This is a genomic window from Paraburkholderia sp. (genome assembly GCF_047605525.1).
GTDB lineage: Bacteria > Pseudomonadota > Gammaproteobacteria > Burkholderiales > Burkholderiaceae > Paraburkholderia.
The window spans coordinates 225,032-339,334 of sequence record NZ_JASGFN010000005.1 but is presented as its reverse complement, the minus strand read 5'-3'; the positions used below and the strand labels follow the sequence as shown (position 1 = coordinate 339,334).

Genomic DNA, 114,303 nt, shown 5'->3' with positions numbered 1-114,303 from the left:
GGCGCCTGAGCGGCGGTCCGGCGCAGCGGACAGATCCTTGATTTCACTTGAAGTTTCGCGTGCGCCGCAGCATGGCGGAGAACGTCTGGCGCCCGCCGCGAATATCCAGCGAATATCCGCCGAACTACGCGGCGACGTAGATCTGGCAGTTGGCGGCGGTCAGCGTGTCGGCCATGTCCGCCGGCGGGGCCGCGTCGGTGAAGAGCGCGTCGATCTGTTCGAGATGCCCCTGGCGAACCAGCGCGGGGCGGCCGAATTTGGAGTGGTCGGCGGCGAGAAACACGGTGCGCGCGTGCGCGATGATCGCCTCGGCCACGCGCACTTCGCGGGTGTCGAAATCGCGCAGCGTGCCGTCGGTTTCGATGCTCGACGTGCCGATGATCGCGAAATCGACCTTGAACTGGCGGATGAAGTCGATCGCGAGTTCGCCGACGATTCCCTTGTCCCACGGCCGCACGATGCCGCCCGTCACGAGCACCTCGCAATCCGGGTAGCCGCTCATCATGCTCGCGACGTTCAGATTGTTCGTGATCACGCGCAGTCCGCGGTGCCGGTTCAGCGCGCGGGCGACTTCCTCGGTGGTCGTGCCGAGGTTGATGAAGAGCGACGCCTGATCGGGAATGTGAGTGGCCACTAACGCCGCGATGCGCCGCTTCTCTTCGTGGAACATGCGCTGGCGCGCGGTGTAGGAAACGTTCTCGGAGCTGGTCGGCAGGCTCGCGCCGCCGTGGTAGCGGCGCAGCAGGTTCATGTCGGCGAGCCAGTTGACGTCGCGGCGGATCGTCTGCGGCGTTACGTCGAAGTGGCTCGCGAGATCGTCCACGGTCACGAAGCCGTCGCGTTGCACCCACTCCAGCAGTTCCTGTTGCCGGGCGTTGAGAGTCAGGCGGGGGTCTCGTGTCATGGGTCTCGTGTCGTGGATGTTGTGTCGGCGCGATCCGTTGCGCGGTCGGGGCGCGGTCGCCGCGCGGGGCGGGAAGGTCCGCGCAAATCAGGCGGCGAGTCGGACAAAAAATTATGCAGGCTCCGGCTTCGCTCGAAGGAGTTGCGGCTATTGTAAGACCATCGGGCCCCTTGTCCGCCAACTCGTGCAATCCGCACGGACGGCCGTCGAAGCTTCGAACCCCCATTCAGGTGGATTACGCATTTATTCATTTGATAAATGAATTTGTTTTTTGGCCGGGTTCGCGCTGCAATCCGGGGTTCCGCGTTTTACCTGCTTTACAACCTTTCCCATGATGTCCGGCGACTTTTTCCCGCCGGGCCGCGCTTTCGAGAGTGTTCGACATGACTGGCTTCAACTGGCAAAACCCCTATCCGACACAACGTCTGCCCGTATTCGCACGCAACCTCGTTTCGACCTCGCATCCGCTCGCCGCGCAGGCCGGTCTGCGCATGCTGTGGAAGGGCGGCAACGCCGTCGACGCGGCGATCGCGGCGGCCGCCGCGATCACGGTCGTCGAGCCGGTGTCGTGCGGGCTCGGCGGCGATGCGTTCGCGCTCGTGTGGGACGGCAAGAAGTTGCATGGGCTGAACGCGTCGGGCGCGGCGCCGGCCGCATGGAACGTCGATTATTTCAAGCGCAAATACGGCGAGGAAAACGGTCTCGCGGTGCAGCCCAAGCGCGGCTGGGACGCGGTGACGGTGCCGGGCGTGATCGCCGGCTGGGAAGCGCTGCATCAGAAGTTCGGCAAGCTGCCGTTCGCCGACCTGATGGAGCCCGCCATCGAGATCGCCGAGCGCGGTCACGCGGTCGCGAGCATCGTCGCGTACAAGTGGGCGAACGCGATCCCCGAACTGAAGGACCAGCCGGGCTTCGCGCAGACCTTCATGCCGCGCGGCCGCGCGCCGGAAGTGAGCGAGCTGGTGCGTTTCCCCGGCCATGCGAAGACGCTGCGCCAGCTCGCCGAGCAAGGCCCGCGCGCCTATTACGAAGGCGAGATCGCCGGGCGGATCGCCGCGTTCGCGCGTGAAGGGGGCGCCGCGCTGAGCGCCGAAGACCTGCGCAACTACCGCCCGGACTGGGTCGAGCCGATCGGCAAGGACTATCGCGGCTATACCGTGCACGAGATTCCGCCGAACGGCCAGGGCATCGCGGCGCTGATCGCGCTGGGCATCCTCGAGAAATTCGACGTGAAGTCGCTGAAGATCGACAGCGTCGAGTCGCAGCATCTGCAGATCGAAGCGATGAAGCTCGCATTCGCCGACGTCTACCGCTACGTCGCCGATCCGCGTTCGATGGAAGTCACGCCCGAGCAGATGCTCGACGACGCGTACCTCAGCTCGCGCGCGAAGCTGATCGATCCGAAGCGCGCGACGCATTTCGACTTCGGCATGCCGAAGGCGGGCGGCACGATCTACATGTCGACGGCCGACGAGAACGGCATGATGGTGAGCTTCATCCAGTCGAACTACATGGGCTTCGGCTCCGGCGTCGTGGTGCCGGACAGCGGCATCGCGCTGCAGAACCGCGGCTGCGGCTTCTCGATGGATCCGGGCTCGCCGAACGTCGTGGCAGGCGGCAAGCGGCCGTTCCACACGATCATCCCGGCGTTCCTCACGCAGCAGGTGAACGGCCGGCAGGAAGCGGTGATGAGCTTCGGCGTGATGGGCGGCGACATGCAGCCGCAAGGCCATCTGCAAACGGTGGTGCGCATGCTCGATTACGGCCAGCAGCCGCAGGCCGCGTGCGACGCGCCGCGCTGGAAGGTCAACCGCGACTTCACGATCGACATCGAAGCGACGCTCGATCCGAATACCGCCGACGCACTGCAAAAGCTCGGCCACACGATCAAGTCGGTCGACGATCCGTACATGGACTTCGGCTCCGGCCAGTTCATCTGGAAGCTCGATCGCAACGAGCCGGAGCGCGGTTATGTCGCGGCCAGCGACAGCCGCCGCGACGGCCTCGCCGCCGGTTTCTGAGCGGCGGCCCGAAGCCAGACCCGGACTCATCCCAACGTGACGCGCGGCGCCTCGCGGGCCGCCGGCGCCGTCCTGTGCGCATCACGGGCGGGCGGTGCTTCACGAATAACGGCGACCACGTACCACCACGTACCACCACGTACCACCACGTATCACCACGTATCACGCATCGGACAGGCAGGAGACCTTCATGCAAACCCCCGCGTCGACTTCCGCGACCGCTTCCCCTCATGCGCCGCCCGCGCCGCTTTCCAAAGCGATGGTGCGGCGGATCGTTTTTTCGTCGTCGGTCGGTAACGCGCTCGAGTGGTTCGACTTCCTGGTCTACGGGTACTTTGCGACGATCATCGCGAAACAGTTCTTCCCGATGCAGGACGAGTGGCTGTCGACGCTGCTCGCGATCGCCACCTTCGGCATCTCGTTCCTGATGCGCCCGCTCGGCGCGATCGTGCTCGGCGTGTACGGCGACCGCAAGGGCCGCAAGGCGGCGCTCACGCTCGCGATCGCGCTGATGATGATCGGCACCTTCACGATGGCGGTGATGCCGCCGTTTTCGTCGATTGGTCTCGCGGCGCCGCTGCTGGTGCTGCTCGCGCGGCTCGTGCAAGGCTTCGCAGTGGGCGGCGAGTTCGGCAGCGCGACCGCGTTCATGGTCGAGCACAGCGCGTCGCGGCGCGGCTATTACGCGAGCTGGCAGTTCGCGAGCCAGGGGCTCGCGGCGATCACCGCGGCGGCCTTCGGTTCGCTGCTGACCGCCTGGCTGCCGGCCGAACATCTGAATAGCTGGGGCTGGCGCGTGCCGTTCGTGTTCGGCCTGCTGGTCGGTCCGGTGGGCTATTACATCCGCTCGCATCTCGACGAAACGCCGGAGTTCCTCGCGGTGCGCGAAGAGCGCGCCGCTCGCGAGGCGGCCGGCGAGCGCAAGGCCGTGGACGAATCGAAGGATGCGTCGTTCTCGAATCAATGGGTCAACCTGCTGCTCGCGATCGGTATCGTCGCGCAGTCGACGGTCGGGGTGTACGTGCTGCAGCTCTACATGCCGCTTTACGCGGTCAAGCAGTTGCATATGGCCGCGGCCGCGTCGTTCGGCGTGGTGGTGCTCAACGGCGGCATGCAGTTCGTCTTCTCGCCGATCATGGGCGCGCTGTCCGATCGTATCGGCCGCATTCGCATCATGCTGACCACGTCGATCCTGATGGGCGTGCTGATCTATCCGATGTTCGCGTGGCTGCAAACGCATCCGACGATCGGCTGGCTGCTGGTGCTGCAAGGCGTCGCCGGCCTCTTCAAGGCGGCTTACTCGGGGCCGATGCCCGCGCTGATGTCGGAGATCTTCCCGACCCAGGTGCGCTCGACCGGTCTTTCGATCGGCTACAGCATCGGCGTGACGCTGTTCGGCGGCTTTGCGCCGACCATCGTCGAAACCTTCATCCATTTGACCGGCGACAAACTCGCGCCAAGTTATTACGTGCTGCTCGCGGCGGTGCTGTCGGGCGTATCGCTGGTCATCGTCGCGGTGCGCATGCGCCGCGTGCGTGTCGCGCACGGCGGCGTGCAGCAGCCCGCCTGAGCGCCGCGCCGCGGCGTCCGTGGCTGCCGCGGCGGTCCCGCGAGGCGCGCCAGGCCTGCTTCGGCGGACTGCGATGGACTTCCGCGGGCTTCGCGCCCACACTGAAAACCAGCTCTTCGAGCTGGTTTTTTTTCGCCGCTCGCACGCCGCTTTAATCCCCTGAAAGATATCGACTATCTTTGAACTGGAACTGCGGCGCTTCGGCACGGTCTGTGCTGAGTGATCTGCATGACCGGATAACTCCGGCTAACATGCAAAGTACAAGATCCCAACTCTAATTCACGGCGTTGTATCCGGCACGGAGAAACATCCCGGCGGGCGGGAGCGCGGGGGCGGTTACGAGCAGGCTCCACCGGCCGGTACAGCATTGGAGCAAGACACGATGCATACAGAGCTGAACCACGTCATGCCCTGGCGGATCGAGGACATTGACCTCACCCGCATTGACCGGCAGAAGGCCGCCGCGAACGAAGACCTGCTGCTGTTGCTGTGCGCGGCTTCGTTTATCGAAAGCGGTACCGATCTCTACACCAGCAATCTGAGTACGTTTTTCAACGGCGACCCCGAAGTCTCGGCCTGGCTCAACAACGAGTGGGAGCCCGAGGAAATGCAGCATGGCCGGGCGCTGAAGACCTATATCGCCTATGTGTGGCCCGAATTCGACTGGGACACCGCGTTTCGCAATTTTATGGACGAGTATTCGCTGACCTGCTCGGTCGAGGACTTCGAAAAGACCCGCGCGCTCGAAATGGTCGCGCGCTGCGTGGTCGAAACCGGCACGGCGACGCTTTATCGCGCGATTGGCGAATGTTCGGACGAGCCGGTGCTCAAGGAAATCACCGACAACATCCGCACCGACGAAGTCCGTCACTACAAGCACTTTTTCAAGTACTTCAAGAAGTACAACAGGATCGAGGGCAATGGCCGGCTCGCGGTGCTCGGCGCGCTGATGCGGCGCGTGATGGAGATCAAGAACGAGGATTCGGAGATCGCACTGCGGCATGTGTTCGCGATCCGCTATCCGGAGCGCGTGCACGATTCCGCCTATAACCGCGAGCGCGCGGCGCGTATCAATACGCTGGTGCGGCGCAATCTGTCCGCCGACATGTGCGTGAAGATGCTGCTCAAGCCGCTCGATCTGCCGGCGCGGATTCAGCCGGGCGTGCATTATCCGCTCGCGAAGATCACGCAGCATGTGTTCTTCCGCTGAAGCGGAACCGCTGCCGGCTTCGTGACCGATCCTTCATGCGCGCGCACGACGATGCGACAAAGCAAGGCCCGCCGATGCGGGCCTTGCTTCTTTCGAGGCATGATTGCGCGTTGCCTGCTTTGTTGTCTACTTCAACCGGACCGAGCGCATGAGCGATTCCTCCGACTCCTTACCTGTTTCGCCCCCGGCGCGTCCGCTCGAACAGAACGTGTTCGACGAATGGCCAGACAACGTGCGGGCGTTGTTCGACGGTTCGTCGCTCGCGGACAAGGTGGGCTTCACCGCGTCGCTACTCACCGTCGATACGAACGGCCACGTGCGCACGTCGCTGCTCGGCATCGGTGAGCTCTATGCGCCCGATTCGCGCACGCTGTGCATCGCGTTATGGCCGCGGGCGCGGGCGACGCGCGCGATCGCGCAAAGCGGTCGCGCCGCGTTGAGCTTCGTTTGCGATGCGGCGTTCTATCAGGTGCAGTTGCGCGCCGCGCCGTTGCCGCCCGTGGCTGGCGACGACAGCGGTCTCGTCTGTCTGATCGGCTCGATCGACGCAGGAGAAGCGCAGAGCGTGCGTTATGCGCGCCTGACAGGCGGCATCACGTTCGAACTGCAAGAAGAGGGGAGTGCGGTGCTCGACCGGTGGGAACGGCAGGTCGAGCATTTGAAGCGGGCCGCCGCCGCGCCCGGCCGTTAGTCCTTCGGAGCAGGACAGAACCGACGGGCGGCGAAGCGGCGACCTCGAACAGCGCGAGGCCGGGAGCGACGCTTAGCGGCCGCGTTCGCCGTTGCGCGACGGCTGCGGTCCACGCGGTGCATCGTTGCGCGCCTTCACGCCGCCGCCGAGCAGCGCGCCCGGATTGCCGTTGTGCGAGCGGTTGCCCTGCGGCTTGCGCGGCGCGTGATGCGCGGCGCCGCCGTCATGCGTCGCGGCGCGCGGACGATCGTCGTGACGTTGCCCGTCGCGGCGCGGCTGCCCGCCGTTGCCAGCCGGCTTCGCGCCTTGTCCCGTGCCGTTTCCAGAACCCTGCGCCGCGCGTTGCCCCGCGCCTTGCGCCGGCTTCGCCGCGGCGGCACCCGCAGCCGCTCCATCTCGCCGTCCCGCGCCTTGCCCCTGGCGCGGCGAACGCCCGCCGCCACCCTGGCTGCGTCGCTGGATCGGCTCCGGCTTCGCGCCCGGATCCGGCTCGAAACCGGCAATCACTTCCTGCGGGACCGGACGCTTGATCAGCTTCTCGATGTCCTTCAGCAACTGCAGTTCGTCGACGCACACGAGCGACACGGCCTCGCCGGTCGCGCCCGCGCGGCCCGTGCGGCCGATACGGTGCACATAGTCTTCCGGCACGTTCGGCAGATCGAAGTTGACCACGTGCGGCAGTTGATCGATATCGATGCCGCGCGCCGCGATGTCGGTCGCGACCAGCACCTGCAACGTGCCGTCCTTGAATTCGGCGAGCGCGCGCGTGCGCGCCGACTGGCTCTTGTTGCCGTGAATCGCGAGCGCGCTGATGCCGTCCTTCGTCAATTGCTCGGCGAGACGGTTCGCGCCGTGCTTGGTGCGCGTGAACACCAGCACCTGAAACCAGTTGTGCTGGCGGATCAGATGCGTGAGCAGTTCGCGCTTGCGGTCGCGATCCACCGGGTGAATCTTCTGCGCGACCGTTTCGGCCGTCGTATTGCGGCGCGCGACTTCGATCAGCGCCGGCGAGTCGAGCAGGCTGTCGGCGAGCGCCTTGATCTCGTCGGAGAAGGTTGCCGAGAACAGCAGGTTCTGACGCTTCGGCGGCAGCTTCGCGAGCACGCGCTTGATGTCGTGGATGAAGCCCATGTCGAGCATGCGGTCCGCTTCGTCGAGCACGAGGATCTCGAGGCGCGACAGGTCGATGGTCTTCTGTTGCATGTGATCGAGCAGACGGCCCGGCGTCGCGACGACGATATCGACGCCGTTCTTCAACGCGCCGATCTGCGGATTGATGCCGACGCCGCCGAACATCACGGTCGACTTCAGCTTCAGGTACTTGCCGTACGCGCGCACGCTTTCTTCGACCTGGGCGGCGAGTTCGCGCGTCGGCGTGAGGATCAGCGCGCGCACGACGCGTTTGCCGGCCGCGGCCGGCGGCATCGAATTCAGACGCTGCAGGATCGGCAGCGTGAAACCGGCGGTCTTGCCGGTGCCGGTTTGCGCGCCGGCGAGCAGATCGCCACCGTTGAGCACGGCGGGGATCGCCTGGGTCTGGATCGGAGTGGGGGTGGTGTAGCCGAGTTCGTGTACAGCACGGACCAGCGGTTCGGACAAGCCGAGGGAATCAAAAGACATAAAAGCTCTTTGCAATGCAGTTTCGCGAACGGCGCGCACGGGCCCAACAGGCCCACACGCGGCAAAACCGAAGCGGCATCGACACGCCCGCATGGCGCATTCGAGGCCGAAGCCCGGTTCCGTTCATGGAGAAATCGGCGGCACGTTCAGACATGTGCCGAATGTTTCAACGCGCTATGCAGACACGTTGACTGGCCTTAAGTTGCATTTCGCCGCCGTGGAATGTCACGCGACATAGCGCGCGACACTGACGAATTGACACAGACTGCCCGCCAGTACGAACAGGTGCCAGATACCATGCCCGTGGCGGATGCGCTCGTCGTTGATGAAAAAGTAGATGCCGGCGCTATAGATGACGCCGCCGGCCACGAGCCAGGCGGTCCCCGCCGCCGGTAACGCATGCAGCAGCGGGTGGACGGCTACGAGCGCGAGCCATCCCATCAGCACATACAGCACCATCGACACGCTGCGGGTGCGTCGCCCGAGCGTGAGTTCCTGCACGATGCCGAGGGCGGCGAGCCCCCAGCTTACGCCAAACAGCGACCAGCCCCACGGTCCGCGCAACGTGACGAGCGTGAACGGCGTGTAGCTGCCGGCGATCAGCAGGTAGATCGCCGCATGATCGCATTTCTGCAGAATCGCCTTCAGGCGGGGATGGCTAACACTGTGATAGAGCGTCGAAATCGCATACAGCACGAACAGCATCGCACCGTACACGCTGAAGCTGACCACCTTGTATGCATCGCCGGCGAGCGCGCCCATCGTCACGAGTGCCGCCAGCCCCGCCACCGACAGCACGGCGCCGACGAGATGGGTCATGCTGTTGAAACGCTCACCGACGGGCACGGCTCTTTCCTCCTGCGCGGTCTCACGAGGGGGACCGCAAACGCTAACGGGCCCACATGATACCGGTCCTGAAAAAACGAAGGGCGCGGCCGCGAAATTCGCAGGCCGCGCCCGGGGTGCGTCGAACGCCGCCTAGTCGAGCGGCGCCGAACGCAGGTCGGCCACCTGCTGCGGCGACACGGCGGTACCGTGGTTGCCCCAGGACATACGAATGTACGTCACGACCGCCGCGACTTCCTGATTCGACAGTGCTTGCGCGAACGGCGGCATGCCGTACGGATGCGGGTTCGCTTCCGTGCTCGGCGGATAACCGCCGTTCAGCACCATGCGGATCGGGTTGACCGCCGACGGCATCTGGATCGACGGGTTGTTCGCGAGCGGCGGAAACGCCGGCGGCATGCCGAGACCGTTCTCCGAATGGCACTTCGCGCAGTGGTCAGCGTAGATCTTCTGACCTTGCTTCAACAGTTCGCCACCGAACTTTTCCGAGGTTTCGAGCTGCAGCGGTTCCGGTGCTTCGCTCTTCTGCGGAATCGTCTTCAGGTACGTGGCCATCGCGTTGATGTCTTCGGGCGACAGATACTGCAGGCTGTTGTGAACCACTTCGGCCATCGGACCGAACACCGCGCCGCGGTTCGACACGCCGGTCTTCAGCAGATCGGCGATGTCCTGCAGTTCCCAGTCGCCGAGGCCGGCTTCGCGGTTCGACGTCAGCGACGGCGCGTACCAGTTCTGCAGCGGAATCAGGCCGCCCGCGAAGGCCGCCGAGTTGACCGGGCCACCCATCGCGTTGATCGACGTGTGGCACATGCCGCAGTGGCCGAGGCCTTCGACCAGGTACGCGCCGCGGTTCCATTCGACCGACTTGGTCGGATCCGGCTTGAACTCGCCTTCACGGAAGAACAGCGTGCGCCAGCCGATCAGCATGTTGCGCTGGTTGAACGGGAATTTCAGCTCGTGCGGACGGCTCGGCACGTTGACCGGCGTGACCGAGCGCAGGTACGCGTAGATCGCGTCCGAGTCGGCGCGCGTGACCTTCGTGTAGCTCGTGAACGGGAAGCCCGGATAAAGCAGGCTGCCGTCCTTCGAGCGGCCGGTGTGCATCGCGCGATAGAAGTCGTCCTGGGTCCACTTGCCGATGCCGTACTGGTCGTCCGGCGTGATGTTCGGCGTGAACATCGTGCCGAACGGCGTGGCCATCGGCAGGCCGCCGGCGAACGGCTTGCCGCCGCGCACCGTGTGGCAGGCGATACAGTCGCCGGCGCGGGCGAGGTACTCGCCTTTCTTGATCAGGTCGGCCTGGTCGGCGGGCGTTGCCGCCACGGCCGCGCCGCTGCTGTGCAGGTTGTCGCCGCCCGACCAGAGGACGGGAACGAGTGCGGCGGCCGCAACCACGACGACTGCCGAGAGGGCGAACAATGACTTGCGTTTCATGTGTGTGTTTCTCCCGGCGCCTTATTGCGGTTCGCTGCCGCAGGCAAGCGGAGTCTTCAACGAGCGGGCCGGAGCCGGCACGGGGTTTTGCGGAGCCTGCTGCGTGGAGAGCCAGGCCGCGACGGCATTCACGTCTTCGTCGGACAGGCGCGTGGCGATCGTGTGCATGCAGTCAGGCGCGATAGCGCGGCGCGTACCCGAGCGCCATGCGCCGAGCTGCGCGCTGATGTAGTCGGCGTGCAGGCCGACGAGACCCGGGATAGCCGGTTCCATGCCGGTCAGCGCCTTGCCGTGGCAGGCCGCGCAGGCGGGCACCTGCTTGGCGTCGTCGCCGTGCAGCACGATCTGCTGGCCGCGCGCGAGCGTGGCGGCCGACACGGTCGGCTTCGCCGGCGTCGGATACGGCGGGCGCTGCTGCGAGAAGAACGTGGCGATCTGGTGAAGGTAGTCGTCGGAGAGATAGGTGACGAGGTAGTTCATGGGCGGATACTTGCGACGCCCTTCGCGGAAGTTCTGCAACTGGTTGAACAGATAGTCCGCCGGCTTGCCCGCGAGGCGCGGGAAGTAGTCGTTGTCGGTACCTTGCCCATGCGAGCCGTGGCAGGCGGTGCAGCCTTGCACGCGCGCTTCCATCGTGTCGGGGGCCTTCGGTTGGGTCTGCGCTTTCGCAGCGCTATAGACACCCGCGGAGCCGATCAGCAGAAGAGCAAGCAACGGGCGGAAGAGGCGTCTTGAAGACACGCGTAACTCCATCAGAATCGGGGACCTGACCGAACTTCGAGCGGCTCGGTGTGAAGGACAGCCGTCGCTGCGGCGACGCAGCATTCTATCATCGAAGGGTGATGGTGACTATTTGCCGCATTAGAGACGGTTCCGGGTGTGACCGCCATGCGACAGTCTGTCGCCCGGGTAAGTGCGGGCTTGCGCCGGGGCATCGGTTGCTGTCATCGGTCGTTGTCTGTTGCGATTGCTCGCGGTATTCCGGATTGACAATCCGGCCGTATGGTCGAAGCCGCGCGGGCGCCCGCCACCCGATGCATTCGATAAAGTCGGGTTGAACCGATGCGCGCGCGGGCCATCGAAGCGTACACTTCCGGGCTCGCCGGCCGCCGTTCGACCCGCCGTTCGACCGCTGGCACGCGCCGCGCCCGGCCCTGTCCCGGTCTGTTCCCGTTCGTTCTCATCCGCTATCGGCCTTACATGAAGCTATTCGATTTTTCCTCTCCGGCGCTGCGTGCGTTGATGTCCGGTGCCGTCGCGCTGGCGGTGTCGTCGGGCGCGTTCGCGCATGCGCATCTGATCTCGAGCGTGCCGGCCGCGAACGCCGACGCCGTCGCGCCCACCGAAGTGACGATCCATTTCACCGAGCCGCTCGAGCCGGCCTTCAGCACGATCACGCTCGCCGATGCGAGCGGCAAGTCCGCGGTGGCGACGGCCTCCACGGTCGATAGCCAGGACGCCCGCACGATGCACCTCGCGCTCCCGCCACTGGACGCCGGCCGCTATGCGGTGCACTGGGTCGCGGTGGCCACCGACGGCCATCGCACGCAAGGCGACTTCGCGTTCAACGTCAAATGAACCTCGACGCACTATGGATCGGGCAGGTCGCAATGGCCGCGCTCATGAACGTCGCGTTTGGTTTCGCCGTGGGTTCGGCGCTGCTGGCCGCGTGGCTCGCGAAGGACGCGCGGCAGAGCGTGTCGCCGGCGCGTCCCGGATGGATGCGGGCGCGGCGGTCGATGCTCGCGGCCACCATCGTGCTGGTGCTCGCGGATCTCGGCTGGCTGCTGTATCAGACCGCGTCGATGAGCGGCGTCGCGTTGCCCTCGGCGTTTGGCGTGGTGCCGACCGTGCTCACGCAAACCCACGTCGGCTACGGCTGGAGCGTCGCGTTCGGCGGCGCGCTGGTGTTGCTCGGCACCGCGTTGAGCCACGGCACGGGCATGCTGCGCAACGCCTTGCTGTGGCTCGCGGTACTCGCGATCGCGGCGGGCAAGGCGTCGCTCGGACACGCGGCCGATGCCGGCGTGGTGTCGGCGGCGATCGGCATGCAGACGCTGCACGTGCTCGCGACGGGTGTGTGGGGCGGCCTCGCGATGGCTTCCGGGCTCGCGGTGCTGCCGGCGCTCGGCGCATCGACCGCGCGGGGCATGCTGATCCGCACGGCAACCCAGGTGTCGAACGTGTCGATCGTCGCGGTCGCGCTCGTGCTGGTGTCGGGCGTCTTCAACGCGGTGCGCGGTTCGGGCGGCTCGCTCGAAGCGATCGAGGCGAGCACATGGGGGCACGTGCTGATGCTCAAGCTCGTGCTGGTCGCGCTCGCGCTGGTGCTCGGCGGGCTGAACCGCATGTCGGCGCTGCCACGCCTGCGCCGCACCGCATCGACGATGGATGCGCATACGTTCGCCAACGTGCTGTATCTGGAAGCGCTCGTGATGATCGGCGTGTTCGTCGTCGCGGCCACGCTGTCGCATAGCGTGCCGGCGTTCGCGGCGCTCGGTTGAGCGCGCGGCCGTGGTGAGCGAGGTCCAGTGCTTGCCTGCCACGCTGCAACCTTGAGACATCGGCAGCGAAAACCCGCCGCATAAAAAAGCGCCGCACTTGAGGCACGTGCGGCGCAATACACACGGCCGCCTGGCGATGGCCAGCGCTCCGTTACTGCTCTGTTCAGGCAACGGGCGCGCGCTCGCGCGCCCGTTGCCGCGTTTCCGTCCGCTCCAGGGCCGGGTTCAGGTCCCGCTCACTCGAAGCCGAGCCGGTGGCCGAGAATCGGTGCGCAGAATAGCGCGATCGCGCAGCCCGCGGCCTTGCCTTCGAGTTCGGCGCCGGCCGCGCGCGTGCCGACCATATGCGTGAGCAAATCGAAAACCTGCGGCAGGCAGTACAGCACCGCCGCCGCGACAAAACATTTCCCGACCACTGAAATACGCCATCCGCGCTCGTACGCGAGCATCGCGCCGATCACACGCAGCACGCCGAACGCGACCAGCGCGCCGACCGCCGCCTGTTCGCGGATCAGATAGTCAGGAATGAATTCGCCCATCGTGTTCCCTGCCGCATGTGTTGTTTGCATGCATTTGAGCAAGGAGCGGATCATGCGTATGTCCGATACCCAACAAACGGCGCGCAAGCCTTTCCGGGCAAGGCTTTGCGAGAACAGGAGCGGGGTGAGGGGGAGCCCGGAGAACGCCTGTTAAACGCCTGTTGGCGCCGGTCGGGTCCGGGGTGTTACGTTACTGCGACGGCCCGCGCGTCACGTTGTCCGTAACGCGTGGACGGGGTAAAAGCACGCGGTTCACCTACGTGTTTGCGCGCGCCGCTGACGGGTGCGGCGCACGCGCTGTTCAACTCATCACCACTCGGCGACGCTGCCATCCGCGTGACGCCACACCGGATTACGCCAGCGATGACCGACCTTCGCCATCTCCCGCACCTTCTCTTCATTGACCTCGATGCCGAGTCCCGGCCCCTGCGGAATCGACACGAAGCCGTCTTCGTATTTGAAGACTTCCGGGTTCCTGATGTAATCGAGCAGGTCGTTGCCCTGGTTGTAGTGAATGCCGAGGCTCTGTTCCTGGATGAATGCGTTGTAGCTGACCGCGTCGATCTGCAGGCAGGTGGCGAGCGCGATCGGGCCGAGCGGGCAGTGCAGCGCGAGCGCGACGTCGTAGGCCTCGGCCATCGCCGCGATCTTGCGGCACTCGGTGATGCCGCCCGCGTGCGACGCGTCCGGCTGGATGATGTCGACGTAGCCGCCCGACAGGATGTGCTTGAAGTCCCAGCGCGAATACAGCCGCTCGCCGAGCGCGATCGGCGTGTTGGTCTGATTGACGATGTCGCGCAGCGCCTCGGCGTTCTCCGACAGCACCGGCTCCTCGATGAACAGCAGCTTGTACGGGTCGAGCTCCTTCGCGAGCACCTTCGCCATCGGCTTGTGCACGCGGCCGTGGAAGTCCACGCCGATGCCGATGTTCGGCCCGACCGCCTCGCGCACCGCCGCGACGTTGTTGATTACGCCTTGCACCTTGTCGAAGGTGTCGATGATCTGCAGCTCTTCCGAGCCGTTCATCTTGACGGCCTTGAAGCCGCGCTCGACCACCGCGCGCGCGTTGTTGGCGACGTCGCTCGGCCGGTCGCCGCCGATCCACGAGTAGACCTTGATTTTGTCGCGCACCTGACCGCCGAGCAGCGCGTGCACCGGCACGCCGTGATGCTTGCCCTTGATATCCCACAGCGCCTGGTCGACGCCGGCGATCGCGCTCATCGTGATCGGGCCGCCGCGGTAGAAGCCCGCGCGGTACATCACCTGCCAGTGGTCCTCGATCAGCAGCGGGTCCTTGCCGATCAGATAGTCCGCCAGCTCCTCGACCGCCGCGGCCACCGTATGCGCGCGGCCTTCCACCACCGGTTCGCCCCAGCCGACGATGCCTTCGTCGGTCTCGATCTTCAGGAAGCACCAGCGCGGCGGCACGATGAAGGTTTCGAGTCGGGTGATTTTCATGGTGTGCGTCTCCTTGCGGCCTCGGCGCCTGCAAAAAATTTCGGGGATTCACATGCTACCGCAAAAGCCCTTTTAAATACTATTAATAGTATTATTCGCCAAATAGTGGCGAGGCCGAACCGTCACTGCCGCCTCACCTGACCTTCAGCCGCCGGGAGAAAGCCATTCAGCACGATCTGCACGGGCGAGTCGCCCAACTGCTTGCGACCGCGATTCTGCGCGGCGACTACGCACCCGAATCGATCCTGCCGCGCGAGGCCGAGTTGATGGAGACGTTCGGCGTGAGCCGCACGGTGCTGCGCGAGGCGCTGCGCACGCTGACGTCGAAAGGGCTGATCGAATCGAGGCCGCGCGTCGGAACACGGGTGCGGCCGAAATCCGCGTGGAACCTGCTCGATGCCCATCTGCTCGACTGGTACTCGCGCGTGGCCGAGCCGTTCGCATTCGCGCTGAAACTGCAGGAAATGCGCGAAATGATCGAGCCGTATGCCGCCGGCCTCGCGGCCGTCTCGCACACCGACGAGACGTTGCACGCGCTCGCGGCCGCGCATGCGGCCATGGCGGCGGCGCGCAACGTCGACGAGTGGGTGCGTGCGGATTTGCAGTTTCATCTGAGTGTGCTCAGCGCGTGCAGCAACGAACTGCTGATTCCGCTCGGCGCGCTGATCGAGCGCACGCTCGAGGCGCAGTTGCGGCTCAACGCGAAACGCGCGGACGTGTTCAACGCGTCGCTCGCCGAGCATACGGCGGTGTTCGATGCGATCCGTACGCGCGATGCCGCCACGGCGTACGCGGCGATGGCATCGCTGCTCGGGGTGACGCGCGAGCGGATCGAAGGGTGACGTGGGCGGGCAGGCGGGCGGATAGCCCCACTCAATCCATCGCCGCATGCGCGACCGATGTGTCCGGCGCCTGGCGCGCCGGTCGGATCAACAGCAGCAGCGGAATCACGAGCAGCGTCGCTACGAACATCAGCTTGAAGTCGTTCAGATAGGCGACCATCGCCGCCTGCTGCGTGATCGACGCGTTCAGCGTCGCGATGTCGTAGTTCGAGCCGCTGCCGAGCATCGACTGGATCGCCGGATTGAACGCGGTCACGTTCGCCGCGAGGTCCGCGTGCGAGATCTGCGTGTTGCGCGTCATCAGCGTCTGCACGATCGAAATGCCGATACTGCTGCCGATGTTGCGCATCAGACTGTACGTCGCGGTGCCGTCCGCGCGCAGCTCGGGCGACAGCGTCGAGAACGTCAGCGCGGACAGCGGCACGAACACGAGACCGAGCCCGAAGCCCTGGATCACGCCGGGCCACACGATGTCCGACGGCGACAGCACGATCGTGTAATGCATCATCTGCCACAGCGCGAACGCCGAAATCAGGAAGCCCGCGAGCAGCAGCAGCCGTGCGTCGATGCGCCTCAGGAGCCGCCCGGCGATCAGCATCGCGACCATCGTGCCGGCGCCGCTCGGCGCGGTGACGAGCCCGGTGGTCGCGACCGGATAGCCCATCAGGTTCTGCAGCATCGGCGGCAGCAACGCGCGTGTCGCATACATGACCGCGCCGATCACGAAGATGAAGAGCGTGCCGGTCGCGAAGTTCGGGTCCTTCAGCAACTGATACTTGAAGAACGAGTCCTTGCCGATCGTCGCCGTATGCACGAGAAAGAACGCGAAGCTGATCGCCGCGACGAGCGCTTCGATGACGATCTCGGTCGACGAAAACCAGTCGAGCTGTTCGCCGCGATCGAGCAGCGCCTGCAATGCGCCGATCGCGAGGCCGAGCGTGATGAAGCCGAACGCGTCGAACTTCACGTCGTGCTTCGGCTCGCGCGTCGGCAGGAAGGTCGCGACGCCGAACAGCGCGAACGCGCCGATCGGCACGTTGATGAAGAACACCCAGCGCCAGTTGTAGCTGTCGGTGAGCCAGCCGCCGAGCGTCGGGCCGAGAATCGGCCCGACCATCACGCCCATGCCCCACACGGCCATCGCCTGGCCCTGCTTCTCGCGCGGGTTGATATCGAGCAGGATCGACTGCGACAGCGGCACCAGCGACGCGCCGAAAATACCTTGCAACAGACGCGACAGCACGATCTGCGGCAGCGTCTCCGACAGCCCGCACAGCGCGGACGCCACCGTGAAGCCGCCGATCGCGATCAGCAGCAGGCGTTTCACGCTGAGGCGATCCGACAGCCAGCCGGTGAGCGGCGTGGCGATCGCGGCGGCGACGATATAGGAGGTCAGCACCCACGTGATCTCGTCCTGCGACGCGGACAGCGTGCCTTGCATATGCGGCAGCGCCACGTTGGCGATCGTGCTGTCGAGCGTCTGGATCAGCGTCGCGAGCATGATCGAGATCGTGATCATCGGCCGGTTGAGCGGCATGGCGGCGCTCGCCGACGAGGGGGTGGAGGACATGAAGGGCGGGGGTTGTCGATATCGTAAGCATGCTTATTATATCGGCCGCGCGCGAATGCGCCATCGGGAGTTGTGCTGAGGCTGAAACGCATGCGCGGCCGTGCTGCAACGGGAGGGGCTTCCGTATAATCCGCGCATGAAAACCCAATTCGAAGAGCGCTTCGGCTTTCTGATTTCCGACGTCGGCCGTCTGACGGGCAAGCGTTTCGACGATCTCGCGAAATCGTCAGTCGATCTGACGCGCGCGCAGTGCCGTGTGCTGGCTTACCTCGGCCATTACGGCGACATCAATCAGGCGCGGCTCGCGGATCTGCTCGAGGTCGCGCCGATCTCGGCGGGCCGGCTGCTCGACCGGATGGAGGAGGGCGGCTGGATCGAGCGGACCGCGAATCCGCAGGACCGCCGCGAGCGCCAGGTGCGTATGACGCCGAAGGCCGAACGCACGCTAGGCAAGGCGCGCAAGGTCGGCGACGAAGTCGCGCTCGAGGCGCTCAATGGTTTTAGCGAGGAAGAAGCGGCGCAACTGATCGCGCTGTTGCAGCGGGTGCGCGGCAATCTGAGCCGGCTGGTGGATCGGTGAAGCGCCGCGATGGCCGCGCGACGCCGATGGTGCTCGCCGGGATCGCGCATCCAGTTCGGATAACGCGTTTGCCCAGCCAACACGCTATTTCGATTCCGACGCCGGCGCGCCGCCGCTCGGCGGTACCAGTTCGTAACAGGCCGGCGCCGCGGCCGCTCTCGTTTTCGCCTCGGGCTGCTGCGGGTCGATGCATTTGAACGCGCTCTGATCGCGCTGCACGAAGATCGTGTCGGCCGGGCCGGCATTGCCGCGCACGCCGTTGACGACGGCGACGATCCGGTAGCCGTCCTGCAGCAGCGTCGCGAGCGTGAGGGGGCTGGCGCGCCACTGGCTGTCGGATGAAGCCGGGGTTTGGGCCTGGGCGGGGAGCGTCGCGGCGGCGAGCAGCGCGAGAGAAACGGTGGCGGCAGTGGCGGTGGGGCGAAACGTCATCGGTGAACCTCCTCGAAGTTGCGCTTCTCGACCCCAAGGCGGGATCCGAAGCGTCTGTCAGGCGGTTAGAGACCAGCCCGTCGATCGAGTTCAGCAACCCGCTTGCCTGCTCACCTTCACCTGTTCACTCAGGCGCGGGTGCCGCGCTCATCGGCGAGCCAGGCCCGCCATCCGCCGAATCCGGAGATGTCCGTCGCGCGCTGCACCGCATAGGGTTCGCACAGGAAGCCGGTAATCCACGAGCCGTCCACGAGTTCGACTTTCCCCAGCACGAGCGGAGAGGGCACGGTCGCAATGAATGAACCGAACTCGGAACTGGGCATCTCCCACACTTCGACCGCGATCTTGACGCCGCGATCTTTTGCGTCGTCTTTTACGTCGTCGGCTATGCGCCACATGCCGGGGCGTCGCGTGCCATCCGCCGACGCGGGCAGCGCCGCCAACCGGTAGCGCGCGGCGGTATGCGTGGCTTGCACAAGATGCGCGCCTCGCGCAACCAGATCCCGATTGAGCGGCAAACCCTGCATGTGCGCGCCGCAGACCGCAATCCGCATCCGGTCATTGGTCGCCGTCCGCCGCTCGCCAGGCCTGTTCGTTTGACCGCCGACGCATGTCAGCGCGCTCGTTCGTTGCAGCAGGTCGGCCACACCCAACAGATACTGATCGGTAAATGCGCGGCCGAAAACGGTCACGCCCCAGGGCAGGCCGTTCTTCATGAAGCCGGTCGGTGTCGCGACGGCGGCGTAGTCCAGCAGATTCATGAAGTTCGTGTAGTAGCCGAGCAGGGAATTCGGGCCGACAGGATCGCGCTCCAACTCGTCGAGCGTCACGGGACGCGGATACGTGGGAGTCAGCACGAAATCCAGCGACTCGATCGATACGTCGCAGATGGCCTTCAATTCCCGCAGGCGATACTGCGCGCGAAATAGCTCGACCGCGCTGGCGGCGGGCGCCTTCGCCAGTACATTGCGAATGACAGGCAGTACCGCGTCGGGCTCCGTCGTCATCAATTCGCCCGCCACGCTGTAACGTTCGGCGACCCACGGACCCTGATAGAGCAGCCTGGCCGCTTCGACGAACGGCTCGAAGTCGATTTCGACCGCTGTGCCGCCCGCCTCTTCGAGCAACGCGCGCGCCTTCGCGAATAACGCCGGGCTCTCGGGGCAGCCGGCGAATTCCAGTTGCGCCGGCACGCCGAAGCGAAAGGCGGCCGGCGTGCCGAACGCGCGCGCGGTATTCCACTGCGGATTCCCGCGACTGTACGCATCGCGAGGATCGGCGCGCGCGGTCAACGCAAGAAGCTCGCTGGCTTCCTCCGCGCTCGCCGTGAAAAACGTCACGCAATCGAGGGTGCGGCAGGCGGGCACCACACCCGCGGTGGACAACACGCCTCTGGTCGGCTTGAGTCCGACCAGATTGTTCAGCGCGGCGGGCACGCGGCCGGAACCGGCGGTGTCGGTACCCAGCGCAAAGCTCGCGACACCGAGTGCGACCGCCAGCGCCGAACCCGCGCTCGAACCGCCCGACGGATAGTCGGGATGCACGCTGTTGCGGCACTTTCCGTACGGCGAACGCGTGCCGTTGAGACCGGTCGCGAACTGATCGAGATTGGTCTTGCCGAGCGGTATCGCGCCGAGTGCGATCAGTTGCGCGACGAGCGTGGCGGGCTCCGAAGGCGTGTACGCGAATGCGGGACACGCGGCCGTCGTCGGGATGCCGGCGAGGTCGATGTTGTCCTTGATCGCGAATGGAATGCCATAGAGCGGCAGGTTTTCGATGCCCTGCTTTTCGATCCAGTCGAGATACGGCGCGACTTCTTCACGGGTCAGAAGATGGATGAAAAGATTGAACCCGGGATTCAGCGTCGCGGCCTTGTCGAGCAGTTCGGCGACGAGCTTGCGCGGCGTGAGGGTCCCCGCGCGGTAGGCGGCGCGAAGTGTCGGGAGACGCAGATCGAATGACGGCATGGTGGTCCATCCGGATATCGGGTGAGGTTCTGGTGATGTTTAGCGTTCGATGACGGCAACACGCTGCCCCGCGCGCACCGGCGACCCCGGTGCCACGTAGATCTGGCCGACGGTTCCGGCGCACGGCGCGCACACGGAAATTTCCATCTTCATTGACTCGATGACAAGCAGCACGTCGCCCGCATCGACCGACTCCCCTGGCTTCACCTTGACCTGCCACAGGCTGCCGGCAATTTCGCTGTCCACCGCGACTTCGCCGTCTTCCAGCGGAGCCAGTCGAGTGTCTTCCTCGACCGGCGCGTCGAAGCTGTCTTCGGATGCGCCCGCTTCGCGCCACCGCTCGCGCTCCGCCTGGAACGCCGCGCGTTGCCGCGCACGGAACGCGTCGATACTGGCCGCTTCGCCGGAGAGAAACGCCTGATAGTCCGCGAGAGAAAGCCCGGTTTCGTCGATCCGCAGCGGATAGCGTCCAAGCGGGAAATCCGCGCGGATGCGCAGCAGTTCGTCGGCCGATACTTCGTAGAAGCGGATCTGATCGAAGAAGCGCAGCAGATAATGCTGCCCGGCGAAGTCCGCGGTCTTGCGATAGCGATTCCACATCTGCAGCGTGCGGCCGACGAATTGATAGCCGCCGGGACCTTCCATCCCATACACGCACAGATACGCGCCGCCGATACCGACCGAGTTCTCCGCGGTCCAGGTGCGCGCCGGGTTGTACTTGGTCGTCACCAGCCGGTGCCGCGGGTCGAGCGGCGTCGCGACCGGTGCGCCGAGGTACACGTCGCCGAGGCCCATCACGAGATAGCTCGCGTCGAAGACGATCTGCCTGACCGCGTCGATGGAGTCGAGGTCGTTGACGCGGCGAATGAATTCGAGGTTGCTCGGGCACCACGGCGCATCCTTGCGCACGGTGGTCATGTATTTTTCGATCGCGAGCCGGCACGCCGGGTCGTCCCACGACAGCGGCAAATGCACGACTCGCGACGGCACGCGCAAGTCCTTGTGCAGCAGAACCTCATCCCACGCGTGCGCGACGAGGTCGAGCAGGCGGGCGAGCGGCAGGTCCTCCGGCCGGTAGTGAACCTGTAGCGAGCGAATTCCGGGCGTCAGGTCGATAACGCCCGCAAGCGCCATCGCTTCAAGAGACTGCATCAGCGCGTGCCCCCGGAACCGCGACACGAGGTCGAGTTCCGCCGGTCCGATTTCGAGCAGCAGATGCGTGTCGCCGGACACGCGCGCGACGAGCCGTTCGCGGTCCGAGCCGGTATCGAGAACCACCGGCGAGGTCAGCGCGGCTCCCGTGTTCTCTGGCGCGTTTCGCCCGATCTCGAGATTCTCGAGGCTCTCGAGCTCGCGAAGACGCTGACGCGCGGCTTCGCGCGCCGCATCGATCCCGACGGGCACGAAGCGAATCCTGTCGCCCGCTTTCAATTGGCCGATCTGCCACAGGTCCGCCTCGATGATCGTCACCGGACACACGAAGCCGCCGAGGCTGGGGCCATCGGGGCCGAGAATCACGGGCATGTCGCCGGTGAAGTCGACGGCGCCGACCGCGTAGGGATTGTCGTGGATGTTCGATGGATGCAGCCCCGCCTCGCCGCCGTCTTCGCGCGCCCATTCGGGCTTCGGTCCGATCAGGCGTACGCCGGTGCGGCTGGAGTTGAAGTGGATCTTCCACTCGGTGTCGAGAAGCCGTTCGATATAGCGGGCGCTGAAGTATTCGGGCGCGCCGTGCGGGCCGTAAATCACGCGCAGGGTTCGCACGCTTGCGAGCTTCGGCACGTCGGCGAGCGCCGCGCCGGCCCGCGCGTTGTCGAGCGGATAGAGGTGCAGCACGTCGCCCGCGCGGATCGCGCGGCCGCCGTGTCCGCCGAACTGGCCGAGCGTGAACGTGCTGCGGCTGCCGAGATATTCGGCGACATCGAAGCCGCCGCGCACGCACAGATAGGCGCGCGCGCCGGCGCCGCGGATCGTGCCGAGTGCGAGCGTCGAACCAGCCGGAACATGGAAGCTCGTGTTCAACGGTTGCGCGACGTCGTCGAGCAGCACGGGAATTTGCGCGCCCGTAATCGCGATCACGGCGTCGGTGTTAAAGCGCAGCGTCGGCCCGCTCATCGTGACTTCGAGCGCGGCGGCGTCGGCCGCGTTGCCGAGCAGGCGATTGCCGAGCCGCATCGCGCGATCGTCCATCGGACCCGACGGCGGGATGCCGACCGCCCAATAGCCGAGCCGGCCAGGATAGTCCTGCACCGTCGTTTGCGTGCCGCCGCTGACGACTTCGACCGTCGTGGCCCGATACCCGAGACCTTCGAGACATCGTGTCCACGGTTCGCCCGACGCAAACGGCGGGTCGTTCAGGATCTGGCGCAGATAGTCGCGATTCGTTTCGACGCCATAGAGCCGCGTGTTTTGCAATGCATTGCCGAGCGCAACGCGCGCTTCGTCGCGAGTCGGCGACCACGCGATCACTTTCGCGAGCATCGGGTCGAAGTACGGCGGCACCTCGCAGCCGGCCTCGATCCAGGTGTCGATGCGCAGCGCGCTGCCGTCCGCGGGCGGGAATGCGACATCGGTCAGCAGGCCGGGACTCGGTTTGAAATCGCGCCCCGGATCTTCCGCGTAGAGCCGGGCCTGAATCGCATGCCCGCGCGGCGTCAGATTCGCTGCGAGTTCCTTCAGCGGCGCGAGCGTGCCGGCCGCGAGTTCGATCATCCAACGCACGAGGTCGACGCCCCACACCTGTTCGGTGACGCCGTGCTCGACCTGCAAACGCGTGTTGACTTCGAGGAAATAGAACCGTTGCGCGGCGCTGTCGTACACGAATTCGACGGTGCCGGCGGAGCGATAGTCGACCGCCTTCGCGAGCTTGACCGCGGCCTCGCACAACGCGGCCGCAATGCCTTCCGGCAGGCAGGGCGCGGGTGTTTCCTCGAGCACCTTCTGATTGCGCCGCTGCACCGAGCAGTCACGCACGCCGAGCGCGATCGCGTCGCCCTGGCCGTCGCCGAATACCTGCACTTCCAGATGTCGCGCGCGTTCGATGTACTTCTCCAGAAACACGCCGGCATCGCTGAAGTTGTTCTCGCCGAGGCGCTTGACCGCGTCGAAATGGGCGCCGAGTTCGTCGGCGTTCCAGCACACCCGCATGCCGATTCCCCCGCCGCCCGCGGTGCTTTTCAGCATCACCGGATAGCCGATGGTACGCGCGGCTTCGAGCGCCGCCGGCAGATCATCGAGCAACCCGGTGCCGCTGAGCATCGGCACGCCTTCGTGGGCCGCGATTTCGCGGGCGGTGTGCTTGAGACCGAACGCGCGCAACTGCGCGGGCGTCGGTCCGATGAATGCGATGCCGGCCGCTTCGCATGCTTCGCCGAAAGCCGCGTTCTCCGATAGAAAGCCATAGCCGGGATGGATCGCCTGCACGCGTTCGCGGCGCGCAATCTCGAGGATCTTCGCCGTGTCGAGATAAGTCGTTGCCGCCGGCCCGTCGCCCAGGCCATGCGCGACGGGCGCTTCGCTCACGTGACGGCTGGCCCGGTCGGCTTCCGCGTAGATCGCGACGCCGGTGACATCGAGCTCGCGCAGCGTTCGAAGAATGCGGCACGCGATAGCGCCGCGATTGGCGATCAGAATCTTCTCGAACATGGAAGGTGTCTTGATTCGGAGGCGGGCCGTCCCGCCGTGGGATGTGCCGGCCATGGTCGTCCACGGCCGAAGTCGCGTTAGCGAGGTACTCGAGTCAGCCGTTCGCGCGTGACGGTGATGCATCGTCCCGAGCGAACCAGCATGATGAAAAAGAGCCAGCTGCGAATACGCGTCAGTTCCATATCAGCAGCTCCGCGGGCGTGGGGTTGTACGCGTTGCACGGATTGTTCAACTGCGGGCAATTCGAAATCAGCACGATGACGTCCATCTCGGCGCGCAACTCGACGTACTTGCCCGGCGCGGAAATGCCGTCTTCGAACGTGAGTCCGCCTTCGGCCGTCACCGGCACGTTCATGAAGAAGTTGACGTTCGCGCCGAGGTCCCGCTTCGACAGACGCCCGTCATGCGCGCACGCACGCAGGAAGTTGTCGCGGCAGCTATGCATGTAGCGCTTCTCCAGTGCATAGCGCACCGTATTGCTCTCCTGCGCGCAGGCGCCGCCGAGCGTGTCGTGACGGCCGCAGGTGTCGGCGACGATCGTCAGCATCGGATTGCCGAGGTTCGAATACAGCACGGAACCCGACGTCAGATAGACGCGCTTTTGCCGGCGCAGCGTGCGTTGCGCGTCGAAACGCTCGCGCCGGTCGGCGAGACTGTAGAACAGCGTATCGACCGACTGATTGCCTTCCAGATCGACGATGCGCAGCGTTTGGCCGGCCTTCACTTCGTGAAGCCACGGTTCTCCCGCGGCGAGCGTTTCGCGATAGGCCGCGTTTTCAGCGCGTTTTTCGCTGACGGTAAGCGTGCTGGTCATGGTTCGGTCTGCCCTCAAAGAAAGAACCGCTCGGTGTTGATGAAACCGCGTGCGTTCTCTTCGCATGCGGTACGGCAGATCTCGGCGACGTCGGGTTGCGCTTCGCTCAGTTCGAGCTTCACTGGTTTGGGCGCGTACTCGGGGTTGGGGTCGAGCGGATGCTGGATCGCGGTGAGCACGACGAGCGTGTTCATCGGCGCGTACAGATCGACGTAGTCGCCAGCCTTCGAGTTGTTGGGCACGAAATCGAGGGTTCCGTCGCGAGTGACGTCGACGCGGCTGAACAGATTGAGCGTCATCAGCAGATCCGACATGCCGAGGCCCCACTTGCCCATTTCGACGAGCAGGTTGTCGGTGCCGTTGCGATAGAACCCGTTGCGCAGCTCCTGGTAGCGGCCCGCGCCGTATCGTTCGAGCACTTCCGCGGCATTCGACACACCGCCGATGCTGTCGTGCCAGCCGCAGGTGTCCGCGACGATCGCGGCTAGTACGCGGCCCATGTCGGAATACAGGCAGTGCCCGGCGGTGAGCTTCGCGGTGTGCTGACACTTCAGCGAATCCGGCAGATTGAGCCGTTCGCTTTTCTCCGTCGCGTTGATCATCATCACGCTGACGTTCGCGCCGCCGCGCAGGTCGGTTACGCGCAGCGACTGTCCGCGCCTGACGATCAGCGACGTATGACCGCCTCCTGGAACGGCTTCTTCAAGCAGCAATTTCATATCCGGATTTCCCTTCAGTCAGAGACTGCTTCGACAGTCGCCGCGCCTTGCACCGCCGCCTGGGCGATATGAACGGCGGACGCGCAATTGCGGCTGCGGTCGAGCGGAATGTTGTAGGTGACGCGCGCGCCATACGCGCCGGGTGCCTGCGGGTCGACACGCACCTTGTCGAAAACCAGCACGCGGCTTCCCAACGTGAAACCTTCTTTCAGATCATGCGTGACCATGAAAATGGTGAGCTTCGATTCGCGCCACAGGTCGGACAGCAGCGCGTGCATGTCCTTGCGGATGCCGGGGTCGAGCGCGCCGAACGGTTCGTCGAGCAGCAGCACGCGAGGCTTCATCATCAGCGCCTGTGCAATCGCGAGGCGTTGCTGCATGCCGCCCGAGAGCTGCCGCGGAAACTTGTGCAAGGCCGTGCCCAGGCCCACGCGGCCGAGCATCGCGGCGGCTTCGTCGGCCGCCGCGCGGCGTCGGGCACCGAACAGCCGTCCTGTGAACCTCGCGCGCGAGAGCTCGAGTCCCAGCATCACGTTGCGCAACACGCTCAGATGGTCGAACACCGAGTAGCGCTGAAACACGACGCCGCGATGCCGGTCCGGCTCGCCCGGCAAGGGCTCGCCGTCCAGCAGGATCTCGCCGCGCGTCGGCCGCTCCTGGCCGAGCAGCAGCCGCAGAAACGTCGACTTGCCGCAGCCCGACGCGCCGACCATCGAGCAGAACTCGCCCTCCCGGATGGTCAGGTTCAAACGTTCGAGCACGACCTGGTCGCCGTACTCTTTCCATACGTTGCGGACTTCGATCATCACGCGCCTCCGCAATACCAGGGGAAGGACCACCGCGTGATCCGGCGCAGCAGTTCGTCGGTGAGCCACGCGAGCAGCGTGATCCACGCGACGTACGGCAGGATCAGATCCATCGACAGATAGCGGCGCACGAGGAAGATCCGGTAACCGAGGCCGTCGGTCGATGCGATCGCCTCGGCGGCGATCAGAAAGAGCCATGCCGCGCCGAGCGACAGACGCATCGCGACCAGCAGGCGCGGCAGCAGTTGCGGCAGCACCAGCCGCAGGATCAGCGTCCAGCTGGTGGCGCCGAGCGTTTGAGCCTTGACCCACATCTCGACCGGGATCTCGCGAGCGCGAGCATGCAGGTCGCGAATGATCATCGGCGTGATGCCGACGACGATCAGCACGACCTTCGACAACTCGTCGAGTCCGAACACGATGAACAGGATCGGCAGCACCGCGAGCGGCGGCACCATCGAGATCACCGTGATGAACGGCGAGAGCGTTGCGCTGACGAGTGGAAACGTACCGGTCGCGATGGCGGCCATCAGTGCGATCAGCGCGCTCACGACGAGGCCGATGCCGAGGCGTCGCAAGCTCGACAGGGTGTCGGCCCACAACAGATACTCGCCGGTGCGCCGGTCCTCGGTGAACGCGGCCGATTTCATCGCATCGCTCATCTGCGTCGCGCCCGGCAGCAGCTTGTCATCGGGATTGACCGAGAGCCGCAGCGAGGAGCCGGTGAAGTAGACCGCCAGGAGCACGACGAACGGCAGCAGGAGCAGCATCAGGCCGCTGGTCCGGCTCGGATGTCGATTGATGAGTCGCATGGTGAGCGCCTTGTTGAAAGCCTGGAATGCCGGTCTCAGAGCTTGCCCGCGGCCGCCATCTGGACGTAGGTCGGGTCGAAGCGCAGCTTGACGTTGTTCCGGTTGCCGACCACGACGCCCTTGTCGAACGCCATGCCGACCGCATCCGCGCTCTTCGCGTCCTGGCCGAGCAGGCCGTGATCGAACGAGAACTTCGCGACGCGTGTCATGATCTTCGGCATGTCGGGGCTGGTGACGAAATCCAGCGCGGCTTGCGGGGAATAGAAGAGGGCGGTGGTCGACAGTTGGCCTTTGAAGTTCGCGAGGTCGGTGCCCGAGGCTTTGGCCATCGCGGTCAGCGCGCTGGTGCTCTGCGCCGAGTCGGCATGCATCAGCGCGACCATCTCGAACCAAGCGCCGGTCAGCGCCTTGCCGAGTGCCGGGTTCTCCTGCAACGTCTTCGTGTTGACGACCATCATGTCCATGATCTCGCCGGGGATCCTGCTGGAATCGAAGACTTCGCTGACGTTCGGCTGCGCCTTCAGGTCGGCGAGCATCGGATTCCAGGTGACCGCGTTGCGAACGGCGGGGGTCGCGAATGCGCCGGAGATGTCGGCATCCGACGTGTTCACCACCTTGAGGTCGCGCTCGCTCATGTGCGCGCTTTCGAGTGCGCGCGCGAGCAGGTAGTGCGAGACGGAGAACTGCACGAGGTTGATCTGCTGGCCCTTCAGGTCGGCGATCTGTTTGCCTTTGCCCTTCATCAGCACGCCGTCGTTGCCGTTCGAATAGTCGCTGACGATCAGCGCGGTCGAATCCACGCCGCCGGAAGCCGGGATCGTGAGCGCATCCATGTTGGTCATCGCGCAGCCGTCGAACTTGCCGGCCGTGTACTGATTGATGGATTCGACGTAGTCGTTCAACTGCACGACATCGACGTTGATGCCGTATTTTTTGGCCCACTTCGAGACGATGCCCTGGGTTTTCGCCTGACCCCACGGCATCCAGCCGGCGTAGATGGTCCAGCAGACCTTGAAGTCGTTGCGGCCCGCGGCGAACGCGTGACCTGATGCGAGTGTGGCGAGGGAGACGGCGGCAATGCCAAGACAGCGAACGAGCTTGAACATGGGTTGACCTCGGAGGGACGGTTGGCGACGGCAGGGAGCAGCGCAAAACATCGCGTTCTCTCCCGGGCTTTTATCCCGCCGTGTAACCTCGCCTGAGGTCGACGGCTCTCGGACCAGCGCCTGCGCGATGCAGGCCGGAACCCTAGCCGTCCATTTCCAGATTGTGTGTTGAACCGGGTGTTGCGCCGGCTCCTTGCGCGCCTTTTAAAGCGGGAAGCGTGCCAGCAGGGAAGTCATGCTGTTGCTATTGATGTTGCGGAGTTCAGTAGGGCATTGTTTGCCCTGCGGCGGGGAAGGTGTGCACTGATGTGTGTCAGCGGGTGCACTTGATTCGGGCGTGGGGTTGAGGGCAACCGACGCTACCCGCGGGAGCGGCCGGACAAGGGATTCGACATGTAATTGCAGGGTTCCTCGACTGCAATAACAGATCAGTATGTCCGTGCAATTGCAAGTGGCTGTCGCGCAAATTTTTTCACTATTTTCATCGGACTGACCTGAAACCTTTCCTGTCATTCTATTGATTGGAATTAGAACACTACTCGCTTGGTCCTCCAAAGCCGCCGTCGGACCTTACTCAATTTCTATATGTTTCCAGAAGTGAGAAATATGTTACATAAACTTACATCAGGAATAAAACAATGACTACTATTATCTGGCTTTCCAGCTCTGAGAGCGGCTAAAAAAGGTGTGGCGCATGCTCATGCCCTTCTTGAAGAACGTTAAGCGGAGCACGCACTGTCCACTTAATCACTCAGGTAAAGAAAAAAATCATCGTGCTGTCACAGTCGGCGGAGTGAGGCGGTTCGGCTTGCCATGCAGGTCGCATGTCTATATTGTCTGGCTGTCGCTGATGTCGGCCAATGCCGCGCATGCGGATCCGGATTTGCTCCAGCTGGACGTGGATGGCAACATCGAGTATCAGGCTACGTCTCCGCACAACGAGCATATCTTCACGCGCGAGGAACTGCTCGCCATGCCCGTGCATGCGATTCAAAGCTCGACCAACTGGACGGGCTCCGAACTATGGGAGGGGCCGCTATTAACCGATGTACTGAAGAAGGCCGGGATTCGAGGATCAACCATTCGCGTGTTCGCCTACGACGATTACAGCCAGGAAATTCCACTGGCATTCATCCGGAAATATGAGCCGATTCTGGCATATCGCGAAAACGGACGCGAGTTGACTCTGAAGGACTTCGGACCTCTGTTCATTATTTTTCCACGCGATCAATATCGTAAAGAATTGAGCACCATCACTAACACGAGGCGATTTGTCTTTCAGATTCGCAGAATCGAGGTTAAATGAAAATCCCGAAATCGAGGGCAAGCAGAATCAGGGTGTCGCTGTCCGCGGCGCTGCTGGCTTTACTCGTCGTTTTGTGGGGTTATTCCGCTTACCTGTTCGTCGTGTCTCGCGCTGACAGCCGGAGCTTTTCCCAGCGCACGACGCAGGACGACTATTTCACGATCGGGCAACTGGAACGCTCGGCCTTGAAAGCGGAAATCGCCGTGTTGCAATACGCGCAAGGCTTGCGGAGCAGGGACGAGGTCACGGTCAGATTCGACGTGTTCGAGTCGAAAGTCGCGTTGCTGTCCGCGCCTACCGACGCGGCGTTTACGTTCAGGACGGAGCCGCGTTCCCGCGCCAGCGTGGAGCAGATCCAGAACATTGCGGAGCGGCTGTCGCGGCAGATAGACGCGCTGGCGGACGGGAAAGAAAATGTCGCGGCCATTTCGGCGACCTTCGATGAACTGCAACGCCCGCTTGCCGAACTCGAGATGATCGTGGGCAACGCCAACAGCAAACGGCGCGACGACGTGCTTCAGGACTACGCAAGGCGCCGGGAGATGCTGATGCAGTCCAGCGCCGGCTCGACCATCGCATTGCTGATCCTCGCATGGCTGCTGGTCAGCAACGCGCGGCGTGTGCGCGAACTCGCGGAACAGCAGCGAACCGCGCTTGAACGGGAGAGAGAGGCGGCGCTGGCGGCGGCCAATGCGGTCAATGCAAAAAACGCGTTCCTCGGCATGATCGGCCACGAATTGCGCACGCCGCTGCAAAGCATCATGGCGGCCACCGACGTCCTCGCGGAACGGCAGTTCTCAGGTACGGACAAGCTGCTGGTCGAGCAGCTTGCGCGCGCGGCCGACGTGCTCGACGCGCAGATGAAGGACCTGACCGACTTCTCCCGCATGGGGGCCGGCAAACTGACGGTGCGCAAGCGCGTGTTCAACTCCTATAACGTTCTGATGGCCGCCGTCGAATCGGTCTCGGAGCACGCGCACCGCAAGGGATTGCAGCTCGAGGTCATTGCGAGCGATCAGCGCGTTTTCAATCTGTCGGATCCGGACCGGATCCAGCAGATCGTCACGAATCTGCTCGGCAATGCAATCAAATACACCGAGCACGGAAAAGTGACGATGCGCGCGTCGCTGCATTGCGGCCAGACGAAAGACGAATTGTCGGTGAGTGTGGAGGACACGGGCATCGGCATCGAGCGCGCGCAGGTCGAGCAGATCTTCATGCCGTTCACGCAACTGCAGTCGTCGGGTTTGCCGCGCCATGACGGGATCGGCATCGGCCTCGCGATCGTCAGGGGGCTCGTGGATCTGCTGGGAGCGGCGATGCACGTGGAAAGCGAACCGGGCAAAGGCAGCACTTTCCATGTCGTGTTCCCGCTGGAAAAAGTCAATGCGCCGCCCGCCGTCCCGACGCAGGAGACGACGCCCCCCGATCCTGCGGCGCAGCGGCAAGTCCTCGTGGTCGACGACCACGAATCGGTCAGAGGTTCGCTCAACGCGATCCTGACGTCGTACGGGATCGGCTGCACGGTCGCGTCCAATGCCCGGGAAGCACTCGGGATTAGCGCGCGCCAGCGGTTCGACGCCATCGTGGTGGACATCAATATGGCCGACGTGAACGGCATCACGCTCGCACAGGAAATCCGCGGCACGGAGGGAGCGAACCGGGACACGCCGCTCATTGCCTGCAGCGCGCTGGTTCCGGAACTGCTCGCCCCGGAGAGCCGCGAGCTCTTCGAGCACTATCTGACGAAGCCTGTTCGGGCCGACATCCTCAAGGTGGCGCTCGACGCGGTCTGGGCCAGCAACAGCCCGGTTCCCTGACTGCCGCGGTGTTGCCGGCCTGGGCGGCCGGTTTTTCAGGTCCGTCTATTTCGTCATCAGCCGCTTGCTGATCTCGGCGGCCAGCAGCGGGAGTCGGGCGGGCTTTTCGAGCACGTTGACGTCGAACGCGGTGATCACCCGCGCAATTTCCGACTCGTTGACGTTGCCGGCTTCCAGTTGCCCGGTCAGGATGAATACGGGCGCCTTCGGGTTGCCGGTCTGACGAATCTCGCTGATGGCGGCCTCGGCCGTTTCGGTGCCGAGCAGCCAGTCGATCACGAAGGCGTCGAACCGCGTATGCCGAAGCGCCTTGCGAAAGCTCGACGCATCGTAGTAAGGCGTGGCGTTGAAACCCTTCTCGTTCAGATACAGGCAGATCGTGTCGGCCGTTTTCAGGCCATTGGCGCCGCGGCCGCCATCGTCGTCGACGACGGCCACCGCCGGTTGGACGGTCTCCGGCGGGCGCGGGCGGATCTCGATCAGTTCGACGACGTGCTTTATGCCGATCGGCGCGCTCTCGGGCGAATAGATGCGCCATACCCCCGACATGTGCACGGCAACGTATTCCGGTGACCGGCCCGCGGGCACTTCGCCGCCAAGCCAGACGACGCACGGCAACAGCTTCGAGCCCACATCGAGCAGCGCGGGCGTGCCGGGTTGCCGGCCGGATGGGGATGGGGAATCGACCAGTACCGTAATCGGCTCGTCGAACGCATTGGCAATCTGCTTGAGTTCAATGACCGTCCAGTTGCTTTGTCCGCGCATTTTGCGATGTGCCTGCGCAAAGCTGAGTCCGAGCGTTTTCGCAAGCGTGCCGGCATGTTTCTGCCGCGGGACTTGATGGCGATCCATGAGCTGGGCGACACAGTTCGCCACCAGCAGATTGTCCTGCGAGTGTTGCATTCCGTCGGTGTTCCTTTCTGATGCGGGTTGAGAAGCCTAACACCCCCCAGAACCGCGTGACATTAGGGCAAGCGGGCCTAGGCGCGGTCCCTGAAAATCACTCGTTGCATTTTGTTACATAAAACTATTGTTAAATGCAACAGCAAGCCACGTTTACCAAATTGACAGGCGCATTAGACGATTGGTACTCTCATCAAATGCAATGCTGGTTGCATTTGATGCAAGGAAATTTTGCTGCATAGAGATCAGGTCCCGGTAATTCGGTAAATATCTCCGTGCAGCATCGGCCTGGATGCGCCTGCTAACCGTGCGTTTCCGTACGAACGGCGGGTCATGCCACAACCTCGCGTTGCACTGTCCCGGCCTGTTTTGTCATCCGCCTGTATCGATTCCCTTGCAGCGGAGGGCTAAGCACGCCTTTCTCGATGTAAGTGCTGTTTTTTAAACAATGGGGGTACGCCATGCTTCAAGCCAGGTCCGCAGTTAAAACCCTTTCTCGACGCCGGCGTCAATTCGGCCAGGGGATGACCGAATACATCATCATCGTCGCGCTGATCGCGGTGGCGGCTATCGGTGTGTATGCGGCGTTCGGCAAGACCATCCGCAACCAGACAGCGGGCCTCGCGCTCGAAATGGCCGGCGATTCGAACTCGGCCAACGCGATCCAGAACGCCGATACGGCCGCCAAGGACGCGAGCTCGAAGGGTAATACGCAGAAGACGCTCAACACGTACAACAACGGCAATCACTAATACGGCCGGGCGGATTCAAGCGATGAAAACCCACCTCGAACGGCGTCGTGCTCGCCGCCTTGTCCAGCGGGGACAGGCGATGCCGTTCGCCCTGGTTTTTCTGGTCGTCGGGGCGGCCGCGTTGTATCTGGCATTCAACGCGGCCCAACTCGCTCATGCCAAGACCAAGGAGCAGGACACCGCCGATTCCGCGGCGTTCAGCGTCGGCGTGCTGCAGGCGCGCGATCTGAACTTTGCCGCATACACGAATCGGGCGATGGTCGCCAACCAGGTGGCGGCCGCGCAGATGGTCAGTATCAAGTCATACGTCGACGAACTGGCGGGCACGTATAAGAGCACGCACTGGTTCGACACGTTCATCGAATCGACGGCACTTATATCCGAGCCATGGACGCTGCCTAAACAGACCGGCAGCGCGGTGCTCGACGTGGCAAAGAGCGCGCTGGATACCGCCACGCGCATTGCCACCGTCGCCATCGACGAGCTCGACAAGGTGCTCAGTACCGAGCAGGCGGCGTTTCACGATTCGATCGTGCTGCAGATTCCCGTCGTGGCCGAAGAAGTCGCGCAAGCCAACGAACCGAATTCGCACGTCACCAAGACCTATTTCGCCACGCGCGGCGCGCTCGCGCTCAACTCGACGCTCAGCTTCGCGAAGCGCAATACGCCAGCCGGCACGACCGGCGCGGATCGCTTTGCCGACGTCGTGACCGACAAGAACACGCTCGATCAGTTCGTTCAGCAGCGCGGCGCCAATCTCCGCGATCCGTTCGTCGCGAGTATCGTCGAAGAATGCCCGGGCTTCAGTGCCATTGGCGCGGACAACAATCACCGCGGCGGCACACAGTTGCGTCAGGACAAGCGCGGCTGGGAAAGCCTCGACGCGACCGACGTAAATGGCGGCTGGGTTTGCGTCTTCGAAGTCGGCGCCGTCGGCGGTCCGATCATCGACGCCGCCGGCTATGGAGGGGCGGCCAACGGTCCGGGCGGCGGCTATTCCGGGACGCGAGGCTATGGCGGCTACGACAACTTCGGTGGCGCGCTTACCAGCGCGCTCACGGAGATCGCCGCACGCAAGCAGTACAAAATGGGCGCGGGCAAATCGCTATCGTCGACCAATGGCGGTCTGCAACCGTATCTCGAACTCTCGACACTGAAAACGCCCGCCGACGGCAACGACTTCAATCGCGCGCCGGCCATCACCGTCGAAGTGCAGCGCGCATCGTCGTCGATCAGCACCACCGACCAGTTGCACATCGCCAACGGCCGCCTGCAGGTCACGGACGGCACGGCGAGCAACCAGATGCGTTCGGTGGCGAGCGCGAGCGCCTATTTCATCCGGCCCGCGGATTCGTCGTCGGGCGCGGCGGGCGCGCTGAACAATCTCACGCACTGGAAGCGCGACGACAACAAGTGGGAGTACCCGAGCCTCTTCAATCCGTACTGGCAGTCGTCACTCGTCGCCACCAATATGGAGGCGCTCGAAGCGGCGGATCTCGCGCAATCGGCGGGCGCGCCATGAACCTGCGACGCAAGACGTTGGCGGCGCGCTCGCGCCGCCGGGCACAGCGGGGTCAGGCGCTCGTCGAAGTACTGGTGATCGCGGGCAGCGCGCTGATTCTCGCGTTCCTCGGAATGAACATGATCGGACATCTGAGCGACGCGCGCGATCGCACGTTGTCGGCCTCGCGTTATGCCGCATGGGAGCGCACGGTCTACTTCGACGACAGGAGCTGGGCGCCCGCCTACGGCAGTGCGATTACGAAGAGCGATACGCAGATTCGCAGCGAGATCGCGCAGCGCGTACTCGGCCACGACACGAAGATCGCCTCGCAGGACAGTTCGGCCAACGCGCTCGCCGCGCAGCCGGAGCCGATGTGGCGCGACGTCGCCGGCAAGGACATGCTCAAGCAGTACAACGACCTGCAGGTGAGCCATTCGACCTCCGATACCGGCACGATCGCCGACAAGGCCCTCGGGCTACTCGGCTCCGTCAGCGGCATCGGCGCGGGTTTTGATCTGCCGGTGAAAAACCAGCAGACGGCCCGGGTTTCGCTGCACATGGGCTACGACAACCCGACGCTCTCGAATCTGTGGCCGTCGTGGCAGGGCGTCACGTTCACCGACCACAACGCGCTGCTGACCAACACATGGACGCCGGACGGCAGCGACAAGGCCAGGGCGATGATCGCCGATGCCGTGCCGACCGCGAAAGGCGCGGTGATCGAATACGGGCTCGACGTGCTGGCGCCGTTCGGCATAGACATCGCGCACCTCGATCTCGGCCGCATCGAACCGGACGTGGTGCCGCAGGACCGGCTGGGGAACAAATGATGCTCGCACCGCACGCTCCTGCCGTGCCGGCAGGCCCGACCTTGTCCGCGGACGTGCGCGGCGTCTCGTACGCGCGTTGGCTGCGTCTGCTGGCGGTCTGCTGCTTCGCGTTCGGCGCGGCGACCCGCGCGTTCGCCGGCGATGCCTGCGACGACATGCCGGTGACCGGCCAGAAGGTGGAGTGGGTCGGCCACGATATGGTCATCAACGGCACGCCGACGCAGGTCGCGCTCATCACCTTCGACAAGTCGACCAGTCAGATCGCCGATGCGTTCAGGACGTACTGGGTCGAGCACAATGTCGCGACGCACCAGATGCACAATCAGAAAACGCTGATACTCAGCGCGCTGTCCGCGCAATGCAGCTATACGCTGCAACTGCCGCCGAACCAGTCGGCGCCGGTTCGCGGACTGTTCAGCGCGATGCGTCTGACCGATGCCCAGCCGCTGCCACGCGCGTTGCGTCCGGATAACTATCCGTTGCCGATGGGCAAGGTGCTGCTCGACATGACGAGCAACGACGACGGCATCGTCGCGCGCACCGTGCAGATGTCGCTGTCCGAGCCGTCGCTTGCCCAGGCGAGCGCGGCGTATGCCGATCAGCTCAGGAAGGACGGCTGGCACACGGTGGCGGCCGGCCCGGCGATCGGCCGGCCGAATAGCGCGCCGTTCGGGCAGGCGCTCTCGATGCAGAAGAACGGCTATCGCCTCGATGCCGCATTTACCCAGGGCAGGGGTTCGACCTCGGTGGTGATCAATGTTGCCTATGAATGAACCGCGCCGCGTGCGCCGCTTCCCCCGTTTGCATGCGCCACGGGGCCGCCAGACAGGCCAGGCCTATGCCGAATATATCGTGATCGTTCTGCTGGTCGTCGTCGTGCTGATCGCCGGCGACAACTCGGTGATCGCGCAACTGCTGGCGGCTTTCAAGTCGTTTTACCACGCGTATTCGTACACGCTGTCCATGCCCTGAACCAACTCATCGCGACCCTTCATGATGTTCAAGAGAATTAAAACACACACGCTCATCAATAACCCCTGGGTGCTGCTCGGCGTCGCGGTGATCGCGGCCGGGCTGCTCACGTGGTCGATGTTCCGCTATATGTCCGGACGCGAAGCGGCCATGCGCGAGTCGTTGATGGAATCGATGAACGCGCGCAATCAGGTGTCGGTGCTGGTGCCCGTGATGGACCTGAAGCCCGGCGCGCCGCTCACCTCCGACAATTTCGCCGCGCGTGACGTGCCCGCCGATTTCGTCTACGACGACACGGTGCGCGCGCAGGACTTCGATTCGTTGTCGAAGCTCACCCTGGTGCGTCCGGTGAAGCGCGGCACGCCGGTGCGGCGCGCCGACATTTCGTCGTTCCAGGCGCGCGATTTCAGCGACATGCTCAAGCCCGGCACCCGCGCGCTGACGATCGATATCGACACCACCAATTCGGCGGACAACATGCTGAAGCCGGGCAACCGGATCGACCTGTTCATGATCGCCACACCGGGCGAGGGCTCGGATGCGGGCAGCCACGGGCAGTCCGCGCAACTGCTGCTGTCGGATCTGGCGGTGATCGCCACTGGCCGGGACGTGCGCCCGCGCGATTACGGGGAGGAGCTCGCGCAGCAGGACGACGGGCCGCAGCGGCAGGGCTACGACAGCGTGACGTTGCAGGTGAGCCCCGAGCAGGCCGCGAAGATCGCGCTGGCGCAGAAGGTCGGCACCTTGCGCGCGGTGCTGCGCAACCGCTCGGACAAGCAGGCCACGCCGCCGGTCACGGTGCAGCAGGCGGCGCTGTTCGGCGACGACGACAACGCAGGCATTCAATACATCGTCGGCGGCAAGGGCGAGAGCAGCGTTTCGACGCGCCCGGCGCTCGACACCAAGCCCGCCGCCAATGCGCACGCGGCCGCCGTCGCCGACGTCGAGCAGCGCATGGCGGCGATCAGCGATGCGCAGCAGCGCGCGGTTCAACAGATGCAGGACGCCGTCAACGGGCGTATCGGACGCGCGAGATGACGGCCGGGTCGGCGAAACCGCCGTATCTGGCCGCACGGCCCTCCTTTCCAATCATTCCTTCTTCACCCATGACGACCAATCGAGAACATAAAACGGGGCGCATTATCCGGGGAGTCCATCTGGCGTTTGTGACGAGTCTGGCGCTGACCTCGCTTCACGGATACGCCGAAGCGCCGCCCGCCGCGAGCGGCCCGGCCGCCGCCTCGGCGCCGCTTGCCGACGGCGGCGAGCCGGCCCCGGCGTCCGCTTCCGCTCAGGCTTCCGCTTCCGCGCCTGCCGCGCTCGTGCCTGAACGGTCTGGTCCGGCAAGGAATATCGAGCCGTCCATGGCGAGCGCCTCGACCGCGGCGCCCGCGGCGTTGCGGCGCGTCAGGTATCGCCCGCCGGTTGTGCGCGACGACGATGACGCGCTCGTCGAATACGCTCAGGGCGTGCCGTCGACGCTTTATCTGTACAAGGGCGAAGTCAAGGTCATTCCGGTGCAGGGCAAGGTAAAGCGCGTTGCGGTAGGCAACGGCGATGTGATCAACGCGTCTGTCGTCGACCATCAATTGCTGCTGCTCGCGCAGCAGCCCGGCGATACCTCGCTGGTGGTCTGGACCGACTCGGGCATCGCGCTGCGCACCAAGATCTCGGTGTCCGCGCAGGACCGTTCGACCACGCTCTCGCGCCTGCAGCACTCGCTCGGCTTTGTCGAGGACCTGCGCATCGACGCCGACGGCAATCGCTTCGTGGTGCGCGGCAAGGTGCACCCGGAACAGAAGGATCTCGTCGCGACCGCGCTGCAAGGCATGCCCGACGTGGTCAATCTGATCGAGGTCGACGACGGCGCGTCGCTGAAGAAGACCGTCCACTTCAAGATGGACATCCTCGAAATCTCGAAGACGGCCGAGCGCAACCTGGGCATCGCGTGGGATCAGCAGATCAACGGTCCGCAGGCGTCGGTGGCGGGCAATGCGATCCGTACCGGCCGCTATCGTCCGTTCCCGGACACCGGCACCGCTTCGTTCGACAACGCCCCGAGCGCGGCGGGGGGCGCCGCGAGCGGCGCGTTCCTCGGCATTGCCACGTCGATCTTCTCGAAGATCAACCTGCTGGTCGACGACGGCGACGCTTACATCCTCGCGTCGCCGGAACTGAATTCGAGAAGCGGCGGCAAGGCCACGTTCCTTTCGGGGGGCGAGGTGCCGATTCCGGTGTCGGCCGGCTTCGGCGCGCAGGACGTGATCTACAAGGAATACGGCATCCGGCTCGAGATCGCGCCGACCGTCGATGCGCGCAACGTGATCTCGACCGACCTGCTGACCGAAATCAGCCAGATCGATCCGACCGTGCAGGTGCAGGGCTATCCGGCGTTCATCACGCGGCGCACCACCTCGCAGTTGTCGGTGCGTCCGGGCGAGACGCTGGCGCTTGCCGGCCTCATCAGCGCGGACGCGGCCACGGCGGTCGACAAGTTGCCGCTGCTCGGCGACATCCCGGTGCTGGGCCATCTGTTCAAGTCCACTGACTTCCGCAACAACAAGAGCGATCTGGTCGTACTCGTCACGCCCTACATCGTCGATGCGGACAGCGACAAGAATGCCGAGCTGACGACGCGCGGCTCCGACATTCAGGCCGATTACCGCCACGAGTACGGCAATCCGAGCCCGCTGCCCGACGCCAACGCACAACGCAGTGAAGCGCTGCGCGAGGAAGAGGAAAAGCGCGCGCGGCGCGAATCGGCGCCGTCGTCGTCGGCATCGCCCGCGGTTCTCGACCGCTCGATGTACGGCAATTGATGAAGTTCAGGCAGCAGCGATGCGCCGATGTCCGGCGCATCAGCCAACCAATCGGCAACAGGCGGTGAATGATGGAAAACGTCCAGGCATTGCAGGTGTCGGTCACGGGACGCGACGGCAAGGCGCAGCTTCACGTGCTGGAGGCAGGCGCGACCCTCGGCAAGGATCCGGCTTGCGACATCGTGCTCAAGGGCTTGCTGATAGGCAAGGTGCAGGCGAGCATCGAGCCGCGTCATGGACATTGGTATATCGAAGACAAGGGCGGTCTTGCCTCGACCATGGTCAACGGCAGTCCGATCACTTCGTATGGGCCGTTGACGGAAACCGACCAGATCGAGATCGGCTCGTTTCGCATCGGCGTAACGCTCGCGGCGCACGGCGCGCCCGGAGCGGGCGGACTGCATCTGGTGGACAGTCATGCGAAGCCGGCGGCGGCGCTTTCCCGGCAGGCGGACGAATCCCGGCCGCAGATGCACACGCAGCAGGCCGCGCACGCGCTGGAAGCCGTGCCGATGCCGCTCGAGGCAGCGGCGCAACAGCCGCGCATCGAAGAAGCGTCGCCGCTGCGCACCGGCACCGATGGACTCGCCGTGATCGGCAAACTGGCGGGTGGCGTCGTCGCGATGCCGCGCGAGCGCAACGCATCGGGCGGCGCGCATCACGCTCATGCCGCGGCGCCGGCGGTGCCGGTGCGTGATGCCGTCGCGGGGGCGCCCGGTGCACAGGACGCGCGAAAAACGCCGGCAGCGCCGCAAGCGCAGGATGAGCCGCAATGGCTGAATACGCCCGAAGGCATCGAGCTGCGCAAAACGGGCCATGCGCGGCTGATCGCGGCGATCGATTTGCGCCGTCTCAACGTGGCGAGCATGAGCGAAGCCGAGTTGTCGACCACGATCAGCGGCCTGTTGCGCACGGTGCTCTCGTCGGATCCCATCTTCGAGCGCCCCGGCATTCCGACCGACGCGCTCTTCAAGAGCATCTTCGACGAAGTGATCGGCCTCGGGCCGCTCGAGTCGCTGCTCGCCGACGAGTCGATCACCGAAATCATGGTGAACCGCTACAACGAGATCTTCATCGAGCGCGGCGGTCAACTGAGCCGCTCGTCGACGATCTTTACCGACGATCAGGCCGTGCTCGGCGCGATCGAGCGGATCGTCGCGCCGCTCGGGCGGCGTATCGACGAAAGCTCGCCGATGGTTGACGCGCGCCTGAAAGACGGCTCGCGCGTCAATGCGGTGATTCCGCCGCTCGCGCTGAAAGGCCCGAACATCACGATCCGGAAGTTCTCCAAACGCAAGCTGCAAGGCGAAGACCTCGTGCGCTTCGGCTCGCTGTCGGCACAGATGCTGGCGTTCCTGCGGGTGGCGGTGGAACTGCGCGCGAACATCGTGATCTCGGGCGGCACGGGGTCGGGGAAGACGACGCTGCTCAACGTGCTGTCCAACTTCATTCCGGATAACGAACGCATCGTGACCGTGGAGGACGCGGCGGAGCTGCAGCTCTCGCAAAGCAACCTCGTCTCGCTCGAGGCGCGGCCGGCCAACATGGAAGGCAAGGGCGCCGTGCCGATCCGCGATCTGGTGAAGAACACGCTGCGGATGCGCCCGGACCGCATCGTGGTCGGCGAGTGCCGCGGCGGGGAAGCGCTCGACATGCTGCAGGCGATGAACACCGGCCACGACGGCTCGCTCACGACCGCGCACGCCAACTCGCCGCGCGATTGCCTGTCGCGTCTCGAGGTGATGACGCTGATGGCGGGTCTCGATCTGCCGGTCAATGCGATCCGCGAGCAGGTGGTGTCGGCGGTCGACATGATCGTGCAGCAGACACGCTTTTCCTGCGGGACGCGGCGCGTCACCCATATCACCGAGGTGAGCGGCATCGAGTCGGGCACCGTGCAGTTGCAGGACGTGTTCGTGTTCAAACAAACAGGCTACGGGGAAGACGGCAAGGTGCAGGGAACGTTCCACTCGACGGGCTATGTGCCGGATTTCTACCAGGACCTGATTCGCCGCGGCATCGCCGTCGATACGTCGATCTTTCAGGACTAGCGCGAGGCTCCGCCATGAATACAGTTCTGATGATGGGCGCGGCCTTCGTGCTGCTGACACTGGTGTCGTGGGGCATCGTCTCGCAAGGCAAGACGTGGTTCGTGCGCCGCACCGCGCAGGTGGGCGACGAAGTCGGCTCGAACCTGGCGGACCTGTTCATTTTCATCAGCACCCAGCAGGTGGCCGCGGCGAGCGCGCTGGCGGTGGTGGCGATTCCGCTCCTCGTGTACGTAGTCACGCAGAACGTCGTCCTGACGGTCATCTCCGTGCTGCTGAGCCTGCTCGCGCCGCGCATGATCGTGCGCCACATCCAGCGCCGCCGCCTGCATCAGATCGAAAAGCAGTTGCCCGATGCGCTGCTGATGGTGGCGAGCGCGCTGCGCGCCGGCGCGAGCTTTCCGGTTGCGCTCGAAAGCGCGGCTCAGGAAACGCGGCCGCCGATCTCGCAGGAACTGGCGCTGCTGATCCGCGAGATCCGTCTCGGCGTGGATATGGCCGACGCGCTCATGCACATGGAAAAGCGCATTCCGATGCAGGATTTCCTGATGGCGACCGCGGCCATTTCGATTTCGCGTGAAGTGGGCGGCAATCTCGCCGAAACGCTCGAAACGGTGGCGCGCACGCTGCGCGACAAACAGCAGATGGAAGGCAAGATTCGCTCACTGACCGCGCAGGGCAAGGCGCAAGGCTGGGTGATGACGCTGCTGCCCATTTTCCTGATGGTCGTCCTGAGCCATATGGATCCCGTCGCGATGGACCCGCTCTTCAACAAGCCCATCGGCTGGGCCACGCTGTCGGTCATCGCGGTGATGGAGTTTCTCGGCTACAAGGCGATCCGCAAGATCACCAATATCGACGTGTGAGCGCCATGTATCTCGCTATCGCTTTCTGCATCTCTCTTGGTCTGATCGTTTTTCTTGGCGTGATCGTGCGCTCGCTATCGGTGCTCGGCAAGCATGTGCCGGGCGAAGACCGCGAGTTTCTCGATCCGCTTTCGACGCCGCTGCGCATACTATGGCCGCTGGTGCGCTTTCTCGACTTTTATTTCGGCCGCCTGTATCCGTCCGCGATCGTCAAGCGAGTCGAACTGCAATTGCAACTGACCGGCCGCAGCTATCTGCTGTCGGCGCGGCAGTTCATTTCGCTGTCGCTGGTGGCGGCGACGCTCGCGTTCGTGATGGCACTGCTGGTCGTGCACTGGCTCGGCCTCGACAACACGCTGTTTCCGCTGGTGGCCGGCGCGATCGGCTTCTTTCTGCCGCGCCTGTGGCTGCGCGACATTCGCGCCCGCACGGTCAAGGAGGTGGAAAAGCAGCTCCCGGTGTATCTGGACTTTCTCACGCTCAGCATGGAAGCCGGTCTGAACCTTAACGGCGCGCTCGCGCAGGCGGTGGGCAAGGGGCCGGCCGGCGCGCTCAAGCGCGAATTCGAACACGTCCTGCGCGATATGAAATCGGGCTTGCCGCGCGCGGACGCATTGCGGCGCATGGACGAACGCCTGCAGGTCCGTGAGGTGACCAACTTCGTGAGTTCGGTGGTGCAGTCCGAGCGCATGGGCGGCAGTATTGCGACCACGCTGCGCTTCCAGTCGGAGCAACGCCGCACCGAGCGTTTCCAGCGCGCCGAGAAGCAGGCGATGGAAGCGCCGGTCAAACTGATCTTCCCGCTGGTGGTGTTCATCTTTCCGGTGACCTTTATCGTGCTCGGCTTTCCGATCGTGATGAAGTTCATGCAGGAGGGACTGCTGTGAAGCCCGCGCGGATTTCGGCCGGCGGCGCGCCGCTCACGCTCGATCTGAACGTCACGACGAGGATGATCGATCGGCTCAAGGGCTGGATCGGACGCAAGTCGATTGCCGAGCGCGATGCATTGCTGATTCAGCCCTGCAATTCGATTCACACGTGGTTCATGTCCGCGCCGATCGACGTGGTGTTCCTGGACCGCCACCGCCGCGTCGTCGGCGTGCGCGACAACGTCGGGCCTCGCCGCCTGTGCATGCACTGGCGCGCGGCGGCGGCGCTCGAGCTGCAGGCAGGCCGCAGCGCGGCGCTGGGTCTGGCACCGGGCGTGCAGCTCGACATCGACGACGGAGACACACGATGACGCACAGCGCGATTCGCGGCGCGATGCATGGCCCTCGCGCGCCGGGCCGCATGGGCGCGCGGCACGCGCAGCGTGGGCAGTCGGCGGTGGAGTTCATCATCGCGCTGCCGGTGCTGCTGCTGCTCTGCCTCGGGCTGATCCAGTTCGGTCTGCTCTATCAGGCAAAAAGCACGGTGAACTACGCGACGCTGATGGCGGCGCGCGCCGGCGCGGTGCAGAACGGGCAGAAGAGCGCGATGCTCGACGGCTTCGGTCGCGGCATCGCGCCGCTCTTCGCGCATTCGACAGGCATCGCGACGCAGCAGACCGCCGTGCTCACCGCGACCGTCGAAGCGCGCAACCCCGGCATCACCCGCCTGACGGTCATCAACCCGACCAGTGCGGCGCTGGCCGATTTCGGCCGCTCGAAGTACTACGCGGGCAAGAACGTGACGGAGATTCCGAACGACACGCTGATGTATCGCAATACGAAGCCCGGCGCAAGCTCGGGCCTGTCGATTCAGGATGCGAACCTGCTGAAGATCAGCATCACGTATTGCTACGATCTCTATGTGCCTTTCATCAACCGGGTGGTGTTCTATCTGGTGAACGGCGTCAGCAACATCTATTCGACCGGCACGACGGGCGGCCTCGGCGTGCCGACGAAAATGAACAGTTGCTACGGCTATTCCAGCGTGTCGGGCGGCTTTCGCATTCCGCTAGAATCCGAAGCGATCGTGCGGATGCAATCGCCGTATCGAGGAGGCTGACCGATGGGCGATCATGACAGGACGCCGGCCGCGCGCCTGCGACGCGTAGCGGCGCTGGCGGGACTTGCGGCGCTCGTCGTTGCGTGCAACGGCGCGGCGCGTGCGCAGAGCGCGCCACAACGCGCCGTGCCTCGGGTTGAGCCGATGCGCTCGCCGCAATCGGTCGTGTCGGTGGTGCACGAGGATGGCGTCGAGATCATCACATCGCGTACGATTGCGCCGATGCCGGCAGCCGTCGGCGCATCAGGCGCAAGCGCCGCGCCGGCCCAGCGCGATATGCCGTCCGCTCCGCCGGGTGGAGCGGCGCTCGCGTCGTTCAGCCGCCCGCGCCAGCATGCGCCGATGAACGCGACCTTGTCGGCGAGCGATCCGGGCATGGTGGCCGACGACGTGCGCGGCGACCATCGGTTGCGCGCGAATCTGCTCAATCCCGACGGCACGGCGAACGAACAGGCCGACAATAGCGCGCATCAATTGGTGAACGCGCGACGCGCGGAATCCCAGGCGGATCTGAAGGACGCGCTCGCCGCGTTCGACGCCGCCAAGCGCAACGGCGCGAGCCGTACGAGACTGAACGAATTACAGGCGCAAATCCGGACCGATCTCGACGAGATTCATATCCTCACGCGCAGCCAGCAATCAGGAGCCCAGTGAATTGACTTCCAGGTCACGCATTCTTATCGCTACACGCCGTTCGATCGCCGTTACGGCGCTGCTCTCCGCCAGCGCCGTCCTGGTGCTCGCGGGCTGTCATCGCAAGCAGGAAGAAGCGGCGTCGGACACTTCGTCCGCCAGGGTAGTACCTGATAGCGCGGCGAACAGCGGCGCATCGGCGGCGAGTGGGGCGGCTGCCGCCGAAGCCGCGCCGGCCGCCGCGAGCGCGGCCGCTCCGGCTTCGGCCGACGCACAGCAGATCGACGTGGCGAGCCTCAGCGCAGGCGCGTTTGCCGTCGGCCAGAGCGGCGACGACTGGTTCCGGCTGCTCGACGGCGTGCCCGACTCGCCGGGCATCCAGGTCAACAGCAACCCTTATGAGCTGGTACTGGCACTGCCGGGCGACGCGCAGATTGCGTCGTTCGCGTTCGTGAGCAGCCCGCAACGCCAGGTGACGCCGCATCACGTCAAGGTCGACACCGCGGCGAGCGCGAACGGCCCCTGGACCACGGCCTACGATGCCGACATTCCGGGCGCCGACAACATCCAGCCTGGCGTGGTCGTGCGCGCGCCGCTTGCGCAACCCGTCACCGCGAAGTTTCTGCGTCTGACGCTGTCGTCGCCGCCGGAGCAGGCGCCGAACGGCATCGGCCTGAGCCGCTTCTCCGCGTACGGCACGCCGGGCGCCGCGCAGTCGGTGCGCGAGGTGGCGGGCCTCTATCACTTCCCGCTGAATTTTGGCTCGAGCGGCTACGTGCTGCTGCAACAGCAAGGCGCGAGCGTCGAAGGCTGCTACTTCGAATCGCAGGGCAGCGATCCGGTCCGCGTATCGCAAGTGCTCGGCACGATCGTCGGCGGGATCGAGCAGGGCGGCTATCTGCGGCTCGCGCGCAACGAGCAGCAATCGAAACTCAGCACGCCGGGCATCATGGCGTTCAGCCCCGACGGCAAGCAGGCATTCTCCGCGCTCTTCACGGCCGATGCGCATACGTTCTCGAACGTCGCCGAAAGTCCCGGCGAGCGGGTCGGCCCGTCGAAACTCACCTGCGATCCGTCGGGCGGCCAGAGCGACCCCGTGGCTTCGCAGCTCGAACAGACGGGCCACGTGCAACTGTATGGCGTGAACTTCGATCTCGACAAAAGCACCTTGCGCGCCGATGCCAAACCGGTGCTCGACCGCATGGCGACGCTGCTCAAGGCGCATGCCGACTGGAAGATCGAAGTGGCCGGCCATACCGATTCGACGGGCGAGGACGCGCACAACATGAAACTCTCGCAGGATCGCGCGGATGCGGTCGCGCAGTATCTGAAGAGCGCGGGCGTGACCAGCACGCTGACGTCGAAGGGCTACGGCTCGACGCAGCCGCTCGTGCCCAACACGACCGATGCACTGCGCGCGCAGAACCGGCGCGTCGAGCTCGTCAAGCAATGAGACCCGCTTGCCGCCTCGTCGCGCTGCTCGGCATCGTGCTGGCCGTGGTGTCGGCGTCGGCGTGGGCGGGCGGCGGGGTGAGCTACGTCATCGGCGGACATACGCTGCCGGCGCATGACAGCCGCGTGCGGGTGCTCGGCGCGACAGCGGAGCCGCGGAACAGCGTCGGCGCCGACGCGGGCTCCGACGCCGATGCCGATTCCGATTCCGATTCCGATTCCGACGCGCCGGGCGCGCGCGGCGTCGTGCTCGCCGGCGCGACGCTCACTCTGTCCAATCGGGCGTCCCAGCCGCGCGCGAGCGCATGCGCCGACTGCAACTACGCGACGATGGAGCCGCTCATCCGCGTCGCATCGCGTGCCGCGGGTGTCGATCCCGCGCTGGTTGCCGCGGTCATCGACGTCGAGTCGGGCTTCAACCGCCGGGCGGTGTCGCCCGCGGGCGCCCGAGGTCTGATGCAATTGATGCCGGCCACCGCGCAGGGCTTCGGCGTTTCCAACGTCTATGATCCGGTGCAGAACGTCGCGGCCGGTACGCTGTATCTCGGCCAGATGCTGCGGCAATTTTCAGGCAATCTGTCTTATGCGCTGGCGGCCTACAACGCCGGCGAAGCAAACGTGCGCACCTACGGCGGCATCCCGCCGTTCGCCGAAACGCAGGCATACGTCCCGCGCGTGCTGTCGCGCTACGCTGCATTCAAGGCGCATAGCGTGACCGAACGCAACATGGCCGAACCCGAACCTCGCGCGATACACATGACGCTCACCGACTATCGCTAGATTGAACTCGCCGTGCGCGGCGCCGGTCATTACGACCTGGGCTCAGAGATAACAGCAGGAGAAAAACGATGAACGGCAGCAAGAACCATCCGGTTGAAATCAGCGTGCGCAAGCGTGTTTCGCAGTTGCGGCGCGTGCTCGTGATCGCGGTCGCCGCCGCGTGCGCGGCAGGCGTCTCGCAGGCGCGGGCCGAGGTTGCGTGCGATGCGCCGTGGATGCATCAGGGCGGCGGTTTCACCACGACGTCCTCGCCGAGCCAACGCACGACGGTATTCACGGTGGTCCAGTTTTCGAAACGCGACGGTAACAACTGTAACGGCCAGATCCGCGCGGTGATGAATATGTCGATGGGCGGTCAGCCGGTTCAAAGCGAATCGAATGTCAAGTTCGAGATTGCCGACGGCAAGGTGCAGGTGCAGACGGAAGCCGTCGCGGGTTCGATGAACAGCCAGGCGGGCACGAGCACTTTCGGTGCGACGATGTCGTCGCAGACGGTCGGCGTGCTGAGCTATGTCGGCGAAATCACGAGCGATGGGCAGCGTATCCCCGGTACCCGCAGCGAAGGCACGATGTCCGGCAAGCTCGCGAACATGGGGCAGACGATGGGCACGATGGCGGCGCCGAAATTCGTCACGACGACGAGCGACAAGCAGGTCGGCAAGCAGGAACAACTACAGACGCCGGTCGGCAAGTTTGCGTGCTGGCCTGTTACATATGATCGCAACATCCGCGCCGACAATGTGAAGATGATGAGCCGTACCGTCAACCTGAATACGCAGATGCACGTTGTCGATCACTTCTGTCCGGCAACCGGCCTCGTCATGCGTCAGGACATGACCACCAACGGGAAGCCGGTGTCGCTGACGGTCAGCGCGCTGCATTGAGCCGCATCCCATTGTCTTGCTTCCACCCATTCAAGGACCCATCGATGAAGATCCGCCGAAACGCATTGCTCAAACTCTCCGCTCTCTCCTTCAGCGCCGCTTGTCTGGCGCTGGGCGCGAGCGGCGCGAACGCGCAGAGTCAGGACGCGACCCAGAAGCTCATGAAGTCGGGGGTTTTGTTGGCCGCGAACAATGCACGCGTCGCCTCGGAAGTGTGCGGCGTCGATGCGTCGACGGTGTCGAACTACAAGAACTCGGCGAGCAAAAAGTTCGGCCAGGACCCGAGCTTCGCAACGGACTGGGACACGGGCTGGAAGAACGCAGCGAAAACCGTCGCCAGTTTCCAGCAGATGAAAACCAGCAATCCAAAGGAATACGACGAGCAGAAATCGGCGACCTGCGGCGATTTGCAGGAGCAAATGAAGCTGTAGAGATAGTTTCACGGGCGCGCTCGTTACGCTGGTTGCTCGCGATCCAAATGACCTGCTCCAGGCGAGCAGTCAGCGCTGACGACTGTGTCGACTCGATGAATACTCCACTGGGCTCTCTCATGCGAGAGTCGCTTCATAGGCACTTACGTCCTATCGCCGAGGTCAAGTTGGCCCTGCCCGATAGAGCGGACAAAATTGCGAAGCCCCTTGTCGTCAGAATAGATGCACGTCACAAGACGACTGCGCGCAATCGCTACGATCTGGTGATCGAACTTGACCATGCTCCAGACCGCGTTCTGCTTGCCCTTCCTGTTGCCTGAAGATAGTGTTGCCCGAATGCCAATCGAACACTCGATTGCGGCGCGTTGATCGAACGGAACAACTTCAAAGCCGAATGACCGGCTAAATTCGTTCGAGCGAATCTGCTGAATGCCGACGGCACGGCCAACGCGCAGGCGGACAACAGCGCGCGCCAACTGGTCAATGCCCGGCGCGCGCAGATACAGGCGGACCTCAAGGACGCGCTGAAAGCCTTCGACGACGGCAAGCGCAACGGCGCGAACCGCCGGGAGTTGAATCAACTTCAAGCGCGTATCAGGAGCGATCTCGACCAGATCGATATCCTGACGCACAGTCAACAATCTGGAGCCGATTGAATTGAGCAGGCAAGTCCATCCTCTTCGTTTTTTCCGAGCCCTCTACGCGGTGATCTCGTGTTCCGTACTGAGCGGCATGCTGTTGTCCGGCTGTCATCACAAGGATCGCGACGCGGCGGCGGGCACCGCGGCGTCGAGCGTGGAAAGCAGTGTGCCGGCGTCGGGCGCGGCGAGCGGCGCGGCTGAAGCGAGCGGTGCGAGCGCTGCAGCGGCGGATGGCGCGAGCGGTGCGGCGGCGTCGAATACGGCGGCGTCCGACAATCAGCCGGACCTCGCGAGCCTCATTTCCGGCACGTTCCCGGTGAACACGAGCTACCGGTCGGACGAGTGGATTCCTCTCGTGAACGGCGTGACAGGGCCGAGGAAGGTCGGCATCCGTTCGAGGCACAACCCGTACGAGCTCACACTTGCGTTGCCCGGCGAGGCGTCGATCACGTCCTTCGCCTTCAAGTCCGTGGCGGCCTGGGACCTGACTGCACATCACGTCAAGGTCGAGGTATCGGACAGCAGCGCGAGCGGCCCGTGGAGCACCGCTTACGATGCGGACCTTCCGCCTACCCCCCAGGCGCGCGTGGACGATGAAGCCGCCGTGTTTACCGCCAGGTTGCAACAGCCCGTCAGCGCACGGTTCCTGAAGCTCACGCTGTCTTCGCCGCCCGTCGACGGCAAGCCCGTCGATCTCGGCCTGACGCGTTTTTCGGCGTACGGTACGCTGGCTGCGGCCGAGTCGGTACGCAACGTGGCGGGCATCTACCAGTTTCCGGGGACCCTCTTCGAAGGGGAGGGCTACGTATTGCTCCAGCAGCAAGGCGCGAGCGTGGAGGGCTGCTACTTCGAAGCGACGGATAACAGCGGCCTCACGATTCCGAAGGGCGTGAAGAAGGTGCTTGGAACCATCACGGGCGGTATCGAGCCGGGCAGTTATCTGCGGTTCATGTACTACGACGTCGCGAAGAAGACCAGCAAGCCGGGCGTCATGGTGCTCAGCCCAGACGGCGCGAAACCATATATGCAGATCTACAACGGCGACGCGCATACCGTCGGCAGCGTCGACGACAGTCTCGGCGATCGCCGGCAATCGCTTGGCCAGTTGAGTTGCGAGCCTTCTGGCCAGAGCGGCGGCGCGACCGCCGAGCAACTGGAGCAGACCGGTCGTGTGCAGCTTTACGGCGTGAACTTCGATCTCGACAGGAGCACCTTGCGTTCCGATGCGCAGCCGGTACTCGACCGGATGGCTACGCTGCTGAAAGCGCATCCGGACTGGAAGATCGAAGTGGCGGGTCATACCGATTCGACCGGTGGCGATGCGCATAACATGAGTCTGTCCCAGGAGCGTGCTGAAGCTGTCGTGCAATACCTGAAGACCGCAGGTGTAACTTGTACACTCACGGCCAGGGGTTATGGCTCGACACGACCGCTCGTGCCGAATACGTCCGACACGTTGCGTGCGGAGAATCGCCGCGTCGAGCTCGTCAAGCAATGACGCGCAGCCACGTCGGCCTGCCGGTTTGGATACCGCTCGCTACGATGCGTTTCGCAGCAGGTATGCGCAGTAATGGCCATCGACCATGTAATCTGGAGGACGGACGTGATACAGAAAGACGCCGCACGCGGCGCACTCTCTTGCCGGCACGCATCTTTTACATTGCGGCGTCTGCCACTGCTGATCGGAGCGCTGATTGGCGTGGCGGCCACTCAGCACGCGCACGCGGAGCTGGCTTGCGATGCCCCCTGGATGCATACGAACGGCGGCTATACGACAACGATCTCGCCGGGCGATCAGAAAATTGATTACCTTGTCACGTCATTTTCGAAACACGACGGCAACAACTGTAATTTTGATCTGCGCGTGAACATGAAGCTTGCGATTCCCGGGCATGATTCGGCTGGTAATGTCGGCTTTCACGTCACGATCGACGGCGGCAAGGTGCATATCGAGCGTCAGACCGCCAAGGGCAATGAACAGAGTCATACCGATCAGGTCGCGTTCAGCGGCATCGCGTCAGCACAGACCACGGGTCTGCTGAGTTATGTCGGCGAGATTACCGGCGAAGGGCAGCGGCTTGCCGGTACGCGCACCGAATCGTCGGTGTCCGGGAAGGTAGCGATGGGGCCGGGAGGAGGCAGCTTGCCCGTCTCGATTCCCAGGACTGTGATCTCCACCACCGAGAAGCAGGTGGGCAAGCAGGAACAGCTCACTACCGCAGTTGGTAAATACGAGTGCTGGCCTGTCAGTTATGACCAGCGCACGCAGAGCAACGGTATGCAGCTAATGGGCCGCACCGTGAACATGGATAACGTCGTCCATGTCGTCGATCATTTCTGTCCGGCAGCGGGCCTGGTGATGCGCAGTGAACGAACCGGCGGTGGCCAGTCGAGTTCGAAAGCGATTACCGCATTGCATTGAACGTCGTAGTGGCCTGATCGGAGAGGCCACTTTTCTCCAGTTTTTTTCGTCAGAAGGGTAATCATCGCATGAACATCCGACATGATCCGTTGCTCAAGCTGTCCGTGATGGCTCTCGGTTTTGCGTGCTCCGTGTTCGCATCGGGCTATGCCACGGCACAAAGCAGTGACGCAGCACAGAAAGCGGCGTCGGCGCAGGTGCAACTGGCCGCCAACTACGCACGCCTCGCGACCGATGTCTGCGGCGCGGATGCAAAGTCGGTCGAGGAGTACAAGACATCGGTCGGCAAACAGTTTCAGGATCAGAACTTTGCAGCCGATTGGGCGACCGGCTGGAATACTCACAAGTTCGTGACCGATTTCCAGAGCATGAAAGCGCATCTGAGCGCGGCCGACTACGAACAACAGAAGGCGGACACCTGCAAGAACGCGCAGGAACAGATGAAGCCCTGACGCGCAGGCTCGTTTGCCGAAGTGAATCGGTGATGAGCCGTACCGTCAACCTGAATACGCAGATGCACGTTGTCGATCACTTGTCAGGACATGACCACCAACGGGAAGCCGGTGTCGCTGACCGTCAGCGCGCTGAGTCGGGAGTTCTGTTAGCCGCGAACAATGCACGCGTCGCCTCGGAAGTATGCGGCGTCGACGAGGTCGAACTACAAGAACTCGGCGAGCAGAAATCGGCGACCTGCAGGAGCAAATGAAGCTGTAGAAGTAGTTTTACGGTTGCGCTCGTTGCGCTGGTTGCTCGATGGAGCGGCCACGTACCGGCGCACGTTGTTGGGTTAGTTATAGCCGAGAATCGCGACCGACGAAACGTCGGCACGGTCGGAAACATTGCTCGCAAGTGCATTCATCGGTGCCTGCAGCATGACTGTATAAAGCGAAGGTTTCCGAGTCGCGCTTATGCGCGCGGCAACCTCTTTGATGCCAATTGCGAGGCTCGGATAAACGGCCACGAGAGGAGTTTCAAGCGAGTTCATTTGCGCACCGCCGGACTGATAATCGTCGAGATGAGTTGCACGACGGCCAGATGCGTCGCCTCGGGAATCCCGTCGACGTTGGCATCGACGATATTGGCTACCGAGTTGATCAGGCCGACATCCACGCCGCGCCTGAGAAGCGCCGCCTCCAGCACCGGCGTGTGCGCCAGCGACGCGTTGCGTTGGCGAGCCGCGAAGGCGCCCGCGATGGCATAGCAGCCCCAATTGGAACATGCCGCTGTCACGAGCACGTCCGCGCCGGTCACCGCCCCGATACCCGCGCTGCCATCAGGTCGTTTGTCGCCGAACTTGACGTGCTTTTGAACCGCTTCCATCACGACACCCATACCGATCTCGTTGCCACCATCGCCGACCGCCACCGTCGGGATCTGCCGCGCGATGGCTTCATCGAAGAGAAAATCGATGCGGGCGCGTCCCATACCGTAGTCGATGCCGCGCATGCTGCAGTAAATGCCGTCGACGTTGCGACCGACGCGCTCCGTCGAGAAGAACAATGCCGGCGCGTACCTGTCGAGGAGCGTTTTCGACACGTCTCTTGCCGCCTGGTCCTCGACAGGGAAAGGCTCGACGCAAACAACGGCGAGGCTGCCATCGTCGCGCGCGATGACCGCCTGTTCATACGGGAGAACAGTCAGTCCCGCCGTCGTCAGAATCGCCGAAGTAGTCTCGACGAGCGTCTCCTCGACGAAGGTGATGCAAAGCGCCTTCTTTGCCAGTGACAGCGCGCGCACGACTGCCGCAAGTCCTGCGGGACCATCGTTTTCGCCGATGGCCGGCGAAATCCATGCGCGTGACACTGAACCAGTGGTCACGAAGACGTTCGCCTTGTCGGGGATGGCGTCGAGCGCATCGGCCGCGGCACCCACGAGGGAACCGCCTTGCCGCTGCCGGGCCGCCAGATAAAGATGCTCGACGCCACGTCCGCCGAGATCCAACGAGATCAGGGCATCCAGCCTGTCGTCGAAGGCGCTGAAATTACTTGAAGTCATGGTTAACTCCCTACGATAAGGCGTTTGATTGCGTCGGGGTTATCGATAATTTTCGCGACCTTGTCGAGAGACTCCATGACCGCCGTCACAACAGCGTCGAAACCCCCGACGCGATCCAGTGCGTCGAGCGTCGGCTTAAGACGTAGCGACACCCGTGCGCCCGGTTGCCCGTGGGTGTTCACGGTCAATACGCCGTAGTCCTGGAGCAGTACCATGCCAAGCGCCGAGGTGGCTTCGCATGGGACGATGACCGGCTTCGAATATTCGTTGCCCGCGAGCTTCAGGAGCACGCGCAGTACGGCATCTTCTTCGACCATCGGTCCGAGGTCGCTGCGCTGAACGAGCTCCTTGCCTAACTTGTCCTCGAGCACGGCAGCGAGCTGTTGACCGGCGGCGGACTCCTTGCGCAAGTCTTCAGGCTCATATTTCTGGAGCGACCGGAAGGCGGCGGCTGCAATCGGAGCCCGCGCCTCCATACCGAACTCCGCACCTTTCGCGGCTGCCGCGGTCACGCACTCCGGACGCCCAACCAGAACGCCGGCGCGCGGACCTGACAGACCGCCCTTATCGCAGTTCGTGATGGAGATATCCGCGCCCATCTGAAGACTCAAGCGGCCGCCGTGCAACACAGTCCGTAGACGCGCGCCATACGCTTCGTCCAGAAAGACCTTCGCGCCGAGTGCGTGCGCGTATTCGGTGACCTGGGTCGTGATGTGGTCGTCCAGACGCTCGAGACTGCTCGTGACCGTGGTGACGATTACCAGAGCGGGGGCGTTCTTGCCGATTGCCGCTGCCCACTCCTTGTCACCCTGAATCTCGATGACCGGGACGCCGGCGATTTTCGAACCACGAATAACCGATGCGTGCGAACGTCCACCGGGCGGCACCACGGACACCACGGGTTGGCCGTTCGCCAGCGCCGCGATTGTCGCGATGATGCCGGCGCTGGTTCGGTTGAACGTGGCAACAGCGTCGTCGGCCTTTCCGCCCATATGACCAATTGCAACCTGGCGCAGCGATTCCGCTTCAAGTCCCGGCCCGACCCACTCTTCGCAAAGCGTGGCAATGTCTTCAGGCCTGATCGGGAAGTCGCGCTGATTACCGGTGAATACGCCGATCGACTCCGCGCCGAGGGTTTTCACACGTTTCGCCGCGACGGCCTGCCCATGGCGAAGGCGAAGTGCCTCGTCGATGCTGGAGCGGATGATGTTGCCTCTCGCGAAGCCTACGGTTGGGTCGATGGGGTTTCCGAAGCTGTCCGTCTTCACGGGACTCGGGTCCGGGGTGCCTGCTGCCCGGTTGGCTTCCTTGACGTCATTCATGACTGACACCTGTGTATTCAAATGAGTGCTGCTGCGAGAGTGTTGGGAGGGCGCCCTGCGTAGTCATAGCGACACAGTGACGATGCTTCGCAGGAGTTCGACGAACGCGGTATGTCCTTGCCAGTTGATGCCGTCCACCGCGACCTCCGCTTTCGACGTCGCGCCGTCTCGGGCACCGGCTTTCACCGTTGCTTCAATCAGCGCGTGTTCGAGGGCCTGGGTATGCAGCACGTCGATGTTTCCAGTCTTCGCGGCCAGCGCCGCGGCGATTGCATACGCCCCCCAGTTGGAGACCGACGCGCTGACAACCACGTCCGTCGCCGTTACCGTGACAACGCCGGATGCATGCCCGGCCAGCGATTTGCCGCCCAGAGGGTGCACGGCGGTAATGGCATCGCGCACCGCGCCAAAGCCGACTTCATTGCCGCCGTCACCGATGCCGATCGTCAGCACCCCGCGCCGGCGCGCCAAATCAGCGAGCAGGTATACGTGACCGACATCCTCGGGGTTGCGACAATCACCTCGCACTCCGTGGAAATAACCTTCCTTGTTCGGGCCATCGCGTTCGACGAAGACGACCGCAGCCGGCCGGTACTCTTCCATCAATGTGCGGGCGATATCGCGGCCAGGCTCGAGTCCAAGCGGAAAGCACACCGTTGAAATTGCGGCGGGGCCACCCAGTTCGGCATTGATGGTCGCGGCAACGGCCATCACCGGGGCAGCATGCGCATCTTCGGTGACAAGGACCACGCGCACCCCGAACGCGACGACCAGCGCACGTGCGAGAACCGCGGCGCCTACCGGCCCGTCTGTTTCACCTTGCGGCAGCCTGGGGGGTGTGCCGGCTCCCGTGGCAATGAAGACGACGTCACCGCGGGACAATGTGTCGGCGAGTTTGCGTGCCGCGAGTGAACTGAGCGGCTCTCCGTGGTGAGCGCGGCACACGTCGTACATCGGCACGACGTAGCCTGCTGGAAGACCGCCGTTTAGCGGGCGGATTTCCACTGTCATAAGACGGTCGATCCGCTCGCCTGTAATCCGCTCGTCAAGCGAAGTCATCGTTGCGCTCTTTTTAACGGTCGATAGGTTCACGATAGGTCTCCTTCACGAGAAGGACGCAGACCAGTGAAATGATTGCCGACACCACCACGTACCAGGAGACGGACATGGAGTTGCCGCTTCGCGCCACGAGCCACGCGGCAATGAGCGGCGTCGGCGCACTGGAGATGATTCCGGAGAGCTGATAGGCAGTCGACGAGCCGCTGAACCGGTAGCGGGTCGGGTATTGCTCGGCGTAAATAACGCCGTGCAGCGAGCCGGTGGAAGCGTGGCCGATGCCGAGGCCGAGAGACAGCGCGACCGTAATAAGGACAGGGTTCGCCGTGTCGAGGAGCCAGAACAGCGGAAATGCGTAAAGCGCGAAGAAGACGGCACCGAACCCGTAGACGACGCGCCGGCCGACCTTGTCGGAAAGCCACCCGAAAACCGGCTGCATGAACAGGTCGACTGCGGCTGCTACGAGAAGCCCCGTCGAGGCAACGCTTCGCGGCAGATGCAAGGTTCCGGTGATGTACGTCAGCGCATAAACGGTGATGAGGAAGTAGCCGACGTTCGCCACGGTCTGGAAGAACACCATGATGACGGTCTTCTTCTTTTCGTTTTGCCATACCTCGAGCAGCGGCGCGCGCGATACGTTGCCGGACTCCTTGACCTTCTCAAAAGCGGGCGGCTCGGATACCTGCAAGCGGATGTACATCCCGACTCCCAGCAGGGCGAGGCTGAAGATGAACGGCAAACGCCATCCCCATGCGAAGAACTGCTGGTCCGGCAACGCGGAAACGAGAGCGAATGCACCGGTGGATACCAGCAGCCCGGCCGGCACACCCATTTGCATGGTGCTTCCGAAAAGTCCTCTGCGCCCGGTTGGCGCATGCTCGACGGACATCAGTGCCGCGCCGCCCCACTCGCCACCCAGAGCGAAACCCTGGATGACGCGCAGGAGAATCAGAAGCGCGGGGCTCCAGTGACCCACTGCGTTGTAAGAAGGCAGGAACCCGATGCCGGCCGTGCATAGCCCCATGACGAGCAGCGTGAACACCAGCATCTTCTTGCGGCCCATCCGGTCACCGAAGTGACCGATGACCATGCCTCCAAGCGGGCGCAGCACGAATGCAACGGCGAACGAAGCCATCGACGCAAGCGTTGCAAGCTCCGGGGTCAAGTCGTTAAAGAAGACTTTCGGAAATACCAGCGCCGCGGCTGTGCCGTATAGAAAATAGTCGTACCACTCGACCGTCGTACCGATGAAAGAACTGAATGCTGCTCGCGTCGAAACGCCGCGAGCCTCCCTGGCTTCATCCGAAGCCGTTGCTGCGAGATTTGCGCTCATGAAAGACTCCCAACCTGTTGCCCAGTAGAGGTGTGTTGGTAACCCGGTCAGTCGCCGGGTTACCTTATCCGCGGCGTTGCGTTACACGTTAATAGTCACGCTCTTTCGCGATGTGTACGCTTCCAGCGCGCCTTCAATGGAGTACTCCGCACCGATACCGCTTTGCTTCGCACCGCCGTACGACATACCCGGAATCTGGCCGCCGGCGCGATTGACCTGCAACCAGCCCGCGTCGATTTTTTCCGTGACGCGCAGTGCCGTGGTCAGGTCGTTCGTGAAGACATAAGCAGCAAGGCCGTAGACGGAGTCGTTTGCCCATTGCAACACTTCTTCTTCGTCTTTCCAGGGCAATGCCACCAGAACCGGGCCGAAGACTTCTTCACGGCACACGCGCCAGTTGTTGTCGACGCCGGTGAAAATCACGGGCTCGGGGAAGAACCCCTTTGCTTCATCGACCGTCGGCGGCAGCGCGCCCGTCAAAACCTTCGCGCCGTTGTTGATGGCTTCTTCGATGAACGCGCGCACTTCCGAATAGCGCTCGGCGCTGATGATTGCGCCGATATCGCTCGTCTCGTCCAGCGAATCGCCGATTTTCAGTTCCTTTACTTTGGCAACGACCCGGGTCATCACCTGGTCCCAGACGCTTTCGTGGACGTACAAACGCGAGCCGGCGGTACAGGACTGACCTTGGCGCGCGAAGCGCATCGCGTTGATGATGCCGGTGACCGTCGAGTCGATATGTTCCGGCGTTGCCGCATCCGGGTAGACGATGCACGGACTCTTGCCGCCGAGCTCCAGCGTTGCGTGACCGATGCGGTCGGCAACCGCGTGACCGACCAGCTTGCCGACTTCCAGCGAACCGGTGAACGACACCTTGGCGACGTCCGGATGCGCGGCGAGCGGTGCGCCGGCCTCGATACCCGTACCCGTTACCACATTGAACACACCCGCCGGGAACAGGCCGGTGGCGAGCTCCGCGATTTTGATGACGGCGAGAGGCGCGTCTTCCGCCGGCTTCAGAACCAGCGTATTGCCGGTGCCGAGCGCCATGCCGATTTTCACGGCCGCGAGGACCACCGGCGAATTCCACGGAATGATGGCGCCGACCACGCCGAGCGGTTCACGCGTCGTATAGCTGAAGAGGCCCGGGCCCAGCGGAAGCGTTTCGCCCTTTTGTTCGGCGATGACACCGCCGTAGTAACGCAGAACTTCCGCGGCGCCCAGAACTTCCGGGCGGCTCTGCGTGCGTAGTGCATTGCCGCTTTCCGCGGCCAGGACTCGGGCGATTTCCTCGGCGTTCGCGGTAACGCGATTGCCCAGTTCAATCAGGAGTGCGCCGCGTGCACGCGATGCCATGCGACGCCATGCCGGGAAAGCCGCGCTCGCGGCGGCAACGGCCGCCTTGACGTCTGCTTCGTCGCTTGCACCGATGGAGACAATTTTCGTGCGGCGCGATGGATTTTCGACATCGAGGGTCTTGCCCTTCGCGGGTGCGCGCCACTCGTTGTTAATCAGCAAGCCGGTAATGCCCGCCTTCGGCACGACGATTTCGGCGGAAACATTGTCAGTGATGGAATTCACGCTATGTCCTCTGGTGTTCAATTGACTTGCTGGGTGACCGGCAGATTGAGGCGCACGCCGAGCAGCTCTTCGTAGATCTCATTCACGCTGGTCGAATCCTTGCCGCCGAGACCCTTTGCGCGGGCTGCGTTGTAGGTCTGCAGCACGAGTTGGCCGAGCGGCATCGGAAAGTTCGAGAATTCGTCGAGGCACAACTTGATGTCTTTGTGCATCAGGTCGATCGCGAAGTTGGCCGGGCGCTGTTCGGTGAACAGGGTCTTCGGCAGGTAGTCGAGCATCTTGCTGCCGGCGAGGCCAGCGCTCAGAACGTCGCACAGCACGTCGAGCTTCGCGCCCGCCTTGACGCTCGCGCTCAGGACTTCGCCGAGCGCAACGGTGTTGATTGCCGTGAGCAGGTTGTGGCTCAATTTCGTGAGTTGACCCGCGCCCGTATCGCCGCAATGCACGACGCGGCCGGCCAGGACCTCGAAAATCGGTGCAAGTTTTTCGATGACCGCGGGCGAACCACCCACCATCAGAACCAGCTTGCCGTTCTCGGCGCCCGCAACGCCACCGCTTACGGGCGAATCGACGAAGCTGACTTTTTTTGCCGCCGCCGCGGCGGCAATCTCCTTGGTCGTTGCGGGGTCGACGGTGCTGAAATCGACGATGATTGCGCCTTCCGCCGCCGTTTGCAGCACACCGGTTTCACCAGTCACCGCATCGCGGAGCGTCTTCGGGTTCGGCAGGCTGAGGAGAATGCGTTCCGCGTCCCGTGCTGCGTCGGCCGGGCTTTTCGCGGCGCTTACCCCCTTCGATGCGAGCGCGTCGACTGCAGCCTGGCTGGGGTCGAACACGCACACCTGATGACCCGCTGCGACGAGGCGGCCTGCCATACGGCTGCCCATGCGTCCCACTCCGATAAATGCGACCTTCATTTGAGCTTCCTCTAACTGGAATCTGACTGGTTGAGCCGGGCAAAACGCGCAATGCCTAAGTCATTGTCAGTCAAGGGTTTTCCCTGTTTCGTCCAGGCATTGCGTGCCGGTGATGTGACTATAGGAAGACAAATTTAGAAAAAAAAGACGACACTTTTTGACGCTATACGTAAGCTTCACTTACCATTTGCTCCATGTCCCCTTGGGAGCGCGGCAATGCTCAACCTCAGCCGTCTTCATCTGCTGCACGAGTTGTCGGTTCTTGGAACGATTTCGGCGGTCGCGGAAGCGGTCCATCTCACGCGGCCCGCGGTTTCACAACAGCTGGCCCAACTGGAAGATGAACTCGAGACGGTTCTGATCGAACGGTCGGGTCGCGGCGTTCAACTGACGCCTGCCGGGCGCCGCCTGGTCGCACGGGCGACCGGGTTGTTCGAAATGGTCGCGGAGATTGAATCCGAAGTTGCCGCCGCGAACGTGGAGGTCAGCGGCGAGGTGCGTATGTCGGCATTCGGTTCGCTGGCAAGCAGTGTGGTGCCGGTCGCCGTCAGCCGCCTGCTCGAGCAGCACCCGCAGTTGAACGTCGTCTTTACTGAACTGGAGCCGTCCGAGGGTTTGCGAGCGGCCGCCGCCAAGCAGACCGACCTCGCGATCGTGGACGACCTCGTGGGTGCCGAAACACTCGCAAGCGCGCTCGAGTTTCATCCGTTATGCGTTGATCATTTCGATGCGGTTGTATCGTCAAGGCACAAGCTTGCGGGACGAAAATCTATTGCATTATCGGACCTCGCGCACGAACGCTGGGCGTTGAATCAGTCCGCGGCGACCTACCACACGTTCCTTCTGAACGCCTGCTATGCAGGCGGGTTCATCCCGAAGGTGACGACGAGCAGCCGCAACACGGCAGTTACACTGGAAATGGTCCGCACCGGCTGTGCCGTCGCTGTGTTGCCGCGGCTCGCGTTGCGGCAGGCGGAGAAAGACCGTGACTTCTCCGTCATTCCGATTGACCCCGTGTTGAACCGGCGCGTATTCATTGCGTTGCCACGCGGGACGGCAAAACGGCCCGCTATCGCGGCGGTTCTGGATGCTCTGACGTTGGCCGCCGAACTATCCGGGTGAAGGCCGAACCGGCGAGGGTCTCCTCACAAGACCGGGGCGGCCAATCGAGTAGGATCGCGCTCAATACGAACGAGGTATCGCCGAGGCCTGGAGGCGTTTTCGGATAAGGTCCGCGACAGCGTCAACGTCCGTTTCGTCGTTGAAAATGCCGAACGAAATTCTTATTCCATCTCGCTCCGGCGACACGCGGACATTGTTCTCCGCGAAATACGCCAACCAGTCCGGCGATAGCGCAAGTGTGTAAATGTGCGCGCGCTCCGTCGCATTTCGCGGGCCCACGAGCGGGATGCGAAGATCATCGAGATGCTCGATAAGTCTGTCGCCGAGACTGAGAACATGGGCTTCGACGTTGTCGACGCCGATGGTCCCGAGCAGGTTCAAGGTAGCGCCCAGCGCATGAATTCCCGGCAAGTTGAAGTTGCCGATTTCGAATCGACCGGCCCCTGCTCGCAGAGCGACATCATCGGGACGCGCTATGAAATCGGCTGGCGGATTCGCGATTCCAGCCATCGCGAGATAAATGGGCTCGAGGCTGTCGAGGCTGGAATCGACGTAAAGGAAACCAAGTCCTTGCGGCACCAGCAGTCCTTTATGACATCCCGCCGCCAGAATCGAAATGCCAAGGTCTTTGACGTCGAGCGGCAAGACGCCGACTGACTGCATTGCATCGACAACCAGATAAAGAGCCTTCTCCTTGCAAAGCTGTCCGATGGACCGGATGTCATGTCGCTGCCCGGCGTGAAAGGTGACGTGCGAAAGAGATATGACTCGCGTTTTGCTGTCGATATATGGCGCGAAAGTCTGGGCATTCGCAACCGCTCCGGATAGCTTGACGAACCTCACCTCGATGCCTTTACGACGCAAATTCAGCCACGCATAGGCGTTGTTGGGATGATCGCCTTCAATCAGCAGGACATTGTCGCCCGCGTTGAGGTCAATCGCATTGGCCGCGATGTTGAGGCCTTCTGACGTGTTCTTCGTGTAGGCGATTTCGTCAGCCGATGCGCCGACGAATGACGCGAGAACTCCGCGCACCTGTTCGACCCTGGCCAGCCATTTCGGTTTTGGACCTGCCGTCTCGAAGCTTTCCGCGAGAAAGTCTTCGATTGCCCGCTTCGCGGTCACGCCCAGCGGCGTCTGGTGTGCCGAGTCCAGATAGAGCATTTTGCCGGCCACCGGAAAATCTGCCCTGATTACTGCGTTATCGAGGAGTGTCATGAGCGTTCATCGCTGCGCGCCCGGATGGGCGCTGCAAATGGAAGAGGGTTATGGGAAGGGGGGCGCGACGAGCACGCTCGCGGGTGACCATCCGTTCATTCAGGCGTGCGCCAGCACCTGCCCGAGGAATTCGCGCACACGCGGATGAACTGCGTCGCTGAAGAACTCATCCGGTGGTAAGTCGACCAGGATGCGGCCGCCGTCCACGAAGATGATCCGGTCGGCCACTCTCCGCGCAAACGACATTTCGTGGGTGACACAAAGCATGGTCATACCCTCCGTCGCCAAGGCAACCATCGTGTCGAGAACCTCCTTGACCATCTCCGGGTCCAGGGCCGATGTCGGTTCATCGAAGAGCATGACACTCGGACTCATGCATAAGGCCCGTGCGATGGCCACTCGCTGTTGCTGGCCTCCCGAGAGTTGGGGAGGATATTTTTCCGCCTGATTGGCTACACGAACCTTGGTGAGCAGCCGGGTCGCAAGATCTCTTGCGTCATCCCTGCTTACGCCGTTCACTTTCACGGGGGCGAGCATGCAGTTCTTGAGTACCGTGTAGTGCGGAAACAGATTGAAACTCTGGAACACCATGCCTACATGGCGACGTACATCAGCGGGCTTCTGGTATCGCTCGCCGGTTTGTGGGTTTCGGACGATGACCTCTCCGCCGTCGATGTCCTCCAGCCCGTTGATGCAACGGATAAGAGTCGACTTGCCGGATCCCGACGGTCCGCAAATCACCACTTTCTGTCCCACGCCGATCTTCAGGTTGACGCCGTCGAGAACAGTGTGCGCCCCGAAGCGCTTGGTCAGCGATACGAGTTCGACGACCGGGGTATCGGTTGCATTCATTTCCGCTCCCTGTAACGGGTGATGAGGTGAAGTCAGTTGGCTGCGGTGACAACGACCGGAGCTGGAGTACGTGTTTCGCCCTTTGCCTGGCGACGCGCCCGAAGATAGTCGGCAAGCTCCGCCACGCCGGAGCAGATGACGAAGTAGACGAGCGCCGCGAAGGTGTAAAACTCCACGAGCTTGCCGTCACGCTGAGCAATCTTCGAGGCCGCCCCGACAAAGTCGGTCAGCGACAGGACGTACACGAGAGACGTGTCCTGGAACAGAATGATGGCCTGCGTAACCATGATCGGGACCACCGCCTTGAGTGCCTGTGGAACGATGACGAGCGAATACGCATGCCAGGTGGAAAAGCCCAAGGCTTTCGCTCCCTCGTATTGGCCCGCTGGCACGGACAGCAGACCCGAACGGATGATTTCGCAGAAGTAGGCGGCTTCAAAAAGCGTGTACGTGACGAACGCCGTCAATTGCGGACTGACGGAAACCGAGATTCCTGTCGGAGAGAAATGGCGCAGCGCCAGCGGGACAAGAAAGAAAAACCAGAACAGCACCATGATGAGCGGAATTGACCGCATGACCGTCACGTAAGCCCAGACGATACGGTCGAGCACCGGGACCCGGATGTGACGAATCACGGCCAGCACTATCCCGATAGCGAGGCCGCCGAGAAACGCGAGGAAAGTGAGCTTGAGGGTGAACACCATGCCCTCGCCGAGATACGGGAGCGCGCGCTGGATGGCTCCAAAGTCATACGTAGTCATGCTTGCCTCTATGCGTTGCCGAGCGTCGTGACATTCGATCTGACGGAAAACCGCCGCATCACGATCTCGGCCGCGCCATAAATGACGAGGGAGAGGGCGAAGTACGTCACTGTGACGACGCTGAACGATTCGAAGGTTCTGAACGTGAACTCGTTCATCTGCTGTGCCTGCGCGGTCAGGTCGAGCAGCCCGATTGTCATGGCGACCGAAGTGTTTTTGAGCAATGCCAATGCTTCACTCGTAAGTGAGGGCGCCATTGTTCGCAGCGACTGGGGTATCAGGATGCATGCATACGTGGTGAAGCTGGATAGCCCGAGCGCGTGAGCCGCCTCACGCTGTCCTTTCGGCAACGACTGAATCCCTGCGCGAATCTGCTCGGCGACGCGCGCTCCTGTGTACAAACCGATCGCAATCAATGCAGGGACGAAACTGGCCCATGGTGGAGGCATCTGCTTGATTGCATTTCCCAATGCGGCAGGCAGGATCTCCGGAAAAACGAAGTACCAGAGAAATGCCTGAAGCAGCAGGGGGATGTTTCGGAATACCTGAACGTAGGCGCGGCTTAACGTGCGGAGCACCTTGCTGCGCGACGTCCGGCCCGAACCGACCGCCACTCCCAGTACCGCCGAAATGACGGCGGCGCCGAGCCACAGCAGCAAAGTCCAATACAGGCCCGAGAGCAACCAGTTGAAGTAGTGATTTCCGTCGACGGTTGTTTCGAACAGGAGTTGCATGGTTGCCCCCGGTGAATGAGCAGCGCTGCCGCGCCGGACAGATTTACGAAGGCAACTTGTCGCTCGGCGCTTTGACGCGCTCTTTCAGGTCATCGCTCATCGGGAAGTTCAGTTTGATCCCGCGCGGCGGAATCGGGTCTTCGAACCATTTAGCGTAGATCTTGTTGAATTCACCCGAGGCCATCAGCGACTTCAATGTATCGTCGACCGTCTTCTTGAAGCCCGGATCGTCCTTCGCGAACATCAGGCCGTAGACGAGCGAGTTATAGGATTCCGGCAGGAACGTGAAGGCAGCCGGGTCTTTGGCGTCCGCTTTCTTCGCGGCGAGCAGAATGTCGTCTTCGATGAAGGCCGCCGCGCGGCCGTTTTCCAGAACGAGCATTGACTCGCCATGGTCATGCGCCGGAATGAACTTCAGGTCGAGGTTGTTCTTCTCGCTGATTTCCTTCGCGAAACCCAATGCATTCGAGCCCTGGGTGTAAACCACGGTCTTGCCCTTGAGGTCTGCCGCGGACTTGATGCCCGAGTTTGCTTTCACCAGCCAGCGGGTATGGCTGACGAACGTACCGACCGAGAAGCCGACCTGCTTTTGGCGGTCGAGGCTGTTCGCCGTACTGGCGCATTCAATGTCGACGTTTCCGTTGTTCACGAGGGCGATGCGATTGGCCGAAGTGACCGGAACGTTCGTCACTTTCAATGCCGGCATGGTCTGCTTCAGTTTGTCGACCACTGCGTGACACAGGTCGATCGAGAACCCGACGTAGTTCTGGTTCTGGTCGAGGTAGGAAAACGGCACGGAAGCATCCCGCACTCCCAGCCGTATTTCGCCGGTGCTTCTGATTTTGGCGAGCGTGTCGGCGGCGTTGACGTGCGCCGGAAACATCGTCGTGCCCGCAACGAGAAGAACCGCTGGAACGAAAAGTCTGAACAGCATTCCGAACTCCTGTGTTGTCGCTTATTCACTCGCGCAGCGAGGTCTCCCGGCGCTGGCATTCGTAGGTGGATTTATGCGCACTGAACAACTGGGTGCAGAAAAACTGTAGGTATCCAAAAACAATAAAAAAAGACGACCTTTTCTTTCCGAATAGGAAAGAAAAAGTGTCGTGTCGGGGTGGGGCGATACCTACGTTGATGAGTCGTAGACGATGCGACGTCGTGCGGGCGGGTTGAATGTTTGGCGTTGCCGCTATCGATGACAGCTCCTGGTTCAACGGAGCATGGGCAAGCGACAGGTGGTTTGAAAACAAAAAAGCCGCTGTTCGTAAGAACAGCGGCTTTTTCTTGAAGCTGGTGGCGAATCAGGGACTCGAACCCCGGACCTGCGGATTATGATTCCGTTGCTCTAACCGACTGAGCTAATTCGCCGAAAGAAGCGAAATTATGCTGACGGCGCCGAGGGTTGTCAACCCCCGGCGCGTATCTTTTCAACAGGCTCAGCTTGCCCGAATATCAGTCCTTCGCGTAGATATCCGAGTCCTTGGTCTCCCGCACGAACAGCATGCCGATCACGAACGTAATCAGCGCGATCACGATCGGATACCACAGCCCCGAGTAGATGTTGCCCTTCGCCGCGACGATCGCGAACGCGGTGGCCGGCAGGAAGCCGCCGAACCAGCCATTGCCGATGTGATACGGCAGCGACATCGACGTATAGCGGATCCGCGTCGGGAACATCTCCACCAGCATCGCGGCGATCGGCCCGTAGACCATCGTCACGTAGATCACGAGGATCGTCAGGATCACGACGCTCATCGGCCAGTTGATCTGCGCCGGATCGGCCTTCGGCGGATAGCCGGCGGCCTTCAGTGTCGCGGCCAGAGTCTTCTCGAACACCTGGGCTTGCTCTTTCGCGTCGGCGGCGCGGCCGTCGAACGTGTTGACGACCGTGTCGCCCACGCGGATCTGCGCGATCGTGCCGGCCGGCGCGGCGACGTTGTCATAGTTCAGACCGGCTCGCGACAGCGCGCCCTTCGCGATGTCGCACGAGGTCACGAACTTCGCGGTGCCCACCGGGTTGAACTGGAACGAGCACTCCGACGGATTCGCGATCACGACGATCGGCGACTTCGCGGTCGCCGCTTCGAGCGCCGGGTTCGCGTAGTGCGTGAGCGCCTTGAAGAGCGGGAAGTACGTCAACGCGGCGATCAGCAGACCGGCCATGATGATCGGCTTGCGGCCGATACGATCCGACAGCGAGCCGAAGAACAGGAAGAACGGCGTGCCGATCAGTAGCGCCAGCGCGATCATGATGTTCGCGCTCGAGCCATCGACCTTCAGCGTCTGCGTGAGGAAGAACAGCGTGTAGAACTGGCCCGTATACCAGACCACGGCCTGACCCGCGGTCAGGCCGAGCAACGCGAGAATCACGACCTTCAGGTTCTTCCACTGGCCGAACGCTTCGGAGAGCGGCGCCTTCGAGGTCTTGCCCTCGGCCTTGATGCGCTCGAACACCGGCGACTCATGCAGTTGCAGACGGATCCACACCGAGACGGCCAGCAGCAGGATCGACACGATGAACGGAATGCGCCAACCCCAGGCGCCGAACGAGTCCTCGCCCATCATCGTGCGCACGCCGAGAATCACGAGCAGCGACAGGAACAGGCCGAGCGTCGCGGTGGTCTGGATCCACGCGGTGTAGAAGCCGCGGCGTCCCGCCGGCGCGTGTTCGGCCACGTAGGTCGCGGCGCCGCCGTACTCGCCGCCGAGCGCGAGGCCCTGCAGCAGGCGCATCGCGATGAAGATCACCGGCGAGGCGATACCGATCGCCGCGTAGCCGGGCAGGAAGCCGACGAGGAACGTCGACAGGCCCATGATGATGATCGTCACGAGGAACGTGTACTTGCGCCCGACCATGTCGCCGAGCCGCCCGAACACGATCGCGCCGAACGGCCGCACCGCGAAGCCCGCCGCGAAGCTGAGCAGCGTGAAGATGAAGCCGGCGGTCGGATTGACGCCGGAGAAAAAGCTCTTGCTGATGAAGGCCGCCAGCGAGCCGGCCAGATAAAAGTCGTACCACTCGAAAACCGTACCCAGCGACGATGCGAAGATCACCCGCTTCTCATCGCGCGTCATCGGCACGGGCGAGAGTTGCCCGCCAACGGTAGCCATATATCGTCTCCAAATATTTGATATGCAGGCGGAACCGCCGGCACGGGCGTTTCCGTGCAACCGATTATTGGAGTGGAAACTTACGTCGTTCTGACGTCGCGGGGAGATATAGGGTAGGCTGGTAAACCGGCGAACCGGCGATTAATTTCAGGCAACGTGCCTTGAATTCCGCGCAATCTGCCTGGAAATATCTCAAAAACACGCGACGGGCGCGGCTGACGGTCAGGCCGCGTTAGGGTAATTCCCGTCCCCGTTCGAGCACGTGCAAGCTGACACGCACGAGCGTCCCCGCGAGCCGCGGCGACGCCTGATAGACGTTGTCGTCGATCGTCAGTTCGCCGCCGTGCATCGCCGTGATCTCGCGCACGATCGCCAGCCCGAGGCCACTGCCGTCGCCCTCGCGGCCGAGAATCCGGTAGAAGCGCTCGACCACGCGCGAGCGCTCGGCGGCCGGAATGCCGAGGCCGGTGTCCTCGACTTCGAGATGCACGAGCCGCGCGGCCGCGTCGTGCCTCACCCGCACGGTGATGCGGCCGCCCGCCGGCGTGTAGCGGATCGCGTTGTCGATCAGGTTCGACAGCATTTCGCGCAGCATCACCGGATTGCCGGCGACTTCGACCGGCTCGTCGGGCGCTTCGTAGCCGAGGTCCATCTGCTTCGCGAGCGCGGGCTGCACCCATTCGCGCACCGCGCTGCGCGCGAGCTCGCCGAGTTCGACCGGCGTGAAGATCTGTCCCGAGCGGCGGTTCTCGGCGCGCGCGAGCGCGAGCAGTTGTGTGACGAGCCGCGCCGCGTGCTCCGAACTCGTCGCGATCTGTTCGAGCGAGCGATGCACCTCCGCCGACGCGTTCTGGCGCAGCGCGAGCTCGGCCTGGGTGCGCAGGCCGGCGAGCGGCGTTTTCATCTGATGCGCGGCGTCGGCGATGAAGCGTTTCTGCAGCTCCATGTTCTGTTCGAGGCGCGTGAGCAGGTCGTTGAACGACGTCACGAGCGGCTCGATTTCCGGCGGCGCGCGGCGCGCTTCGAGCGGCGACAGATCGTCCGGGCGGCGCGCGCGGATATGCGCCTGCAACGCGTGCAGCGGCGCGAGCCCGCGCGACAGGCCGAACCACACGAGCAGGATCGCGAGCGGCAAGATCACGAACTGCGGCAGGATCACGCCCTTGATGATGTCGTTGGCGAGCTGGCTGCGTTTGTCGAGCGTTTCGGCGACCTGTACGAGCACGGGCTGCGCGCCCGGCGTCTGCGGAAACTCGACGGTCGTGTAGGCGACGCGGATGTCGTTGCCGCGCAGCACGTCGTCGCGAAATTCGACGAGGCCCGGCTGCGGCCGGTCTTCCTCGTGCGGCAGCGGCATGTCGCGCTCGCCGGCGACGAGTTCGCCGCGCGTGCCGAGCACCTGGAAGAACACGCTGTCGACGTTGTCGGCGCGCAGGAAATCGCGCGTGGACTCGGGCAGCGACAGCTCCGCGACGCCATTGACCGGATGGATCTGGCGCGCGAGCACGTAGGCGTCGGTTTCGAGCGCGCGGTCGAACGGACTGTTCGCGATCGACTTTGCGACGAGATAGGTAACCGCGAGGCTCATCGGCCAGAGCAGCAGCAGCGGCGCGAGCATCCAGTCGAGGATTTCGCCGAACAGCGAGCGCGGGCGCGCCTCGGCGGCGGCCTCGGTTTCGTCGGGCGGAGCGAACGGATTGGCGTAGCGCGCATCGCGCGCCTCGTCGAGGTCCGCCGCGTGCGCCGTGGCGCGATCAGCGCGTGCGGACATCGCGGCCCTCTATTTGTAGTGATGGCTCGCCGGCATCGCGCCCGAAGACTGCGCGGTGGACGGTTGGGCCGATTGAGGCGGCTCGGCGCCCGGAGAGGGCGCGCTTGCGCTCGCCGCCGGGCTCGCATTGGCCGGCGGCGGCGCCTTTTCGAGGCAGTAGCCGAGGCCGCGCACGGTGATGATGCGCACACCGCTCGGCTCGATCTTCTTGCGCAACCGGTGCACGTAGACCTCGATCGCGTTGTTGCTGACTTCCTCGCCCCATTCGCACAGGTGATCGACGAGCTGTTCCTTCGAGACCAGCCGGCCGATCCGCTGCAACAGCACTTCGAGCAGACCGAGCTCGCGCGCGGACAGGTCGATCACCTGGTCGTTTACCTGCGCGATCCGGCCCACCTGGTCGAACGACAGCGAACCGTGCCGCACCACCGTCGGACCGCCCCCCGCGCCGCGCCGCGTCAGCGCGCGCACGCGCGCCTCGAGTTCGTTGAGCGCGAAGGGTTTGGCCATGTAGTCGTCGGCGCCGAGATCGAGGCCCTTGACGCGTTCGTCGACACTGTCGGCGGCGGTCAGGATCAGCACGGGCAGGTTCGAATTGCGCGCGCGCAGGCGACGCAGCACCTCGAGCCCGGACATGCGCGGCAGGCCCAGATCGAGGATCAATAGGTCGAACGTCTGCATTGACAAAGCGGTATCGGCTTCCACGCCGCTTTTCACGTGATCGACGGCATAGGCCGATTGGCGGAGTGATCGAACCAGACCGTCCGCGAGTATGCTGTCGTCTTCGGCTATCAGAATTCGCATGATGCGCCAGCCTGGCTTTGCCGGCACCGTGGGGCTCGCCCCGGCGCGCGGCTGTCTCCGAACATTATTTGTGGGTAGTTGGGGCGGCGCGACAGTAAAAATGCGCGTTCGCATGACAATCGCGCTTGCCAAAACTACTGTTTTTTTATACAGTGTCTGCGTTTCGTGTGCTGTTCCCGGAAAGAGGCCAGATCTGGCTGAAACCCGGGCACACGCCTGCCTCAGACGCCGTTCATCATAGCAAAGGACGATTCATGGAAGAAAGCAAGAAAGGCTCGGCTGGACTGACTGCTGAAAAGAGCAAGGCACTCGCCGCCGCGCTCGCGCAGATCGAAAAGCAGTTCGGCAAAGGGTCGGTCATGCGGCTCGGCGCAGGTGAGGTAGTCGAAGACATTCAGGTCGTCTCGACCGGATCGCTCGGCCTCGACATCGCACTGGGCGTCGGCGGTTTGCCGCGTGGCCGCGTGGTTGAAATCTACGGTCCGGAGTCGTCCGGTAAAACTACGCTGACGCTGCAGGTCATCGCCGAAATGCAGAAGCTCGGCGGCACCGCGGCGTTTATCGACGCGGAACACGCGCTGGACATCCAATACGCGGGTAAGCTCGGCGTGAACGTCGCCGACCTGCTGGTCTCGCAGCCGGACACCGGCGAACAGGCGCTCGAAATCGCCGACGCGCTGGTGCGCTCGGGCTCGATCGACATGATCGTGATCGACTCGGTCGCGGCGCTCGTGCCGAAGGCGGAAATCGAAGGCGAAATGGGCGATTCGCTGCCGGGTCTGCAGGCGCGTCTGATGTCGCAGGCGCTGCGCAAGCTCACCGGCACGATCAAGCGCACGAACTGCCTCGTGATCTTCATCAACCAGATCCGCATGAAGATCGGCGTGATGTTCGGCAATCCGGAAACCACCACGGGCGGCAATGCGCTGAAGTTCTACGCGTCGGTGCGTCTGGACATTCGCCGGATCGGTTCGATCAAGAAGAACGACGAAGTGATCGGCAACGAAACGCGCGTGAAGGTCGTCAAGAACAAGGTGTCGCCACCGTTCCGCGAAGCGATTTTCGACATCCTGTACGGCGAGGGCATCTCGCGTCAGGGCGAAATCATCGACCTGGGCGTGCAGGCGAAGATCGTCGACAAGGCTGGCGCATGGTACAGCTACAGCGGCGAGCGGATCGGTCAGGGCAAGGACAACGCGCGTGAATTCCTGCGCGAAAATCCGGATATCGCTCGCGAAATCGAAAACCGTATCCGCGAATCGCTGGGCGTCACCGTGATGGCGGACGCCGTGGCCGGCGCAGACGCTGAAGTCGCGGACGAAGAAGAGTAAGCATCACGTGATCCGCAAAGGCCGGCCGTTGTCCGATACCGGACGCTATCCGGACGGCCCGCGCGACATGGCGGATGGATCGCCTGATGCTGGTGTCCCATCCGCCGGCGACCCATTCGATCCGTTCGAATCGTTCGACGAGCACGATCGCCCCGCGGACCGAGGTCCGCGGCGTACGCGGTCCGAATCCTCCCCATCGTCGTCCAGCGCGGATTTCTCCCCGGTCAATTCCGGGGGCGCCTCCGAGGGTGCCCCAGAAGTCACCTACACCCGCTCGCGCCGTCAACCCGGCGAAACGAAGCCGGGTCAGTCCGACGAAGACGAAAGCAGAAAATCCCCACGCCCAGCCCGTTCGCTAAAAGCGCGCGCGCTCGGTTATCTGTCGCGCCGCGAATACAGCCGCGTCGAACTCGCACGCAAGCTGAAACCCTACGTCGAGGAAACCGATTCGCTCGACGCGGTGCTCGACTCGCTTCAAGCCGAAAACTGGCTATCCGACTCACGTTTCGCGGAAAGCCTGATTCACCGGCGCTCGTCGCGGCTCGGCACGAGCCGCATCCTCGGCGAACTGAAACAGCACGCGCTCAACCCGGCGCTCGTCGAAGAGGCCACCGCGCAATTGCGCGAAACCGAACTCGCACGCGCGCAGGCGGTCTGGCGCAAGAAATTCGGCCGGCTTCCGGAAACGCCGGCCGAGCGCGCGAAGCAGGCGCGCTTTCTCGCGTCGCGCGGTTTTTCCGGCGCAACGATCAGCAAGATACTCAAAGGTATCGACGAGATGTGAAACGGTGCCTGGCGCGACCGCATTCAGCGCGGCGGCGCGGCCGGCAATCCGGCGCCGCGGGCCGCCGGGCGGGCGTGTGCATTCCGGGCTATCCCGAATACCCGTTATGCTAAACTCCATCAGTTTTCCAATCCGGCCTTTCCTTCCCGCATGTCGCTTTCCCCGCCAGTGTCCCGTCAGTTGCGCCATCGTCGCGCAATCAGAGCGGAAGCCTATGAGCGAGCCGACGGCCTGTGGGATGTGGAAGCGTGCCTCACCGACGAAAAGCCACGCGATGTGGCGCTTGCGTCGGGTGTCCGGCCCAATGGTCAGCCGATCCATGAACTCTGGCTTCGCATCACCATCGATCGCAAGCTCAATGTCGTCGACGCCGAGGCGTCGTCCGACTGGGTGCCCTATCCAAGGTTGTGCCAGGCCAGCAATCCCGCCTATCGTGCCCTCATCGGGCTCAATCTGTTCCACAACTTCCGTCGCGATGCCGCCCGTCTGCTGGCCGGTACGGCTGGTTGCACGCATCTCACCGAGCTGTGCGCGATCCTGCCGACCGCCGCGATCCAGGCGTTCGCCGGCGACGTGTGGAATACCGCCAATGAGAGCGCGCCGGGCGAGAGCGCGGGTTCGGCAGACGCGTCTGCCGACCCGGGCGAGCATTCCAACGACAAGCCGCCATTCCAGTTGGGACGCTGCCACGCGCTGCGTTTCGACGGCGAGGCGGTGAAACAGTTTTATCCGCGCTGGTATGGCCATGCGCCGCGCGTGGCGCAACGCGCGGCCTCGTCAGACGACGCGGCGGCCCGCGAAGAAGGCGGCAGCGCGTCGGCATGAATGGCGGCAACGGAAACGAAGTTCAATCCAACTCTCAGACTGAAGGGAATCACGCATGAAGATTCACGAGTACCAGGGTAAGGAAATCCTGCGGAAATTCGGCGTCGCGGTACCGCGCGGCAAGCCGGTCTTCTCGGTGGATGATGCGGTCAAGGCCGCGGAAGAGCTCGGCGGCCCGGTGTGGGTCGTGAAGGCTCAGATCCACGCGGGTGGCCGTGGCAAGGGCGGCGGCGTGAAGGTTGCCAAGTCGCTGGACCAGGTTCGCGAGTACTCGAACCAGATCCTCGGCATGCAGCTCGTCACGCACCAGACCGGTCCGGAAGGCCAGAAGGTGAACCGTCTGCTGATCGAAGAAGGCGCCGACATCAAGAAGGAACTGTATGTCGGCCTCGTGATCGACCGCGTGTCGCAGAAGATCGTCGTGATGGCGTCGAGCGAAGGCGGCATGGACGTCGAGGAAGTCGCGGAAAAGACGCCCGAGCTGATCCACAAGGTGGCGGTCGATCCGTCGACCGGCCTGAAGGACTCGGAAGCCGACGACCTCGCGAAGAAGATCGGCGTGCCCGACGCTTCGATCCCGCAAGCGCGCGCGATCCTGCAGGGTCTGTACAAGGCGTTCTGGGAAACCGACGCGTCGCTCGCCGAAATCAACCCGCTGATCCTGACCGGCGACGGCAAGGTCATCGCGCTCGACGCGAAGTTCAACTTCGACTCGAACGCGCTGTTCCGTCACCCGGAAATCGTCGCGTACCGCGATCTGGACGAAGAAGATCCGGCCGAAATCGAAGCGTCGAAGTTCGACCTCGCGTATATCTCGCTCGACGGCAACATCGGCTGCCTCGTGAACGGCGCGGGCCTCGCAATGGCGACGATGGACACCATCAAGCTGTTCGGCGGCGAACCGGCGAACTTCCTCGACGTGGGCGGTGGCGCCACGACCGAGAAGGTCACCGAAGCGTTCAAGATCATGCTGAAGAACCCGAACCTGACCGCGATCCTGGTCAACATCTTCGGCGGCATCATGCGCTGCGACGTGATCGCGGAAGGCGTGATCGCGGCGTCGAAGGCTGTGTCGCTGAAGGTGCCGCTCGTGGTCCGCATGAAGGGCACGAACGAAGACCTGGGCAAGAAGATGCTCGCCGAATCCGGCCTGCCGATCATCTCGGCGGACAGCATGGAAGAAGCAGCTCAGAAGGTCGTCGCGGCTGCTTCGGGCAAGGCGTAAGCCACCTGTCTACCGCGCATTTACCAGCTCATTTGCCAAAATGACGAGTGGCGGCGCGCAAGCGACTCAGGCGTGAAGTACGCCGGGTGGCGCTACCGCGCGACGCCAAACGAACAGAGGTCAATACATGTCGATTCTGATCAACAAAGACACCAAGGTCATCACGCAGGGCATCACCGGCAAGACCGGTCAGTTCCACACGCGTGCTTGCCGTGAATACGCAAACGGCCGCGAAGCGTACGTCGCGGGCGTGAACCCGAAGCGCGCCGGCGAAGATTTCGAAGGCATTCCTATCTACGCTAGCGTCGCTGAAGCCAAGGCTGAAACGGGCGCGACCGTGTCGGTGATTTACGTTCCGCCGGCAGGCGCTGCTGCTGCGATCTGGGAAGCGGTCGAAGCCGACCTGGATCTCGCAATCTGCATCACGGAAGGCATTCCCGTGCGTGACATGATCGAGCTCAAGGCGCGTATGCGCGCGGAAAACCGCAAGACGCTGCTGCTCGGACCGAACTGCCCGGGCACGATCACGCCGGACGAACTGAAGATCGGCATCATGCCGGGTCACATTCACCGCAAGGGCCGCATCGGCGTCGTGTCGCGTTCGGGCACGCTGACGTATGAAGCAGTCGGCCAGCTGACCGCGATCGGCCTCGGCCAGTCGTCGGCAGTCGGTATCGGCGGCGACCCGATCAACGGTCTGAAGCACATCGACGTGATGAAGATGTTCAACGACGATCCGGAGACGGACGCCGTCATCATGATCGGCGAAATCGGCGGTCCGGACGAAGCGAACGCCGCGTACTGGATCAAGGACAACATGAAGAAGCCGGTGGTCGGCTTCATCGCCGGCGTCACGGCGCCTCCGGGCAAGCGCATGGGCCATGCCGGCGCGCTGATCTCGGGCGGTGCGGACACCGCCGAAGCGAAGCTGGAAATCATGGACGCATGCGGTATCAAGGTCACGAAGAACCCGTCGGAAATGGCGCGTCTTCTGAAGGCGATGCTGTAAATCGAAGAAATTTGCGTGCTGTAGCGGCGCGGTTTTGATACGCTTACGGAGTCCTTTCGTGAGCGGGCGGTCCCGAAAAGCGGGGGAGTGCAGACTCCCCCGCTTTTTTCATGCCCGTGCCTGTGTCCGCGTGCCAGCTTTTTTCCTGTTTTCTCATGCTCGAATTCTTCTCGACGCTCAACTGGGGCGCGGTCTTCCAGATCATCGTCATCGACATTCTGCTGGGTGGCGATAACGCGGTCGTGATCGCGCTGGCCTGCCGCAACCTGCCGCCCGCGCAGCGCGTACGCGGGGTGCTGTGGGGGACCGCCGGCGCGATCCTGCTGCGCGTCGTGCTGATCGCGTTCGCGGTTGTGCTGCTCGACGTGCCGCTCCTGAAATTCACGGGTGGTTTGCTGCTGCTGTGGATCGGCGTGCGTCTGCTCGCGCCCGCGCACGACATGCATGAGAACGTGAAGCCCGCCGACAGGCTGATGTCGGCGATCAAGACGATCATCGTCGCGGACGCGGTGATGAGCCTCGACAACGTGATCGCGATTGCCGGCGCGGCCGAGGCCGCCGAACAGGAGCATCGTCTCGCGCTCGTGATCTTCGGCCTCGTGGTGAGCATTCCGCTGATCGTGTGGGGCAGTCAACTGATTCTGAGGCTGCTCGACCGCTTTCCGGTCATCGTGCTGTTCGGCGCGGCGCTGCTCGGCTGGATCGCGGGCGGTTTGATGGTCAACGACCCGGCCGGCGACCGCTGGCCGATCCTTGATACGCCCACCGCCGTCTACGGGATGAGCATCGCGGGTGCGCTGTTCGTCGTAATCGTCGGCTATCTGATGAAGCGGCGCAACGCGAGGCGCGCGGCGGTCGGAGGGTAATGATGCGGCCGGCACGATAACATTGGCCATCTGGCTGACTGTGAGCCGCGAGCTTCGCTCGCTACGATGGAAACGCCTGTTCCCGATCCGCGGGGCAGGCGTTTTTCGTATCAGGAGTCTGCCGATGATCGTTACCTTGCCGTATCCCCCTTGTTCTCAAGCTACTTCTTCTTCTTCGCCTTCGCGCGGCGCGTCGTGGCGCTCGAACTGGCGCGCGCGACTCGCGCATGTCTGCCGCCGCTGCGGTGTCGGCTTCACGCTGATCGAACTGATGATCGTGCTCGCGATCGTCGGCGTGATCGCGGCCTATGCGATTCCCGCGTATCAGGACTATCTGGCGCGCAGCCGGGTCGGCGAGGGCCTGTCGCTCGCGGCGTCGGCGCGGCTCGCGGTGGCCGAAAACGCCGCGAGCGGCAATGCGTTCGGCGGCGGCTATACGTCGCCGCCCGCCACGCGCAATGTCGAGTCCATCCAGATCGACGACGACACCGGTCAGATCACCGTCACGTATACGACGCGCGTCGCGCAGGCCGGCGAGAGCACGCTGACGCTGGTGCCGTCGGTGCCGGACAACGCGGATGCGCCGACCGCGCGGGTCGGGTTGAGCAGGGATGCGGTGCAGGCCGGCTCGCTCACGTGGGAGTGTTTTGCGGGCGGCAAAACGGCGTCGTCGTTGCCGGCACCGGGCGCGGGGCCGATGCCGGCCGAAGCGCCGACGCTTGCGGCCAATCTGGCGCCGCCGGAATGCCGTTCGTAAGTTTGCGAACGAGCACTCGAATGCGCGAATGAACGGATGATGAATCGAGTCGACGTCGCAACGTAAAAGGCTGATTTTCTGTCTATTTCGGCCGGGCCGGCGCACAGCGCGGGGAATTTTTTGTATAGTGCGCCGGTTGCCGACGTCCACCGTTGATTCGATGCCCACCCCTTTCGCGCGTTACCTGTCCCTCGTTCTGTTGGCTCTCGCGTTGGTGCTGCCCTATGCGGTCACCAACCATACGTATCCGATCCCGACCTTCTATGCCGAATTCACCGCGCTCGCGCTGTATCTGCTGACCGGCGCGGCCGTCGTGCTGCTGATCGCGACCACGCGGCCGCGCGTGACGTTCGCGTCGCCGGCGGTCGCGCTGGTGCCGTTGCTGTTCGGCCTGCTGCTGGTCGTGCAGACATTCGTGCTGCCGGTCACGGAGCCGTCGATGAACTGGCTCGGCGCCGGCTTCCTGCTCGCCGCGTTCATGGCGGTGCACGCGGGCTACGGCTTCACGCGCGTGAAGCTCGATGAAACCGCGCTGCGCTGGGCGGCGGGGGCGTTGATCGTCGGCGGCCTGTTCGCGGTGTTCAGTCAGGTGATCCAGTTGTTTCACCTCGAGACGCGGGTCGCGCCGTTCGTCGTCGCGTACAACGTGACTGTCGAGCGCCGGCCGTTCGGCAACATGGCGCAGGCGAACCACCTCGCTACCTATATCGCGTTCGCGATGGCGGGCGCGCTGTACCTCGTGCAGACGCGGCGCATCGCGGTGCCGATCTGGCTGCTGGTGTCGACGATTTTCTCGGTCGGTCTCGCGCTCACCGTGTCGCGCGGGCCGTGGCTGCAGATGGGCGTGATCGTCGTCGCCGGCTTCTGGATGGCCTTCGCGCAAACGCGCAATGAGCCGCAACTGCGCCGCGGCAATCGCGAATGGCTGATTCCGATCGCGCTCGCGGTGCTGTTCTTCGTGGTCAACGCGCTGATCCGCTGGGCCAACGTGCGCTATCACCTCGAGCTGGGGCAATCGGCGGCCGAGCGCTTCCAGGATGCCGGCCAGATCGCGCCGCGCCTCGCGTTGTGGAAATACGGCTGGACGATGTTCAGGATGCATCCGCTGATCGGTGTCGGCTGGGGCGAATTCCCGAGTTACCAGTTCGAGCTGGTGAAGCGGCTCGGCGGTGTCGAGATCGCCAACAACTCACACGACATCTTTATCGATCTGCTCGCGAAGACCGGTTTGATCGGCCTCGCGATCGTGCTGGTCGGCCTCGTCGCATGGCTCGTGCGTGTCGTGCGTGCGCCGCAAAGCGCCGCGCGCGTGTTCGGGGTCGCGCTGATCGGCGTGCTGACGATGCATGCGCTGGTCGAATATCCGCAGCAGTACATGTTCTTCCTGCTGCCGGCGATGTTCGTGTTCGGCCTGCTCGACACGCGGCCGCTGCGTACCGTACCCGCGGGCGTGTCGTTCGGTGCGTTCGCGGTGGTGGTGTTCGGCGGACTCGCCGCGCTGTATCCGGTGTATCGCGACTATGCGCGCGCCGAGGTGCTGTACTACGGCGCGCGTCCGGCCGAACAGTACAGCGCGGATCCGTCGTTCCTGTTCGGCGCGTGGGGCGAGTACGGCATGGCGACGCTGCAGCCGATGAATCCGCTGAACCTGCAACGCAAGCTCGCGATGCACCGGCAGGCGATCGCATTGTTGCCGGGCGAAACGGTGCTGCGCCGGTATGCGGTGCTGCAGGCGTTGAGCGGCGACACTGCAGCGGCGCTCGATACGGTCGAACGTTTGCGGATTTTTGCCGAGGAACTGAAGGACTGGCCGGCGCAACTGGGCTATCTGTACCAACTGGTCGACGAGCAGAAGTCGTTCGCGGGCTTCAGGGAGGAACTGGTCAAGCGTTATGGCACGCCGCCGGCCGATGCGAATCAGCAGGACGACGACGATAGCGACGACGATTGAAGGCGGTGCGCCGCTAAAGCCACCGCGCATCAAAGTTCGGAATATTTCGTCGCGGTGCCTTTGGCCTTGTCCACCGGATAGCGCGCTTCGTTCAGATCGAGCTTTTCCGCCGCCGCCTCGACGAGATCGAACCCCGCTGTATGGGCGACCAGCAGCAGGTACATGAGCACGTCGGCGCATTCGTGCTTGAGGTTCTTCATTTGCGCCGGATCGCGGAGCAGGGCGTCGATGTCCGCATCGGTCTTCCACTGAATCGTCTCCAGCAGCTCGCCGGCCTCGATGCTGGTGGAGACGATCAGGTTGCGAAGCGTGTGAAATTGCTGCCAGTCGCGCGCGTCGCGGAACGTCAGTAGCCTTTCGAGCAGTTCGTTGATGGTCATCTGCGTATCCTGATAGTCCTGAGGTTCGAGCACCGAGGCTGATAAAGCTGCGCGCTCAACCCTGCGCGACCCAATCCCCCGACTTCCCACCGTGCTTTTCGAGCACGCGCACATCGGTGATAACCATCCCCCGATCCACCGCCTTGCACATGTCGTACACCGTCAGCAGCCCGACCTGCACGGCGGTCAGCGCTTCCATCTCCACACCGGTTCTGCCAAGCGTCTCCGCCTGAACCGTGCAATGCACGCCGGGCAGCGTTTCGTCGAGTTCGAACTCGGCCTTCACGCGCGTCAACGCGAGCGGATGGCACAGCGGAATCAGATCGGCGGTGCGCTTCGAAGCCTGGATAGCCGCGATGCGCGCGATGCCGATTACATCGCCCTTTTTGGCGTTGCCGTCGCGGATCAGCACGAACGTCTCCGGCAGCATGCGAATCGAGCCGCGCGCAATCGCGATGCGCTTCGTCTCCTGCTTGCCGCCGACGTCCACCATATGCGCCTTCCCGGCGGCATCGAAATGAGTGAGTTCAGGCATCGTTGGCTCCTTCAGAGGGCGCCTATCATAGCAGTGCGATAGGGACGGCGCGGCCTGCGGATCGCCGCGGCGACTGATTACAATTGCGCCATGTTTTGCCGCGTGTTCGTCCAGTGTTTGTTCTGCGTTGCCCCATGCCCGCTATCTTAGTCCGGGTGGCGGGCGTTGCTTTTCGACTTCGTCAGACCAGCCTCGCGATGCCTCCAGAACGGTTTCTCGCTGCGTTGTTGTCCGTCGCGCTTGCGGTGCCACCAAGCGCGTTCGCGCAATCGCGCGGCGCGGCGGGCGTCGCGCCGAACACGCCATCGGCCGAGGCGCCGCTCGTCAGCGGTCCGGCCGACGCCGATGCCGATCCGATCCTGCCGCCCGACATCGCTCAAGGCGTGTTCGGCACCTACGGCGGCGCGCAAAGCCGCTTCTCGAACGGCGCCGGCAATGGCGGCAAGGTGGGCAGCAACGGCTGGCGCGCGCCGATCGCCGCGCAGCAATTGCCCGATCTCGGCAGCGGCGGCGCCGGTTCGCTGACCCCGCAGGCCGAACGCAAGCTCGGCGAACGGGTGATGCGCGAGCTGCGCCGCGACCCCGACTATCTCGACGACTGGCTCGTGCGCGACTACCTGAATTCGGTGTCGGCCAAACTCGCGGCGGCGGCCAATGCGCTGTACATCGGCGGCTATCGTCCGGACTTCGATCTGTTCGCGATGCGCGACGCGCAGATCAACGCGTTCTCACTGCCGGGCGGCTTTATCGGTGTGAATACGGGGCTGATCGTGACGACGCAGACCGAGTCCGAGCTTGCATCGGTGCTCGGACACGAGATGGGTCACGTGCTGCAGCGACACATCTCGCGGATGATCTCGAACGGCGAGCGCAGCGGCTACGCGGCGCTCGTCGGTGTGCTTGTCGGCGTGCTGGCGGGCGTGCTCGCGCATAGCGGCGACCTCGGCAGCGCGATCGCGCTCGGCGGCGAAGCGTATGCGGTCGACAGCCAGTTGCGTTTCTCGCGTTCGGCCGAGCAGGAAGCGGACCGCGTCGGCTTTCTGCTGCTCGCCGGCGCCGGCTACGACCCGTATGCGATGCCGACGTTTTTTGGCCGGCTCGATCGCGCGGCGATGAACGACAACGGCATCCCGGCCTACGCGCGCACGCACCCGCTCACCGGCGAGCGGATCGCCGACATGGAAGACCGCGCGCGCCGCGCGCCGTACCGGCAGCCGCATCAGGATCCCGAGTACGGCTTCGTGCGGGCGCGCGCGCGTTTGCTGCAGGACCGCTCGCGCAGCGAATACGCGGACGAGATTTCGCGGATGCGCTCGGAAATCGACGAGCACACCGCGCTGAACGTCGCGGCGAACTGGTACGGCATCGCATATGGGCAGATGCTGCTCGAGCGTTACGACGACGCGGCGGCGTCGCTCGCGACCGCGCGCGCGACGTTCGCGGCCGGCGAGCGTGAGGAGGGCGAGCCCGAGCGCAGCTCGCCGAGCCTCGACGTGCTGGCGGCCGACATCGCGCGCCGCGCCGGTCACGACGACGAAGCCGCGCGTCTCGCCGAACTCGCGCAGAAGCGCTGGCCGAAGTCGAATGCCGTGATCGACATGCATATCCGCACGCTGCTGACGTTGCGGCGTTTTGCCGACGCGCAGGCGCTCGCCAGACAGGAGACCCAGGCGCACCCGGACCAGCCCGCGTGGTGGCTGTATCTCGCGCAGGCGGCCGCGGGCAGCGGCGATGCGTTGACGCAGCATCGCGCGATGGCGGAGAAATTCGCGCTCGAGGGGGCGTGGCCGTCGGCGATCCGGCAGTTGAAGGACGCGCGCGATCTGAAGACGATCGGCTATTACGATCTCGCGACCGTCGACGCGCGCTTACACGAGATGGAGAGCCGCTACAAGGAGGAGCGGCTGGACGAGAAGGATTCGGCCGGGTGATGCGAGTCCGGCGGGCGTGAGCTTGCCGCCGCGCGAGAGCCGCTACGTACGGGACGAACACCGCGTCAAACCCGCGCCGCCGGACTCGCGACGAAGCCGAAGCGCGCGGCCACCTCGTCGCGCCGCACGTTTTCGAGCGGCAGCGCGGCCTGCGCATTCCAGTGGAATTCACCGTTCAATGAACCGTCCTCGGCGAGGGTCGCGTGATTGGAGAACACCTCGAGATCGTGATCGTGCAGTACCGCGACCCGCGCCGGCTGTGAGCGATCGGCGAACAGGATCGCGCCGTCTTCATCGACGAATACCGCCGCCGGCTCGAACGCGCCACCGCCCTGATCGCGCAACGCAAGCGTCCCGTTTGCATCCGCCGACAGTCTCACCACCCACGGCGTATAACCCAGTTCCACATACACGCGCTGCGGGCCGTTCTGGAAAAACCACTGGCCGTGCTCGTCGGCCTCGTAGTTGCGGTTGATGAATCCAAGCAGCGCCTCGTGCCGGATCGGCACACCCGGCGCGCCGCTCGCTTGGGCCGCTTCGTCGCGCATGCGCCAGTTGCCGCGCCGGTCGAGCATCAGCCAGCCGGTGCAGCTCGGCACGTTCGGCCATTTGGCGAGCGCCTGTCTGACGATGTCATCCATGATCGATGTGTCGCTTGAGATAACCGAATACGCATCCCGACAGCCAGTCGATGCGCCCTGGAAACGGCCCGGTCATGAAGCCCGCGTGGCCGCCGTGCTCCGGCTGATACAGCTCGACCGCCGCCGACACCTCGTGCCGCGACGGCAGCGCCTCGGCCGGCAGGAACGGGTCGTTGCGCGCGTTGAGCACGAGCGTCGGCACCTGAATGTGCGGCAGGATCGGGCGCGTGGTCGCGTGGCTCCAGTAGTCGTCGGTGTTGCGAAAGCCATGCAGCGGCGCGGTCACGACATTGTCGAACTCGTACATCGTGCGGCTCGCGAGCATCGCGTCGCGGTCGAACAGGCCGGGGAATTGCACGAGCTTCTGGTCGGCCTTCTGCTTGAGCGTCTTCAGGAAGCTGCGCGTATAGACGAGGCCGAAGCCCTGCGACAGCGCGCGGCCGCCGGCGTGCACGTCGATCGGCGTCGAAATCGCGGCAGCCGCCGACACCACCGGCGCCGCATCCTCGCGCCGCTCGCCGAGCCAGCGCAGCAGCACATTGCCGCCGAGCGACACGCCCGCGGCGACCACCGGCCCGCGATGCGCGGCGCGCAGGCGGCGCAGGATCCAGTCGACCTCGTTGCTGTCGGCGAGATGGTAGAAGCGCGGCAGACGATTGAGCGGGCCGCTGCAACTGCGAAAGTGCGGCACGACGCCATGCCAGCCGTACCGGCGCGCGGCCGCCATCAAGGCGACCGCGTAATGCGACTCCGAACTGCCTTCGAGTCCATGAAATAGCACGAAGAGCGGCGCCGTGTCGGCGGGCGGCGTGTCGTGGACGACCCGGTCGAGATCGATGAAATCGCCGTCGGGCGTGTCCCAGCGCTCGCGGTGAAACGACACCGCGGGGCGGCGCGCGAACAGGGACGGGACGATGGTCTGCGCATGCCGGTTCGGCAGCCAGAGCGGGGCGCGATACAACAGCTCGACGCTCGCCTCGACGGCGGCCGCGGCGCGGGCCGTGGCGGAGGAAGCGGGTTTATCGGACGTCGAACTCATACCTGCGTGGAAACAGAAAAATAACGCGCGAATCTGACGCGCGGGCCCGGTCGCGGTCGGGCGTCAGTGCAGCGGGCCCTGGCCATGCCGCATCTTCGTCGCGAACTGGCTCGCGGTTTCGTCCGGCATCGGGCTCGCGTGAATATGCGCGATGCGCCATTCGCCGCGCTCGTGGACCATCACGTAGGTCGTGAAGACCATCGCGGGCGTCGCGGTCGGATCGGCCGGACGATGCGCTTCGGCAATCGCGTAGACGACCGTGCCGAGGCTGTCGTAGACGCGGATGTCGAGCGGCTCGATCGACACCGGCATCGCTTCGAGCTGGATCTGCAAGCCGGTGCGGATGCTGTCGAGACCATGCAGATGCGAGCCGTCGGCACAGATGCAGCTGACGAACTCCTCGTCGATCCACAAGCCCATCAAGCTGTCGATATTGACCTCGGCGACGGCCTGATAGTAGGCGTTCAGGGTATCGGCGGCGGCTTCGAAGATATGGGCAAAACGTGGCATGGCTCGTCAGTCTCTTGTGCGCGGCGCGCGGTTGCGGGTCAGCGGTAGCGGGACGGTCCGGCGCGCCGGACCAACGCTCCCCGGCGCCAGCTTGCCCGCGCCGCAAGGCGCGAACATGACGCGACGCGCTCGGGGGCGTGCGATGTTGCGTGCAAGTACCGGTCGGCTCAGCGCTGCGCGAGCAGCATGCCGCGCAGATCGCCGAAAACCTGCTCGGCGCTCAACTGCTTCAGGCAGTTCAGATGACCGAGCGGGCACTCGCGCTCAAAACAGGGGCTGCATTCGAGATGAAGCCATTGTACCTTCGCGAGCTCGGACAAGGGCGGGGTGTGGCGCGGATCGGTCGAACCGTAGACGGCCACCAGCGGGCGGCGCAGCGCGGCGGCGACATGCATCAGGCCGGAGTCGTTGGTGACCACCGCATTGGCCCGCGAGATCAGCGCGCAGGCCTCGCCGAGCGCGGTCTGGCCGCACAGGTTGCGCACGTTCGGCGCCTTTTCGGCGATCGCCTGCGCGAGCGGCGCGTCTTTCGGCGAGCCGAGCGCGACGATCTGCGTGTACGGGAACGACTGGCCGACCATCTGCGCGAGCGACGCGAAATGCTCGGGCGGCCAGCGCTTCGCGGGACCGTACTCGGCGCCGGGGCAGAACACCAGCAGCGGCACGCGTGTGTCGAGATTGAAGCGCGCCGAGACCCGCGACGCCTCGTTCAGGTCCGTGTCGAGGCGCGGCATCGGCAGATCGTCGGGCACTTTCGCGCCGGGCGCGTAGGCGAGCGCGGCGTAGTGGCCGACCATCGGCGGCCGCTCGTTCTTGCGCGGATTCGCGTGGCGCACGTTGAGCACGCCGTAGCGGCTCTCGCCGGAGTAGCCGATGCGCAGCGGGATGCCCGCCAGCCAGGGAATCAGCGCCGACTTGAACGAGTTCGGCAGCACGTAGGCCGCGTCGTAGCCGACGTCGCGCAGATCGCTCGACAACTGCCAGCGGCGCAGCATCTGCAGCTTGCCGTGCGCGAGATCGGTCGAGTAGACGTCGCGGATTTCCGGCATCCGCTCGAGCACGGGGGCGACCCAGCTAGGCGCGACCGCGTCGATCGCGATGCGCGGATGCAATTTCACGAGGCGCGCAAACAGCGGCTGCGCCATCAATGCGTCACCGATCCAGTTCGGTGCGATAACCAACGCGCGACGCATCAGAGTGAGTGTCCGGTGTCGAAAAAGAAGCGCCGCGCGCCATGCGCGTGGCGTTCAGATTGGTAAAAGGGGAAAGCTGAAAATCGCGCGGCGCGTGACCGGTGGCCAGGCCGCGCCGCGGTGGCGGTACGGGCTGCGCTGCCGCGGCACGGCTCCGGCGCCTGAACAGGCGTCGCGGCGAGCGCGTCGGCAATAACTTGCGCGCTCCTGAAGCCCGCCCGGCGCGCCGGGCTCAATGGCCCTTGATCACTTCGCCATCGCGCAGCTTGTACCGCGTGCTGCAGTACGGGCAACGCGCTTCGCCGTGCGAGACGTCGATGAAGACGCGCGGATGCGCGCTCCAGCGCGGCATGGCCGGGTTCGGGCAATACGCCGGCAGATCTTTTGCCGACAGTTCGACCAGCGGCATTTCCTTGATTTCGCTCATGAGACTCTCGTTATATGCGGGGTGCGGGCAGGGCGCCGTTGATGGGCGGCGCGTGGCGCATCTCGGAACTTCGCTCAGATCTTCGTGAGCCAGTGCGCGTACTTCGCGCTCCTGCCGTTCACGACGTCGAAGAAGGCCGATTGCAGCTTTTCGGTGATCGGGCCGCGCGCGCCGGCGCCGATCGTGCGGTTGTCGAGCTCGCGGATCGGCGTGACTTCGGCGGCGGTGCCGGTGAAGAACGCTTCGTCGCAGGTGTAGACCTCGTCGCGCGTGATGCGCTTTTCGATCACCTGCAGGCCCATGTCGCGCGCGAGCGTGATGACCGTGTCGCGCGTGATGCCGTCGAGGCACGACGACAGGTCGGGCGTGTACAGCTTGCCGTTGTTGACGAGGAAGAAGTTTTCGCCCGAGCCTTCCGACACGTAGCCGTCGACGTCGAGCAGCAGCGCTTCGTCGTAGCCGTCGGCGATCGCTTCCTGGTTCGCGAGGATCGAGTTCACGTACCAGCCGGACGCCTTCGCGCGGACCATCGACACATTCACGTGATGGCGCGTGAACGACGACGTTTTCACGCGGATGCCCTTGCTGATGCCGTCTTCGCCGAGGTACGCACCCCACGGCCATGCGGCGATCGCGACGTGGATCGTGTTGCCCTTGGCCGACACGCCGAGCTTTTCCGAGCCGACCCAGATGATCGGGCGCAGGTAGCAGGATTCGAGCTTGTTTTCGCGGACCACTTCGCGCTGCGCGGCGGCGAGCGTTTCATGGTCGAACGGCACGTCCATCTGGAAAATCTTCGCCGAGTTCAGCAGACGTTTGGTGTGCTCCTGCAGACGGAAGATCGCGGTGCTACCGTCGGCTGTCTTGTAGGCGCGCACGCCCTCGAAAACGCCCATGCCGTAGTGCAGCGTGTGGGTGAGCACATGGATTTTGGCATCGCGCCAGTCGATGAGCTTGCCATCCATCCAGATCTTGCCGTCGCGGTCGGCCATTGACATACGATTCTCCAGCAGGTGCGTTGTGAGGTGTGGCTACGGGCGCCAGGGCCTGGCCAGGAGCGCTATTTTAGCGTCATTTGCACACGCAACGGGCATTTGAGCGCATCGCCGCGCACCTCGTCGCGCATATCCCGGCACCCATCGCGGACGCTATAATCCGGCGCACGCATAATTCAAATCCACGTGCGCCAGCGGGTGCCCGGCAAACTGGCGCCGACCTGGCCTTCCTGACGGCGTTTCTTGCGCCGGTGCCCTTCGCCTGATGCTCGCTCGACTGTCCGATACCGATCGCCGTGCTTTCCGTGAGGGCATGCACGACTACGCGCCCACGCTGATGGCGATTTTTTCGTGGGGGCTCGTCACCGGTATCGCGATGAGCAAGTCCGTGCTGACGCTGCCGCAGGCACTCACGATGTCGCTGCTGTGCTACGCCGGTTCGTCGCAACTGGCGGTGCTGCCGCTTCTCGCCGCGAAGCTGCCGGTCTGGACCGTGCTGCTCACCGCGGCGATGGTCAATACGCGTTTCGTGATCTTCAGCGCCGGTCTCGCGCCGCATTTCTCCTGTCTGCCGATGTGGCGGCGCATCGTGCTCGGCTATTTCAACGGCGACGTGATCTATCTGCTGTTCCAGAAAAGGAGCTTCGCCACCGGCTACGTGGCGGGCAAGGAGGCGTACTTCTGGGGGATGGCGGTGTCGAGCTGGCTGTCCTGGCAGGTGTCGTCGATTATCGGCATCCTGCTCGCGAGCCTGATTCCCGATAACTGGGGGCTCGTGCTTGCCGGCACGCTCGCGCTTCTGCCGATCATGGTGGCGGCGGTCGCGACGCGCTCGACGATGGTCGCGGTCAGCATCGCCGGCATCGTCGCGCTGCTCGCGATCGACCTGCCTTACCGGCTCGCGTTGCCGCTCGCGGTGATCGCGGCGATCGCCGCCGGCAGCGTGGCCGACCTGATGATCGAGCGCGCGGACCTGCGCCGCATCCGCCGCGTGAGCGACAGCGCGGGAGACTCCCGATGACATCCACGCAGATCTGGCTCGCCATCTTCGGCATGACCTTCGTCACCGCGCTCACACGCGCGCTGTTCCTGATCGGCGGCGAGCGCACGGTGCTGCCCGAGCGCGTGCAACGGATGCTGCGCTACGCGCCGGCGGCGGCGCTCGCCGCCGTCGTGCTGCCCGATGTGCTGACGACGCCCGAGGGGCTCTCGTTCGCGCCGTCCAACCACGAGTTTTACGCGACGCTGTCCGGGCTCGCGTGGTTCTTGTGGCGGCGCACCATGCTCGGCACGATCGTGACCGGAATGCTCGTCTTCACGCTGCTGCGCCTTCTCATGTAACGGCCCGCGGCGCGGGTGCCGCGTCGCGCCGGGGCCCGTGCGCCCCCCGGATACAAATACGGGAGATTCGCCCCGCCACGGGTCAGAAGGCCATCTGGATCAGTTAAAATGCCGCTTTCCGGGTTGAGCGCACCGCAACGCGCACCTGCCGCGGCCCGGCCGCCGGCGCCCGATCCCGCGGAAGCGTTGGGCCGACACGCTGGAGTTCGCGGCGCGCCGTCCCCGTGCTGTCCGCCACCGCCTTCTCATCAACTCGCATACTCAAGCCCATGAACAAGGTATTGCGTCTCTCCGACCTGATCGCCGAAGGCAAGCTGTCCGGCCAACGTGTGTTCATCCGCGCCGATCTGAACGTGCCGCAGGACGATCAGGGCAACATCACCGAAGACACCCGCATCCGTGCCTCCGTGCCGGCCATCAAGGCCGCGCTCGACGCCGGCGCCGCCGTGATGGTCACCTCGCACCTGGGCCGTCCGACCGAAGGCGACTTCAAGCCGGAAGACTCGCTCGCGCCGGTCGCGAAGCGCCTCGCCGAACTGCTCGGCCGCGACGTGCCGCTAGTGGCGAACTGGGTCGAAAACGGTGTGAACGTCGCGCCGGGCTCGGTCGTGCTGCTCGAAAACTGCCGCGTCAACAAGGGCGAAAAGAAGGATTCCGACGAGCTCGCGCAGAAAATGGCGAAGCTCTGCGACATCTACGTGAACGACGCGTTCGGCACCGCGCACCGCGCCGAAGCCACCACGCACGGCATCGCGAAGTATGCGCCCATCGCCTGCGCGGGCCCGCTGCTCGCCGCCGAGCTCGAAGCGCTCGGCAAGGCGCTCGGCGCGCCGAAGCGTCCGCTCGTCGCGATCGTCGCCGGCTCGAAGGTGTCGACCAAGCTGACCATCCTGAAGTCGCTCGCGGAGAAGGTCGATCAACTGATCGTCGGCGGCGGCATCGCCAATACGTTCATGCTGGCCGCCGGCCTGAAGATCGGCAAGTCGCTTGCCGAAGCCGATCTGGTGAGCGAAGCCAAAGCGATCATCGACGCGGCGAAGGCGCGCGGCGCCTCGGTGCCGATCCCGACCGACGTGGTCACCGCCAAGGAGTTTTCGCCGACCGCCAGGGCTGAAGTCAAGGCTGTCGCCGACGTCGCGGACGACGACATGATTCTCGACATCGGCCCGCAGACCGCGCAGGCGCTCGCCGCGCAGCTCGAGAAGGCCGGCACGATCGTGTGGAACGGCCCGGTCGGCGTGTTCGAGTTCGATCAGTTCGGTAACGGCACGAAGACGCTCGCGGATGCGATCGCGCGCTCGTCGGCATTCTCGATCGCGGGTGGCGGCGACACGCTCGCGGCGATCGCCAAGTACGGCATCCACGATCGGGTCAGCTATATCTCGACGGGCGGCGGCGCCTTCCTCGAATTCCTCGAGGGCAAGAAGCTGCCGGCGGTCGAAGTTCTGGAATCGCGGGCTTAACGTGGCGACGCGCTCCCCAACGGCGAAGTCGACAAAGACGCGTGGCGCGAAAGCACCGCGCGATATCACGGCAGCGACGGCAGGGGAGCGCGCGAAGCGCGCCACTGCGCCGGCGGCAGCGGCCGGGCAGGGAGCGGCCGGGCCGGCCACCGAGCCGGCCACCAAGCCGGCCGCGGTTCCCGCCACTGACGCGGCACAGCCCGATTCCACCCCATCGCCACAACCCGCCGGCGTACCCGGCGCCACCCCCTCGGCACTCCGCGCGCCGATCTCGAATACCGCTTCATCCAGAAAAGCGACGCAGGTTGCAACCGGCGCGCGACTCCACGCAGCATCTTCCGATGCGCAGACTCCGCAGCAGACCCGCAGCGCTTATCCCAGCGATTCCATCCAGACGAGGAGACTCATGCATCGCGCCACCAAGATTGTCGCTACTATCGGTCCGGCTTCCAGCACACCGGAAATCCTGCTGCAAATGATTCAGGCGGGACTGGACGTGGTGCGGCTCAATTTCTCGCACGGCACCGCCGACGACCACCGCCAGCGCGCCGAATTCGTGCGCGAGGCGGCTCGCCATGCCGGCCGCGAGGTCGCCATCATGGCCGATCTGCAAGGCCCGAAAATCCGCGTCGGCAAGTTCGAGAACGGCAAGGTCATGCTCGTTGCCGGCGAGCCGTTCGTCCTCGACGCCGATTGCGAACTCGGTGGTCAGGAACGCGCCGGCCTCGACTACAAGGACCTGCCGCGCGACCTGAAGCCGGGCGACGTGCTGCTGCTCAACGACGGCCTGATCGTGCTGGACGTGCAGCGCGTGATCGGCAACGAGATCCACACGATCGTGAAGATCGGCGGCGAACTGTCGAACAACAAGGGCATCAACCGCCAGGGCGGCGGTCTGTCGGCGCCCGCGCTGACCGCGAAAGACATGGAGGACATCCGCACGGCGATGTCGCTCGGCGTCGATTTCATCGCGGTGTCGTTCCCGAAGAATGCAACCGACATGGAAATGGCGCGCCAGTTGGCCAATATCGCCGGCGCGCCGTACGGCATCAAGCCGAAGATGATCGCGAAGATCGAGCGCGCCGAGGCGATTCCGGCGCTGCAAGGCATTCTCGACGCATCGGACGGCATCATGGTCGCGCGCGGCGACCTGGCCGTCGAAGTCGGCAACGCGGCGGTGCCGGCGCTGCAAAAGCGCATGATCCGCATGGCGCGCGAGTCGAACAAGTTCGTGATCACCGCGACGCAGATGATGGAATCGATGATCCACGCGCCGGTGCCGACCCGCGCGGAAGTGTCGGACGTCGCGAACGCGGTGCTCGACGGCACGGACGCGGTGATGCTGTCGGCGGAGTCCGCGGCAGGCAAGTATCCGGTGCAGACCATCGAGACGATGGCGGCGATCTGCCTCGAAGCGGAGAAGTCGGAGCAGTCGGAGCTCGACAAGGATTTCCTCGACCGCACGTTCACGCGGATCGACCAGTCGATCGCAATGGGCGCGCTGTTCACCGCCTATCACCTCGGCGCGAAGGCGATCGTCGCGCTGACCGAATCGGGTTCCACCGCGCTGTGGATGTCGCGCCACTGGTCCCACGTGCCGATTTTCGCGCTGACGCCGCGCGTCGGCAGCGAGCGGGCAATGGCGCTGTACCGCAACGTGACGTCGCTGCATCTGGACACCAACACCGACCGTGACACCGCTTTGCAGCAGGCGCTGGAGACCGTGGTCGGCAAGGGTTACGCATCGCGCGGCGACATGGTCGTGCTGACGGTCGGCGAGCCGATGGGTCAGGCGGGCGGCACCAACACGTTGAAGATCGTCCGGGTCGGCGAACCGTACTGATCGCGTAATACCGTCCGATCGGCACAGGCTGGATCGAGCGAAGCAGGCCCGCATACTCCGTACGGCGCCCATACGGAGCCCCATGCGGTGCCATGTGCGACGGCGCACCAACGCGCCGTCGTCAGCGCGGGAACGCGGCCTGCTTCGCGATAAAATCGCCGCAAAAGATGCCGACGGCAAAGAATTCGTTTCAATCTAAGGAGTTACAGCATGCCTCTCGTATCAATGCGTCAACTGCTGGACCACGCCGCCGAAAACGGTTATGGCCTGCCGGCATTCAACGTGAACAACCTGGAGCAGGTGCAGGCGATCATGGCGGCGGCCGACAAGGTCAACGCTCCGGTCATCATGCAGGCGTCGGCCGGCGCGCGTAAGTATGCGGGCGAGGCGTTCCTGCGTCATCTGATCGAAGCGGCGGTCGAGTCGTATCCGCACATCCCGGTCGTGATGCACCAGGACCACGGGCAGTCGCCGGCGGTCTGCATGGCGGCGATCCGCAGCGGTTTCACCAGCGTGATGATGGACGGCTCGCTCGAAGCCGACGGCAAGTCGGTCGCATCGTACGAGTACAACGTCGAAGTGTCGCGCAAGGTCGTCGAGGCCGCGCACTCGATCGGCGTGACCGTCGAGGCCGAGCTGGGCGTGCTCGGTTCGCTCGAAACGATGAAGGGCGACAAGGAAGACGGCCACGGCGCCGAAGGCACGATGACGCGCGAACAGTTGCTGACCGATCCGGAGCAGGCCGCCGACTTCGTCAAGCTGACCCAGTGCGACGCGCTCGCCATCGCGATCGGCACCTCGCACGGCGCCTACAAGTTCAGCAAGAAGCCGACCGGCGATATCCTCTCGATCCAGCGCATCAAGGAAATCCACCAGCGCATTCCGAACACGCACCTCGTGATGCACGGCTCGTCGTCGGTGCCGCAGGAGCTGCTCGCGGAAATCCGCGAATTCGGCGGCGACATGAAAGAAACCTACGGCGTGCCGGTCGAGGAAATCCAGGAAGGCATCCGTCATGGCGTGCGCAAGGTCAATATCGATACCGACCTGCGTCTGGCGATCACCGGCGCGATCCGCCGCTACATGGCGACCAATCCGGCCAGGTTCGATCCGCGCGATTATCTGAAGCCGGCGCGCGAAGCGGCGATGAAGATCTGTATCGACCGCTATACGCAATTCGGCTGCGAAGGCCAGGCGGACAAGATCAAGCCGGTTTCGCTTGATAAAATCGCGGAGAAGTACAAGTCGGGCGAGCTCGCGCAAGTCGTCCGCTAAGCTGTAGTTCTGGCTCCGCGCCTGGCCATCCGGCCAGGTTGTCGTCCGGGCGCCGTTCCCGCATCATCGGGGGAACGGCGTTTCCCTTTTGTTCCGGTCACATTTCCGTCCCACTTTTAGCGAACCACGACGATGTCTACCCTCTACGAATCCACGCTCCGCTCGCTGCCGCTGCTCGGCCGCGGTAAAGTCCGCGACAACTATGCGGTGGGCAACGACCAGTTGCTGATCGTCACGACCGACCGTCTGTCGGCGTTCGACGTGATCATGGGCGAGCCGATTCCGAACAAGGGCCGCGTGCTCAACGCGATGGCGAATTTCTGGTTCGAGAAACTGCAGCACGTGGTGCCGAACCACCTGACGGGCGTGGCGCCGGAATCGGTGGTCGCGCCGGACGAAGTCGAGCAGGTCAAGGGCCGCGCCGTAGTTGTGAAGCGTCTCGAGCCGATCCTCGTCGAAGCGGTGGTGCGCGGCTATCTGGCCGGCAGCGGCTGGAAAGACTACCAGGCCACCGGTTCGGTGTGCGGCGTGCAACTGCCGGCGGGCCTGCAGAACGCGCAGAAGCTGCCCGAGCCGATCTTCACGCCGGCCGCCAAGGCCGAAATGGGCCATCACGACGAAAACATCACCTATGACGAGATGGAGCGCCGCATCGGCACCGAGCTGTCGGCCACGATCCGCGACATCTCGATCCGCCTGTACAAGGAAGCGGCCGATTACGCAGCGACGCGCGGCATCATCATCGCGGACACGAAGTTCGAATTCGGTCTGGACAACCACGGCAAGCTGTATCTGATGGACGAGGCGCTGACCGCCGATTCGTCGCGTTTCTGGCCGGCGGACCAGTACCAGGTCGGCACCAACCCGCCGTCGTTCGACAAGCAGTTCGTGCGCGACTGGCTCGAAACCCAGCCGTGGAAGAAAGAGCCGCCGGCGCCGAAGCTGCCGGACGACGTGGTTGCCAAGACGGGCGAGAAGTACCAGGAAGCGCTCGAGCGCCTGACCGGCCACAAGCTCGACTGATCAGATTGCGCGCCATCTCAGGCGCGCATCGTCCGGAAACAAGGAAGCCGTAAAGATGAGTGAAGCACAAACCGCCCATACGCATGGCGCGCCGGTCGTCGGCGTGCTGATGGGCTCCAGTTCCGACTGGGAAGTCATGAAAAACGCCGTGGCGATTCTGCAGGAATTCGGCGTGCCGTACGAAGCGAAGGTCGTCTCCGCGCACCGCATGCCCGACGAAATGTTCGCCTATGCTGAAAGCGCGCGCGAGCGCGGCATTCGCGCGATCATCGCCGGCGCGGGCGGCGCGGCGCACCTGCCGGGCATGCTGGCCGCGAAGACCACGGTGCCTGTGCTCGGCGTGCCGGTCGCGAGCAAGTACCTGAAGGGCGTCGATTCGCTGCATTCGATCGTGCAGATGCCCAAGGGCGTGCCGGTCGCGACGTTTGCGATCGGCGAGGCGGGCGCGGCGAACGCGGCGCTGTTCGCGGTGTCGCTGCTCTCCGGCACCAGCACCGAATACGCGGACAAGCTGGCTGCATTCCGCGTGCGCCAGAACGAGGCGGCTCACGCGATGGTATTGCCGGCGCTGTAAGCGCGCCGGTTGTTTTTGGTTTTTGTTTCAAGACAAGACGTCCCCCTGTCCGACCCCCGGCCGTTTGCCCGCGGCTCGCTAGGCGAGCGTGACGCGCATCCGGCCGCGACCGACCATCAAGATGAACCCAGACAACACACCGGTTTCACCGATTCTGCCCGGCGCATGGCTTGGCATGGTCGGTGGCGGCCAGCTCGGCCGCATGTTCTGCTTTGCCGCCCAGGCGATGGGCTATCGCGTCGCCGTGCTCGATCCGGACGAAAACAGCCCGGCTGGCGCGGTGGCGGACCGTCACCTGCGCGCGGCCTACGACGACGAAGCGGCGCTGACCGAACTCGCGAGGCTGTGCGCGGCGGTGTCGACCGAATTCGAGAACGTGCCGGCCGCGAGCCTCGACTTCCTCGCAAAAACGACGTTCGTGAGCCCGGCAGGGCGTTGCGTCGCGGTGGCGCAGGACCGGATCGCCGAGAAGCGCTTCATCGCGTCGTCGGGCGTGACGGTCGCGCCGCATGTCGTGATCGAATCGTCGGACGCGCTCGCCGCGCTCGGCGACGCGCAGCTCGAAGCGGTGCTGCCGGGCATTCTGAAGACCGCCCGCATGGGTTATGACGGCAAGGGCCAGATTCGCGTGCGCAACGCGGAGGAAGTGCGCGAGGCGCACGCGTCGCTCGGCGGCGTGCCGTGCGTGCTGGAAAAGCGCCTGCCGCTGAAGTTCGAGGTGTCGGCGCTGATCGCGCGCGCGGCGAGCGGCGCGTCGGTCGTCTATCCGCTCGCGCAGAACACGCATCGCGACGGCGTGCTGTCGCACACGATCGTGCCGGCGCCGGACGCTGCCCCCGCGCTCGTCCAGCAGGCGCAGCAGGCCGCGCTGCAGATCGCCGACAAGCTCGGCTACGTCGGCGTGCTGTGCGTCGAGTTCTTCATTCTCGAAGACGGTTCGCTCGTCGCCAACGAAATGGCGCCGCGCCCGCACAATTCCGGCCACTACACGGTGGACGCCTGCGCGACGAGCCAGTTCGAGCAGCAGGTGCGGGCGATGACCGGCATGCCGCTCGGCGATACGCGCCAGCACTCGCCGGCGGTGATGCTGAACATTCTCGGCGACGTGTGGTTCCCGGACGGCCCGAAGCGCGCGGCGGTCACGCCGCCGTGGCACGAGGTCGCCGCGATGCCGGCCGCGCGCCTGCATCTGTATGGCAAGGAAGAAGCGCGTTGCGGGCGCAAGATGGGGCACGTGAACTTCACCGCGCCGACGCTCGAAGAAGCCCGCACGGCGGCGCGCGATTGCGCGCGGCTGCTGCATATCGCCACTAGCTGACGCGCGCGCCATGCCGGATCAACAGAAACCCGTCGAAGATGCCGCAAGCGCCACGAGTGCGTTCGGCGTCAGTGCCGCGCAGATCGGGCACGCGGCGGCATTGCTCGACGCGGGTGAGCTGGTCGCGTTTCCGACGGAGACCGTCTACGGCCTCGGCGGCGACGCCGAAAACCCGGACGCGGTCGCGCGCATTTACGCGGCGAAGGGCAGGCCGGCCAATCATCCGGTCATCGTGCATCTGGCGCCGCACGGCGATCCGAATTACTGGGTCGAGCATTTGCCGGCGGACGCGCAGCGCCTGATCGACGCGTTCTGGCCGGGGCCGCTCACGCTGATCCTCAAGCGTGCCGCGCGGATTCCGGCAGCGGTCAGCGGCGGCCAGGATTCGGTGGGGCTGCGCTGCCCGTCGCATCCGGTCGCGCAGGCCTTGCTCGACGCCTTCAGCGCATTGCGCGGCGGCCACGGCGGCGTGGCCGCGCCGTCTGCGAACCGCTTCGGGCATGTGAGTCCGACCACCGCGCAACATGTGCGCGACGAGTTCGGCGGCGCGATTCATGTGCTCGACGGCGGCGCGTCGGATGTCGGGATCGAATCGACGATTCTGGATCTGTCGCGCGGTTTTCCGGCACTGCTGAGGCCGGGTCACGTGACGCCGCAGGATATCGCCGACGTGCTCGGCGAGGCGCCGCGTCTGCCCGATGGGTCGGACGCGACCGCGCCGCGCGCATCGGGCACGCTGAAAGCGCATTACGCGCCGCGCACGCCGCTGGTGTTGCTGCCGTTCGGTGAGCTCGAGCCGCTGCTCGCGGTGCGCGAGCCGGGCGAGCGGGTCGCCCTGGTCGCGCGCGCATCGCGTGCCGGGCGTTGGGCCGATGCCGAAGGTGTCCATTTCGTCGCCGCGCCGGAAGATCCGCATGTCTACGCACGCGAGCTATACGGCTTGCTGCGGGCGCTCGACCGCGCGAACGTCACGCGGATTCTGATCGAGAAGCTGCCTGACACGATCGAATGGATCGCGGTCAACGATCGGCTCGGGCGCGCGGCGGCGGCTTTCGAGGCGCAGGGCTGAGCGGCTTCGTGGCGTTACCGGTTCGCGCGGTCAACCGATAAAGGACAAAGGCCCGGCTCGTTCAACGAGAGCCGGGCCTTTCATTTTTGCAAAGTAACCATCAAGGCCGCGAGCTGGCCGACAACCGCGCCAGCCCCGCAGCCGGAAACTTCTTACTTCCCAAGCCCGCTCGCGGCGACCTGTTTCTCGACCTGCTGCGCGAACAGCGCATGCAGATGCGTGGTCGGATGCACGAGGTCCGCGAACATATAGCTCTGATCCGCGCCGGCCGCGGTGTAGGTCTGCGGCGAGCAGAACAGCGACGACGCGAACGAGCTGCCGAACGACGCCGCCGTCTGGCCCGGCAGAAGCACGCTCGGGTTCTTCGTTGCATAGGTGGTCGCGCTTTCGGCCATCGACGTCAGGTTACACGCGGTGCCCGTATTCGACACGGTGAAGCCCAGCGACTGATAGTTCGCCATCGTCTGATCCTGCCACGCGTAGGCGCTCACGTAGATGACCTGCTTGTTCGACGCGAGCCCTTGCTGCAGCACGCCGTTGTAGGTCTGAACCAGCGCGTTGAAGAGCGCCTGGCCTTGCGCGCCCGCGGCGAGCCCTTGCGGCGTCTGTGCGATGTCCGGCACGTCCGACACCACCACATGCGTCGCACCGGCCGCGACCACCTTCTGCACCGTGCCGACGAACGTGGTCGCCGCGGTGGTGACCGCCTGTAGCGCGGTCAGCGTGGCCGCCTGCGACGCGGCGGCTGCCGCCGTCTGCGCGTCGGCCGCGGTGCCGCCGCTTTCGAGCACCTGCGTCGCCGCCGCCGTGCCGGCAGCGGAGACCGCTTGCGCCTGGATGAAGATGTCGTTCGCGCCGCCGTTCATCAGCACGAGCTGGTTCGAATTGAAGCTGCTGTGCGCGGACAGATACTCGGACACTTGCGTCGTGATCGGCACCGTCGTCGCGGCCAGGTTGTTCGGCGCGTAGCCTTCGCCCGGCTGCAGATCGACCCGCGAGCCGCCCTGCGCGTAACCGAGGCCGCCGGCCGCGGTGAGCGGCTGGCCGAAGCCGTCGACATACGCGGCGGTGAGCGTGTCGCCGTAGTATTCGGCGACCTTTTGCGTCCAGATTTCGCCCGGATTCGTCGTGAAGCGGCCGCCGCCGGTGCCGACGTTTGCCTGGACCGACGGCGCGTAGGTGCCGACGTCGGACAGGCTGTCGCCGAACGACACGATCTGCAGCTTGACGCCGCCCGGCGGCGTGCTGCCCGAATTGTTGTTGTCGTCGCCACCGCCGCCGCACGCCGCGAGAGCGGCGAACGCCGCGCTTGCCACGGCGATCTGCGTGGCGCGCACCCATTGCTGTTTTTTCGAAGCTGCTGGATTCATGTTGACTACATCTCCTCGTATGTGTGGCCCTTGTGCCATATGTTGCAGGCGGCGTCCGCCGCGCCGGCGGCGTGACGACAGCTTACAGAATCTTCTACGGCCTGCGTGATGTGTGAAACGCGGCCGTATGATTTGTGTTCAGGCGTGGCTGCGCCCCTGATGCCTTGCTGATCGTGTTGCCCGTCGTGTTGCCCGATTTGCTGCCTGATTCCCTACCCGAAGGCGCGTGTCCAGATCCTGCCTCCAACCCCGTCGGCCCGGCCGCCCGCCGCGCGTGATACGCGGCGGCCCACGCGGGCGGCGCGAACAGAGCGCGCCATTTGTTGCGCCAGCCGCGCACGCTCGAAAAGTCCGCGGCCATCGACGCCCATTCGTGAAAGGTCGCCTTCAGCGGGTTGTACGTGTGCAGCGGCTCGACGATGCCGTAGACCAGCGCGTCGCGCGGATCCTCGTCGACGTAGCTGCCGAACAGGCGGTCCCAGATCACGAGCACGCCCGCGTAGTTGCGATCGATGTAGCGATCGTTGCGCGCATGATGCACACGGTGGATCGACGGCGTGTTGAACACGTATTCGAGCCAGCCGAGCCTGCCGATCATCTGCGTATGCACGAAGAACTGGAAGCCGAGGTTGATCAGCACGATCGCGACGATCTGCTTCGGCGGAAAGCCGAGGATCGCGAGTGGAATCCAGAACACCCACATGCCGGCGACCGGATACATCAGGCTCTGACGGAATGCGGTCGAAAAATTCATCCGCTCCGACGAGTGATGCACGACGTGCGCGGCCCACAGCCAGCGCACGCGGTGACTGCAGCGGTGAAACACGTAATAGAGCAGGTCCTGCGCGACGAACAGCACGACGAACGACACCCAGCCCGGCTGCCACGTATGGATGCGGTAGTGCTCGTAGAAAAATGCGTAGACAGGGATGATTGCGAGCCACGCGAGTTTATCGGCAGCTTGCTGCATCAGCGCGAGTGCGGCATTGCACAACGTGTCGCGCCAGCTATAGAGCCGCTCGCCCGGGCGCGTGCGCCGTACGTGCCACGCCTCCCAGCCGATGCAGGCAAGAAAGACGGGCGCCATGGCGAGCAGCAGCAATTCGGCATCGAATTGCATCGTGTCTCCCTTCCTGGTCCCTGAGCGCCGCGTGATGCGCGGCGCGTGGTGTCGTTATCGTTCGTGTGGGCCGCGCGGTCCGGATAGCCGGACAGCACGCGCAGCCTGCGCGCTTGTCTCCTGTCTTTCGCGCGCCGCACGTTGCCCGACAGCGTACACGGTTAGGGCGTTGCCGCGCGTGGCTTCGCTAGAAGAAATCCTCAGTGGCCGGCGCGCTTGCGCGGGTTTTTCCTGGGCTTTGCGCGCGGCTCCTCGATCGGCGCGGAGACTTTCGTGAAACCCAGCGACGGACCGTCGTACACCCATTCGAGCAACGCGTCGTGCGCGGCGCGCGCGGCCTCCGAATGCGGATCGTTGATCAGGCTGACCACGATGTAGCTGTTGCCGTCGGCCGACGCGACGTAGCCGGCGATCGCACGCACGTCGCGCAATGTGCCGGTCTTGATGTGCGCGTTGCCGCCCGCGCCCTGGTTGGTCAGGCGGTTGCGCATCGTGCCGTCGACGCCGGCGATCGGCAACGACTCGACGAATACCTGCGCGACCGGGCTCGCGTTCGCGCGTTGCAGAAGATCGGCGAGCGCGAGCGCGGTGATGTGCTCGTCGCGCGACAGGCCCGAGCCGTTCTCGAGCGTCAGGTACTCGGTGTTCAGGCTGTCGCGGCGCAGGAAGTCCTCGATCGCGCGGGCGGCCTTCGCCGGTGTCGCGGGCGGCCTTTCCTCGGCGGCGCCGATCGTCAGAAACAGGTTGCGCGCCATCGTGTTGTTGCTGAACTTGTTGATGTCGCGAACGATGTCGGACAGCATCGGCCCCTCGTGCGTCGCGACGGGTTTCGCACCGAGCGGCACCGCGCCTTCGCGCGTCGTGCCGTGAAAGGTGCCGCCGGTCTGCTGCCACAGCGCGAGAAAGCCGCCCGCGAAGAACGCCGAGTGATCGAGCACCGCGACGTTGATCGTGCGCGGGTCGCAGCGCATCGGGAAGTCGCCGCTGAACGACGCGACGATCGTGCCGTCCGGCTGCGGGGTGACGGTCGGCGTCAGCGCCGTCGCGTCGCCGCGGCACGGGCCGTTCGTCGCGCGCAACTGGTTGTCGATGCGCAGTTGCGCGAGCGCGGGCAGCACGTCGATTGCCACCGTGCCGTCCGGCGACGGCGTCAGCGTGAACGACAGCGATTTGAACGCGTAGAGCAGCGGGTCGGGGCCGACGTTGTAGGGCGCGGTGACATCGTCGTCGAACGCTGGCAGATCGCGCGTCGACGGATCGAAGTAGCGCTTGTCGAGCACCAGCGCGCCGTCGATGCCGGTGATGCCCGCCTTGTGAATCTTCTGCACGAGATCGATCAGCTCTTCCGGCACGAGCTTCGGATCGCCCGTGCCCTGGATGTACAGATTGCCGTGCAACACGCCGCTCGCGTCGAGCGTGCCGTCCGCGTAGGCGGTCGTGCGCCAGCGATAGTCGGGGCCGAGAATCGACAGGCCGGAATAAGTGGTGACGAGCTTCATCGTCGAGGCGGGCATCATCGGCTTGCCGGCGTTCAGCGCGAGGATCGGCGTGCGGTCGCCGACCTTCTCGACGACCACGCTGATCGACGACAGCGGCACGTGCGCGCGCTGCAAGCCGACCATGACCGATTGCGGCAGCACCGTGGTGACGTTGACGTTCGGATGCGTGGCCTTGACGCGCGCCTGCGCCGCCTGCGGCAGCAACGCGCCCGCGCCGAGCGCGGCGGCAAGCAGCCAGACCGCGGTATGCCGCGCGAGTCGGCTCGGCATGAATGCTGCGAGGGCAGAGGAACGGCGCGGCCGCGATGCGAGATGGCGTGCGGCGGAAGACAGAAAAGCGTGCGTCATGAACGGGCGAAATACCAAACGGGCGAGCAAAAATTTCAGGGCGTGCGGCACGCGCGGGACGCGTTTTGTAGCATCCGGGCTGTTTGACGGCGACGCATCCGGCATACACAGGCGCCGCGCGGAAACGGAAACGGACGGCCGCCGCGCGACGCAAAGCGCCCATTGTAGTGACATGCCGCGAGGCTGCGTTGAAAAAAGCGCCGCATGACGCGCAGGCCGGAGGGCGGGCGCTAGAATGCGGCATCATCAAACGTTTCGGAACGGACAACCATGCGCATCCTGCTAGTCGAAGATGACCGGATGATCGCCGAAGGCGTGCGCAAGGCGCTGCGCGGCGAAGGCTTTGCCGTGGACTGGGTCGAAGACGGCGAAGCGGCATTGCGCGCGGTGGCGGCCCAGCCTTACGATCTCGCACTGCTCGACCTCGGCCTGCCCAAGCGCGACGGCCTCGAGGTGCTGCGTACGCTGCGCGCGCGCGGCCACGCGCTGCCGGTGCTGATCGTCACCGCGCGCGACGCGGTGGCCGATCGCGTCAAAGGGCTCGACGCTGGCGCTGACGATTACCTTGTCAAACCTTTCGATCTCGACGAACTTGGCGCGCGCATGCGCGCCCTGATCCGGCGCCAGTCCGGCCGCAGCGATTCGACGATCCGCCACGGCAACGTGACCCTCGATCCGGCGTCGCATCAGGTCACGCTCGACGGCGCGCCGGTCGCGCTGTCCGCGCGCGAGTTTGCGCTGCTCGAAGCGCTGCTCGCGCGGCCCGGCGCGGTGCTGTCGAAAAGCCAGCTCGAGGAAAAGATGTACGGCTGGGGCGAGGAGATCGGCAGCAATACCGTCGAGGTCTATATCCATGCGCTGCGCAAGAAGCTCGGCGCCGATCTGATTCGCAACGTGCGCGGGCTCGGCTACATGATCGCGAAGGACGCCTGAGCCGATGCGCTCGATTCGCCGTCAACTGCTGTTCTGGCTGCTCGCGCTGGTGCTGCTCGGCGTCGGCATCGCCGGATGGCTGATCTACCGGCAGGCGCTTGCCGAAGCGAACGAGCTGTTCGACTACCAGTTGGAACAGATCGCCGCGGCGCTGCCGGCGGAGCCGTTTTCACAGGTGCTCGGCCGCGATACCGGAGACGAAGGCATCGTGCTGCAGATCTGGAACCGCAACGGCATGCTGATGTACTACTCGCGGCCGCGTGCGCCGCTCGCGCCGCGCGCCGAGCTGGGTTTCTCGACGGAGCGCACCGATCGCGGCGAATGGCGCGTGTATGGCGCGATCGTCGGCGATAACGTCGTGCAGCTCGCGCAGCCGCTGTCGGTGCGCAACCGGCTCGCCGCGAACGTCGCGCTGCGCACGCTGTGGCCGCTGATCGTGCTGTTGCCGCTGCTGGGTCTCGCAGTGTGGGTGATCGTCGGACGCGGGCTGCGACCGCTGCGGCGCGTGACGAGCGCGCTCGACACGCGCCATCCCGAGGCGCTCGATCCGCTGCCGGACAAGCGCTTGCCGCTCGAGGTGCAACCGCTCGTGCGCGCGTTGAACGGACTGCTCGAACGACTCGCGACCGCGCTCGATATCCAGAAGGCGTTTGTCGCCGATGCCGCGCACGAATTGCGCACGCCGCTTGCCGCCGTGCAGATTCAGGCGCAACTGGTCGCGCGCGCGAAGGACGACACCGCGCGCGGCGAAGCGCTCGCCGACCTGCAGGCGGGCGTCACGCGCGCGACGCGTCTTGCCGAGCAACTGCTTGCACTGGCGCGCGCCGAGCCGGACGGCGCCGCGGTCAGCGGGACGCTCGATCTGCGCGAACTGCTGCAGGAATGCGTTGCCACTTACGCGCCGCTCGCGATGAATCGCGGCGTCGATCTCGGCATCGAGGCGAGCGAGGCCGCCACCGTGACCGGCGACGCCGAAGCGTTGCGCGTGATGTTCAACAACCTCGTCGACAACGCGACCAAGTACACGCCGCCCGGCGGCCGCGTCGACGTCAGCCTGCGCGTCGAGAACGGGCATCCGGTTGTGCGGATCGCCGACAGCGGGCCGGGCATCGACCCGGCCGATCGCGAGCGCGTGTTCGACCGCTTCTATCGCGCGGGTGCCGGCGCGAATCGCGCGCGCACCGATGTGGCGGGCAGCGGCCTCGGTCTCGCGATCGTGCGCCGCATCGCCACGCAACATCATGCGGACGTATCGCTCGATGAATCGTCGGCGGGCGGTTTGCAGGTCACGGTGCGCTTCTGAAAACGGCGTTTCACCGCATCGAAAAAACTGCTTTGACGGCCCCACAGGCCCAGCCGGCAAGGTTTTCGGGATCTGGCGCTGCTTAAGATCCTTTTAAGCGATGCCACGTACGCTCCTCGACATTCAAAGTTACTTTCTCCAGTCAGGAGCTCATGATGAACACGAAAACCTTGTCCCGCAGCGCTGTTGCAGTCGCTGTCGCCGTTGCGCTTTCCGCCGGCTATGCGGCGGGCCATCGCGACGTGCCCGCACCGCAGGTCATCTCGCCGGCGCAAGCGGCGATGATGCCCGCCGAAGCCGCCGCCAAGACCGGCATCCCCGATTTCTCAGGCCTCGTCGAAACCTACGGGCCGGCCGTCGTCAATATCAGCGCGAAGCACGTGGTCAAGCAGACCGCTCTGCGCGGCAATGGCGGCAACTTCAACGGCAACCAGTTGCCGATCGATCCGAACGATCCGTTCTTCCAGTTCTACAAGCGCTTTTTCGGCGGCATACCGGGCATGCAAGGCGGTGGCGGCGACGGTGGCGACGTGCCCGATCAGCCGAGCGCGAGCCTCGGTTCCGGTTTCATCATCAGCAATGACGGCTACATCCTGACTAACGCGCATGTCGTCGACGGCGCGAACGTCGTCACCGTGAAGCTCACCGACAAGCGCGAGTTCAAGGCGAAAGTGGTCGGCGCCGACAAGCAGTCCGACGTCGCCGTGCTGAAGATCGACGCGAGCAATCTGCCGACCGTGAAGATCGGCGATCCGCGTCAGAGCAAGGTCGGCCAGTGGGTGGTCGCGATCGGTTCGCCGTACGGTTTCGACAACACCGTGACCTCCGGCATCATCAGCGCGAAATCGCGCTCGCTGCCTAACGAGAACTACACGCCTTTCATCCAGACCGACGTGCCGGTGAATCCGGGTAACTCAGGCGGTCCGCTTTTCAACCTGCAAGGCGAAGTGATCGGCATCAACTCGATGATCTACTCGCAGACCGGCGGCTTCCAGGGGCTATCGTTCGCGATTCCGATCAATGAAGCGATCAAGGTCAAGGACGATCTCGTCAAGACCGGCCACGTGAGTCGCGGCCGTCTCGGCGTCGCCGTACAGGGCATGAACCAGACGCTCGCCGATTCGTTCGGCATGCAGAAGCCGCAAGGCGCGCTGGTCAGCTCGGTCGACGCGGGCGGCCCGGCAGCCAAGGCTGGCCTGCAGCCGGGCGACGTGATCTTGGCGGTGAACGGTGACGAGGTCAGCGACTCGTCGGATCTGCCGGCCAAGATCGCGGGTCTCGCGCCGGGCAGCTCGGCGACCCTGAAGGTGTGGCGTGACAAGGCCAGCAAGGACGTCAAGGTGACGATCGGCTCGTTCTCGGATACGAAGGTCGCGTCGGCGGGTAAAGCCGACCAGCAGACCCAGTTGCAAGGCCGTCTCGGCGTGGCGGTGCGCCCGCTCACGCCGGAAGAGAAGAGCAGCGCGTCGGTGTCGCACGGTTTGCTCGTACAGCAATCGGGCGGCGCGGCGGCGAACGCCGGCATCCAGCCGGGCGATGTGATTCTCGCCGTCAATGGCCGCCCGGTCACGAACATCGATCAACTGAAGCAGATGATTTCGGGCGCGGGCAATAGCATCGCGTTGCTGATCCAGCGCGACAACGCTCAGATCTTCGTGCCCGTCGACCTGGGCTGATCGATCACCCGGGCGGCTCGATCATGTACCGCCCAACCCAGTCAAAGCGATAGTAGCGATTGCCGGTCCTTTGCATTTACTGCAGGGACCGGTTTTTTTTGCCTGCCCGAACGCTGATTCCGCAGGCGAAGTGGAGGAGCTGCAAGCGCGCCGCGCCCCCTCCATGCCACGACGCAGCGCTTTTCCGTCGACGCAACCGGACGGTTGGCACGCAGGTTGCATCGTCCTTGATTCGGGCCCACCGAGGGATACTGGGCAAGGACTTTAACAAGGAGCGAACCGATGAAAACCCAACGCAATCAGCAAAGGATCGTAGCCGCCGCGCTGTGCGCGGCGCTCACGCTCGGACTGGCGGGCGGTGCGTACGCGCAGCAGGCAAGCGTGACCGGCGGGTCGACCACCGACGACACCAGCGCGGGCAACACCAACGGCGGCGGTCTCCCGCAAATCCAGCAGCAGGGCAACGTCTCGTATGTATCAGGCGGCGTCGGCCTCGACGAATCCCGGGCGCTGCAGGCGGCGCAAAGCCGCTGGCCGCTCTCGCTGCGCTTTACCGGCCCCAGGGGTGAGTTTCTCGCCGACGTCCATGTCAGTATTGTCGATACGCGTGGCAACGAGGTGTTGAGCACGACGTCGCGCGGACCGTTCATGCTGGTCCGGCTTCATCCGGGCCGTTACACGGTCCACGCGAAGTACAGCGACAACGAGCAGACTCGCGCGGTAACCGTGCCGGCGCGAGGCAACGTCAAATCCGCGTTCACCTGGAACATGAAGTAAGTACGCGATCCGCTCGCCGCCCCGGCACGGCGCAGGAAGGCCGCGCAATCGGCCGGAGTTTCGCCGATAATGAAGCCACGGGCGCATCCCGTGGCTTTGCCGTTCATGCGGCAATACAATAGCCCGCGCCACAATGCCCCACACATCAGGGAGCCTGGACATGAGCGATGCGTCGACATCTGAGGGAAAGCCCAGTGGCCATACCATCGTGATCCGCAACAACGGCCATCGGGTGCGCGTGATTCACGGCGGCGTGACGATGGCCGACACCCAGGCCGCGCTGACGCTCTCCGAAACCGGCTTGCCGGACGTGTTCTATTTTCCGCGCGAGCACGTGAACATGGCCCGGCTCGAACGCTCGACGCACACGTCGCACTGCCCGTTCAAGGGCGACGCATCGTATTTCCATCTGCGCACCGAAGACGGCCTGATCGAGAATGCGGTGTGGAGCTATGAGGAGCCGCTCGAGCAGGTCACGCAGATAAAAGGCTATCTCGCGTTTTATACATCGCGCGTCGACCGCATCGATCAGACGTCCTGATCCCGCTGCCGGCGCGTCTATCGGGGGAGGTTGTCATGGAACTGAATGACGCGTTACGGATTCCGCTTGCGCCGTCCGATGTCTGGGACGCGTTGCAGGATCTCGCGCTGTTGCGTGCCAGCCTCGACAACTGCGAGTCGTTCACGCGCCTCGCCCACGGCGAATACGCGCTGGCAATGACAGTGCCACTCGGCCCGTTGCGCGCGCATTACGAAGCGCGTGCCCACGTGGCCGGCCAGGATTCCGGCCCGGCGGACGCGCAACGCCGCACCATCAACTTCAAGGCACGCGCCGAGGGCATCGGCGCGCTGCGTGGACAGATCGAAGTGCGGCTGCGCGCGGACGAGGGCGCTTACGGTGCCGGCCGGGAGCGCGGCACGCGCATCGATTACACGATCTGGGCGACGTCGTCCGGACCGCTCGCCGAGTTGCCGACGCGCCAGCTCGAAAATTCACTGCATCAACTGGCCGACGATTTTTTCACCGAATTCGACGCGGTCGTGCGCGCCAAGCATGGCAAAGGGCCGAACCGCGCGCGCGGCTCGGCGCCACGCCGGCAGCACGTCTTTCTGCGGCCGATCACGCTCGGCGGCATCGCGCGGCGCACGCGCATCGACCACGGCAACGCGTTGACGGGACGCACGGCGAGTGCGTCGCATAGCTGGTCGGATGGGGTGCCGCATCAGGAGCCCAGTCAGCACGTCGTGCCGTATTGGGCGTGGGCCGGGATGATTTTTCTGGTCGCGCTACTGCTGTACGTGGTGCGCTGGTTCAGCGAGCATTGAGCCGGCGAGCGGTGCACGCGCCCGGTTGTCGTGTCCGCGCGACTACGAAATTCCGGCGGGACACTACGAAACGGCGGTGGTTTCGCCGTGTTTGTTCGTGGTTTCGCAAGATGCGCTTTACTCCGATTGCCCAATCTGGACCAATCCCGACTTTCGTCGCTTTCCAGCGCCTCGCCGTATTTCATGCGCTTCCCTGATCTCCGCTAAAACCCCGCCGCCACGCGGACGGCGATGTGCGAAACACCTCCCTGAAATGCTGCCGCAGCGACGCCGCCGAGCCGAAACCCGCACTTGCCGCGATCGTTTCGACCGACTCGTCGGTGCTTTCGAGCAGCTGCTGCGCGCGGGCGAGCCGCTGCGCGAGCAGCCACGCGCCGACCGTCGTGCCGGTCGCGAGTCGGAAGCGTCGCGTGAACGTGCGGCGGCTCATCAACGCGCGCGCGGCGAGCGTATCGAGCGTGTGCGGCGCGGCCAGATTGCCGCTCACCCAGTCGAGCAGGCCGGACAGCCGGTCGCCGCGCGGCTTCGGCGGCATCGGCTGCTGCACGTATTGCGCCTGGCCGCCTTGCCGGTGCGGCGATACGACGAGCCTGCGCGCGACATAGTTCGCCGCCTGCGCGCCGCTGATCTTGCGTAGCACGTGCAGGCAGCAGTCGAGGCCGGCGGCGGTGCCGGCCGAGGTCAGCACGTTGCCGTCGTCGACGTAAAGCACGCCGGGGTCGAGCCGCACGCGCGGGTAGCGGCGCGCGAAGTCGTCGGCCCAGGCCCAGTGGGTCGATGCCGGCCGGCCGTCGAGGATGCCGGCGGCGGCCAGCACGAACGCGCCGAGGCACAGGCCGACCAGCAGCGCGCCTCGTTCGTGCGCGGCGCGCAACGCGTCGACGAGCGCGGCGGGCGGCGCTTCGTCGGGATCGCGCCAGCTCGGCACGATGATCGTGTGTGCGTCGGCGAGTGCTTCGAGCCCGTGCGTGACCGCAATCGAGAAGCCGGCGGTCGTGGCGAGCGCGCCTGTCTCCGCGGCGCAGACGCGAAAGTCGAACTCGGGCACGCCGCCGCCGCGGCGGTCCTCGCCGAACACCACGCACGGCACCGACAGGTGGAACGGACTGATGCGGTCGAACGCGACCACGGCGACGATGTGGCGGAATGCGGCGCCGCGCTGAGCGGCGGAAGCTGCCGGGGTGGCCATGACCATCACCTCATAGATGAAAAAGAAAAGATGGCCCGATTCTAGCGAATGTTGTCATATGGGCCACTGTTGCTCGCGCGGCGGCGCCGCAACAATGCGCTCATCGCCGCTGCGTTGTTCGGCCGCCACGGTCGCGCGCGGCATTGACCGCTTTTTCCGACAAGGAGCCTTGCCATGACCACTGCCGCGCCGCGCCGTGCGCTGATCGTCATCGACGTGCAGAACGAATACGTGACCGGCGATCTGCCGATCGAATTTCCGGACGTGCGGACCTCGCTCGCCAACATCGGCCGCGCGATCGATGCGGCTCGCGACGCGGGCGTGCCGGTCGTGGTCGTGCAGAACGTCGCGCCGGCCACCTCGCCGCTGTTCGCGCGCGGCAGCGCGGGAGCGGAGCTGCATCCGGTCGTGAGTTCGCGCGATCGCGATCACTTCGTCGAGAAGTCGCTGCCGAGCGCCTTCGCCGGCACCGATCTGGCCGACTGGCTCGCCGCGCGGCAGATCGATACGCTGACCATCACCGGCTACATGACGCATAACTGCGATGCATCGACGATCAATCACGCGGTGCATGCGGGGCTTGCCGTCGAGTTCCTGCACGATGCGACCGGCTCGGTGCCGTACGAAAACAGCGCGGGCTTTGCGAGCGCGGAGGAGATTCATCGCGTGTTCAGCGTCGTGCTGCAGTCGCGCTTCGCGGCCGTGGCGAGCACGGACGCATGGATCGCGGCGCTAACGAGCGGGGCACCCCTCGAGCGCGGCAACATCCATGCATCGAATCAGGCGGCGCGGGCGCGGCGGGCTGTTGCGTGAATGCAGGGTGGGGGTGCCTGCGGTTGAAGCCGTGCGCGGCGCGTCGGTGTGTAAGCGGCTCACCCATGAAAACGGGCGGTTCATCGAACCGCCCGCGCCTTTTCAAACCGGCGGGTAGCCGCCGCTACGACACCGCTTTCTTCCGCAACGCCGGACTCAAGCGCAGCGCGTCGAACATACCTTCCACCATCTGTTGCGCATGCGTGCCGAAGTCGGTCGCATCGGGCAAAAACAGCATGTCGCGCAGCGCTCCGCCGACAAACGCATGCACCATCGCCGCCGCGAGCTTCGTGTCGAGATCGGCGGGCATTTGCCCCTTGGAGATCGCGTTGCGCAGACCGCCTTCGATTTTCGCAAGCCCCTCGCGCATATTGGTCTGGTAGCGTTCCATCACCGGGCCCATGTCCTCGACGAGCTCGCATTTCAGAAACAGGATGTCGAATACGCGGCGGCGGCGCGGGTCGTTGGCGGTATCACGCAGACAGATCATGCAGATTTCCACGAGACGTCCCAGCGGATCGGCCTGGTTCGGATCGAGCGAGGCGGCCTTCAGTTCGTCGAGCGGCAGCAGCACGCGATCGAACATTTCGGTAAATAGCTCGCTCTTGTGGGCGAAGTGCCAGTAGATTGCGCCGCGCGTGACGCCCGCGGCCTGCGCGATGTCGGCCAGCGACGTGCGCGATACGCCTTTCTCGAAGAAAACCTGCTCGGCTGCGTCAAGGATCCGGTTACGCGTCTCCTGTGCCTCTTCCTTGGTTCTTCTGACCATATACGTATGAACTGCCCTGGATTGTGGGGAGCCCGGGCCGTATCAAGTCAGCCCGATGACAATCTGACTACTTTTTGAGCAGATTGGAAAGCGAACTTGCGAGATCCCCACCTGCAAGAGAAGTAAATGCACTTTTACATGCATTCACGAATGTATCTATAATAGCATCCCACGATCGGATAGCCCAAGCCGTGACGACCGGTTAATATCCGTCACTGTTGCCTTTCAGAACGCCCTTGCGCCTGCCGGATGGCGGCGCCGTGCGGCATTTCCCGGTATGGCACGTTCGCAGCAGGGTGCCCTTGCAGGCGCGGTTTGCATCCATGGGCTTCCGGTTGAGCGTCGCAAGACGCCTGTGTGCGCTGCCGTCCCCGGGGTAGGGATGCGCGCACTTTTTCATTCTCAGTCTTTGACAGAGGTCGCTCCATGCGCGTCGAACGGGTTCCATTCCGCTTAATCAGTGCCGCGACGGCTGCCATCTTGCTGGCGGCGTGCGGACCAAAACAATCTGCCCCGCCGCCACAGGCGCCCGAAGTTGGCGTCGTCACTCTCCAGCCGACGACCGTGCCCGTCGTCACCGAACTGCCCGGCCGTACCAGTGCCTTCCTCGTCGCGCAGGTGCGCGCGCGGGTCGACGGCATCGTGCTGCGCCGCGAGTTCACCGAGGGTAGCGAGGTCAAGGCCGGCCAGCGTCTCTACAAGATCGATCCGGCTCCGTACATCGCCACGTTGAACAACGCGAAGGCATCGCTCGCGAAGGCGCAGGCGAACCTCGTGTCGACCACCGCGCAGGCCAACCGTTACAAGGTGCTGGTCGCGGCCAACGCGGTCAGCAAGCAGGACTACGACAACGCGGTCGCCGCGCAGGGCCAGGCCGCCGCCGACGTCGCCGCCGGCAAGGCCGCGGTCGACACCGCGCAGATCAACCTCGGCTATACCGACGTGACCTCGCCGGTGGCAGGCCAGATCGGCGTGTCGCAGGTCACGCCGGGCGCGTTCGTGCAGCAGAGCGCGGCCACGCTGATGGCCACGGTCCAGCAGCTCGATCCGGTCTACGTCGACCTCACGCAATCGAGCCTCGACGGCCTGAAGCTGCGTCGCGAAATCCAGGAAGGGCGTCTGAAGACGACCGGCCCGGGCGCGGCGCAGGTGTCGCTCGTGCTGGAAGACGGCCGCGTCTATTCGGAGAAGGGCAAGCTGCAGTTCACCGACGTGACGGTCGACCAGGGCACCGGCTCGGTCACGGTGCGCGCGATCTTCAAGAACCCGGACCACGTGCTGCTGCCGGGCATGTTCGTGCGCGCGAAGATCGACGAGGGCGTCAACCAGAACGCGATCATCGTGCCGCAAGTCGGCATCACGCATGACCAGAAGGGCCAGCCTACCGCGCTCGTCGTCGATAACGACAACAAGGTCGAGCTGCGTCAGCTCGTCACCGCGGGCACGTTCGGCTCGTACTGGGTGGTCTCGGACGGCCTGAAGCCGGGCGAGCGCGTGATCGTCCAGGGCACCGACAAGGCGCGCCCCGGCCAGCAGGTCAAGCCTGTGCCGGCGCAGCTTCCCGGTACACCTGCTTCCGACGCGGCCGCTCAGGCCGCGCCGGCCGCCAGCGGTGCGCAGACGGCTCAACCCGACTCCGCCGCATCGGGCGCGTAATAACAGGGAGCCCGCCTCATGGCAAAGTTCTTTATTGATCGCCCGATTTTTGCATGGGTGATCGCCATCATCCTGATGCTCGCGGGTATCGCGTCGGTGTTCACACTGCCGATCGCGCAATACCCGACTATCGCGCCGCCGGCCGTGCAGATCAGCGCAACGTACCCGGGCGCCTCGGCGAAGACGGTGGAAAACACCGTCACGCAGGTGATCGAGCAGCAGATGAGTGGTCTCGACCACCTGCTGTACCTCGCGTCCACGTCGGATGATTCGGGCACGGCCACCATCACGCTGACGTTCGCGGCCGGCACCAACCCCGACATCGCGCAGGTGCAGGTGCAGAACAAGCTGCAGCTCGCTACGCCGCTCCTGCCGCAGGCAGTGCAGCAGCTCGGCACCAAGGTCACGAAGTCGAGCAGCAGCTTCCTGCTGGTGATGGCGTTCGTGTCGACCGACGGCAGCATGAACAAGTACGACCTCGCGAACTACGTCGCGTCGAACATTCAGGATCCGGTCAGCCGTATCGACGGCGTGGGCACGGTGACGCTGTTCGGCTCGCAGTACGCGATGCGGATCTGGCTCGACGCGAACAAGCTGAACAACTTCGGGCTGACGCCGGTCGACGTGCAAACCGCGTTGCAGGCGCAGAACGTGCAGGTCGCGGGCGGCTCGCTCGGCGGCACGCCGTCGGTGCCGGGTCAGGTGCTGCAGGCCACGATCACGCAGGCGACGCTGCTGAACACGCCCGAACAGTTCGGCAACATCCTGCTGAAGGTCAACCAGGACGGCTCGCAGGTGCGTCTGCGCGACGTGTCGCGCATCGAGCTCGGCGGCGAAAACTACAACTTCGACACCAAGTACAACGGTCAGCCGACGGCGGGCTTCGGTATCCAGCTCGCGACCGGCGCGAACGCGCTGGCCACCGCCAAGGCGGTGCGCCAGAAGATCACCGAACTGTCGAAGTACTTCCCGCACGGTCTCGTGGTGCAGTACCCGTACGACACGACGCCGTTCGTGCGCCTGTCGATCGAGGAAGTGGTCAAGACGCTGCTCGAAGGTATCGTGCTGGTGTTCCTGGTCATGTACCTGTTCCTGCAGAACCTGCGGGCCACGCTGATTCCGACGATCGCGGTGCCGGTGGTGCTGCTCGGCACGTTCGCGATCATGAGCGTGGTCGGTTTCTCGATCAACGTGCTGTCGATGTTCGGTCTCGTGCTCGCAATCGGCCTGCTGGTGGACGACGCGATCGTGGTGGTGGAAAACGTCGAGCGGGTGATGCAGGAGGAGGGCTTGTCGCCTCGCGACGCAACCCGCAAGGCGATGGACCAGATTACCGGCGCGCTGGTCGGCGTGGCGCTCGTGCTGTCGGCGGTGTTCGTGCCGGTGGCGTTCTCGGGCGGCTCGGTCGGCGCGATCTACCGGCAATTCTCGCTGACGATCGTCGCGGCGATGGTGCTGTCCGTGCTCGTCGCGTTGATTCTGACGCCGGCGCTGTGCGCGACGATCCTCAAGCCGATTCCGAAGGGTCATCACGAGAAAGCCACCGGCTTCTTCGGCTGGTTCAACCGCACGTTCAACACGAGCCGCGACAAGTATCACTCGGGCGTGCACCACGTGATCAAGCGCTCGGGCCGCTGGCTCATCATCTACATGGTGGTGATCTTCGCGGTGGGCCTGCTGTTCGTCAGACTGCCGAAGTCGTTCCTGCCCGACGAAGACCAGGGCACGATGTTCGTGCTCGTGCAAACGCCGTCCGGTTCCACGCAGGAAACCACCGCGCGCGCGCTGAAGGACGTGTCCGACTATCTGCTGAACGACGAGAAGGAGATCGTCGAATCGACCTTCACCGTGAACGGCTTCAGCTTCGCCGGCCGTGGCCAGAACGCCGGTCTCGTGTTCGTGCGGATGAAGGACTACGGGCAGCGTCAGCATGCCGACCAGAAGGTGCAGGCGCTGGTGGGCCGTCTGTACATGCACTTCGCCAGTTACAAGAACGCGACGGTGTTCCCGGTCAACCCGCCGTCGATTCCTGAACTCGGCACGGCCGCGGGCTTCGACTTCCAGTTGCAGGATCGCGCGGGCGTCGGCCATGAAAAGCTGATGGAAGCGCGCAACATGCTGCTCGGTCTCGCCGCGAAGGATCCGACGCTCGCTCAGGTGCGTCCGAACGGCCTGAACGACACACCGCAGTTCAAGGTGAACATCGACCACGAGAAGGCTGCCGCGCTCGGCGTGTCGCTCTCGACGATCGACCAGACTTTCTCGATCGCATGGGCGTCGCAGTACGTGAATAACTTCCTCGATACCGACGGCCGGATCAAGAAGGTGTACCTGCAGGCCGACGCGCCTTTCCGTATGAAGCCGGAGGACGTGGATGGCTGGTTCGTGCGCAACAACGCAGGCGCGATGGTGCCGTTCTCGGCCTTCGCGAGCACCCAGTGGACGTACGGTTCGCCGAAGCTCGAGCGCTACAACGGCATCTCGTCGGTGGAAATCCAGGGTGCGGCCGCGCCGGGCAAGTCGACCGGTCAGGCGATGGCGGCGATGGAAGCGCTCGTCACGAAGCTGCCGGCGGGTATCGGCTACGAGTGGACGGGTCTGTCGCTGCAGGAGCGCCAGTCCGGTTCACAGGCGCCGATCCTGTACGGCATCTCGATCCTCGTCGTGTTCCTGTGTCTCGCGGCGCTGTATGAAAGCTGGTCGATCCCGTTCTCGGTGATCATGGTGGTGCCGCTCGGCGTGATCGGCGCGCTGCTGGCCGCGACGCTGCGCGGGCTCGAGAACGACGTGTTTTTCCAGGTGGGTCTGCTGACCACCGTCGGTCTGTCGGCGAAGAACGCGATTCTGATCGTCGAGTTCGCCCGCGAACTGCAGCAGAGTGAAGGCATGGGGCCGATCGAGGCCGCGCTCGAGGCGGCGCGTCTGCGGTTGCGTCCGATCCTGATGACCTCGCTCGCGTTCATTCTCGGCGTGCTGCCGCTCGCGATCAGTAACGGCGCGGGCTCGGCCAGCCAGCACGCAATCGGTACCGGCGTGATCGGCGGGATGCTGACGGCGACCTTCCTCGCCATTTTCATGATCCCGATGTTCTTCGTCGTGATCCGCGCGAAGTTCGGCGGCGAGAAGGAAGACCCGGATGAGGCGCTCGCGCACTACGAACAGCACCATCCGCACGATCCGCAAGGTGGCGGCGCGGCTGATGGGTCGGCCAGCGGCGCGGATGGCAAGGACTCGGGCAAGGATGGGCATTGAGATGCAAAAACACTCTTTGATTGCAGTGGCGGTGGCGTTGCTCGCCGCGGGTTGCACGCTGGCGCCGCGATATCAGCGCCCGGAGGCACCCGTGACGGCCACCTTCCCGACGGGCGGCGTATACGACCAGCAGCCGGGCACGCCCGGCGCGCGCAGCGCGAACAACCAGGCGGCCGCCGACATCGGCTGGCGCGACTTCTTCGTCGATCCGCGTTTGCAGCAGTTGATCGAAATCGCGCTGAAGAACAACC

At 64.5% G+C, this 114,303-nt stretch carries 106 protein-coding genes, 1 tRNA gene, 1 pseudogene and 1 riboswitch (1 of these 109 running past the window's edge); of the genes and pseudogenes, 60 read left to right on the top strand and 48 right to left on the bottom strand.

Annotated features, from left to right (window positions below):
* Positions 1-124 precede the first annotated feature (124 nt).
* Together QM685_RS10170 and QM685_RS10165 are read right to left on the bottom strand one after the other, a co-directional pair.
* Complete coding sequence (locus QM685_RS10170; RefSeq protein WP_415115318.1) at positions 125-904, bottom strand: DeoR/GlpR family DNA-binding transcription regulator; 780 nt, start codon at positions 902-904, stop codon at positions 125-127.
* 247 nt (positions 905-1,151) lie between these two features.
* Positions 1,152-1,289 (bottom strand): hypothetical protein, encoded by a 138-nt coding sequence (locus QM685_RS10165; RefSeq protein ID WP_415115316.1) that lies wholly within the window; start codon positions 1,287-1,289, stop codon positions 1,152-1,154.
* Here QM685_RS10165 and QM685_RS10160 point away from each other — a divergent pair.
* The 4 genes from QM685_RS10160 to QM685_RS10145 all read left to right on the top strand — a co-directional run bounded on the left by QM685_RS10160 (position 1,288) and on the right by QM685_RS10145 (position 6,396).
* Positions 1,288-2,925 carry a gamma-glutamyltransferase family protein gene (locus QM685_RS10160; RefSeq protein ID WP_415115314.1) on the top strand — a complete coding sequence of 546 codons (1,638 nt, stop codon included), beginning with the start codon at positions 1,288-1,290 and terminating at the stop codon, positions 2,923-2,925. The genes QM685_RS10165 and QM685_RS10160 overlap by 2 nt on opposite strands.
* Positions 2,926-3,115: 190 nt before the next feature.
* A complete protein-coding gene (locus QM685_RS10155; protein WP_415115312.1) occupies positions 3,116-4,495 on the top strand; it encodes an MFS transporter in 1,380 nt (459 codons plus the stop codon).
* Between the two features lie 382 nt (positions 4,496-4,877).
* Positions 4,878-5,705 carry a ferritin-like domain-containing protein gene (locus QM685_RS10150; protein ID WP_415115310.1) on the top strand — a complete coding sequence of 276 codons (828 nt, stop codon included), beginning with the start codon at positions 4,878-4,880 and terminating at the stop codon, positions 5,703-5,705.
* A 148-nt stretch (positions 5,706-5,853) separates the two neighbouring features.
* Positions 5,854-6,396 (top strand): hypothetical protein, encoded by a 543-nt coding sequence (locus QM685_RS10145; protein WP_415115308.1) that lies wholly within the window; start codon positions 5,854-5,856, stop codon positions 6,394-6,396.
* A gap of 72 nt (positions 6,397-6,468) precedes the next feature.
* On the opposite strand, the gene QM685_RS10140 is transcribed toward QM685_RS10145, so the two are convergent.
* The 4 genes from QM685_RS10140 to QM685_RS10125 form a co-directional block, all read right to left on the bottom strand.
* On the bottom strand, positions 6,469-8,016 hold the full coding sequence (locus QM685_RS10140; protein ID WP_415115306.1) for a DEAD/DEAH box helicase: 1,548 nt from the start codon (positions 8,014-8,016) through the stop codon (positions 6,469-6,471).
* A gap of 225 nt (positions 8,017-8,241) precedes the next feature.
* Positions 8,242-8,862 carry a PAQR family membrane homeostasis protein TrhA gene (gene trhA, locus QM685_RS10135; RefSeq protein WP_415115304.1) on the bottom strand — a complete coding sequence of 207 codons (621 nt, stop codon included), beginning with the start codon at positions 8,860-8,862 and terminating at the stop codon, positions 8,242-8,244.
* Positions 8,863-8,994: 132 nt separating this feature from the next.
* Positions 8,995-10,296 carry a c-type cytochrome gene (locus QM685_RS10130; RefSeq protein ID WP_415115302.1) on the bottom strand — a complete coding sequence of 434 codons (1,302 nt, stop codon included), beginning with the start codon at positions 10,294-10,296 and terminating at the stop codon, positions 8,995-8,997.
* Between the two features lie 21 nt (positions 10,297-10,317).
* Complete coding sequence (locus QM685_RS10125) at positions 10,318-11,049, bottom strand: c-type cytochrome (protein ID WP_415115300.1); 732 nt, start codon at positions 11,047-11,049, stop codon at positions 10,318-10,320.
* Between the two features lie 447 nt (positions 11,050-11,496).
* On the opposite strand from QM685_RS10125, the gene copC reads away from it, so the two are divergent.
* Positions 11,497-11,874 (top strand): copper homeostasis periplasmic binding protein CopC, encoded by a 378-nt coding sequence (gene copC, locus QM685_RS10120; protein WP_415115298.1) that lies wholly within the window; start codon positions 11,497-11,499, stop codon positions 11,872-11,874.
* Positions 11,871-12,800 carry a CopD family protein gene (locus QM685_RS10115; RefSeq protein ID WP_415115296.1) on the top strand — a complete coding sequence of 310 codons (930 nt, stop codon included), beginning with the start codon at positions 11,871-11,873 and terminating at the stop codon, positions 12,798-12,800. The genes copC and QM685_RS10115 overlap by 4 nt, the downstream gene beginning before the upstream one ends.
* Positions 12,801-13,036: 236 nt before the next feature.
* Here QM685_RS10115 and QM685_RS10110 read toward each other — a convergent pair whose 3' ends face one another.
* Positions 13,037-13,339 carry a hypothetical protein gene (locus QM685_RS10110; protein WP_415115405.1) on the bottom strand — a complete coding sequence of 101 codons (303 nt, stop codon included), beginning with the start codon at positions 13,337-13,339 and terminating at the stop codon, positions 13,037-13,039.
* Between the two features lie 309 nt (positions 13,340-13,648).
* Positions 13,649-14,797 (bottom strand): galactonate dehydratase, encoded by a 1,149-nt coding sequence (gene dgoD, locus QM685_RS10105; RefSeq protein WP_415115294.1) that lies wholly within the window; start codon positions 14,795-14,797, stop codon positions 13,649-13,651.
* Between the two features lie 137 nt (positions 14,798-14,934).
* Between dgoD and QM685_RS10100 the strand changes: the two genes are divergently transcribed.
* Positions 14,935-15,639 (top strand): FadR/GntR family transcriptional regulator, encoded by a 705-nt coding sequence (locus QM685_RS10100; RefSeq protein WP_415115403.1) that lies wholly within the window; start codon positions 14,935-14,937, stop codon positions 15,637-15,639.
* A 31-nt stretch (positions 15,640-15,670) separates the two neighbouring features.
* On the opposite strand, the gene QM685_RS10095 is transcribed toward QM685_RS10100, so the two are convergent.
* The gene (locus QM685_RS10095) at positions 15,671-17,209 is read right to left on the bottom strand and encodes a DHA2 family efflux MFS transporter permease subunit (RefSeq protein ID WP_415115292.1); all 1,539 of its coding nucleotides are present in this window, start codon (positions 17,207-17,209) and stop codon (positions 15,671-15,673) included.
* 136 nt (positions 17,210-17,345) lie between these two features.
* On the opposite strand from QM685_RS10095, the gene QM685_RS10090 reads away from it, so the two are divergent.
* Positions 17,346-17,789 (top strand): MarR family winged helix-turn-helix transcriptional regulator, encoded by a 444-nt coding sequence (locus QM685_RS10090; RefSeq protein ID WP_415115290.1) that lies wholly within the window; start codon positions 17,346-17,348, stop codon positions 17,787-17,789.
* 84 nt (positions 17,790-17,873) lie between these two features.
* On the opposite strand, the gene QM685_RS10085 is transcribed toward QM685_RS10090, so the two are convergent.
* From QM685_RS10085 to QM685_RS10050, 8 genes are all read right to left on the bottom strand, one after another.
* On the bottom strand, positions 17,874-18,221 hold the full coding sequence (locus QM685_RS10085) for a hypothetical protein (RefSeq protein WP_415115288.1): 348 nt from the start codon (positions 18,219-18,221) through the stop codon (positions 17,874-17,876).
* Between the two features lie 128 nt (positions 18,222-18,349).
* The gene (atzF, locus tag QM685_RS10080; protein ID WP_415115286.1) at positions 18,350-20,188 is read right to left on the bottom strand and encodes an allophanate hydrolase; all 1,839 of its coding nucleotides are present in this window, start codon (positions 20,186-20,188) and stop codon (positions 18,350-18,352) included.
* 39 nt (positions 20,189-20,227) lie between these two features.
* Complete coding sequence (gene uca, locus QM685_RS10075; RefSeq protein WP_415115284.1) at positions 20,228-23,833, bottom strand: urea carboxylase; 3,606 nt, start codon at positions 23,831-23,833, stop codon at positions 20,228-20,230.
* Between the two features lie 172 nt (positions 23,834-24,005).
* Entirely contained in the window at positions 24,006-24,647 is a 642-nt protein-coding gene (locus tag QM685_RS10070) for an urea amidolyase associated protein UAAP2 (protein WP_415115282.1), read from the bottom strand.
* A 14-nt stretch (positions 24,648-24,661) separates the two neighbouring features.
* Positions 24,662-25,366 carry an urea amidolyase associated protein UAAP1 gene (locus QM685_RS10065; RefSeq protein ID WP_415115280.1) on the bottom strand — a complete coding sequence of 235 codons (705 nt, stop codon included), beginning with the start codon at positions 25,364-25,366 and terminating at the stop codon, positions 24,662-24,664.
* A gap of 14 nt (positions 25,367-25,380) precedes the next feature.
* Positions 25,381-26,172, bottom strand: coding sequence for an ABC transporter ATP-binding protein (locus QM685_RS10060; RefSeq protein ID WP_415115278.1), 792 nt, complete (start codon positions 26,170-26,172; stop codon positions 25,381-25,383).
* Positions 26,172-26,984 (bottom strand): ABC transporter permease, encoded by an 813-nt coding sequence (locus tag QM685_RS10055; protein ID WP_415115276.1) that lies wholly within the window; start codon positions 26,982-26,984, stop codon positions 26,172-26,174. Before QM685_RS10055 ends, QM685_RS10060 begins: the two co-directional genes overlap by 1 nt.
* 35 nt (positions 26,985-27,019) lie before the next feature.
* Positions 27,020-28,090: a putative urea ABC transporter substrate-binding protein gene (locus tag QM685_RS10050; RefSeq protein WP_415115274.1), complete on the bottom strand. Its 1,071-nt coding sequence runs from the start codon at positions 28,088-28,090 to the stop codon at positions 27,020-27,022.
* A 57-nt stretch (positions 28,091-28,147) separates the two neighbouring features.
* A riboswitch (guanidine-I (ykkC/yxkD leader) is annotated at positions 28,148-28,247 on the bottom strand.
* Positions 28,248-28,784: 537 nt separating this feature from the next.
* Here QM685_RS10050 and QM685_RS10045 point away from each other — a divergent pair.
* Both QM685_RS10045 and QM685_RS10040 read left to right on the top strand, forming a co-directional pair.
* Positions 28,785-29,396 (top strand): molybdopterin-dependent oxidoreductase, encoded by a 612-nt coding sequence (locus tag QM685_RS10045; protein WP_415115271.1) that lies wholly within the window; start codon positions 28,785-28,787, stop codon positions 29,394-29,396.
* Positions 29,393-31,216 (top strand): hybrid sensor histidine kinase/response regulator, encoded by a 1,824-nt coding sequence (locus tag QM685_RS10040; protein WP_415115269.1) that lies wholly within the window; start codon positions 29,393-29,395, stop codon positions 31,214-31,216. Before QM685_RS10045 ends, QM685_RS10040 begins: the two co-directional genes overlap by 4 nt.
* A gap of 45 nt (positions 31,217-31,261) precedes the next feature.
* On the opposite strand, the gene QM685_RS10035 is transcribed toward QM685_RS10040, so the two are convergent.
* A complete protein-coding gene (locus QM685_RS10035) occupies positions 31,262-32,119 on the bottom strand; it encodes a helix-turn-helix domain-containing protein (RefSeq protein ID WP_415115267.1) in 858 nt (285 codons plus the stop codon).
* A 461-nt stretch (positions 32,120-32,580) separates the two neighbouring features.
* Between QM685_RS10035 and QM685_RS10030 the strand changes: the two genes are divergently transcribed.
* The 17 genes from QM685_RS10030 to QM685_RS09950 all read left to right on the top strand — a co-directional run bounded on the left by QM685_RS10030 (position 32,581) and on the right by QM685_RS09950 (position 48,079).
* The gene (locus tag QM685_RS10030) at positions 32,581-32,871 is read left to right on the top strand and encodes a Flp family type IVb pilin (RefSeq protein ID WP_415115265.1); all 291 of its coding nucleotides are present in this window, start codon (positions 32,581-32,583) and stop codon (positions 32,869-32,871) included.
* A gap of 22 nt (positions 32,872-32,893) precedes the next feature.
* Positions 32,894-34,393 carry a hypothetical protein gene (locus QM685_RS10025; protein ID WP_415115263.1) on the top strand — a complete coding sequence of 500 codons (1,500 nt, stop codon included), beginning with the start codon at positions 32,894-32,896 and terminating at the stop codon, positions 34,391-34,393.
* Entirely contained in the window at positions 34,390-35,205 is an 816-nt protein-coding gene (locus QM685_RS10020; RefSeq protein WP_415115260.1) for a hypothetical protein, read from the top strand. Before QM685_RS10025 ends, QM685_RS10020 begins: the two co-directional genes overlap by 4 nt.
* Positions 35,202-35,978, top strand: coding sequence for a hypothetical protein (locus tag QM685_RS10015; RefSeq protein ID WP_415115258.1), 777 nt, complete (start codon positions 35,202-35,204; stop codon positions 35,976-35,978). Before QM685_RS10020 ends, QM685_RS10015 begins: the two co-directional genes overlap by 4 nt.
* A complete protein-coding gene (locus tag QM685_RS10010) occupies positions 35,971-36,177 on the top strand; it encodes a hypothetical protein (protein ID WP_415115256.1) in 207 nt (68 codons plus the stop codon). The genes QM685_RS10015 and QM685_RS10010 overlap by 8 nt, the downstream gene beginning before the upstream one ends.
* Positions 36,178-36,198: 21 nt before the next feature.
* Positions 36,199-37,215 carry a Flp pilus assembly protein CpaB gene (cpaB, locus tag QM685_RS10005; RefSeq protein WP_415115254.1) on the top strand — a complete coding sequence of 339 codons (1,017 nt, stop codon included), beginning with the start codon at positions 36,199-36,201 and terminating at the stop codon, positions 37,213-37,215.
* A 128-nt stretch (positions 37,216-37,343) separates the two neighbouring features.
* The gene (locus tag QM685_RS10000) at positions 37,344-38,996 is read left to right on the top strand and encodes a type II and III secretion system protein family protein (protein ID WP_415115252.1); all 1,653 of its coding nucleotides are present in this window, start codon (positions 37,344-37,346) and stop codon (positions 38,994-38,996) included.
* Between the two features lie 68 nt (positions 38,997-39,064).
* Positions 39,065-41,047 (top strand): ATPase, T2SS/T4P/T4SS family, encoded by a 1,983-nt coding sequence (locus QM685_RS09995; protein ID WP_415115250.1) that lies wholly within the window; start codon positions 39,065-39,067, stop codon positions 41,045-41,047.
* Positions 41,048-41,061: 14 nt separating this feature from the next.
* A complete protein-coding gene (locus QM685_RS09990; protein ID WP_415115248.1) occupies positions 41,062-41,910 on the top strand; it encodes a type II secretion system F family protein in 849 nt (282 codons plus the stop codon).
* 5 nt (positions 41,911-41,915) lie between these two features.
* Positions 41,916-42,797, top strand: coding sequence for a type II secretion system F family protein (locus QM685_RS09985; RefSeq protein ID WP_415115246.1), 882 nt, complete (start codon positions 41,916-41,918; stop codon positions 42,795-42,797).
* Positions 42,794-43,150, top strand: coding sequence for a DUF192 domain-containing protein (locus QM685_RS09980; protein WP_415115244.1), 357 nt, complete (start codon positions 42,794-42,796; stop codon positions 43,148-43,150). The genes QM685_RS09985 and QM685_RS09980 overlap by 4 nt, the downstream gene beginning before the upstream one ends.
* Positions 43,147-43,899: a TadE/TadG family type IV pilus assembly protein gene (locus tag QM685_RS09975; RefSeq protein WP_415115242.1), complete on the top strand. Its 753-nt coding sequence runs from the start codon at positions 43,147-43,149 to the stop codon at positions 43,897-43,899. The genes QM685_RS09980 and QM685_RS09975 overlap by 4 nt, the downstream gene beginning before the upstream one ends.
* Positions 43,900-43,902: 3 nt before the next feature.
* Positions 43,903-44,553, top strand: a complete 651-nt coding sequence (locus QM685_RS09970; protein ID WP_415115240.1) for a hypothetical protein — start codon at positions 43,903-43,905, stop codon at positions 44,551-44,553.
* Position 44,554: 1 nt separating this feature from the next.
* On the top strand, positions 44,555-45,985 hold the full coding sequence (locus QM685_RS09965) for an OmpA family protein (protein WP_415115238.1): 1,431 nt from the start codon (positions 44,555-44,557) through the stop codon (positions 45,983-45,985).
* Entirely contained in the window at positions 45,982-46,764 is a 783-nt protein-coding gene (locus QM685_RS09960) for a lytic transglycosylase domain-containing protein (protein ID WP_415115236.1), read from the top strand. The genes QM685_RS09965 and QM685_RS09960 overlap by 4 nt, the downstream gene beginning before the upstream one ends.
* Positions 46,765-46,832: 68 nt before the next feature.
* Positions 46,833-47,648: a hypothetical protein gene (locus tag QM685_RS09955; protein ID WP_415115234.1), complete on the top strand. Its 816-nt coding sequence runs from the start codon at positions 46,833-46,835 to the stop codon at positions 47,646-47,648.
* Complete coding sequence (locus QM685_RS09950; protein WP_415115232.1) at positions 47,645-48,079, top strand: hypothetical protein; 435 nt, start codon at positions 47,645-47,647, stop codon at positions 48,077-48,079. The genes QM685_RS09955 and QM685_RS09950 overlap by 4 nt, the downstream gene beginning before the upstream one ends.
* A gap of 143 nt (positions 48,080-48,222) precedes the next feature.
* Here QM685_RS09950 and QM685_RS09945 read toward each other — a convergent pair whose 3' ends face one another.
* The gene (locus QM685_RS09945; protein ID WP_415115230.1) at positions 48,223-48,711 is read right to left on the bottom strand and encodes a hypothetical protein; all 489 of its coding nucleotides are present in this window, start codon (positions 48,709-48,711) and stop codon (positions 48,223-48,225) included.
* A 25-nt stretch (positions 48,712-48,736) separates the two neighbouring features.
* Between QM685_RS09945 and QM685_RS09940 the strand changes: the two genes are divergently transcribed.
* From QM685_RS09940 to QM685_RS09925, 4 genes are all read left to right on the top strand, one after another.
* Positions 48,737-50,218 carry an OmpA family protein gene (locus QM685_RS09940; RefSeq protein WP_415115228.1) on the top strand — a complete coding sequence of 494 codons (1,482 nt, stop codon included), beginning with the start codon at positions 48,737-48,739 and terminating at the stop codon, positions 50,216-50,218.
* A 105-nt stretch (positions 50,219-50,323) separates the two neighbouring features.
* Entirely contained in the window at positions 50,324-51,142 is an 819-nt protein-coding gene (locus QM685_RS09935) for a hypothetical protein (RefSeq protein ID WP_415115226.1), read from the top strand.
* Between the two features lie 68 nt (positions 51,143-51,210).
* The gene (locus tag QM685_RS09930) at positions 51,211-51,594 is read left to right on the top strand and encodes a hypothetical protein (protein ID WP_415115224.1); all 384 of its coding nucleotides are present in this window, start codon (positions 51,211-51,213) and stop codon (positions 51,592-51,594) included.
* A gap of 32 nt (positions 51,595-51,626) precedes the next feature.
* Positions 51,627-51,848 carry a hypothetical protein gene (locus QM685_RS09925; protein WP_415115222.1) on the top strand — a complete coding sequence of 74 codons (222 nt, stop codon included), beginning with the start codon at positions 51,627-51,629 and terminating at the stop codon, positions 51,846-51,848.
* An 81-nt stretch (positions 51,849-51,929) separates the two neighbouring features.
* On the opposite strand, the gene QM685_RS09920 is transcribed toward QM685_RS09925, so the two are convergent.
* From QM685_RS09920 to QM685_RS09890, 7 genes and pseudogenes are all read right to left on the bottom strand, one after another.
* A complete protein-coding gene (locus QM685_RS09920; RefSeq protein WP_415115221.1) occupies positions 51,930-52,127 on the bottom strand; it encodes a hypothetical protein in 198 nt (65 codons plus the stop codon).
* The gene (locus QM685_RS09915; RefSeq protein ID WP_415115220.1) at positions 52,124-53,137 is read right to left on the bottom strand and encodes a glutamate cyclase domain-containing protein; all 1,014 of its coding nucleotides are present in this window, start codon (positions 53,135-53,137) and stop codon (positions 52,124-52,126) included. Before QM685_RS09915 ends, QM685_RS09920 begins: the two co-directional genes overlap by 4 nt.
* Positions 53,138-53,139: 2 nt before the next feature.
* A complete protein-coding gene (locus QM685_RS09910) occupies positions 53,140-54,459 on the bottom strand; it encodes a selenocysteine synthase (protein ID WP_415115218.1) in 1,320 nt (439 codons plus the stop codon).
* 63 nt (positions 54,460-54,522) lie between these two features.
* Complete coding sequence (locus QM685_RS09905; protein ID WP_415115216.1) at positions 54,523-55,551, bottom strand: glutamate cyclase domain-containing protein; 1,029 nt, start codon at positions 55,549-55,551, stop codon at positions 54,523-54,525.
* A complete protein-coding gene (locus QM685_RS09900; protein ID WP_415115214.1) occupies positions 55,532-56,848 on the bottom strand; it encodes an MFS transporter in 1,317 nt (438 codons plus the stop codon). Before QM685_RS09900 ends, QM685_RS09905 begins: the two co-directional genes overlap by 20 nt.
* An 81-nt stretch (positions 56,849-56,929) precedes the next feature.
* The gene (locus QM685_RS09895; protein ID WP_415115212.1) at positions 56,930-58,429 is read right to left on the bottom strand and encodes an aldehyde dehydrogenase family protein; all 1,500 of its coding nucleotides are present in this window, start codon (positions 58,427-58,429) and stop codon (positions 56,930-56,932) included.
* Positions 58,430-58,446: 17 nt separating this feature from the next.
* Positions 58,447-59,352: pseudogene (locus QM685_RS09890) on the bottom strand (NAD(P)-dependent oxidoreductase); the annotation flags it as partial.
* Positions 59,353-59,562: 210 nt separating this feature from the next.
* Between QM685_RS09890 and QM685_RS09885 the strand changes: the two are divergent.
* Complete coding sequence (locus QM685_RS09885) at positions 59,563-60,468, top strand: LysR family transcriptional regulator (protein WP_415115210.1); 906 nt, start codon at positions 59,563-59,565, stop codon at positions 60,466-60,468.
* 60 nt (positions 60,469-60,528) lie between these two features.
* Here the strand turns inward: QM685_RS09885 and QM685_RS09880 are convergent, their stop codons facing one another.
* From QM685_RS09880 to QM685_RS09840, 9 genes are all read right to left on the bottom strand, one after another.
* On the bottom strand, positions 60,529-61,686 hold the full coding sequence (locus QM685_RS09880) for an aminotransferase class V-fold PLP-dependent enzyme (protein ID WP_415115208.1): 1,158 nt from the start codon (positions 61,684-61,686) through the stop codon (positions 60,529-60,531).
* Positions 61,687-61,785: 99 nt separating this feature from the next.
* Positions 61,786-62,538 (bottom strand): amino acid ABC transporter ATP-binding protein, encoded by a 753-nt coding sequence (locus tag QM685_RS09875; protein ID WP_415115206.1) that lies wholly within the window; start codon positions 62,536-62,538, stop codon positions 61,786-61,788.
* Between the two features lie 32 nt (positions 62,539-62,570).
* Complete coding sequence (locus QM685_RS09870; RefSeq protein ID WP_415115204.1) at positions 62,571-63,299, bottom strand: amino acid ABC transporter permease; 729 nt, start codon at positions 63,297-63,299, stop codon at positions 62,571-62,573.
* An 8-nt stretch (positions 63,300-63,307) separates the two neighbouring features.
* Positions 63,308-64,033: an amino acid ABC transporter permease gene (locus QM685_RS09865; RefSeq protein ID WP_415115202.1), complete on the bottom strand. Its 726-nt coding sequence runs from the start codon at positions 64,031-64,033 to the stop codon at positions 63,308-63,310.
* 43 nt (positions 64,034-64,076) lie between these two features.
* Positions 64,077-64,967, bottom strand: a complete 891-nt coding sequence (locus QM685_RS09860; protein WP_415115200.1) for a transporter substrate-binding domain-containing protein — start codon at positions 64,965-64,967, stop codon at positions 64,077-64,079.
* A 354-nt stretch (positions 64,968-65,321) separates the two neighbouring features.
* A tRNA-Met gene (locus QM685_RS09855) sits at positions 65,322-65,398 on the bottom strand.
* Between the two features lie 84 nt (positions 65,399-65,482).
* A complete protein-coding gene (locus QM685_RS09850) occupies positions 65,483-67,141 on the bottom strand; it encodes an MFS transporter (RefSeq protein ID WP_415115198.1) in 1,659 nt (552 codons plus the stop codon).
* Between the two features lie 232 nt (positions 67,142-67,373).
* Complete coding sequence (locus QM685_RS09845; RefSeq protein ID WP_415115196.1) at positions 67,374-68,912, bottom strand: sensor histidine kinase N-terminal domain-containing protein; 1,539 nt, start codon at positions 68,910-68,912, stop codon at positions 67,374-67,376.
* A 9-nt stretch (positions 68,913-68,921) separates the two neighbouring features.
* The gene (locus QM685_RS09840) at positions 68,922-69,716 is read right to left on the bottom strand and encodes a response regulator (protein ID WP_415115194.1); all 795 of its coding nucleotides are present in this window, start codon (positions 69,714-69,716) and stop codon (positions 68,922-68,924) included.
* A 254-nt stretch (positions 69,717-69,970) separates the two neighbouring features.
* On the opposite strand from QM685_RS09840, the gene recA reads away from it, so the two are divergent.
* From recA to QM685_RS09800, 8 genes are all read left to right on the top strand, one after another.
* The gene (gene recA, locus QM685_RS09835) at positions 69,971-71,047 is read left to right on the top strand and encodes a recombinase RecA (protein WP_415115192.1); all 1,077 of its coding nucleotides are present in this window, start codon (positions 69,971-69,973) and stop codon (positions 71,045-71,047) included.
* Between the two features lie 7 nt (positions 71,048-71,054).
* Positions 71,055-71,831: a recombination regulator RecX gene (gene recX / locus QM685_RS09830; protein WP_415115190.1), complete on the top strand. Its 777-nt coding sequence runs from the start codon at positions 71,055-71,057 to the stop codon at positions 71,829-71,831.
* A gap of 150 nt (positions 71,832-71,981) precedes the next feature.
* Entirely contained in the window at positions 71,982-72,656 is a 675-nt protein-coding gene (locus tag QM685_RS09825) for a DUF2889 domain-containing protein (protein ID WP_415115189.1), read from the top strand.
* A 55-nt stretch (positions 72,657-72,711) separates the two neighbouring features.
* Positions 72,712-73,881, top strand: a complete 1,170-nt coding sequence (sucC, locus tag QM685_RS09820; RefSeq protein WP_415115187.1) for an ADP-forming succinate--CoA ligase subunit beta — start codon at positions 72,712-72,714, stop codon at positions 73,879-73,881.
* A 127-nt stretch (positions 73,882-74,008) separates the two neighbouring features.
* A complete protein-coding gene (gene sucD / locus QM685_RS09815) occupies positions 74,009-74,890 on the top strand; it encodes a succinate--CoA ligase subunit alpha (protein ID WP_415115185.1) in 882 nt (293 codons plus the stop codon).
* Positions 74,891-75,045: 155 nt separating this feature from the next.
* The gene (locus QM685_RS09810) at positions 75,046-75,756 is read left to right on the top strand and encodes a TerC family protein (protein WP_415115183.1); all 711 of its coding nucleotides are present in this window, start codon (positions 75,046-75,048) and stop codon (positions 75,754-75,756) included.
* A 124-nt stretch (positions 75,757-75,880) separates the two neighbouring features.
* Positions 75,881-76,513, top strand: coding sequence for a pilin (locus tag QM685_RS09805; protein WP_415115181.1), 633 nt, complete (start codon positions 75,881-75,883; stop codon positions 76,511-76,513).
* 160 nt (positions 76,514-76,673) lie between these two features.
* Complete coding sequence (locus QM685_RS09800; protein ID WP_415115179.1) at positions 76,674-78,464, top strand: PglL family O-oligosaccharyltransferase; 1,791 nt, start codon at positions 76,674-76,676, stop codon at positions 78,462-78,464.
* A 29-nt stretch (positions 78,465-78,493) separates the two neighbouring features.
* Here the strand turns inward: QM685_RS09800 and QM685_RS09795 are convergent, their stop codons facing one another.
* Positions 78,494-78,844 (bottom strand): nucleotide pyrophosphohydrolase, encoded by a 351-nt coding sequence (locus QM685_RS09795; RefSeq protein ID WP_415115177.1) that lies wholly within the window; start codon positions 78,842-78,844, stop codon positions 78,494-78,496.
* A 55-nt stretch (positions 78,845-78,899) separates the two neighbouring features.
* On the bottom strand, positions 78,900-79,379 hold the full coding sequence (gene moaC, locus QM685_RS09790) for a cyclic pyranopterin monophosphate synthase MoaC (protein ID WP_415115175.1): 480 nt from the start codon (positions 79,377-79,379) through the stop codon (positions 78,900-78,902).
* Positions 79,380-79,576: 197 nt separating this feature from the next.
* On the opposite strand from moaC, the gene QM685_RS09785 reads away from it, so the two are divergent.
* Complete coding sequence (locus tag QM685_RS09785; RefSeq protein ID WP_415115173.1) at positions 79,577-81,310, top strand: M48 family metalloprotease; 1,734 nt, start codon at positions 79,577-79,579, stop codon at positions 81,308-81,310.
* A gap of 65 nt (positions 81,311-81,375) precedes the next feature.
* On the opposite strand, the gene QM685_RS09780 is transcribed toward QM685_RS09785, so the two are convergent.
* The 6 genes from QM685_RS09780 to QM685_RS09755 form a co-directional block, all read right to left on the bottom strand.
* Complete coding sequence (locus tag QM685_RS09780; RefSeq protein WP_415115171.1) at positions 81,376-81,951, bottom strand: DUF2946 family protein; 576 nt, start codon at positions 81,949-81,951, stop codon at positions 81,376-81,378.
* Complete coding sequence (locus tag QM685_RS09775) at positions 81,944-82,990, bottom strand: YheT family hydrolase (protein WP_415115169.1); 1,047 nt, start codon at positions 82,988-82,990, stop codon at positions 81,944-81,946. The genes QM685_RS09780 and QM685_RS09775 overlap by 8 nt, the downstream gene beginning before the upstream one ends.
* A 63-nt stretch (positions 82,991-83,053) precedes the next feature.
* Positions 83,054-83,500, bottom strand: coding sequence for a nuclear transport factor 2 family protein (locus QM685_RS09770; RefSeq protein WP_415115167.1), 447 nt, complete (start codon positions 83,498-83,500; stop codon positions 83,054-83,056).
* A gap of 167 nt (positions 83,501-83,667) precedes the next feature.
* Complete coding sequence (gene waaF, locus QM685_RS09765) at positions 83,668-84,693, bottom strand: lipopolysaccharide heptosyltransferase II (protein ID WP_415115165.1); 1,026 nt, start codon at positions 84,691-84,693, stop codon at positions 83,668-83,670.
* A gap of 232 nt (positions 84,694-84,925) precedes the next feature.
* Entirely contained in the window at positions 84,926-85,120 is a 195-nt protein-coding gene (locus tag QM685_RS09760) for a zinc-finger domain-containing protein (protein WP_008920434.1), read from the bottom strand.
* A gap of 74 nt (positions 85,121-85,194) precedes the next feature.
* Positions 85,195-86,118 (bottom strand): branched-chain amino acid transaminase, encoded by a 924-nt coding sequence (locus QM685_RS09755; RefSeq protein WP_415115162.1) that lies wholly within the window; start codon positions 86,116-86,118, stop codon positions 85,195-85,197.
* 262 nt (positions 86,119-86,380) lie between these two features.
* Here QM685_RS09755 and QM685_RS09750 point away from each other — a divergent pair, with 262 nt between their 5' ends.
* From QM685_RS09750 to QM685_RS09710, 9 genes are all read left to right on the top strand, one after another.
* Positions 86,381-87,136: an AzlC family ABC transporter permease gene (locus QM685_RS09750; RefSeq protein WP_415115160.1), complete on the top strand. Its 756-nt coding sequence runs from the start codon at positions 86,381-86,383 to the stop codon at positions 87,134-87,136.
* Entirely contained in the window at positions 87,133-87,456 is a 324-nt protein-coding gene (locus QM685_RS09745; protein WP_415115158.1) for an AzlD domain-containing protein, read from the top strand. Before QM685_RS09750 ends, QM685_RS09745 begins: the two co-directional genes overlap by 4 nt.
* 269 nt (positions 87,457-87,725) lie before the next feature.
* Positions 87,726-88,919, top strand: coding sequence for a phosphoglycerate kinase (locus QM685_RS09740; protein WP_415115156.1), 1,194 nt, complete (start codon positions 87,726-87,728; stop codon positions 88,917-88,919).
* A 406-nt stretch (positions 88,920-89,325) separates the two neighbouring features.
* A complete protein-coding gene (gene pyk / locus QM685_RS09735) occupies positions 89,326-90,762 on the top strand; it encodes a pyruvate kinase (protein ID WP_415115154.1) in 1,437 nt (478 codons plus the stop codon).
* A gap of 210 nt (positions 90,763-90,972) precedes the next feature.
* Positions 90,973-92,037, top strand: coding sequence for a class II fructose-bisphosphate aldolase (fba, locus tag QM685_RS09730; protein ID WP_415115152.1), 1,065 nt, complete (start codon positions 90,973-90,975; stop codon positions 92,035-92,037).
* Between the two features lie 132 nt (positions 92,038-92,169).
* The gene (locus QM685_RS09725) at positions 92,170-93,060 is read left to right on the top strand and encodes a phosphoribosylaminoimidazolesuccinocarboxamide synthase (protein WP_013090424.1); all 891 of its coding nucleotides are present in this window, start codon (positions 92,170-92,172) and stop codon (positions 93,058-93,060) included.
* A gap of 55 nt (positions 93,061-93,115) precedes the next feature.
* Positions 93,116-93,634, top strand: a complete 519-nt coding sequence (gene purE / locus QM685_RS09720; protein ID WP_169499776.1) for a 5-(carboxyamino)imidazole ribonucleotide mutase — start codon at positions 93,116-93,118, stop codon at positions 93,632-93,634.
* Positions 93,635-93,755: 121 nt separating this feature from the next.
* Positions 93,756-94,952, top strand: a complete 1,197-nt coding sequence (locus QM685_RS09715) for a 5-(carboxyamino)imidazole ribonucleotide synthase (RefSeq protein ID WP_415115149.1) — start codon at positions 93,756-93,758, stop codon at positions 94,950-94,952.
* A 10-nt stretch (positions 94,953-94,962) separates the two neighbouring features.
* Positions 94,963-96,021: an L-threonylcarbamoyladenylate synthase gene (locus QM685_RS09710; RefSeq protein WP_415115147.1), complete on the top strand. Its 1,059-nt coding sequence runs from the start codon at positions 94,963-94,965 to the stop codon at positions 96,019-96,021.
* Positions 96,022-96,173: 152 nt separating this feature from the next.
* Here QM685_RS09710 and QM685_RS09705 read toward each other — a convergent pair whose 3' ends face one another.
* The 3 genes from QM685_RS09705 to dacB all read right to left on the bottom strand — a co-directional run bounded on the left by QM685_RS09705 (position 96,174) and on the right by dacB (position 100,358).
* Positions 96,174-97,391, bottom strand: a complete 1,218-nt coding sequence (locus QM685_RS09705) for an SGNH/GDSL hydrolase family protein (RefSeq protein WP_415115145.1) — start codon at positions 97,389-97,391, stop codon at positions 96,174-96,176.
* A 94-nt stretch (positions 97,392-97,485) separates the two neighbouring features.
* The gene (locus QM685_RS09700) at positions 97,486-98,511 is read right to left on the bottom strand and encodes a sterol desaturase family protein (protein ID WP_415115143.1); all 1,026 of its coding nucleotides are present in this window, start codon (positions 98,509-98,511) and stop codon (positions 97,486-97,488) included.
* A gap of 200 nt (positions 98,512-98,711) precedes the next feature.
* The gene (gene dacB / locus QM685_RS09695; RefSeq protein ID WP_415115141.1) at positions 98,712-100,358 is read right to left on the bottom strand and encodes a D-alanyl-D-alanine carboxypeptidase/D-alanyl-D-alanine-endopeptidase; all 1,647 of its coding nucleotides are present in this window, start codon (positions 100,356-100,358) and stop codon (positions 98,712-98,714) included.
* Positions 100,359-100,628: 270 nt separating this feature from the next.
* Here dacB and QM685_RS09690 point away from each other — a divergent pair, with 270 nt between their 5' ends.
* The 6 genes from QM685_RS09690 (at position 100,629) to QM685_RS09665 (ending at position 106,373) form a co-directional block, all read left to right on the top strand.
* The gene (locus tag QM685_RS09690) at positions 100,629-101,291 is read left to right on the top strand and encodes a response regulator (RefSeq protein ID WP_415115139.1); all 663 of its coding nucleotides are present in this window, start codon (positions 100,629-100,631) and stop codon (positions 101,289-101,291) included.
* Between the two features lie 4 nt (positions 101,292-101,295).
* A complete protein-coding gene (locus QM685_RS09685) occupies positions 101,296-102,594 on the top strand; it encodes an ATP-binding protein (protein ID WP_415115137.1) in 1,299 nt (432 codons plus the stop codon).
* A 155-nt stretch (positions 102,595-102,749) separates the two neighbouring features.
* Positions 102,750-104,270: a DegQ family serine endoprotease gene (locus QM685_RS09680; protein WP_415115401.1), complete on the top strand. Its 1,521-nt coding sequence runs from the start codon at positions 102,750-102,752 to the stop codon at positions 104,268-104,270.
* 282 nt (positions 104,271-104,552) lie between these two features.
* Complete coding sequence (locus tag QM685_RS09675) at positions 104,553-105,047, top strand: carboxypeptidase regulatory-like domain-containing protein (RefSeq protein WP_415115135.1); 495 nt, start codon at positions 104,553-104,555, stop codon at positions 105,045-105,047.
* Positions 105,048-105,207: 160 nt separating this feature from the next.
* On the top strand, positions 105,208-105,588 hold the full coding sequence (locus tag QM685_RS09670) for a DUF427 domain-containing protein (protein ID WP_415115133.1): 381 nt from the start codon (positions 105,208-105,210) through the stop codon (positions 105,586-105,588).
* A 35-nt stretch (positions 105,589-105,623) separates the two neighbouring features.
* The gene (locus tag QM685_RS09665; protein WP_415115131.1) at positions 105,624-106,373 is read left to right on the top strand and encodes a CoxG family protein; all 750 of its coding nucleotides are present in this window, start codon (positions 105,624-105,626) and stop codon (positions 106,371-106,373) included.
* Positions 106,374-106,554: 181 nt separating this feature from the next.
* Here QM685_RS09665 and QM685_RS09660 read toward each other — a convergent pair whose 3' ends face one another.
* The gene (locus tag QM685_RS09660; RefSeq protein ID WP_415115129.1) at positions 106,555-107,562 is read right to left on the bottom strand and encodes a helix-turn-helix domain-containing protein; all 1,008 of its coding nucleotides are present in this window, start codon (positions 107,560-107,562) and stop codon (positions 106,555-106,557) included.
* Positions 107,563-107,736: 174 nt separating this feature from the next.
* Between QM685_RS09660 and QM685_RS09655 the strand changes: the two genes are divergently transcribed.
* Complete coding sequence (locus QM685_RS09655; RefSeq protein ID WP_415115127.1) at positions 107,737-108,375, top strand: cysteine hydrolase family protein; 639 nt, start codon at positions 107,737-107,739, stop codon at positions 108,373-108,375.
* 124 nt (positions 108,376-108,499) lie between these two features.
* Here QM685_RS09655 and QM685_RS09650 read toward each other — a convergent pair whose 3' ends face one another.
* On the bottom strand, positions 108,500-109,144 hold the full coding sequence (locus tag QM685_RS09650) for a TetR family transcriptional regulator (protein ID WP_415115125.1): 645 nt from the start codon (positions 109,142-109,144) through the stop codon (positions 108,500-108,502).
* Between the two features lie 426 nt (positions 109,145-109,570).
* Between QM685_RS09650 and QM685_RS09645 the strand changes: the two genes are divergently transcribed.
* The 3 genes in view from QM685_RS09645 to QM685_RS09635 are tightly spaced (at most 18 nt apart) and all read left to right on the top strand, a layout consistent with a single transcriptional unit that may run on beyond the window.
* Positions 109,571-110,800, top strand: coding sequence for an efflux RND transporter periplasmic adaptor subunit (locus QM685_RS09645; RefSeq protein ID WP_415115123.1), 1,230 nt, complete (start codon positions 109,571-109,573; stop codon positions 110,798-110,800).
* An 18-nt stretch (positions 110,801-110,818) separates the two neighbouring features.
* Entirely contained in the window at positions 110,819-114,052 is a 3,234-nt protein-coding gene (locus QM685_RS09640; RefSeq protein ID WP_415115121.1) for an efflux RND transporter permease subunit, read from the top strand.
* 1 nt (position 114,053) lies between these two features.
* On the top strand, positions 114,054-114,303 hold the 5' end (the start) of the coding sequence (locus tag QM685_RS09635) for an efflux transporter outer membrane subunit (RefSeq protein ID WP_415115119.1). Its footprint extends 1,265 nt past the window's final position; the window shows 250 of its 1,515 coding nt (coding positions 1-250); its start codon is at positions 114,054-114,056; its stop codon lies beyond the right edge, outside the window.

Bases quoted from the DNA above. Each gene is read 5' to 3' on its own strand.
- QM685_RS10010 (WP_415115256.1), top strand. From the start codon at position 35,971: ATGAATGAACCGCGCCGCGTGCGCCGCTTCCCCCGTTTGCATGCGCCA.
- QM685_RS09995 (WP_415115250.1), top strand. From the start codon at position 39,065: ATGATGGAAAACGTCCAGGCATTGCAGGTGTCGGTCACGGGACGCGAC.
- QM685_RS09970 (WP_415115240.1), top strand. From the start codon at position 43,903: ATGGGCGATCATGACAGGACGCCGGCCGCGCGCCTGCGACGCGTAGCG.
- QM685_RS09885 (WP_415115210.1), top strand. From the start codon at position 59,563: ATGCTCAACCTCAGCCGTCTTCATCTGCTGCACGAGTTGTCGGTTCTT.
- QM685_RS10160 (WP_415115314.1), top strand. From the start codon at position 1,288: ATGACTGGCTTCAACTGGCAAAACCCCTATCCGACACAACGTCTGCCC.
- waaF (WP_415115165.1), bottom strand. From the start codon at position 84,693: ATGCGTCGCGCGTTGGTTATCGCACCGAACTGGATCGGTGACGCATTG.
- QM685_RS09690 (WP_415115139.1), top strand. From the start codon at position 100,629: ATGCGCATCCTGCTAGTCGAAGATGACCGGATGATCGCCGAAGGCGTG.
- QM685_RS09865 (WP_415115202.1), bottom strand. From the start codon at position 64,033: ATGCAACTCCTGTTCGAAACAACCGTCGACGGAAATCACTACTTCAAC.
- QM685_RS09710 (WP_415115147.1), top strand. From the start codon at position 94,963: ATGCCGGATCAACAGAAACCCGTCGAAGATGCCGCAAGCGCCACGAGT.
- sucD (WP_415115185.1), top strand. From the start codon at position 74,009: ATGTCGATTCTGATCAACAAAGACACCAAGGTCATCACGCAGGGCATC.
- QM685_RS09795 (WP_415115177.1), bottom strand. From the start codon at position 78,844: ATGACCATCAACGAACTGCTCGAAAGGCTACTGACGTTCCGCGACGCG.
- QM685_RS09670 (WP_415115133.1), top strand. From the start codon at position 105,208: ATGAGCGATGCGTCGACATCTGAGGGAAAGCCCAGTGGCCATACCATC.
- QM685_RS09925 (WP_415115222.1), top strand. From the start codon at position 51,627: ATGAGCCGTACCGTCAACCTGAATACGCAGATGCACGTTGTCGATCAC.
- QM685_RS09705 (WP_415115145.1), bottom strand. From the start codon at position 97,391: ATGAATCCAGCAGCTTCGAAAAAACAGCAATGGGTGCGCGCCACGCAG.
- QM685_RS09930 (WP_415115224.1), top strand. From the start codon at position 51,211: ATGAACATCCGACATGATCCGTTGCTCAAGCTGTCCGTGATGGCTCTC.
- QM685_RS09915 (WP_415115220.1), bottom strand. From the start codon at position 53,137: ATGACTTCAAGTAATTTCAGCGCCTTCGACGACAGGCTGGATGCCCTG.
- QM685_RS09860 (WP_415115200.1), bottom strand. From the start codon at position 64,967: ATGCTGTTCAGACTTTTCGTTCCAGCGGTTCTTCTCGTTGCGGGCACG.
- QM685_RS09785 (WP_415115173.1), top strand. From the start codon at position 79,577: ATGCCTCCAGAACGGTTTCTCGCTGCGTTGTTGTCCGTCGCGCTTGCG.
- QM685_RS10095 (WP_415115292.1), bottom strand. From the start codon at position 17,209: ATGTCCTCCACCCCCTCGTCGGCGAGCGCCGCCATGCCGCTCAACCGG.
- QM685_RS09805 (WP_415115181.1), top strand. From the start codon at position 75,881: ATGATCGTTACCTTGCCGTATCCCCCTTGTTCTCAAGCTACTTCTTCT.
- sucC (WP_415115187.1), top strand. From the start codon at position 72,712: ATGAAGATTCACGAGTACCAGGGTAAGGAAATCCTGCGGAAATTCGGC.
- QM685_RS09900 (WP_415115214.1), bottom strand. From the start codon at position 56,848: ATGAGCGCAAATCTCGCAGCAACGGCTTCGGATGAAGCCAGGGAGGCT.
- QM685_RS10040 (WP_415115269.1), top strand. From the start codon at position 29,393: ATGAAAATCCCGAAATCGAGGGCAAGCAGAATCAGGGTGTCGCTGTCC.
- QM685_RS10055 (WP_415115276.1), bottom strand. From the start codon at position 26,984: ATGCGACTCATCAATCGACATCCGAGCCGGACCAGCGGCCTGATGCTG.
- QM685_RS09660 (WP_415115129.1), bottom strand. From the start codon at position 107,562: ATGGCCACCCCGGCAGCTTCCGCCGCTCAGCGCGGCGCCGCATTCCGC.
- QM685_RS09770 (WP_415115167.1), bottom strand. From the start codon at position 83,500: ATGCCACGTTTTGCCCATATCTTCGAAGCCGCCGCCGATACCCTGAAC.
- QM685_RS10065 (WP_415115280.1), bottom strand. From the start codon at position 25,366: ATGAAATTGCTGCTTGAAGAAGCCGTTCCAGGAGGCGGTCATACGTCG.
- dgoD (WP_415115294.1), bottom strand. From the start codon at position 14,797: ATGAAAATCACCCGACTCGAAACCTTCATCGTGCCGCCGCGCTGGTGC.
- QM685_RS09640 (WP_415115121.1), top strand. From the start codon at position 110,819: ATGGCAAAGTTCTTTATTGATCGCCCGATTTTTGCATGGGTGATCGCC.
- QM685_RS10035 (WP_415115267.1), bottom strand. From the start codon at position 32,119: ATGCAACACTCGCAGGACAATCTGCTGGTGGCGAACTGTGTCGCCCAG.
- QM685_RS10115 (WP_415115296.1), top strand. From the start codon at position 11,871: ATGAACCTCGACGCACTATGGATCGGGCAGGTCGCAATGGCCGCGCTC.
- QM685_RS10125 (WP_415115300.1), bottom strand. From the start codon at position 11,049: ATGGAGTTACGCGTGTCTTCAAGACGCCTCTTCCGCCCGTTGCTTGCT.
- purE (WP_169499776.1), top strand. From the start codon at position 93,116: ATGAGTGAAGCACAAACCGCCCATACGCATGGCGCGCCGGTCGTCGGC.
- atzF (WP_415115286.1), bottom strand. From the start codon at position 20,188: ATGCCGTCATTCGATCTGCGTCTCCCGACACTTCGCGCCGCCTACCGC.
- QM685_RS09845 (WP_415115196.1), bottom strand. From the start codon at position 68,912: ATGTCCGCACGCGCTGATCGCGCCACGGCGCACGCGGCGGACCTCGAC.
- copC (WP_415115298.1), top strand. From the start codon at position 11,497: ATGAAGCTATTCGATTTTTCCTCTCCGGCGCTGCGTGCGTTGATGTCC.
- QM685_RS10015 (WP_415115258.1), top strand. From the start codon at position 35,202: ATGATGCTCGCACCGCACGCTCCTGCCGTGCCGGCAGGCCCGACCTTG.
- QM685_RS09780 (WP_415115171.1), bottom strand. From the start codon at position 81,951: ATGGATGACATCGTCAGACAGGCGCTCGCCAAATGGCCGAACGTGCCG.
- QM685_RS09700 (WP_415115143.1), bottom strand. From the start codon at position 98,511: ATGCAATTCGATGCCGAATTGCTGCTGCTCGCCATGGCGCCCGTCTTT.
- QM685_RS10060 (WP_415115278.1), bottom strand. From the start codon at position 26,172: ATGATCGAAGTCCGCAACGTATGGAAAGAGTACGGCGACCAGGTCGTG.
- pyk (WP_415115154.1), top strand. From the start codon at position 89,326: ATGCATCGCGCCACCAAGATTGTCGCTACTATCGGTCCGGCTTCCAGC.
- QM685_RS09645 (WP_415115123.1), top strand. From the start codon at position 109,571: ATGCGCGTCGAACGGGTTCCATTCCGCTTAATCAGTGCCGCGACGGCT.
- QM685_RS10045 (WP_415115271.1), top strand. From the start codon at position 28,785: ATGCTCATGCCCTTCTTGAAGAACGTTAAGCGGAGCACGCACTGTCCA.
- cpaB (WP_415115254.1), top strand. From the start codon at position 36,199: ATGATGTTCAAGAGAATTAAAACACACACGCTCATCAATAACCCCTGG.
- QM685_RS10140 (WP_415115306.1), bottom strand. From the start codon at position 8,016: ATGTCTTTTGATTCCCTCGGCTTGTCCGAACCGCTGGTCCGTGCTGTA.
- QM685_RS09990 (WP_415115248.1), top strand. From the start codon at position 41,062: ATGAATACAGTTCTGATGATGGGCGCGGCCTTCGTGCTGCTGACACTG.
- uca (WP_415115284.1), bottom strand. From the start codon at position 23,833: ATGTTCGAGAAGATTCTGATCGCCAATCGCGGCGCTATCGCGTGCCGC.
- QM685_RS10155 (WP_415115312.1), top strand. From the start codon at position 3,116: ATGCAAACCCCCGCGTCGACTTCCGCGACCGCTTCCCCTCATGCGCCG.
- QM685_RS09825 (WP_415115189.1), top strand. From the start codon at position 71,982: ATGTCGCTTTCCCCGCCAGTGTCCCGTCAGTTGCGCCATCGTCGCGCA.
- QM685_RS09975 (WP_415115242.1), top strand. From the start codon at position 43,147: ATGACGCACAGCGCGATTCGCGGCGCGATGCATGGCCCTCGCGCGCCG.
- QM685_RS09870 (WP_415115204.1), bottom strand. From the start codon at position 63,299: ATGACTACGTATGACTTTGGAGCCATCCAGCGCGCGCTCCCGTATCTC.
- QM685_RS09955 (WP_415115234.1), top strand. From the start codon at position 46,833: ATGAACGGCAGCAAGAACCATCCGGTTGAAATCAGCGTGCGCAAGCGT.
- QM685_RS09920 (WP_415115221.1), bottom strand. From the start codon at position 52,127: ATGAACTCGCTTGAAACTCCTCTCGTGGCCGTTTATCCGAGCCTCGCA.
- recA (WP_415115192.1), top strand. From the start codon at position 69,971: ATGGAAGAAAGCAAGAAAGGCTCGGCTGGACTGACTGCTGAAAAGAGC.
- QM685_RS10025 (WP_415115263.1), top strand. From the start codon at position 32,894: ATGAAAACCCACCTCGAACGGCGTCGTGCTCGCCGCCTTGTCCAGCGG.
- QM685_RS10070 (WP_415115282.1), bottom strand. From the start codon at position 24,647: ATGACCAGCACGCTTACCGTCAGCGAAAAACGCGCTGAAAACGCGGCC.
- QM685_RS09960 (WP_415115236.1), top strand. From the start codon at position 45,982: ATGAGACCCGCTTGCCGCCTCGTCGCGCTGCTCGGCATCGTGCTGGCC.
- QM685_RS09655 (WP_415115127.1), top strand. From the start codon at position 107,737: ATGACCACTGCCGCGCCGCGCCGTGCGCTGATCGTCATCGACGTGCAG.
- QM685_RS09850 (WP_415115198.1), bottom strand. From the start codon at position 67,141: ATGGCTACCGTTGGCGGGCAACTCTCGCCCGTGCCGATGACGCGCGAT.
- QM685_RS09810 (WP_415115183.1), top strand. From the start codon at position 75,046: ATGCTCGAATTCTTCTCGACGCTCAACTGGGGCGCGGTCTTCCAGATC.
- QM685_RS10085 (WP_415115288.1), bottom strand. From the start codon at position 18,221: ATGACGTTTCGCCCCACCGCCACTGCCGCCACCGTTTCTCTCGCGCTG.
- QM685_RS10150 (WP_415115310.1), top strand. From the start codon at position 4,878: ATGCATACAGAGCTGAACCACGTCATGCCCTGGCGGATCGAGGACATT.
- QM685_RS09910 (WP_415115218.1), bottom strand. From the start codon at position 54,459: ATGAATGACGTCAAGGAAGCCAACCGGGCAGCAGGCACCCCGGACCCG.
- QM685_RS09725 (WP_013090424.1), top strand. From the start codon at position 92,170: ATGTCTACCCTCTACGAATCCACGCTCCGCTCGCTGCCGCTGCTCGGC.
- QM685_RS09800 (WP_415115179.1), top strand. From the start codon at position 76,674: ATGCCCACCCCTTTCGCGCGTTACCTGTCCCTCGTTCTGTTGGCTCTC.
- QM685_RS09685 (WP_415115137.1), top strand. From the start codon at position 101,296: ATGCGCTCGATTCGCCGTCAACTGCTGTTCTGGCTGCTCGCGCTGGTG.
- QM685_RS09650 (WP_415115125.1), bottom strand. From the start codon at position 109,144: ATGGTCAGAAGAACCAAGGAAGAGGCACAGGAGACGCGTAACCGGATC.
- QM685_RS09745 (WP_415115158.1), top strand. From the start codon at position 87,133: ATGACATCCACGCAGATCTGGCTCGCCATCTTCGGCATGACCTTCGTC.
- QM685_RS10020 (WP_415115260.1), top strand. From the start codon at position 34,390: ATGAACCTGCGACGCAAGACGTTGGCGGCGCGCTCGCGCCGCCGGGCA.
- QM685_RS10050 (WP_415115274.1), bottom strand. From the start codon at position 28,090: ATGTTCAAGCTCGTTCGCTGTCTTGGCATTGCCGCCGTCTCCCTCGCC.
- QM685_RS09985 (WP_415115246.1), top strand. From the start codon at position 41,916: ATGTATCTCGCTATCGCTTTCTGCATCTCTCTTGGTCTGATCGTTTTT.
- QM685_RS09760 (WP_008920434.1), bottom strand. From the start codon at position 85,120: ATGAGCGAAATCAAGGAAATGCCGCTGGTCGAACTGTCGGCAAAAGAT.
- QM685_RS10130 (WP_415115302.1), bottom strand. From the start codon at position 10,296: ATGAAACGCAAGTCATTGTTCGCCCTCTCGGCAGTCGTCGTGGTTGCG.
- fba (WP_415115152.1), top strand. From the start codon at position 90,973: ATGCCTCTCGTATCAATGCGTCAACTGCTGGACCACGCCGCCGAAAAC.
- QM685_RS09680 (WP_415115401.1), top strand. From the start codon at position 102,750: ATGAACACGAAAACCTTGTCCCGCAGCGCTGTTGCAGTCGCTGTCGCC.
- QM685_RS09840 (WP_415115194.1), bottom strand. From the start codon at position 69,716: ATGCGAATTCTGATAGCCGAAGACGACAGCATACTCGCGGACGGTCTG.
- QM685_RS10090 (WP_415115290.1), top strand. From the start codon at position 17,346: ATGAAAACCCAATTCGAAGAGCGCTTCGGCTTTCTGATTTCCGACGTC.
- QM685_RS09740 (WP_415115156.1), top strand. From the start codon at position 87,726: ATGAACAAGGTATTGCGTCTCTCCGACCTGATCGCCGAAGGCAAGCTG.
- QM685_RS10110 (WP_415115405.1), bottom strand. From the start codon at position 13,339: ATGGGCGAATTCATTCCTGACTATCTGATCCGCGAACAGGCGGCGGTC.
- QM685_RS09675 (WP_415115135.1), top strand. From the start codon at position 104,553: ATGAAAACCCAACGCAATCAGCAAAGGATCGTAGCCGCCGCGCTGTGC.
- QM685_RS10165 (WP_415115316.1), bottom strand. From the start codon at position 1,289: ATGTCGAACACTCTCGAAAGCGCGGCCCGGCGGGAAAAAGTCGCCGGA.
- dacB (WP_415115141.1), bottom strand. From the start codon at position 100,358: ATGACGCACGCTTTTCTGTCTTCCGCCGCACGCCATCTCGCATCGCGG.
- QM685_RS09775 (WP_415115169.1), bottom strand. From the start codon at position 82,990: ATGAGTTCGACGTCCGATAAACCCGCTTCCTCCGCCACGGCCCGCGCC.
- QM685_RS10145 (WP_415115308.1), top strand. From the start codon at position 5,854: ATGAGCGATTCCTCCGACTCCTTACCTGTTTCGCCCCCGGCGCGTCCG.
- QM685_RS10030 (WP_415115265.1), top strand. From the start codon at position 32,581: ATGCTTCAAGCCAGGTCCGCAGTTAAAACCCTTTCTCGACGCCGGCGT.
- QM685_RS09750 (WP_415115160.1), top strand. From the start codon at position 86,381: ATGCTCGCTCGACTGTCCGATACCGATCGCCGTGCTTTCCGTGAGGGC.
- QM685_RS09880 (WP_415115208.1), bottom strand. From the start codon at position 61,686: ATGACACTCCTCGATAACGCAGTAATCAGGGCAGATTTTCCGGTGGCC.
- QM685_RS09715 (WP_415115149.1), top strand. From the start codon at position 93,756: ATGAACCCAGACAACACACCGGTTTCACCGATTCTGCCCGGCGCATGG.
- QM685_RS09665 (WP_415115131.1), top strand. From the start codon at position 105,624: ATGGAACTGAATGACGCGTTACGGATTCCGCTTGCGCCGTCCGATGTC.
- moaC (WP_415115175.1), bottom strand. From the start codon at position 79,379: ATGCCTGAACTCACTCATTTCGATGCCGCCGGGAAGGCGCATATGGTG.
- QM685_RS10170 (WP_415115318.1), bottom strand. From the start codon at position 904: ATGACACGAGACCCCCGCCTGACTCTCAACGCCCGGCAACAGGAACTG.
- QM685_RS09875 (WP_415115206.1), bottom strand. From the start codon at position 62,538: ATGAATGCAACCGATACCCCGGTCGTCGAACTCGTATCGCTGACCAAG.
- QM685_RS09755 (WP_415115162.1), bottom strand. From the start codon at position 86,118: ATGTCAATGGCCGACCGCGACGGCAAGATCTGGATGGATGGCAAGCTC.